The organism is Knoellia terrae, assembly GCF_048606435.1.
GTDB lineage: Bacteria > Actinomycetota > Actinomycetes > Actinomycetales > Dermatophilaceae > Knoellia > Knoellia terrae.
The window spans coordinates 284,564-396,972 of sequence record NZ_JBMBWH010000002.1; the positions used below are offsets into that span (position 1 = coordinate 284,564).

The following is a 112,409-nucleotide window of genomic DNA, read 5'->3' on the forward strand; positions in this document are numbered from 1 at the left end:
CCGAAGGACCTCACCCAGGCCCGCACGAGCAGGTCGCTCGCGCCCTTGGTGGAGGAGTAGGGGCTCGACGGGTTGTAGGGCGTGGATTCGGTGAACCGGGCGGGGTCGTCGAGCTCGAGGTCGCCGTAGACCTCGTCGGTCGAGACGTGGTGGAAGCGGGTGCCGTGGCGCCGCACCGCCTCGAGCAGCGTGTAGGTGCCCACGACGTTGGTGTGCACGAAGGGCCACGGGTCCGACAGCGAGTTGTCGTTGTGCGACTCGGCCGCGAAGTGCACGACGAGGTCGGACTCCGAGACGAGGCGGTCGACGAGCTCGGCGTCGGTGATGTCACCGCGCACGACCTCGACGCGCCCCTCGAGCCCGGCGAGTGACGCCTCGGAACCGGCATATGTCATCGCGTCCAGCACGGTGAGCTCCACGTCCGGCCGCGTCGCGAGCGTGAGGTGGACGAAGTTGGACCCGATGAAGCCGGCACCGCCGGTGACAAGTGTGCGCACGGCCCCAAGGGTACTGAGTGGGTGCCGTCGCTCGACGGCCGTCACCCACTGGCTAGGGTTCCTGCCATGAAGGGGATCATCCTGGCCGGAGGCTCGGGGACGCGACTGCACCCGATCACACGTGGCATCAGCAAGCAGCTCATGCCGATCTACGACAAGCCGATGGTCTACTACCCGCTCTCCACGCTGATGATGGCGGGCATCCGCGAGGTCCTCATCATCACGACGCCGCAGGACCAGGAGCAGTTCGAGCGCCTCCTCGGCGACGGCAGCGCGTGGGGCATCGAGATCTCGTATGCCGTCCAGCCCAGTCCCGACGGCCTCGCCCAGGCCTTCATCATCGGCGAGGACTTCATCGGCGGGGACTCGGTCGCCCTCGTCCTCGGCGACAACATCTTCTACGGCACGGGCCTCGGGCGCTCGCTCCGCGCCCTGACCGACGTGCGTGGCGGACACGTCTTCGCCCACCACGTCCACGAGCCGTCGGCCTACGGCGTCGTCGAGTTCGACGACGACGGGAAGGTGCTGTCGATCGAGGAGAAGCCCGAGAAGCCCAAGTCGAGCTATGCGGTGCCGGGGCTCTACTTCTACGACCACGACGTCGTGCAGATCGCCCACGACCTCCAGCCCAGCGCCCGCGGCGAGCTCGAGATCACCGGCGTCAACGACGCCTACCTCAAGCGCGGCGACCTCACCGTGACCGTCCTGCCGCGGGGCACCGCGTGGTTCGACACGGGGACCTTCGAGGGGCTCATGGATGCCAGCCAGTTCGTCCACCTCATCGAGGCCAGGCAGGGCACGAAGATCGGCTGCGTCGAGGAGATCGCGTGGCGAGCCGGGTGGATCGACGACGCCCGGCTGGCGGCCCTGGCCGACGACCTCGTCAAGAGCGGCTACGGCGCCTACCTCCACGCGTGCCTCGCCGAGGGGAAGGGTCGCAACTGATGGAGATCATCAGGCTCGGCATCGAGGGCGCGTTCGTCGTCACGCCACGGCAGTTCCCGGACGGGCGCGGGGTGTTCCTCGAGTCCTTCCGCGGCGACCTGCTGGCGAAGCAGCTGGGCCACCGTCCGGACATCGTCCAGACCAACATCTCGGTCTCCTCGCGGGGCACCGTGCGTGGCGTGCACTTCGCCGACCTGCCGCCCGGGCAGGGCAAGTACATCACCGCCGTGGCCGGCAGCCTGCTCGACTTCGTCGTCGACCTCCGGGTCGGCTCACCCACCTTCGGGCAGGTCGAGACGGTGCTCCTGGACGCGGTGGACCGACGTGCGGTCTACCTCACCGAGGGCCTGGGGCACGCGTTCTGCGCCTTGGAGGACGACACGACGGCGATGTACCTGTGCACCGCGGCCTACAACCCCACGGGCGAGCACGGGATCCACCCACTCGACCCGGAGCTGGGCCTCGACATCCCGCGCGACCTCACCGCCAACGTGTCGCCCAAGGACGAGTCCGCGCCCACCCTGGCCGAGGCGCTCGACTCAGGCCTTCTCCCGACGTATGCCGCGTGGCAGGCTCACGTCGCTGCGCTCTGAGCGGACCTGGCGCCGACGAAGGCGACCCCGGGTCGCCCTCAGCCCGACGAGCAGGAGGACGAGCCCGCCCAGGGCGGCGAACGGCAACATCGACGTGTGCACCGTGCCGGAGGGCTCGGGAAGAGCGGCTGCCTCGGGCTGGGGGGCGACCGCCGGGGAGGTCGGCCGGGGCGTCGCCGGTGAGGGTGCCGGCGGCCGGGGCTGAGCTGCCGTGAGCGGCTCGGGCACCTCGCCCCTCTCCACGAGGCGGCCGACCGGCGAGGCGGACTCGCCGTGGGCGAAGGCCCAGTCGAGGAGCGAGGCGGCCGGTCGCCAGCTGCTCCCCGTGCCGTACATCTCCGTGACGATGTAGGTCCGGTCGCCGCGGCGGGCCGCGCCGATGAAGGTGCGGTGGGCCGCCCTGGTGAAGCCGTTCTTCACCCCGAGCGTGCCGGGGTAGTTCCACACGAGCCGGTTGTGGTTGCCGATCGCGTAGCTCGCCCGGCCGCGAGAGGCCGCGGCGCCGGGGAACGCCGCCGTCCTGGTCGTGGCGAGTTTCACGTACGCGGGGTCCGCGATGGCCGCTCGTCCGACGAGGGCGAGGTCGTAGGCGCTCGAGCGCTGTCCCGGCGAGTCGAGCCCGCTGGGGTCGACGATGACGGTGTCGTGGGCACCGAGCTGGGCGGCGAGGACGTTGAGCTGGGCCACGGTCGGCGCGATCCCGCCGTTGAGGGCGGCGAGCCCGTACGCCGCGTCGTTGCCGGACGACATGACGAGCGCCTGGAAGAGCTGGGCGGCGGTGTAGGTCTGGCCCGGGACCATCCCGACGCGGGTGCCCTCGGCGCCGGCCTCGAGGGCGGTGGCGGTCAGGACCGCGGTGGGCTTGATCCGGGGGAGGAGGTGCAGGGCGGTGAAGACCTTGAGCGTGCTGGCGGGCAGCAGGTGGGCGTGCGGGTTCTTCGCCGCGAGGATCTCGCCGGTCTCGGCGTCGGCGATCACCCACGCGACGTCGGCGACAGCCGGGGGAGGCGGCACCCCGGGTGGCAGGTCGACGATCACCGCGTTCATCTCGGCGAGGCGTGGGCCGCCGATGCTGCGCGCCGGGTCGAGCGACTGCCTGATGGTGGGAAGGGTCGGGCTGGCGCTGGGGCTCGACGTCGCGGGAGGGGTTGGCGTCGGGGCCGCCAACGCGTGGGCCACGGGAGCCGTCAGGGCAGCGACCGACATCGCCGCCGTCGTGACGGCGCGCGCAGCACTGCGCATCGTGGCTCCTCTCGGTGGTCCGCAGCCAGGCGGACCACCGAAGAACCCTACGTGACCGGACGGGTCAGGCGGCTGGGACCGTGCGGGCGCTGCGCGCGGTGCGGTCGGTGCAGGCGCGCTCGTAGTGCGCCACGAGCTGCGTCGTGAGCGACTCCCACGAGCGCCCGCGAACGGCCTGCTCGGCGGCGGCCCCGAGTGCGGCACGCCAGGTCCCGTCGCCGACGAGGGCGTCGACGTGCTGGTGCAGCGACCCGGGGACATCGGGGTCGAAGAGCAGCCCCGTGCGCCCGTGGTCGACGACGTCGAGCGGGCCACCGCGCGCCGGGGCGACGACCGGCACCCCCGACGCGGCCGCCTCCTGCAGCGTCTGCCCGAAGGTCTCGCGGGTGCCGGTGTGCACGAAGACGTCGAACGCGGCATACGCGCGGGCCAGGTCGGCACCGCTCTGGCGACCGAGGAAGAGCGGGGAGCGGTTGGGCCGCCCGGGCATGGACGCGACGGCCTCGGTGAGCAGGGCGCCCACCTCGGCGCGGCTGGGGCCGTCACCGACGACGACGAGCCGGGTCCCGGGGATGCGCGCGACCTCGGCGAGCCGCCACAGCTCCTTCTCGGGAGCGAGGCGCCCGACGTAGCCCAGCAGCACCTCACCGCCCGGCGCAAGGGCGCGCCGCAGCGCCGCACCCTCGGGGTCCGCGCGTCGGCGCGGAGAGAAGAGCGCCGTGTCGACGCCGCGTCCCCACAGGTCGGTGCGCGGGACCCCGCGGGCGCGGAGCTCGGCCAGCGTCGCGGAGGAGGGGGCCAGGGTGAGGTCCGCGTGCCCGTGCATCCGGCGGATCCAGTGCCACGACGCCTCGGCGACACCTGCCCCCAGCAGCGCGCCGCCGTGCTGGGCCAGGTAGCTCGGCATGTCGGTCTGGTAGATCGCCACCGCGGGCGTCCCCGTGCGATGGGCCAGCTGGAGGGCGCGTGCGCCGAGAACGAACGGCGACGCCGCGTGCACGACGTCCGGGGCGAAGTCGTCGATCGCCCGCCGCAGGGCGGGTGTCGGGACCCCGGTCGGGAACCGGCGCACCGGCACGGAGGGCAGCCCGTGCACCGTGATGCCCTCGTACGTGCTCGGACCGGGGCCCGGCGCGATGATCCGGACCTGGTGCCCGAGGTCGCGCAGGCAGCGGGCGACCTTGCAGACGCTCGTCGTCACGCCGTTGAGCGTCGGCAGGAAGGACTCCGTCACCAGGGCAACTCGCACCCGTCCACGGTGACGCGTTTCGGTGCCGCCGCAGCGGCATCCACCGAGAGGTCAGGTGAGCACTGCGTGAACGTCAGACGCCCGGGAGGGTGACGAGGTAGACCTCGCCGCTCCCGCTCACCGACACCTTCTGGTCCCGGGCGGAGAGGTATGCCGCCCGCACCGGTCCGAGGACCAGGCTCGTGCCCGACGTGGTGAGGGTGACCTCGCCGTGGAGGCAGAACGCGATCCGCGGGGTGCCGTCGCCGGGAAGGACGACGTCGGTGGGGGAGCTCAGCCGGCGCAGCGCGAACCGGTCGGACTGGCTCGGGAAGCGCTCGGTGGCGGGGAGGTCCGGGTCGGGCACGGCATGTCCGGAGCACCCGTCCTCGTCGGGGTCGACGATGCGCAGCAGCTCGGGCACGTCGATCTGCTTGCTCGTCAGTCCTGCGCGAACGACGTTGTCGGAGTTGGCGAGCACCTCGATCCCGAGGCCGCTGACGTAGGAGTGGAGGACGCCGGCGGGCACGTCGATGTAGTCGCCGGGCTCGAGCACGCGGTGGTGCATGAGCAGGAGGACGGCGATGCCGATGTCGTCCGGGTGGTCCTCGGCGACGTGGGCGATGGCGGCGCACTGGTGGCCCTCGTCGTCGCGGCTGGCCGAGGCCCGGACGCACGCGGCGACGAGCTCCCGGACGAAGCCGGTGTGCTCCTCGCTGGGGACGGCGAGGATCGAAGCGAGCAGGGCGTGCGCCGGGTCGGCCTCGGTGGCGGCCGCCTCGACGAGGGCGGTGAGGCGCGGGACACCGAGGCGCTTGGCGAGGGCGCTGACCTCGTCGGGGGTGCGCATCCCGACGAAGACGGTGAAGGGCGCGATCGCGACGAGCAGCTCGGGCTTGGCCCAGTCGTCGACGTAGGTCGCGTCGCCGTCGCGCTCGCGGACGGCACGGGCCTGCTCGGCGGTGGGGTGCGCCTGGATCGAGATGGCGCGGCCCGGAGCGAGCACCTTGAGCAGGAACGGCAGCCGGCCCTCGAAGTCGGCGGCGCACCGCTCGCCGAGCTCGGCGACCGGGTCCTGCCGGATCACGTCGGCGAGGGTCGTGCTGACGCCGTCACGGACGATGCCGCAGGGTCCGCTCTCGTGCGCCCCCATCCACAGCTCCGACTCGGGCTCGGCGCTCGGGATGGGCCGGCCCTGGAGGCTGGCGATGGAGACGTGCGAACCCCAGGCGTCGGTGAACAGCACGGGCTCCAGCAGGTCCATGCCGTTCCTCTACCCCTCGTGACGTGTCGTGGCTCGCTGGGATCCTAGTCGCAGCCGCCCCGGCCACGTGGGAACTACTGTGACGCCCATGGCAGAGATCGCGGGGTTCTGGGCCGTCGTGCCCGCAGGCGGTGCGGGCACCCGGCTGTGGCCGCTGTCCCGGGCGAGCCACCCGAAGTTCCTGCACGACCTCACCGGCTCGGGCCGCAGCCTGCTCCAGGAGACCCTCGACCGCGTCACGCCCCTGGCTCACGAGCGGGTCGTCGTCGTCACCGGCGCGTCCCACGCGGAAGCGGTGCGCGCCCAGCTGCCGGCGCTGCGGGAGGACCAGGTCCTCGCCGAGCCGGCGCCACGCGACTCCATGGCGGCGATCGGGCTGGCCGCGGCCTTCATCGAGGCGCGCGACCCCGACGCGGTCCTCGGCTCGTTCGCCGCGGACCACGTCATCCCCGATGCCGGCGCCTTCCACCGGTGCGTCACCGAGGCCGTCGACGTGGCCCGGGACGGCCTCGTCGTGACGATCGGCATCGAGCCGGCATACCCGGCCACGGGCTTCGGCTACATCCAGACGGGGTCGGCGATCGCCGGGGCGCCCACGGCCCGGCGCGTGCGGCAGTTCGTCGAGAAGCCGGACGTGAGGCGCGCCACGGCATACCTGGCGACAGGTGAGTTCCGCTGGAACGCAGGCATGTTCGTCGTGAAGGCTCGGGTACTGCTCGACCTGCTCCACCGCTGGCACCCCGAGCTCGCCGACGGGGTGCGAGCGATCGCCGCCGACCCGGGTCGCCTCGACGAGGTGTGGCCGACCCTCGAGAAGATCGCGATCGACCACGCCGTCGCCGAGCCCGCCGCCGACATCGGGGTGGTCGCGGTCGTGCCCGGCGACTTCGCCTGGGACGACATCGGCGACTTCTCGAGCCTGGCCGAGCTGCTGCCCGTGCCCGAGAGCGGGCCTCGGGTGCTGGGTGACGCGGCCCTCGTGCACTCGGTCGACTCGACCGGGCTGGTCTCGCCCCGTGGAGGTCGCCCCATCGCCGTCGTGGGTCTCGAGGACGTCGTCGTCGTCGACTCCGGCGACGCGGTGCTCGTCACGACGCGCGAGCGGGCGCAGGACGTGAAGCAGGTCGTCGAGCAGCTCAGGGCGCTCGGCCGCACCGACCTCACCTGACCCCGCGCGCCGACCCTCGGTGCCCCCTCCCCCCCCGCGCCTACTGCACCGTAGCGCGGGTGATCGCACGCCCTACGGTGCAGTAGGTGGCGACGTGGGTGCTGCGTCGAGGCGGGGAGGCGCACGAGAAGGGCCCGGGTCGCCAGTAGCATGGCAGTCCTCATGACTGACACCCTCACCGCGATCGGTGCCAGCGTCACGTCGGCGCTGCCCGAGCTCCTCGACTTCCGCCGCGACCTCCACGCCCACCCGGAGCTGGCGCGCCTCGAGTCACGCACCACCGACGCCGTGGCGGCGCGCCTCGAGAGCGCCGGGGTCCGGGTCCGCAGGCTCCCCGGCACCGGACTGGTCGCCGAGGTCGGAGCCGAGCAGCCGGCATACCGCGTCGCGCTGCGCGCTGACATGGACGCCCTGCCGGTCCAGGAACGCACCGGGCTGCCGTTCGCCTCGACCATCGACGGCGTCGCGCACGCCTGCGGGCACGACGTCCACGTGACCGCCCTCCTCGGCGCGATGCTCACCCTCAAGGAGCTCGAGCAGGACCTGCGCGAACGGGGCACGGCGGTCCGCGCCATCTTCCAGGCGGCCGAGGAGGTCATGCCCGGCGGCGCCCACGACGCCATCGCGGCGGGGGCCATGAAGGGTGTCGACGCGGTCTTCGCCCTGCACTGCGACCCCTCGCTGGACGTCGGACAGATCGGGCTGCGCGAGGGGCCGATCACGGCCGCCTGCGACCACCTGCGGGTGGTCCTCACCGGCCGCGGCGGGCACACCTCGCGGCCGCAGCTCACCGAGGACCTGACCTACGCGCTCGCCAAGGTCGTCACCGACGTGCCCGCGGCACTGTCCCGGCGCCTCGACCCCCGCGCCGGAGCGGCCCTCGTGTGGGGCGTGGTCCGGGCCGGCACGGCGAGCAACGTCATCCCGAGCTCCGGCGAGTGCAGCGGGACGCTGCGCATGCTCGACGCCAACGCGTGGGCCACCGTCGGGCCGCTGCTCGACGAGATCGTGCACGGCGTCGTGGCTCCCTACGGCGTCGAGGCGCGGCTGGAGCGCACCAAGGGGGTACCCCCGGTCGTCAACCAGACCGACGCGATCGACGCACTCCGGTTCGCCTGCCTCGGCACCGGCCTCCAGGTGGCGCCGACGCTGCAGTCCCTCGGCGGCGAGGACTACTCGTGGTACCTCTCGCACGCACCCGGCGCGATGGCTCGGCTCGGCACCCGGACGCCCGGCGGCCGCACCTTCGACCTGCACCAGGGAGACGTCATCATCGACGAGGACGCAATCGGGGTCGGTGCCCGGCTGCTCGCCTCGGTCGTCGTCGCGCACACCGTCAAGGCCGGCGGCGATACGCTGACCGACCCCTCCTCCGTCGCGATCGAGGCCGGCCCATGAGTGACATCGACTGGGATGCCCTTCGTGAGAAGGCGGTCGAGATGACGACGCTGGCCTACGCGCCGTACTCGAACTACCGCGTCGGGGTCGCCGGGCTGACCGACGACGGGCGGGTCGTCGCCGGGTGCAACGTCGAGAACGCCGGCTACGGAGTGACCCTGTGCGCCGAGTGCGGCATGGTCTCCGAGCTGCACGCCACCGGGGGCGGACGGCTCGTCGCCGTGTCCTGCGTCGACGGCCGCGGCGAGGCCCTCATGCCGTGCGGACGGTGCCGACAGCTGTTGTGGGAGAACGGCGGCGCCACCTGCCTCGTCATGACCCCGGAGGGCATCCAGACGATGGAGCAGATCCTCCCGCAGGCGTTCGGGCCGGAGAACCTGCGCCAGATCTGAGGGCCACGCCGCGGGTGACATGATGACGCCCATGAGCGAGACCCACGACGCCGTCGACGTCATCACCAGCAAGCGGGACAGGCGTGAGCTGAGCGACGAGCAGATCCGCTGGGTCCTCGACGCCTACACGCGCGGGGCGGTCGCCGACGAGCAGATGAGCTCGCTGGCGATGGCCATCCTCCTCAACGGGATGAACCGCCGCGAGATCGCCACGTGGACGGCCGCAATGATCGCGAGCGGCGAGCGGATGGACTTCTCCTCGCTCACGCGCCCGACGGCCGACAAGCACTCGACCGGAGGGGTCGGCGACAAGATCACGTTGCCGCTCGCACCCCTCGTCGCCGTCTTCGACGTCGCGGTCCCGCAGCTGTCCGGTCGCGGGCTGGGCCACACCGGCGGGACGCTCGACAAGCTGGAGTCGATCCCGGGGTGGCGCGCCGACCTCAGCAACGAGGCGATGCTCGCCCAGCTCGACGACGTGGGCGCGGTGATCTGCGCTGCCGGCTCCGGCCTGGCGCCCGCCGACAAGAAGCTCTATGCCCTGCGCGACGTCACCGGGACGGTCGAGGCGATCCCGCTCATCGCCAGCTCGATCATGAGCAAGAAGATCGCCGAGGGCACGGGCGCGCTCGTCCTCGACGTCAAGGTCGGCTCGGGCGCGTTCATGAAGAACCGCGAGGACGCCACCGAGCTGGCGCGCACGATGGTCGAGCTCGGCACCGACGCGGGCGTCAACACGGTCGCCCTGCTCACGAACATGCAGACCCCGCTGGGGCTGACGGCCGGCAACGCCCTCGAGGTGCGCGAGTCGGTCGAGGTGCTCGCCGGCGGGGGACCCGAGGACGTCGTGGAGCTCACCGTCGCTCTTGCCCAGGAGATGCTCCAGGCCGCCGGTCGGGACGGCGACGACGTCGCCGCTGCCCTGCGGGACGGCCGGGCGATGGACGCCTGGCGCCGGATGATCTCCGCCCAGGGCGGGGACCCGGACGCCGACCTGCCGGTCGCGCGGCACACCGAGGACATCCTCGCCCCGGCCGACGGCGTGCTCACCCAGCTCGACGCGTATGCCGTGGGGGTCGCCGCCTGGCGTCTCGGCGCGGGCCGGGCGCGCAAGGAGGACCCGGTGCAGGCGGGGGCGGGCATCGAGCTGCACGCCAAGCCGGGTGCCGTCGTGCGCGGCGGCGAGCGGCTGATGACCCTGCACACCGACACCCCCGAGCGCTTCGAGCGGGCCAAGGAGGCGCTCGAGGGCGGCTTCACGATCGCTCCCGCGGGCTCCCGCCCCGACCTCCTTCCCCTCCTCATCGACAGGATCTCCTGATGGGTGCTTCCGGCGCCGCCGCCGTGTCCGCCGACCTCGTCGCGCGGGCGCCCAAGGCGCTCCTGCACGACCACCTCGACGGTGGCCTGCGTCCGCAGACCATCCTCGACCTTGCCGTCGAGGCGGGCTACGACCAGCTGCCGGCCGATGACGCCGACGCGCTCGGACGCTGGTTCCGTGACAGTGCCGACTCCGGCTCGCTGGAGCGCTACCTGTCGACGTTCAGCCACACGGTCGCGGTGATGCAGACCCCTGAGCAGCTGCGCCGGGTCGCACGCGAGTGCGCCCTAGACCTCGCCGCCGACGGCGTCGTCTACGCGGAGTCGCGCTTCGCGCCCGAGCTGCACGTCGAGGGCGGGCTGGCGCTGACCGAGGTCGTCGAGGCGGTGCTGGCGGGACTGCGCGAGGGCGAGGCCGAGGCGGCCGAAGCGGGCACGCCGATCCGGATGGTCTCGCTGCTCACCGCGATGCGGCACGCCGCCAAGAGCGACGAGATCGCCGAGCTGGCGATCCGCTACCGCGACGAGGGCGTCGGGGGCTTCGACATCGCGGGCGCCGAGGCGGGCTTCCCGCCGAGCCGGCACCTGTCGGCGTTCGAGTACCTCCGTCGCGAGAACGCGCACTTCACCATCCACGCCGGCGAGGCCTTCGGGCTGCCGAGCATCTGGGAGGCCATCCAGTGGTGCGGCGCCGAGCGGCTCGGCCACGGCGTCCGCATCGTCGACGACATCACCAGCGACGGTGACACGCACACGCTCGGCCTGCTCGCGGCATACGTGCGTGACCGCCGCATCCCGCTCGAGATGTGCCCGACGTCCAACCTGCAAACGGGGGCCGCGGAGTCGATCGCGGCACACCCGATCTCGATGCTCAAGGACCTGCGGTTCCGCGTCACGGTCAACACCGACAACCGGCTCATGTCCGGGACGTCGATGTCGCGCGAGATGCAGCTGCTCGTCGACGAGGCCGGCTGGACGCTCGACGACCTGCGCTGGGCGACGATCAACGCGATGAAGTCCGCGTTCATCCCGTTCGACGAGCGGCTCGCCATCATCGAGCGGGTCGTCAAGCCGGGGTATGCCGCCCTGTCCGCTGCGACCTGACGGTCACCCGAGGGGGTCGGGCGGGAGCACGCGCTGCGCGCGGGCTGCCTCTGCCTGCATCCGGGCGAGGTCACGGCGACGCCGCTCGGCGAGGACGGCGCGCAGGACCCACTCGGGGTGCATGCCGGGCGGTGGCTGAGGGGAGACGTGGCGCAGCACCTGCGCGCCCAGGTCCTGGCCGAGGTGGTGACGCGCCTGCGGGGTGAGCCCGCCGGTGCGGGTGAGGAACTGGCGCACGCCGATGGCGAGGGAGGCCGGCATGGGGCCGATGTCCGCCCTCGTGACCCAGTGCTCGAGGGCGGGAGGCGCCTCGGGCGGCGCCGTGACCTGGAGCTTGTGGCGCATCGACATGACGTAGGTCCCGGCCGCCATGTCACCGAGCCGCTTGGCTCGCGGGTGGATCACGGCGGCCACGACGGCCGGCGCCCCCTGCAGCAGGTAGAACTCGACGAAGCCGACGAGGTGGCGGATGACGCTGTGTCGCAGCGTGATCGGCCCTCCGTCGTCCCGGACGGTGCACAGGCCGAGCGCGTACTTCCCGGGACTGCGGCCCCTGGTCAGCACCTCGAACAGGACGGGGAGGATGACCGTGAGCGACACGGCGAGGAGGATGGTCGCAGCCCGTGCGACGGCTTCGGACGAGCCGCCGACGAGCATCCCGACGACGAAGAAGCTGCCCAGGGCGAGGCCCACCGTGATCACGAGGTCGATCAGCCGCGAGGCCACGCGGCTCGGTACGCTGGCCACCGGGACCTCGACCGAGACGCCCTCGCCGGTGACGAGGTCGTCGCCGGCGTAGGTGCGGTAGCCCCCGTCCACGCTCATGGAGCGAGGCTATCCCGCAGGCACGGCGCATAGAGTGACCGCGTGGATCTCGACGCCTACATCGCCACCCATGTGGGTCAGTGGCGCCGGCTGGAGGAGCTCGCCTCGCGACGACGGCTCAGCGGGGCCGAGTCCGACGAGCTGCTCGACCTCTACCAGCGGGTGTCCACCCACCTCTCGGTGGTGCGCTCGGCGAGCCCGGACCCGTCGCTGGTCAGCTACCTGTCCTCGGTCCTCGCGCGGGCGCGGCACACGGCCACGGGCAGCCGGGCCACGACGTGGCGCGACTTCGCGGCGTTCTTCACCTCGACCTTCCCGGCGGCGCTCTACCGGACCCGCCGGTGGTGGCTCGCGACGATGGTGGGCAGCGTGCTGCTGGCCTTCGTCGTCGGCGCCTGGGCGGTCCGCCACCCCGAGGTCTTCACGCAGCAGATGACGCAGCGCGAGATCGAGGCCTACGTCGGCACCGACTTCGAGAACTACTACTCCGAGTTCCCGCACCACGAGTTCGCCACCCTCGTGTGGCTCAACAACGCGTGGGTCGCGGCGCAGTGCATCGCCCTCGGGGTCCTCGGGCTCCCGGTGCTGTGGGTGCTGGCGCAGAACGTCATCGCCGTGGGCATCGCCGGCGCACTGATGGTGACCCATGACCGGGGGTCGCTCTTCTTCGGGCTGATCCTGCCGCACGGCCTGCTCGAGCTGACGGCCGTCTTCGTCGCCGCCGCCGTGGGCCTGCGCCTCTTCTGGTCGTGGATCGAGCCCGGGCCGCGTTCTCGGCTGGACTCCCTCGCGGCCGAGGGGCGCACCGGCGCGGGGATCGCGCTGGGGCTGGTCGTCGTCCTCTTCGTCAGTGGCGGCATCGAGGGGTTCGTGACGCCGTCGGGCCTGCCGACGTGGACCCGCATCCTCATCGGTGTCGTGGCGGAGGCGCTCTTCTTCGCCTACGTCTTCGTCGTCGGTGCTCGCGCCGCCCGCGCCGGTGTCACGGGTGACGTCGACATCACCCAGCAGGGCGACGTCGCCCCCGTCGCCGCCTGACCCCCACCGTCCCCCTCGACTTATTGCGAGTTCGGGTCGGGCGAGCCCCGGCGAGCCCGACCCGAACTGGCAATAAGTCGAGGCTAAGGAGGGTCAGAGGAGGCCTTGGCGCTTGAGGGCGAGGTAGTGGTCGACGAGCGCGAGGGGGAGCCGGTCGGGGGTCTCGTCGAGCACCTCGACGCCGAGCGAGCGGAACGCGTCAGCGGTCCGGCCACGCAGGGCCACCGTGCGCTCGGCGGCAGCGGCGGCATACACGTCCGTCGCCGAGCCCCGCCCCGCACGCAGGGTGTCGACCGCCGGGTCGGCGACCGAGGCGACGACGACCCGGTGACGCGCAGCGAGCGCCGGCAGCACGGGCAGCAGCCCCTCCTCCAGCGCCGAGGACTCGAGCGGTGTGATGAGGACGACGAGCGCGCGCTGGGTGCCCACCCGGCTCACCTCCGAGGCCAGCAGCCGCCAGTCCGCCTCGACCAGCTGGGCCTCGACGGGAGCCAGCTCCGAGATCGCGTCGTGCAGCGTGCCGACGCGGTCGTGGCCGGAGACCCGCGCCCGCACCACCCGGTCGCCGGCGATGAGGGAGATCCGGTCGCGGGCGTGACCCGCGATGGCGGTGAGGAAGAGGGCCGCGTCCATGCCGGAGTCGAGCCGCGGCGCGTCGCCGATGCGGCCCGCGCTGGTGCGCGAGGAGTCGAGGACGATGATGATGCGACGGTGCTGCTCCGGCTGCCACGTCCGGACGACGAGGTCGCGGCGCCGGGCCGTCGCCCGCCAGTCGATGGAGCGGACGTCGTCGCCCTCGACGTAGTCGCGCAGCGAGTCGAACTCCGTCCCCTGCCCACGGGTGCGCATCGCCGCGCGCCCGTCCAGCTGGCGCAGCACCGCGAGCCGGCTCGGGATGTGCCGGCGCGACGGGAACGGGTGCAGGACGCGCACCCGTCCGGGCACCGGCAGAGACGCCTGCCGCGCGGCCACCCCGAGCGGTCCCCGCAGCCGGACCGTGACGCGGTCGGCCTGCCGGTCGCCGCGGCGGGTCGGCGTGAGGGTCGTCGTGAGGCGGGTGCGTTCACCAGCGGCCAGGCGGAGCGGGTGCCGGGTCAGCTCGGCGCCCGCGGACGGGGGCCACGCGTCGCGGAGCAGCCCGGCCGCCCGGCGCGTCCCCGGGTTGGTGACGAGGAGCGACGAGCGCACCGACTCGCCCAGCCGTACCGACGTCGGCAGCTCGCGCTCCAGGTGCAGGCTGCGGGGTCGCGGCGCCAGCCAGGCGTCGACGCCCACCACGACGACCCACAGCAGCAGCCACAGCCACACCGTCGACGCGGCGGGCCGGAGGACCACCGGCACGACGCCGAGGAGGAGGAGCCACAGGGCTCGGGCGGTCAGGGCCATGGGCGCGGGGTCAGCGGGGGACCGGGACGGAACCGAGCGCGCTGTCGAGCACGACGCCGACGTCGACGCCCTCGAGCTCCGCCTCGGGACGCAGGGACAGCCGGTGCGCAAGGGTCGCGTGGGCGAGGGCCTTGACGTCGTCGGGGGTGACGTAGCCCCGCCCGTTGAGCCAGGCCCACGCCCGCGCCGTCGACATGAGGGCCGTGGCGCCCCGCGGGCTCACACCCAGAGAGAGGGAGGGTGAGGTCCGCGTCGCCCGTGCGATGTCCACGACGTATGCCGCGACGTCGTCGCCGACCTCGACCTGCCGGACCGCGTGGGCGCCGGCTTCGAGGTCGGTCGCCGAGGCGACCGGGCGCAGTCCCGCGGCTGCGAGGTCGCGCGGGTCGAACCCGTCCGCGTGCCGGCGCAGGACGGCGACCTCGTCCTCCCGGGGCGGCAGGGGGAGGGTGACCTTGAGCAGGAAGCGGTCGAGCTGCGCCTCGGGCAGGGGGTAGGTGCCTTCGTACTCGACGGGGTTCTGGGTGGCGGCGACCATGAAGGGCGAGGGCAGCGGGTGCGGCCGGCCGTCGACGCTGACCTGACGCTCCTCCATCGCCTCGAGCAGCGCCGACTGCGTCTTGGGCGGCGTCCGGTTGATCTCGTCGGCGAGGAGGATGTTGGTGAACACCGGTCCGTACCGGAAGGTGAAGTCGCTCGTGCGCGCGTCGAAGACGAGCGAGCCGGTGAGGTCGCCGGGCATGAGGTCCGGCGTGAACTGGACCCGCTTGGTCTGCACGTCGAGCGCCTGCGACAGCGAGCGGACGAGCAGCGTCTTGGCGACGCCGGGGACCCCCTCGAGGAGGATGTGGCCCCGGCAGAGGAGGGCGACGAGGAGGCCGGTGACGGCCGCGTCCTGGCCGACCACGGACTTGGCCACCTCTGCGCGCACCCGCAGCAGGGCGTCGCGCGCCTCCGGCGCGGTGGGCTGGGGCGTGGGGGTCTCGCTCATGGGCGGTGTGCCTTCTCCTCGAGTGCGGTCAGGTCCTGGGCGAGCCGCACGAGGGCGGCGTCGTCGATGGGGTCGGAGCCGGCCACGAGGTCGAGGACCTCGCTGACCGGTCGTCCGGTGGCCGCGGAGGTCGCGCGGGCGACGACCTCCACGGGGTCGCCGCGGCGCAGTCCCAGCCGGGCGCGGAGGCGGTCGAGGGTGGCCAGCCGCAGCACCGCCGCGGCCCGCGGTCGGTCCTGGGCGCGGCGGTAGAGACGACCGCGGCTCTCGGTCGTCTCGATGGCGCGCACCACGACCGGCAGGGGCTCGCGCACCAACCGGCCGAGCCGGCGCCCCCGCACGAGCGCGAGGACCATGAGAGCGACGGCGAGCAGTGCGAGCACCGGGAGGAACCACGCCGGCAGCAGCCCCCCTGCGGCGTCGGGCTCGTCGTCGGAGGCGAGGTCCCCGACACCGGGCTGGTACCAGAGGAGGCGCGGCGAGCTCCCGAGCAGCCGCAGGGCGATGGCCGCGTTGTCCTCCTGCGTGATGGCCCCGTTGGCGAACCCGGACTGGCTCCCGACCACGGTCAGGGGGGCGCGACCCGACGACGACGGCAGGTCGAGGAGGCCGGCGCCGTGGTCGCCCTCCTCGGAGTCCTCCCCGTCCGCCGCCTCGATGGTGAGGGGGAAGCACACCCGGGCACCGGACGAGTCGCCCCGGGCCTCGTAGCGGCTGTCGATGCCGACCAGCGAGTCGCCCTCGTCGACGGGACCGATGTCGCAGCGGCTGTCGACCTGCACACCGGCGCCGATGGGCAGCGCGCTCACCTCCGCGCCGAGCGCGCGAAGCTGGTCACTCGACGGCGAGAGGGCGACGATCCGGTCGACCCCGAGGGAGTCCTGCCGCAGGGTCCGGGCTGCGGCGGTGCCGAGGTTGCTCGCGTTGGCGATGACGACGGTGGTGCCGGCGTCCCCCGCCTGCAGCGCCTCGGAGACCTCGCCGATGGACCGGACCGGCTCGACGTCGACGCCGTTCTGCTCGAGGACGGCGACGAGGGCGGCGCCGCCCTCGGGCCCCACTCCCTCGGGCTCCATGGCCGCGCCGGGAGGGGTGGACAGGATGGCGATGACGGCCAGCGCACCGACCCCGAGGAGCACGGCGAGCAGCCACAGGCCGACCCTCCTCCGCTGCGCGAGGACGGTCACGGCGCCGACACCGATCCGGCCAGCTCCGGACGGGTGCGGGCGAGCCGCTCGTCGAGGGCGAGGACGGCTCGCGCGTCCGTCTCGGTCCCCGCCTCGTGGCCGTAGCGAACCGCGTCGAACCGGTCGGCGGCGTCGCGCAGTGCGGCCCGCTCCGCGGGGAACGCTCGCGCCAGCTCGAGCGAGGCCTCGTGCGCCGTCCGGCCGGGCAGCTCGTCGAGGATCGTCCGCTCCACGGCCGAGGCGACGACAGCGCGGTAGGAGTCCAGCAGGACGGTGCCCCAGTCGCCCTCGCGGAGGGCGCGTCGCGCTCGCTCGCGGTATGCCGTCGCGTCGACTCCGCGGTCGTCGAGAACTCCGCCGTGCTCGCCGGCACGACGGGAGCGCGCCTCGGGCCGCAGGAGCAGGCCGACGACGAGCGCGAGGAGGGCCAGTCCCACGACGACGACGAGGCCGAAGACCCACGGCGGGAGCCCCGGTCCGCTGGTCTCGAACAGGCCGAGCAGCCACTGCACGAAGCGGTCCCAGAGGCTCGGCTCGACGTCGTACTTCGCCTTGGCCAGCTCCTCCTCGAGGAGGCGACGTCCCTCGGCGCGCGAGGGGTCCAGCGGTGGCGCGTCGAGGAGCCCGGGGCCCGCGACTCGTGCGAGGCCCGATGTCATGCGTCGGCGCGAGGCCAGGGTGCGGCGGCGGTCCCCTGCGCCGTCTGGGCGAGGTGGACGTCCAGGCCCTCCCGGCGCATCCGCTCGTCGACGTAGAGCAGGGAGTCGATGCCCGCGGTGACCGGGGTCGTGATGGCGCCGGCGACGACCCCCGTGACGCCCGTGATCACCGCCTGCCACACGTACATCTGGTCCATCGGCATGCCGGTGAAGGCCAAACCCGCGCCGAGGAGGGCCAGGGGGACGGTGATCAGCGACCCGACGACGCTGATCGCGACCGCGGCCAGCAGCCGGATCCCGAGCAGGCGCCAGAACGGCCTGCCTCCGGTGAGCTGCCACGACCGCGAGAAGGCCCGCCCGACGGACAGGTCCTCGAGGATCAGGGAGGGCGTCACGAAGGCCAGCCGGGTCCAGAAGAAGAACATCACGACGAGAAGCAGGAGGATGGCGAGCAGGAGCAGCACGATGCCCGCGGCGATGGTGCCGTCGTTGCCCGCGGAGCCGCCGGCGACGAGCAGACCGATGGGGACGCCCAGGGTCGCGCCGACCGTCACGGCGAAGACGAGCACCGTGAGCAGGGTCGCCCCGAGGAGCGCCCAGATGCGGCGGATCGTCGCACGCCACGTCTCACCGGCGCTCACCTTGCGGCCGAGGACGGCCTGGCCGATGACGTAGGCGAGGAAGCCGGCCAGCAGGATCGTCGAGAGTGACGACCCGATCGACGGGATGACGGTGCCGAGGCTGCCCATCAGCCCGGCGGTGTCGTCGGCGACCGACTCCTCGAGCGAGACCGACGACTCCTGGCTCGAGACCCAGGCCCCCAGCGCCGTGAACGGGACGAGGAAGACGAGCGAGGTGAGGGCAGCCAGCCCGACGGTGGCCGCGACGTTGCCCCGGACCGCGCGGAAGACGCCGCCGAAGATGTCGTTCATCGTCAACGGGCGCAGCGGGATGATGCCGGGCCGGAAGTCCATCCGCGGCTGCTGCCACCCGCCGGGCGGAGGCAGCGGTGGGTATGCCGGCCGCCCACCTCCCGTGGGCTGCTGCGCCCACGCGGGAGGAGGCGGGACGTGGCGGGCACCCGAAGGCGGCGCCGAAGGCGCTTGCGGGGCAGCGGGACCGGACGGGCCGGCATACCCGCCCGACGACGGAACCGGACCGGGCCCCTGACCTCCGGAACCCTGTCCGGGTGCGGTCCAACCCTGGTCGCTCAATGCGCTGCCTTCCCCGTGGCGAGAACTGGTCAGAACCCTAACCGAGGCGCACTCGCCCCGGGTCAGGCCCAGAAACCGCGGCCCCCGGGCCAGTCGCTGAACTGGTCGCGGAAGGACGTCCCGGGTCCGCGGGAGCCGAGGTAGCTGCCCACCACAGCGGCACCGAGGTCGTCGAGCTCGGGGCTCACCATGCGGCCGTCGACGCGGCGGGCCATCGACTCGATGAAGCGGGCCAGACCGGGGTCCTCGCCGAGCCGGAAGAACGTGACCCGGGCACCGAGGCGGGCGGACGCGTCGAGCTCGCGCACCGAGTGCGCGATCGTCACCGGGTCGGGCGGATAGGCGAACCAGACCTCGCCGTCGGGCTCGAGGTGGGCGGTCGGCTCACCGTCGGTGACGACGAGCAGCACCGGCTGCGCGTTCGGGTGCTTGCGGAAGAAGCGGTTGGCCAGCAGCAGCGCGTGGTGGAGGTTGGTGCCCTTTGCCCACTTGGCGTCCAGCGCGGTGAGCTGCTCGATCTCCATGACCTCCGCGAGCCGGCCGAAGCCGATGAGCTGGAGGTGGTCGCCCCGGAACCGCGAGCGGACCAGCTGGTGCAGCGCGAGCGCGGTCCGCTTCATCGGCACCCACCGGCCATCCATCGCCATCGAGAACGACGTGTCGACGAGCAGCGCGACGGCGGCCTGCGTGCGGGCCTCGGTCTCGACGACCTCGACGTCGTCGATCTGCAGCCGTACCGGCGACCCTCCGTCGCGCAGGACCGCGTTGGTGATGGTGCGCGGCACGTCCCAGGGCTCGGTGTCGCCGAAGGTCCAGCGCCGCGTGGCGCCGGACGGCTCGCCCGCCGACCCGGTCGTGCGCGTCTCACGGGCTCCGGAGCGACCGCTCATCCGGTCGGCGACGTCGCGCAGCAGCGCCTTGCCCAGCTGGCGCATCGCCTTGGGCGAGAGCCGCAGCTCGCCGTCGGGCCCGCGCTTGAGGTAGCCGCTGTCGCGCAGGGCGCGTTCGAGCTCCTGCAGGGCGCGGGCGTCGACGGCCGCCTGCTCGCCCAGCTGCCGGGCGAGGGCGTCGAGGTCGAGGTCGTCGAGGCGGGCGCCGCCGTATCCCTGCGACAGCTGGTCGGCGAGCGCGTCGAGCTGGGCGAGGTCCTGGAGGGCGCCCGTGCCGTCACCCAGCCCGAGCCCCTCGCCCCCCTCGAAGCTCTCGGAGCCGGACCAGTCCTCACCGGGCCGCAGGGCCTGGAGGTTGGCATCCATCCGGGCGAGCTGCTCCATGAGCCCCGGTGAGCCGAACGCCTGCTGCGAGAGCTCCATCAGCTCGGCGCGCTGCTCTGGAGTCATGGAGTTGAGCATCCGCTGCGCCGCGGCGGCGCGCTGTGCGAGCGAGTCGAGCAGCTCGTCGATGTCCTGCGGGTTCTCCGGGAAGAACTGACCGTGCTGCTCCATGAACTCGGCGAAGGCGCGGTCGACCTCGGCCCTGTCCTCGGGGGAGCCGTCGGACTGCGCGTGCTTCTCGAGCAGGTCGTTGAGGTCCGACAGCATCTGCTGGACGGCCGCGCGGTCCTCCTCGGTCGCGCCCTCGAGGGCCTGCTTCATGCCGGCGAAGCGCTGGTCGAGCAGCTCGCGCCCCAGCAGGTCCTTGATCTGCTCGTACGCCTGACGCGCGTCACTGCTCTGCCAGTCGTAGGAGGACAGCTCCGTGACCGCCGACGCGGTCGACGTGGGGAGGCTGTCGAGCAGCACCTCGCGGAAGGCGCGGTCGCCGTCGTCCATGGTGACGTCCCGCGCCAGCTGGCCGCGCTCGGCCGTCACGGCCTTCTCGAGCAGCTGCTGCACCTCCCGCATCGTGCCGTCGAGGTCGTGGCGCTGGAGGATGTCCTGCCGTCGCTCGGCGAGCCGACGACCGAGCTCGTCGAGACCGGTCTGGTCCCGGCCACCGCGCCGCAGGAACTCACGCATCGCCCCCTCGGGGGAGTAGCCGGCCATGACCTCCTGGCCGATGGCGTCGAGTGCCTCGGCGAGGTCGACCGGCGGGGCGAGCGGGTCGCCGCCGTCGTACCTGCGGTAGCGGCTCATGGTCGCGGCTCAGCCATAGACGGTCTCACCGGCGCCGCTCTCCTTGCCGATCTTGCGCGCGAGGTAGAGCCCCTCGAGGGCCAGCTCGATCGCCCCGGCGCGGGAGCCGTCGTCGGTCGCGCCGAGCCGGTCGGTGACCTGGTCGTAGAGGTCGGACTCGCCGAGCACGGGCAGCCCGGCAAGGAAGTCGCGGGCGCTCACCCGGGCGCCGGTGGTGACCATGGCGCCCTCCTCGATCGCCTCGACGAGGAGCCGGAGGTCGACGCCGGCGAGGCAGGCACGCACGGTCTCGGCGACGGCGCTGCGCAGCAGGTGCGTGAGGATCTCCGACTCCCGGCCCTCCTCGCCGGTCTCGAACTCGATCTTGCCGCCCAGCACGTCGACGGCCGTCTCGAGGTCGACGACGCGGGCGACCGCGATCTCCTCGCCCTGGGTCGTCGCGCGGTGCAGCGCCGCCGCCGCGATGGTCTCGGCGCCGGCGATGGCGAACCGGGCGCTCACGCCCGAGCGCTGGTCCACGCTGGACGAGGCGCGCAGCGCGCGGGTGAAGCGAGCCAGCACCTCCAGCAGGTAGGCCGGCACGTCGGCCACGAGGTCGGCCTCCTGGTCGATGACCGCGATCTCCTCGGCCACCTCGCGCGGGTAGTGGGTGCGGATCTCCGCGCCGAAGCGGTCCTTGAGCGGAGTGATGATCCGGCCGCGGTTGGTGTAGTCCTCGGGGTTGGCGCTGGCGACGACGAGCACGTCGAGCGGGAGGCGCAGGACGTATCCCCGGATCTGGATGTCGCGCTCCTCCATGACGTTGAGCATCGCGACCTGGATGCGCTCCGCGAGGTCGGGCAGCTCGTTGATCGCCACGATGCCGCGGTGGCTGCGGGGGATCAGGCCGAAGTGGATCGTCTCGGGGTCGCCCAGGGTGCGGCCCTCGGCGACCTTCATCGGGTCCACGTCGCCGATGAGGTCGGCCACGCTCGTGTCGGGCGTCGCGAGCTTCTCGGCGTACCTCTCCTCGCGGCGCCGCCAGGTGACCGGGAGGTCGTCCCCGAGCTCGGCCGCTCTCCGGATCGACCCCGGCGTGATCGGCTCGAACGGGTGCTCGCCCAGATCGGACCCCTCGATCACCGGGGACCACTCGTCGAGCAGGCCCACGAGCGCGCGGAGCAGGCGGGTCTTGCCCTGCCCGCGCTCGCCGAGCAGCACGATGTCGTGGCCCGCGAGCAGCGCGCGCTCGACCTGGGGGATGACGGAGTCGGCGAAGCCGTGCAACCCGGGCCACGGGTCCTCCCCGGCGGCCAGCCTGGCGAGCAGGTTGTCTCGGATCTCCTGGCGCAGGTGCTTCGGCCGGTGCCCGGCGGCGCGCAGCTGACCGACGGTGCGGGGCTCGGGTGCAGTCACTCCTTCACGCTAACCCCGCGAGGCGACAGCGGACCTGCGAGTCGGCTGGGAGTCCGGGCACGGGGCCCCCTTCTCGCCTGTCGCCGCCCGAGCGGCCGGGTCCCGGACCCCGGGTCCCTCAGTCCCGGCGTGGGCCGACAGCCAGGGCGAGGCGCGCCTCGACGTCCTTGGCCCGGGCCGACCGTGCTCCCAGCGCCTCCTGGCGACGGATGACCTCGGGCTCGGCCCGCATGAGCGCCAGCCCACGGCGGACGAGCACCATGGGACTCTTGCGACGCTCCTTGAGGTCGCGCGCCAACCGTCGCACGAACGTCACGAGCGGCCGGTGGTGGATGCACCAGGCGCTGTGCAGCACCCCGGCCTCACGCAGCTGCGCGACGACCTCCGCGGCGAAGATGCCCTCGGCCAGCACGAGGTCGCGAGGACGCGCCCGGACGGTGGTGGTGCCGACCGCTCGGCTGTGCGAGATGTCGTAGACGGGCGTGGAGGTCGACCCGGTGTCCACGAGCTCGACCAGCGCCGCCACCGCCGCCGACGCGTGCCACGAGTCCGGATGGTCCCAGTCGATGATCCCCAGTCCCACGTGTCGCGGCATCGGCGGGTCGGCCGCGTCATCGAGGTCCCGGTAGAAGTCGTCGAGGCGCACGATCGGCCACCCGTGGGTGGTGTGGAGGCGTTCGGCCAGCCGGGACTTGCCGGCTCCGCTCGGTCCGGCGAGGACGACGACGCGGGCCCGCGGGTCGGGGGCGCTCACCGGCCCTTGGGGTGCCAGACCGTCTTGGTCTCGAGGAAGGCGGTGAGTCGGGACAGGTCGGGGGTCTGGTTCCAGTCGGGCTCGACGGCACCGGCACCCTCGCCGGCGGGGCGCAGCACGCGCTTGAGGTTGTCGGCGCTGGCCTCCTCGAGCGCGGCCCAGTCGACGCCGTCGGCCCCGGCGGCGCCGCAGAGGTCGATGGCGTTGACGTCGCGGTGGCTGGCGAGCCAGGGCGCGATCTCGGCGGCCCGGCCGCTGAGGATGTTGACGACGCCGCCCGGGACGTCGGACGTGGCCAGGCACTCGGCCAGGGTGATCGCCGGGAGCGGCCGGTCCCCGCTCGTCACGACGACGACCGCGTTCCCCGAGACGATGACGGGTGCGAGCACCGACACGAGCCCGAGCAGGCTCGACTCCTGCGGCGCCAGCACGGCGACCACACCGGTCGGCTCGGAGGCGGAGATGTTGAAGTACGGGCCGGCGACGGGGTTGAGCCCGCCGAGGATCTGGACGTACTTGTCGGACCACCCGGCATACCAGACCCAGCGGTCGATCGACTGCGAGACAACGGCTTCCGCGGCGGCGGGGGAGAGACCCTCCGCGTCACGCACCTCCTGGACGAGCTGCGGTCGGCGTGACTCCATGACCTCGGCGACGCGGTAGAGCACCTGACCGCGGTTGTATGCCGTGGCAGCGGCCCAGCCGGGCTGCGCGGCGCGCGCCGCGGTCACCGCGTCGCGGGCGTCCTTGCGCGATCCCTGCGCGGCGTTGGCGAGGAACCTGCCTGCCCCGGAACGGGATCGAGACGACGGCGCGGCATACACCTCGTAGGAGCGGCCGCTCTCACTGCGCGGGAACTTGCCCCCGATGTAGAGCTTGTACGTCTTGTTGACAGCAACACGGCTCTCGACTCTGCTGGTCATCTTCACGCACCCGTCTTCACGTAGGCCTCGAGACCGTGGCGACCGCCCTCGCGGCCGTACCCGGACTCCTTGTACCCGCCGAACGGGCTGGTCGGGTCGAACTGGTTGAACGTGTTGGCCCACACGACACCGGCCTTGAGCTGGTCGGCCATCCAGAGGATGCGCGAGCCCTTCTCGGTCCAGATGCCGGCCGACAAACCGTAGGGGGTGTTGTTGGCCTTGGCGACGGCCTCCTGCGGCGTGCGGAAGGTGAGCACCGACAGGACCGGCCCGAAGATCTCCTCCTGGGCGATGCGGTGGGTCTGGCTGACGCCGGTGAACAGCGTCGGCCGGAACCAGAACCCCTTGCTCGGCAGCTCGCAGCCGTTGTCCCAGCGGACGGCACCCTCACCCTCGCCGACGTCGGTCAGCGCGACGATGCGGTCGAGCTGGGCGCGGCTGTTGATCGCCCCGACGTCGGTGTTCTTGTCGAGCGGGTCGCCGACGCGCAGGGTGGACAGGCGGCGCTTGAGCCGGCGCTCCACCTCGTCGGCGATGGACTCCTGCACGAGCAGGCGCGAGCCGGCACAGCACACGTGGCCCTGGTTGAAGAAGATGCCGTTGACGATCCCCTCGACGGCCTGGTCGATGGGGGCGTCGTCGAAGACGATGTTGGCGGCCTTGCCACCGAGCTCGAGCGTGGCCTTCTTGCGGGTGCCGGCGATCGACCGGGCGATCATCTTGCCGACGCCCGTCGAGCCCGTGAAGGCGATCTTGTCGATGCCGGGGTGGTCGACGATCGCCTGGCCGGTGGCGCCCGCGCCGGTGACGATGTTGACCACGCCCGGGGGCAGCTCGGCCTGCTGGCACACCTCGGCGAAGAGGAGGGCGCTCAGCGGCGTGGTCTCGGCCGGCTTGAGGACGACGGTGTTGCCGGTGGCGAGCGCGGGGGCGATCTTCCACGCGAGCATGAGCAGCGGGAAGTTCCACGGGATGATCTGGCCGACGACACCGAGCGGGCGCGGGTTGGTCCCGAGAGAGGCGTACTCCAGCTTGTCGGCCCACCCCGCGTGGTAGAAGAAGTGCGCGGCCGCGATCGGGACGTCGACGTCGCGGCTCTCCTTGATCGGCTTGCCGTTGTCGAGGGTCTCGAGGACGGCGAACTCGCGGGCGCGCTCCTGGAGGATGCGGGCGATGCGGAAGAGGTACTTGCCTCGGTCCGCGCCGCTCATCCGTGACCAGACGCGCGTGTATGCCGTCCGGGCGGCCCGGACGGCCGCGTCGACGTCCGCGTCGGTCGCCTCGGAGACCTCGGCGAGGACCTCCTCGGTGGCCGGGCTGATCGACTTGAAGCTCGTGCCGCCGCCGACGACGAACTCGCCGTTGATGAAGAGGCCGTAGGAGCTCTGGAGGTCGACGACGGCCCGGGACTCGGGGGCCGGTGCGTACTCGAAGGTGGGCATCTCGCGTTGTCCTGTCGTCGCGCTCAGTAGGCCGTGGAGGGGGAGTCGTCGGCGATGTAGCTGCCACCGGAGTAGGCACCGGTCGTCATCCGCTGACGCTGCAGGAGGAGGTCGTTGAGCAGGCTGCTCGCGCCGAAGCGGAACCACTGGTTGTCCAGCCAGTCCTCGCCGGCGATCTCGTGGACGGTCACGAGGAACTTGATGGCGTCCTTGCTCGTCTTGATGCCGCCGGCCGGCTTGACGCCGACCATGGAGCCGGTGAGCTCACGCCAGTCGCGGACCGCCTCGAGCATGATCAGCGTGACGGGGAGGGTGGCGGCGGGCTGGACCTTGCCGGTGCTCGTCTTGATGAAGTCGCCACCGGCGAGCATCGAGAGCCAGCTGGCGCGGCGGACGTTGTCGTAGGTGACGAGCTCGCCGGTCTCCATGATCACCTTGAGGCGCGCGTCGCCGCAGACCTTCTTCACCTCGGCGATCTGGTTGAACACGGTGAGGTAGTCGCCGGACAGGAACGCGCCCCGGTCGATGACCATGTCGATCTCGTCGGCGCCGGCACTGACGGCGTCCTTGGTGTCGGCGAGCTTGACCGGCATGCTCGCGCGGCCGCTGGGGAAGGCGGTGGCCACGGCGGCGACCTTGACGCCGCTGTTCCCCAGCGCCTCCTTGGCGGTCGCGACCATGTCGCCGTAGACGCAGACTGCAGCGGGGCGGGGGGTGCTGAGGTCGCTCGGGTCCGGCAGGAGGGCCTTGGCCGCGAGGCCACGCACGCGGCCCCTGGTGTCGGCGCCCTCGAGCGTCGTGAGGTCGATCATCGAGATCGCGAGGTCGATCGCCCAGGCCTTGCTGGTCGTCTTGATCGAGCGGGTGCCGAGGCCGGCGGCGCGGGCCTCGCAGCCCACCTGGTCCACCCCGGGGAGGCCGTGCAGCCAGCCGGTGAGGGCCGAGTTGGTCAGCCGGGAGACGCCGACCAGGTCACGGGCGCGGGCGGTCGCGTCGAGTGAGACGTCGCCGAATGCTGTTGTGGTGCTCACCCACGGAGTCTATCCGCGCCCGGGCAGCACGCGTTCCGCCCGAAGGCAGCCGGGCAGGGGCTCGCGAACGGGGTCAGGAGCGCCGGCGCCACCACCAGCGGCGCCGCCGAGGCGCAGGGTGGGGGGCAGTGGCCTCGACCCCGGACGAGGGAGGTCGCTGTGCCCGCAGCGCACGCCACTGCTCGACCATCGCCTCGACGTCGACCGTCGGGGCCCACACGGGGGACTGCGCCCCGACCACCGGACGGCGGCGGTCGTCGAGAACGCGGGCGTTGTAGTCGCGCAGCACCTCGCGGACGCCCCCCTCGGTCCGCAGCTCCACCAGCGACTCCGGGAAGGTCGCGAACTCGCGACGGAGCAGCAGCACCGGAGGCAGGGCGTCGGCCATGTCGAGGCCCTCGCGCTCCATCATCCGCTTGAGCCACCAGTCGGGGTCCGGGTCGTCGAGCCCCTCGAGGGGCCGTCCGGCTCCCGGGAGGTTGTCGAACTCGCCTCGCTCCTGCGCCTCCCGGATCTGCTTCTCGACCCACGACTCGGAAAAAGCCATGACCCCATTCTGACCGGCGGGTGCCGGGAATCCGGGGCCTACGGCCGCCGCAATGGCCCGACGTCCGACACCTGACGGCGGCTGAGCCGGAGCGGCGGGCCCGGGTCAGAGCGCGGTGGCCGCCTCGAAGTCCGAGCGGATCGCCGCCAGCCGCGCGGCAGCCCGGGTGCGAGCACCACCCAGGTCCTCGTCGGCAACGGCCTCGATGACCTCGAGGTAGACCTTGAGCTTCGGCTCGGTCCCGGACGGGCGCACGATGACCCGCGAGTCGTCCTCGAGGAACCACCGCAGCCCCTCCGTGGGCGGGAGCCCGCCGTCGCCCAGCGCCAGGTCGTCGAGGCGCGCCACGCGTACGCCGGCCACCGAGGTCGGCGGCTCGGCCCGCAGCCGCGCCATGATCCGGTCGATGAGGGTGAGGTCCTCGACCCGCACCGAGAAGGCGTCGGTGGCGTGCACGCCGTGCGTCACGGCGAGCTCGTCGAGGCGGTCGGGGATCGAGCGCCCGGCCGCCTTGAGCGAGGCCGCGATCTCCGCGACGACGAGCGCCGCCGACACCCCGTCCTTGTCGCGCACCCGGGCCGGGTCGACGCAGTAGCCGAGCGCCTCCTCGTAGCCGTAGCGCAGCCCCGGCACCCGCGAGATCCACTTGAAGCCGGTCAGCGTCTCCTCGTGCGCGACGCCGGCCGCGCGGCAGACGGTGGCGAGCATCCGCGACGACACGATCGAGCTCGCGAAGACCGCGTCGGACGGCACGCCCCGCTCCAGCAGGTGCGCGCCAAGCAGCACGCCGACCTCGTCGCCGCGCAGCATCCGCCAGCCGCCCGGCCCGGGCACCGCCACGGCGCACCGGTCGGCGTCGGGGTCGTTGGCGATGACGACGTCGGGGCCGGTCTGCTCGGCGAGGTCGAGCGCCGCGTCCATGGCCCCCGGCTCCTCAGGGTTGGGGAACGACACGGTGGGGAAGGCCGGGTCGGGCTGGGCCTGGCTCGGAACCGGCAGCGGGACGGCATACCCGGCGGCCTCGAAGGCGCGGGCGACCGTCTCGGAGCCGACTCCGTGGAGCGCGGTGTGGACGACGACGAGGTCGCGCGGGGTGTCCGGCGAGACCACCCCGACGACGTCGGCGAGGTAGCGCTCGAGCACGGACTCGTCGAGTGTCTCCCAGCCGTCCTCGGGGAGGGGCACGTCGGCGACCCGCTGCACGCGGGCGATCTCGGCGGCGATCTCGACGTCGGACGGGGAGACGATCTGGGAGCCGTCGCCGAGGTAGACCTTGTAGCCGTTGTCCTCGGGCGGGTTGTGGCTGGCCGTGACCATGACGCCGGCGTCGGCGCCCAATACGCGGATCGCGTACGCGAGGACCGGCGTGGGCAGGGGCCGCGGCAGCACGGCAGCGACACCACCGGCGCCCACGACGACCGCGGCGGTGTCGCGCGCGAAGACGTCGGAGTTGATCCGGGCGTCGAAGCCGATGACGACCATCGGGGAGGGCTGGCTCTTCTTGAGGTATGCCGTGAGGCCGGCTGCCGCGCGGATGACCACCGCGCGGTTCATCCGGTTCGGGCCGCCGCCGAGGGCGCCACGCAGGCCGGCGGTCCCGAACCGGAGCATGCCGGACATGCGGTCGGCGAGGTCCTCGAGGGCCGCCGCGTCACCGGCGGTGGCCTTCTCGAGCACCGCCTCCAGCTCGCCCCGGGTCTGCGGGTCGGGGTCGTCGGCCGCCCACGCGCGGGCCGCGTCCAGCAGCTCGGCGTCGAGGTCCTCGGGACGGGCGGTGGTCGCGGACTCGTGCCGGCCGGCATACGTCATGTCGTGCTTCTCAGATCTTCGCGACGACGGCGGCGAGCAGCCGGCCGCAGCGGTCGGCGGCGGCGCGACCGGCCTCGAGCACCTCGGCGTGGTCGAGCGGCGTCTTCGAGATGCCGGCGGCGGGGTTGGTCACGAGCGAGATGCCGAGCACCTCCAGGCCGCTCTGCCGGGCGGCGATCGCCTCGAGCGAGGTGGACATGCCGACGAGGTCACCGCCGAGGACTCCCGCCATCCGCACCTCGGCCGGGGTCTCGTAGTGGGGTCCGCGGAACTGGACGTAGACGCCCTCGTCGAGGTCGGGGTCGACCTCACGGGCCAGCTCTCGCAGTCGCGGGGTGTAGACGTCGGTGAGGTCGACGAAGTTCGCTCCCTCGATGGGTGAGTGCGCGGTGAGGTTGATGTGGTCGCTGATGAGGACGGGGGTCCCGGCCGGCCATTCCTCGCGCAGCCCGCCGCAGCCGTTGGTGAGGACGATGGTGCGGCATCCCAAGGCCGCGGCGGTGCGCACGCCGTGGACGACCGAGCGCACGCCCCGGCCCTCGTAGAAGTGGGTCCGGGTGCCGTAGACCAGGGCACGCCGTCCGGTGTCGCCGATGGCGACCGAGCGCATCGTGCCGGAGTGCCCCTCGACGGCGGCCTTGGCGAAGCCGGGCACGTCGGTGTTGTCGATCTCCGCCATCGTCTCGCCGATGAGGTCTCCGGTCTGGCCCCAGCCGGAGCCCAGGACGAGCGCCACGTCGTGCGTCTCGACACCCGTTCGCTCGCGGATGACCGCTGCCGCAGCCTGCGCCACGGCGAACGGGTCGGTCGCGGGATCGGCGAGGTCGAGCGGGTGCGGGGCGGCGGCGTTGTCGGTCACGCGAGCAGGGTAGCCGCCGCGTGGTTGGATGGTCCGCGTGAATGCGCGAACGAGTCGAGTGGTCATCCTGGGGGGCGGACCAGGGGGCTACGAGGCCGCTCTCGTCGCCGCGCACCTCGGCGGTCAGGTGACGATCGTCGACCGCGACGGGCTCGGCGGCGCAGCGGTGCTGACCGACTGCGTGCCCTCCAAGACGCTCATCTCCACGGCCGACTACATGTCCGAGTTCGAGACCGCCGCCCACCTCGGCGTGCACCTCGAGGACGGTGAGGGCGACGCCGTCAGTGACGCCGTCGCCGAGCTCGCCGAGGTCAACGCCCGCGTCAAGGACCTCGCCGCCGCACAGAGCCACGACATCGGCGAGCGCGTCGAGGAGGTCGGGGTCCGCGTGCTGCGCGGCACCGGTCGGCTGCTGTCACCGACCCGCATCGAGGCCACCCTGGCCGACGGCGGCACGGAGACGCTGGACGCCGACGTCGTCCTCGTCGCCACCGGCGCCACCCCGCGGGTCATGGCCACGGCGGAGCCCGACGGTGAGCGCATCCTCACCTGGCAGCAGATCTACGAGCTCGAGCACCTGCCCGAGCGGCTCGTCGTCGTCGGCTCCGGTGTCACGGGCGCCGAGCTGGCCCAGGCCTACCTCGGGCTGGGTGCCGACGTCGTCCTCGTGTCCTCGCGCGACCGGGTCCTGCCCGGCGAGGACCCCGACGCCGCCACCGTGATCGAGGACGTCTTCCGGCGCCGGGGCATGGAGGTCCTGGGTCGCTCGCGCATGTCCGCCGTCGAGCGCCGCGGTGACGGCGTCGTCGTCCGCCTCGAGGACGGTCGGGAGGTCGAGGGGTCGCACGCGCTGCTCGCGGTCGGCTCCGTGCCGCAGACCGCGGACATGGGGCTCGAGGAGGTCGGGGTCGAGCTCACGGCATCCGGTCACATCGCCGTGGACCGCGTCTCGCGCACCTCCGTGCGAGGTGTGTATGCCGCGGGCGACTGCACCGGCGTCCTGCCGCTCGCGTCGGTGGCGGCGATGCAGGGACGCATCGCCATGTCGCACGCCCTGGGCGACGCCGTGGCGCCGCTCAACCTCGGCGTCGTCTCGGCCAACATCTTCACCGACCCCGAGATCGCCACCGTCGGCATCTCGCAGAAGGCGGTGGACGACGGCACGGCGGACGCCGACGTCGTCATGATGCCGTTGTCGCGCAACCCCCGGGCCAAGATGGCCGGCATCACCGACGGCTTCGTGAAGCTGTTCGCGCAGAAGGGTTCCGGCGCCGTCATCGGCGGCGTCGTCGTCGCACCACGCGCGTCCGAGCTGATCTTCCCGGTGACGCTCGCGGTCCACCACCGTCTCAACGTCGACCAGGTCGCCAGCACCTTCACGGTCTACCCGTCGCTCTCGGGGACGATCGCGGAGGCGGCGCGACGCCTGCACGCCACCGGCAGCTGAGGTCCAAGACCCCTGGGGAGTCGCTGCGTCGCTAGTTTGGACGGTGTCCGAACCCGCGACACCTGGAGGACCTGCACCATGAGCGACCAGAAGCAGCCGATCAGCGGCGACGAGGCCATCACCAGGGCCAAGGAGTACGCCAAGGACAATCCCGACTCGGCCCGCAGCGCCATCGACAAGGTCGAGGACTTCCTCGACTCGAAGACCGGCGGCAAGTACTCCGGGGCCATCGACAAGGGCGGCGACATGCTCGAGGACAAGCTCGGCCTCCCGAGCAACGAGGGCGGGACCGTGCCGGCCGACCCGGGCGCGCCGCCGGCCGACCCGGGCGCGCCGCCGGCCGACCCGGGCTCCACCCCGACGACGCCGCCCACGCCCATGCCCCCGTCGGAGCCGGCGCCGCCCACGACACCGGCCGAGCCCTCTCCGACGACGCCCAGCGAGCCGACGCCGACGACCCCGACGACCCCGGCCGAGCCGCCCGCGCCCTCGACGCCCGAGCAGCCGTCCGAGGTCCCGGTGCCGAGCCCGGCGCCCGGGACCAGCGATGACCCGCAGCCGCGGCAGGACCCGGCCGAGCCCGGCTCGACGATCCCCGGCGACGGGGCGCCGCAGCTGCCCGAGACCGGCTTCCCGGCGCCGGGCACGGAGTCGCCGGGCACGGAGTCGCCGGCGCCCGGGACCCCCAGCCCCGGGGAGGGTGGCGGGCTCCCGCAGGGCGGCACCACCCAGCAGGGTGACCCCGGCTCCACGAGCCAGCCCGGCGGGACCCAGCCCGCCGACGGCGGCAAGCAGCTCGACCTCGGACAGGACGACACGAGCACCCGCTGACGCGAGGACCGCGTGAGGTGACGAGCGCCCCGTCTGCCGGCTGACCGGCATACGGGGCGCTCTTGTCCGTGTGGGGCGCCGGTCAGGCGTCCTTGATCTCGCAGAGCACCTGTCCGTTGGTCACGGTGGCACCGACCTCGGCCGCGAGCCCGGTGATCGTGCCCGACCTGTGGGCGAGGAGCGGCTGCTCCATCTTCATCGCCTCGAGCACGACGACGAGGTCACCCTCGGCCACCTCGGCGCCATCGGCCACGGCGACCTTGACGATCGTGCCCTGCATCGGTGCGGCCAGGGAGTCGCCCGACGCCGCGGCGCCGGCCTTCTTGCCGCTCGAGCGCTTGGGCGCCTTCTTCTTGGCAGCACCGGCGCCACCCCCGCCGAGCGCGAGCCCGGCCGGGAGGACCACCTCGAGCCGGCGGCCGCCGACCTCGACGGTGACGCGCTGGCGCCCACCCTGCTCCTCGTCCTCCGTCGCCGCTGCCCCGTCCCCGGCGAAGGGCGCGATCTGGTTGTCGAACTCGGTCTCGATCCACCGGGTGTGCACCGTGAACGGGGTCCCGTTCTCGGGAGCGAACGCCGGGTCGGAGACGACGGCGCGGTGGAACGGCAGCACGGTCGGCATGCCGTCGACCTCGAGCTCGGCGAGCGCGCGGCGCGAACGCTCGAGCGCCTGCTCGCGGGTGCGACCGGTGACGATGAGCTTGGCGATCATCGAGTCGAACGCGCCGGCGACGGTGTCGCCCTCGACGATGCCGGCGTCCCAGCGGACACCCGGGCCGTGGGGGACGACCATGCGCGAGACGGTGCCCGGGGCCGGCATGAAGTTGCGGCCGGCGTCCTCGCCGTTGATGCGGAACTCGAAGGAGTGCGCCTTGGGGGTCGGGTCGTCGAAGCCGAGCTCCTCACCGTCGGCGATGCGGAACTGCTCGCGGACGAGGTCGATGCCGGTGACCTCCTCGGTCACGGGGTGCTCGACCTGGAGGCGGGTGTTGACCTCGAGGAAGCTGATCGTGCCGTCCTGGGCGACGAGGTACTCGCAGGTGCCGGCGCCGACGTAGCCGGCCTCGCGCAGGATCGCCTTGGAGGCCCGGACGAGCTCGGCGTTCTGCTCGTCGGTGAGGAACGGCGCGGGCGCCTCCTCGACGAGCTTCTGGTTGCGGCGCTGGAGCGAGCAGTCGCGGGTGGAGACGACGACGACGTTGCCGTGCTGGTCGGCGAGGCACTGGGTCTCGACGTGGCGCGGCCGGTCGAGGAACTTCTCGACGAGGCACTCGCCGCGGCCGAACGCCGTGACGGCCTCGCGGACGGCCGACTCGTAGAGCTCGGGGATCTCCTCGAGGGTGCGGGCGACCTTGAGGCCACGGCCCCCGCCGCCGTAGACCGCCTTGATGGCGATGGGCAGCCCGAACTCCTCCGCCAGGGCCACGACCTCGTCGGCGTCCTTGACCGGGTCCTTGGTCCCCGGGGCCAGCGGCGCGCCGGCCTTCACGGCGATGTGCTTGGCCTTGGCCTTGTCGCCGAGGGCGTCGATGGCGGCGGGGGACGGGCCGATCCAAATCAGCCCGGCGTCGAGGACGGCCTGGGCGAAGTCGGCGTTCTCGGCGAGGAAGCCGTACCCGGGGTGCACCGCGTCGGCGCCGGCCTCCTTGGCGACGGCGATCAGCTTGTCCTGGAGGAGGTAGGAGTCGCCGGGGGTGGTGCCGCCCAGGGCGTAGGCCTCGTCGGCCACCTTGACGTGCAGGGCATCGCGGTCGGGCTCGGCGTAGACGGCGACCGAGCCGATGCCGGAGTCCTTGCAGGCGCGAGCGATGCGGACGGCGATCTCGCCGCGGTTGGCGATGAGGACTTTGCTGATGGCCATGACCCGGAGCGTAGTGGGTCGCCCGAGCCGACGGCGGTGATGGTCTCGCGGGGTCGGTCACACCGCGAGCGAGCGGGCGAGTGCGAGAAGTCCCCGCTCGAGGGCGTCGCGCTCGGGCTGCGAGAGGACGGAGAGCAGCCGCTCCTCGTTGGCGAGGTGCGCAGCGAACGCCCTGTCGATCAGCTTGCGACCCGCGGGGGTGAGGGCGACGAGTCGAGAGCGACCGTCGGTGCCGCTCGGCCGGCGCTCGACGAGTCCCCGCGCCTCGAGCCGGTCGACCCGCTTGGTCACGGCGCCGGAGCTGACGACGGTCTGCTCGGACAGGTCCGAGGGAGTGAGCGCGAAGTCGCCCCCCTGACGGCGCAGCGTCGCGAGGACGTCGAACTCACCCTCACCGAGCCCGAACTCGTCGTAGACGCGCACCAGCTCGGTGGTCAGGGCGTTGGCGACGCGGTGCAGGCGGCCGATGACGAGGAACGGCGTGGGGTCGAGGTCGGGGCGCTCGGTGCGCCACTGGTCGACGATCTGCGCGGCACGGTCGGGATGGGTCGGTTCGGCCATGGTGGAAATATACCTTCCATGGAAGGTATTATACCTTCCGTGGAAACTATCTCGTCGAAGACTCTGGGCGGGCTCGCTCTCGTCGCCGTCACCGCCGTCGCCCCGGTCGTCTGGGGATCCACGTATGCCGTGACGCACCTCTACCTGCCGGCTGACCGACCGCTCTTCGCCGGTGTCATGCGCATCCTCCCGGTGGGCCTGCTCATGCTGCTGTGGCACCGGCGGCTGCCGCGCGGCTCGTGGTGGTGGCGCTCGGTCGTCCTCGGCACGCTGACGATGGGCCTGTTCGTCGCCCTGCTGTTCGTCGCAGCGACCAGGCTGCCCAGCGGGCTCGGATCGACGATGACGGCGATCGCCCCGCTCATGACCATGGTGCTCGCCTGGACGTTCCTGCGCGAACGGTCGACGCCGGCGACGGTGGTCGCCTCGCTCGTCGGTGCGCTCGGGGTGCTCCTCCTCGTCGTCGAGGGCGGGTACGAGGGCGGGGTCGACCCGATCGGGGTCCTCGCCTCCGTCGGCGCGGTGGCCTCGGCCAGCACCGGGTTCGTCCTCACCAAGCGCTGGGCCACCGACGAGAGCGTCATCGTCGTCACGACGTGGCAGCTCGTCGCCGGAGGGCTGGTCCTCCTGCCGTTCGCGTTCCTCGTCGAGGGGCCGCCGCCCCAGCTGGCGGCCTCCGGCTGGCTCGCGCTCGCCTACCTCGGGCTCATCGGCTCCGGCGTCGCCTACGTCGCCTGGTTCCAGGGTCTCGCCTCCATGAGCGCGGGCGCCGTCGCGGTCATCGGCCTGCTCAACCCTGTCGCCGGGACCCTGCTCGGAGTCGCCCTGCTCGGTGAGCCCTTCGGGCCGGTGCACCTCCTCGGCATGGGGCTGGTCCTCGGCAGCGTCGTCCTCGCCCAGCCCCGGGCCCGCGCCGCACTGGCGAAGGTGCGCCGTGCGCGTCCGGTGAGCACCCGGCATACGGTGGACGCATGCCCATCAACGACATCACCCTGACGTCCGGCACGAACCACGTCCGCATCCCGCAGGTCGGGTTCGGCGTGTGGCAGGTCCCCGACGACGAGGTCGACGCCGCCGTCCTGGCGGCGCTCGACACCGGGTACCGCCACATCGACACCGCCAAGCTGTACGACAACGAGTCCGGGGTCGGGCGCGCGCTCGCGGCCACCGACGTCCCGCGTGACGAGATCTTCGTGACGACCAAGGTGTGGCCGACCGAGTTCGGCGCACAGGAGACCATGGAGTCCTTCACCGGCTCGATGCAGCGACTCGGTCTCGACACCCTCGACCTGCTTCTCCTGCACTGGCCGTTCCCGGAGCAGGACCGCTACGTCGACGCGTGGAAGGCGCTGCAGGCGCTGCGCGACTCCGGCCGGGTGCGAGCCATCGGCGTGTGCAACTTCCACGTCGAGCACCTCCAGCGCCTCTTCGACGAGACCGGCGAGTGGCCCTCGATCAACCAGGTCGAGCTGCACCCCTACCTCCAGCAGCGTGAGGTGGCCGAGTTCAACGCCACGCACGGCATCGTCACCGAGTCGTGGAGCCCGCTCGCGTCGGGCAAGGAGGTTCTCGACGACCCCGTGATCGGCGCGATCGCCGAGCGGATCGGTGCCACCCCGGCGCAGGTCATCATCGCGTGGCACATCGCCCGCGGGTTCGTCGTGCTGCCCAAGTCCGTGACGCCGTCGCGCATCGCCGAGAACTTCGCCGCCGCCGACCTCGTGCTGACCGAGGCGGACCAGGCAGAGATCGCCACCCTCGACCGCGGGTTCCGCACGGGTCCGAACCCCGACGAGTTCAACGGCTGACCCGGAGCTACTGCACAGGAAGGGGGGTGATCACCCCCCTTCCTGTGCAGTAGGCGCGGTCAGACGGGAAGCAGGCGGGCGACGAACTCGCGGAGCTGGGCGAGGTTGCGGCACTCGTGCATGTCGACGATCTCGCTGTAGCGCAGCGCCACGGAGTCGCCGCTGCCCCACATCCGGGCCGGTTCGGGGTTGAGCCACGAGACGTGGCGGGCCCGCGCGGCGATCTCGCGGAGCATGTCGAGCTGCGGGTCCGTGTGATTGGAGCGGGCGTCGCCGAGGACGAGGACCGCGGTGCGGTGGCCGATGGTGTCCAGATGGTGCTCCACGACGTCCGCAAGGACCGCGCCGTAGTCGCTGTTGCGGTGCCACCGGGTCATGCGCGACAGGTCGTCGAAGGCGCCGCTGAGGTCGCTCCCGGGCGGGGCGCCGAGGACCCGGTCGGTGAGGTCGTCGACGCGGTTGACGAAGCCGAGGATCCGCACCCGGCGGAACTGCCCCGCCAGGGCCTGCACGAGCAGGATGGTGAACCGGGAGAACCCCGAGACCGAGGTCGACAGGTCGCAGAGGATGACGAGGTCCGGGCGGTGCGGCTTCGCGTGCTGCAGTGCGGGACGGATGGGTATGCCGCCCGTCGACAGTGAGCGACGCAGCGTGCGCCGCACGTCGATCGAGCCCTGCGACGCCCGCCGTCGCCGGGCCGCGAGCCGCGTGGCGAGCTTGCGGGACAGCGGCGCAACGGCGGCGCGGAGCTCGTCGAGCTCGTGGGGTCCGGCGAGCAGGAAGGGCGTCTGGTCGGCAGGTGGGCGGACTGCATACCGGCTGATCCGTTCGGCGCCGCGGGCCTCGGCGTTGCGCCGACGGGTCTCGGCCTCGACGCGGCGACGGAACGCCGTCACGCCCGAGCGCAGCTCGTCGCGCGTGAACCGCGCCGCGAACCCGGCGCCGCCCGCGGGCCCGGACACCCCGGTGCCCGAGCCGCCGCTCCCGCCGCTGCCGTCACCGCTGCCGCTGGGTGCATCCTCGGCAGCGTCCTGCAACCGCGCCAGGGCCGAGGCGATCGCGGTCTGGGGCGCGAGGGTGTCGAGTGCCTGCTGCGCGGAGTAGGCGCCTGTCGTCGCGGCGTTGGCCAGCGCGCCCAGCTCGGCGACGACGCGGGCTGCCAGCTCGTCGAGCGCGCGTTGGTCGCCGGCGGCCAGGGTGCGGGACAGCTCCTCCCTCAGCTGCTCCGCCCTGGCGCGGCGGTCGGTCAGGGTGGCGGGAGGTGCCTCGACGTGCCCGTCGGCTCGGTCGCCGACGGCGGCGGGGAACCACACGTCGTAGAGGTCGTCGAAGACCTGCCGCTGGCCGGCGCGTCGGAGCAGCGCGGACGCCAGTCCCTCACGGAGGCGGTCCCGGTCGTCCAGCCCGAGGACGTGGGCGACGGTCCCCGCGTCGACGACCTCGCTCGTGCCGACGACGACGCCGTGGCCGCGCAGGGCGCGCGCGAACCCGACGAGCCGGGCATCGAGGGCGACGGACATCGGTGTCGGGGTCAGCGGGTCGCCGGGGCGGGCAGGTCGAGGGCCACGGCCGCGCGCTCGATGTCGTCCTGGTGCTTGAGGAGGACGCCGAGGTTGTCACGCACGAGGTCGGCGCTGAGGTCGGCGTCGCGGGTTGCCCCGAGGGCGATGAGGGTGCGCGCCCAGTCGACGGTCTCGGAGACCGACGGTGCCTTGCGGAGCCGGAGCTCGCGCAGCCGCTGCACGAGCCGGACCACGGAGGCGACCAGCGCCTCGTCGAGACCGGGCGCGCGCAGGGTGACGATGCGCTGCTCGAGCTCGGCGCTCGGGTAGTCGATGTGCAGGAAGAGGCAGCGTCGTCGCAGGGCCTCGGAGAGCTCTCGGGTCGCGTTGGAGGTGAGGACGACGAAGGGCTTGTGGGTCGCCGTGATGGTCCCGAGCTCGGGCACGGTCACCTGGAAGTCGCCGAGGATCTCGAGCAGGAGGCCCTCGATCTCCACGTCGGCCTTGTCGAGCTCGTCGATGAGGAGGACCACCGGCTCCTCGCTGCGCAGCGCGGCGAGCAGGGGGCGGGGGAGGAGGAACTCGTCGCTGAAGATGTTGTCCCGCAGGGCATCCCAGCCGTCGGCGGCGTCACGTTCGGCGGTGATGCGGAGCAGCTGCTTGGCGTGGTTCCACTCGTAGAGGGCCCGCGACTCGTCCACGCCCTCGTAGCACTGGAGCCGGATGAGCTTCGCGCCCGTCGCCTCGGCCACCGCCTTGGCGAGCTCGGTCTTGCCGACCCCTGCGGGGCCCTCGACGAGCAGCGGCTTGCCGAGCCGGTCGGCGAGGAAGGTCGTGGTCGCGATCGCGTCCGAGGCGAGGTAGCCGGTGTCGGCGAGCCTCGACGTCACGTCGTCGATCGAGGCGAACCGCGGTTCGGTGGTCGAGGGCGCGGGGATGCTCACGGCGTCATCCTCGCAGCCGGGACGTCACGGCCTACGCTGCGGTGCATGTCTCCTCGGGTGATCCACACGGCTCAGGCGCTCGTCGACGTCGTCGTCGAGGTGCCGGCGCTGCCCCGACGCGGCGGCAACGTCATGGCGCCGCCGCCGAAGGAGTATGCCGCCGGGGCCGTCAACATCCTGCTCGCCGCCGCGCGACAGGGCGCGCACTGCGTGCACGCCGGAGCCACCGGGACGGGACCGCACGGCGACCTCGTGCGGGCGGCCCTCGCCGCCGAGGGTGTCGATGTGACGAGCCCGGTCGTGCCGGACCTCGACACCGGGATCTGTGTCGTCATGCTCGAGCCGACGGCGGAGCGGACCTTCGTCACCACGCAGGCCGCCGAGCGGGTCATCACCGTCGACTCCCTCCAGACGTCCGAGCCGGTGGCGGGAGACCTCGTCTGCGTCAGTGGATACACGTTGACCGGTCTGACCCGAGATCCGTTGCTGGAGTGGCTCGCCGGCCTCCCGGCGGGCGTGGAGGTCGTGCTCGACCCGGGGGCCATCTTTGCCGAGCTCGACGACGACGTCCGCCTCCGCATGCTCGCCATGACGAGCGTGTGGACAGGCAACGCCGAGGAGAGCGAGGCGCTCACCGGGGAGGGTGACATCGTCAGCGCGGTCGCGCGAGCCGCCGAGCACCTCCCCGCGGGTGCCGTGGCGATCGTGCGCGACGGACCGGAGGGCTGTGCCGTTCACGCCAACGGCGAGACGACGGACCTCGACGGGTACCCGCAGACGGCCGTCGACACCAACGGTGCAGGGGACACCCACACCGGCGTGCTCGTCGCCTGTCGTGCTGGCGGGACGACGTGGGTCGAGGCCGCCCGCCGGGCCAACGCCGGTGGCGCAATCAAGGTCACCCGTCGGGGCCCCGCGACGGCGCCCACCGCCGTGGAGATCGACGACTTCCTCGCTGCGAACGCCTGATGCCAGCCTGATGCCCGGGGCGGTGGGCCGCGCCGGTCAGCGCGTGCGGCCCAGGCGCCACCAGCGGTCGGTCCGCTGCGGCGACGTGGGGGTCCCCGGCGGCAGCGGCTCCGGCCAGTAGTCGAGCAGGTCGCCGGGACCCAGGCCGAGCGCGTGCTCGAGGTCGCCCGGCGCTGTGCGCTGGAAGTGCTCCGAGACGTTGCGGGTGACCTCGGCCCAGTAGCCGCGCAGCGTCGACTCGGACAGGTGGAGCCGCCCACTCATCTCGGCGTACGTGAGCCCGCGCGCCCGTCCGGAGAGGACATGGCGCTGACGGTCGGAGAGGATCGTCAGGCTGTTGCGCCGCACGAGGACCTCGACGAGGCCGATGACGGCCGGGGGGATGACCACCTCGCCGGCCGCGACCTCGCGCAGCGACTGCTCGAGACGTGTCGTTGGGGCGGCCTTCGACACGAGCCCGTGCGCCCCGGCGGCGAGGCAGGCGGCGAGGACGAAGCGCCGCTCCTCCTGGCTGAAGACGCAGACGCGGTAGCCGGCGGCGGTGACGGCCCGGATCGCTGCCACGCCCTGCCTGGCGTTCGGCTGTCCTGCGTTGCTGAGGTGCAGGTCGAGGACGACGACATCGGCCTCCGGCCGGGCGCGCAGCATCGCCTCGACGTTGGCGAAGCTACCGGTGAAGTCGAGGTCGGGCAGCAGCGCCGGCAGCGACTCACGGATGACGGTGGCGTCGTCGACGACGACGACACGGAGGGCGCGGCCCCCTGCGGGTGCGGGAGTGGTCACGTGACCGCCTTTCCGGAGATGGTGACGGTCGTCCCCAGGCCGGGGGTCGACGAGACCTCGACCTTCATGCCGTGAGGACGCAGCTGGTTGATGACGACCTCGCGCAGCCCGACCCCGAACTGCTCGGGGTCGGGGGTGAAGCCGACCCCGTCGTCGTGGACCGTGAGGACCCAGGCGTCGTCGCCGGTGGGCTCGTCGGCGTCGGCGTGAATGACGACGGTCTCGGCGCGGGAGTGGTCGCGGACGTTGAGCAGCACGCTGGCGAGCGCATGGTCCAGCGCCTCCGCCTCGGTGTCGCCGAGGACGACCGCGTCGGCGAGGTCGAGCGTGGCGTGCAGTGGGAGGTCGCTGAACCGGTCGCAGACGCGGCCCACGGCGTGCGGCAGCGACACCGGTCCGGCGGGGGCCGCGCCGGACGCGCTGAGGAAGGGGTCGGTGTGGTCGCGCCCCTGGAGGTAGGAGCGCATGCGCCTCGCCTCGCGCTGGGCCTCCTGCTGCAGCTGCGACCGGGCCCGGTCGTCCAGCCCGGGGTCGCCGAGCATGCGGATCACCGCTGCCCCGTTGTGGATCGCGAGCTGGGCCCGGCGCTCCTCCTCGCGGCGGCCGAGCTCGAGGGCCTGGGCGCGGGCCCGGTCACCGTCCTCGGCGATGCGACGAATGTAGAGCGCGACCCAGCGACCGACACCCGCGAGCACGACGAGGGTGAGCACGTTGCCGACCAGCGTGGCGGCGGTGTCGGTCGACAGCGTCGGGAGAAGGTAGGCGATGTCGGCGGCCACGACCGCGACGAGGGCGGCGAGCCAGGCGCGGTTGCTGCGCACCGCCACGCCGCTGCAGACCACCGACAGGGCGTATGCCGCGTGGAAGCCCACCCACGTGCCCAGGCGGACCTGCTCAGGCACGACGACGAGCCCCAGGAGCAGCACGACGGAGCAGATGGCTGCGTCGGCGAGGTAGCCGCGGGGGGAGAGGGGGCGGCCACTGCGCCAGACCACGACGCTGACCACGGTCGCCGTGCCGGCCGCGAGCATCCACACCAGGAGGTAGCCGAGCCGCGTGGGCGACTCGGACAGGCCCTGGGGCAGCGACGGCGCCATCTGGACGACGGTGCCGAGCCGCATGCCGAGGATGAGCAGCGCGAACGCGCGGTCGGTCCCCGCCGCGGTGGTGGGCACCTTGACGACGCCCGCGACACTGGCCGGTTCGGTCTGGTCCCCCACGCGGCACATCCTGCCCCAGCGTCGCTGCTCCGGTCCCGCGTGCCCGGACGGAGAGCCGGTGGGACCCGTCACCGGTGCGCCGGGTGGAGCGAGGACAGGACACGTCGGTGGACCTTCGATGCAGGCGGGACCCACGCGGGCGACCCGGGGGAGTGCGCCCCAGTCTGGGTGACGGTGCGCTCACGAGGTACCCACGAATCCGCGAGGTCGCGGCCCGTCCTTGCAGGGTCAGCGCGCAGCTCAGCCCGAGCTCAGCTGGGGTGGCCGTCCACCTCGGCGAGGTCCTCCGCCTCGGCGGCGTCGCGCGCGTCCATCACCGCACGGTGGCGCCGGCGGTCGAGCAGGAACTTCCCCAGCCCCGCCGCGACGACGGCGCCCACCGTGCCCGACATGATCCAGGCGAAGGCGGACGGTTCGTCCGATCGGTCCATGGCTGCCCTCTCTCGTTCGGGTCCCAGCGCGCTCAGGACGAGTGCCGGGACAGGTCCTCGCGGCAACGATCCTCGAAGCGGTCCAGCTCGGTCAAGGCGTCCTCGAGGTCCTTGCGCCGCTGCTCGAGGTCGGCACGGCGCTCGTCGATCTGACCCAGGACGTACTCGAGCTGGCTGCGACGCCCTCGCGGCGCGTCGTAGAGGTCGACGATCGTGCGGATCTCCTCGAGCGGAAAGCCGAGCCGCTTGCCGCGCAGGATGAGCCCGAGCCGGGTGCGGTCGCGGCGGTGGTAGATCCGGGTCGTGCCCCGGCGCTCCGGCGTGATGAGACCGAGCTCCTCGTAGTGCCGGACCGTGCGGTGCGTGACGTCGTACTCCTCGGCGATCTCGCGGATCGTCCAGGTCTCGTCCTCACCGGCTCGGGTTGCCACGGGGGGAGTATTGCCTTACGTTGACGTCAACGTCAAGAACGCCACCCCGTATGCCGCAGGGCTGCCACCTCGGCCCGCGCGCCCGTGAGAGGACACCGATGTTCGAGCTCAGCCAGGACCACGAGGACTTCCGCAAGGTCGTGCGCGACTTCGCCGAGCGCGAGGTCGAGCCGCACGTCGCCCAGTGGGACAGGGACTCGCACTTCCCGGCCGACCTCGTGCCGAAGATGGGTGACCTCGGGCTCTTCGGGCTCGTCGTCCCCGAGGAGTTCGGCGGCAGCCTCGACCCCGAGGAGGGTGGCGCCTTCACCACCCTGTGCGTCGCGATCGAGGAGCTCGGCCGGGTCGACCAGTCGATCGGCATCACGCTCTCCGCGGGCGTCGGCCTTGGGATCAACCCGATCCTCACCTTCGGGACCGAGGAGCAGAAGCAGCAGTGGCTGCCCGACCTCGTCGCCGGTCGCACCCTCGCCGGCTTCGGCCTGACCGAGCCCGACGCGGGCTCCGACGCCGGCGCCACCCGCACCAAGGCCGTCCGTGACGGCGACGAGTGGGTCGTCGACGGGGCCAAGGCGTTCATCACCAACTCCGGCACCGACATCACCTCGGTTGTGACGGTCACCGCACGCACGGGCACCGACGACAAGGGCCGTCCGGAGATCAGCGCCATCATGATCCCTTCCGGCACAGCCGGATTCACCGTCGAGGAGCCGTACCACAAGCTTGGCTGGCACATCTCCGACACCCACGGGCTCAGCTTCGCCGGCTGCCGCGTGCCGGCGAGCAACCTCCTCGGCGAGCAGGGGAGCGGCTTCAAGCAGTTCCTCAAGACGCTCGACGACGGCCGCATCGCGATCTCCGCGCTCGCGCTGGGACTGGTCGAGCGCATGCTCGCCGAGAGCACGGCATACGCCTCGTCACGCACCGCGTTCGGCAGGCCGATCGGGGTCAACCAGGGCATCTCGTTCCAGCTCGCCGACCTCGCCGTCATGGCGGAGACCAGCCGGGTGCTCACCTACAAGGCCGCGTGGCTCAGGGACGAGCACGACGCCGGCCGCCGCTCCGTCGCCGAGGTGAAGAAGGCCGCGGCCATCGCCAAGCTCTACACGAGCGAGGCGGCCGTCTCCGCGACCCGCATCGCGACCCAGGTGTTCGGCGGCAACGGCTTCATGGAGGAGTACCCCGTGGCCCGCTTCTACCGCGACGCCAAGATCCTCGAGATCGGCGAGGGCACGAGCGAGGTCCAGCGCATGGTCATCGCCCGCCACCTCGGCCTCCCGGCCTGAGGACGTGGCTGACACAGTGAGCGGTATGCCGGTCAGCGAGCTCCCAGACAGCGTAGGTTCCGCCGTGGTCGGCGACCCGCGGGTGGCCGACGTCCGGGCGCGCCTCGAGGCTGCCCTCGCCGCGTCCGCGACCGCTCCCGAGAAGGCCGCCGCCAAGCTCGCCTCGCAGGGCAAGCTCTACGTCCGCGACCGCATCGCGCTGCTCGTCGACGAGGGCAGCTTCGTCGAGGACGGCCGCTACGCCAACGCGCTCGCCACGGGCCTGCCCGCCGACGGCGTCGTCACCGGTCGCGGCACGGTCGACGACCGGCCGGTCGTCGTCATCGCCAACGACCCGACCGTCAAGGCGGGGTCCTGGGGCGCCCGCACCGTCGAGAAGATCGTGCGCGCCACCGAGACGGCGCTGCGCGAGGAGCTGCCGGTCTTCTGGTTCGTCGACAGCGCCGGCGCCCGCATCACCGACCAGGTGGAGATGTTCCCCGGGCGTCGCGGCGCCGGCCGGATCTTCCACAACCAGGTCGCGCTGTCGGGCAAGGTGCCCCAGATCTGCTGCCTCTTCGGCCCGTCCGCAGCCGGTGGTGCCTACATCCCGAGCTTCACCGACCTGCTCATCATGGTCGAGGGCAACGCGTCGATGTATCTCGGCAGCCCGCGCATGGCCGAGATGGTCGTGGGGGAGAAGGTCTCGCTCGAGGAGATGGGCGGGGCCCGCATGCACTGCACCGTCTCCGGCGTCGGCGACATCCTCGCCCACGACGACGCGGAGGCCATCGAGCTCGCCAGGCTGTACTTCTCCTACGTCCCGCAGAACTGGCGCTCACCCGCGCCGTCGTATGCCGCGGAGCCGCCGGCCGAGCCGCTCACCCGGGCGAGCGTGCCGGAGCGGGAGAGCCAGCCGTTCGACGTCCACGAGGTCATCGACGGCCTCGTCGACGACGACAGCTTCTTCGAGATCAAGGCGCTCTTCGCACCGGAGCTCGTCATCGGCTTCGGCCGGATGGACGGCGAGACCGTCGGCATCGTCGCCAACAACTCGATGGTCAAGGGCGGGGTGCTCTTCACCGACAGCGCCGACAAGGCGACGCGGTTCATCTGGCTGTGCGACGCCTACTCGATCCCGCTCGTCTACCTCGCCGACGTCCCCGGCTTCATGATCGGCTCCGAGGTCGAGCGCGGCGGCATCATCCGTCACGGCGCCAAGATGGTCTCCGCCGTGTCGTCGGCGACGGTCCCGCAGTTCTGCGTCGTCGTCCGCAAGGCGTACGGCGCCGGCCTCTACGCCATGGGTGGACCCGGCTTCGGCCCGGACGCGACGATCGCCCTGCCCACGGCCCGCATCGCCGTGATGGGTCCGGAGGCTGCCGTCAACGCCGTCTACGCCAACAAGATCGCCGAGGTCGAGGCCGCCGAGGGCGTCGAGGCCAGGGACGCCTTCGTCGCCGAGCGGCGCCGGGAGTACGAGCAGGACGTCGACCTGGAGCGGCTCGCCGCCGACCTCGTCATCGACCACATCGTCGAGCCGGAGGACCTGCGCACGGAGCTGCTCCACCGCCTGCGCTACGCCGCGAACCGCGACCGGTCGTTCGCGACCAAGCGGCGCGGCATACCGCCCGTCTGAGGTCGCTCACCGGACGCTCAGGCGCGCAGCGCCCGCCACGGGACGTCCAGCTCCGCGAGCAGGTCGCGCAGGAGGGGCAGGGAGACTCCCACGACGTTCGAGGGATCGCCCTCGATGGCCCGCACGTAGGGCGCACCGAGGCCGTCGAGGGTGAAGGCTCCGGCGACCCGGAGCGGTTCGCCGGTGGCGACGTAGGAGGCGATCTCGTCGTCGTCGAGGTCGGCGAAGTGCACGGTCGTCGACGCCGTGGCCCCGACGGTGCCGCTGGTGCCCCCGTCGTCGGGGTCCCGGTCGTCGACCAGCCAGTGGCCCGTGTGGAGCACGCCCGACCGGCCGCGCATCCGCTGCCAGCGCGCGGTGGCGGTGGCGGCGTCGGCCGGTTTGCCGTGCGCCTCGCCGTCGAGCTCGAGCACCGAGTCGCAGCCGAGGACGAGGGTCTCGGCGTCCCCGGCCTCACGACGGGCCGTCGCCACGTCCTCGGCCTTGGCGCGGGCGAGCAGGAGTGCGACGTCCGCGGGGTCGAGGGGGCCGTGGACGTGCTCGGCGGCGGCGAGTGCGGCGTCCTCGTCCACCCCACTCACCTGCACGACCGGCTCGACCCCGGCGGAGCGCAGCGTGGCGAGCCGGGCCGGCGACGCCGACGCGAGGACCAGCAGGAGCGGGGCCATCAGCCGAGCACCTCGTCGACGAAGCACCAGCGCCACGCCTCACCGGGCTCGAGCGAGCGCATCACCGGGTGCTGCTCCTCGCGGAAGTGCTTCGAGGCGTGCTGTCCCGGGGAGGAGTCGCAGCACCCGACCTGGCCACAGCGCGTGCAGATCCGCAGGTGAACCCACGCCAGGCCCTCGCGCAGGCACTGCTCGCAGCCCCCGGCGCTCGAGGGCACCGCGCAGTCCGCCTCGCGCGCGAGGTGCTCACAGGCCCGGGACACCTGCTCCGGGGCGAGCACGTCGGAGTCGCGGATCCGGGCCGCCCTGGCGGTGCTCCACGACAGTGCCGCCTCCTCGGCGTCGAGCTGGCTCAGCACGCCGGAGAGGATCTCGTGGTCCACGTCGTCCTCGTCGCGGATGCGCATGAGCTCCCGGCGCTCGGCCTCGAGCATGACGATCCGCAGCCGCCGTCGGGCCTCGCTCGGGGTCTCGTCGTCGCGGGGCCCGAGCGTGCCGAGACGCTCCCAGATGCGGTTGACGCGCAGCTCGGCGTTGGTGCGCAGCTCCTGCGCCACGACGGGGTCGAGCGCGGCCTCGGCCTCGAGGGCGCGCAGTCCCGCCCCGGTCGTCGCCTGCACGACGGTCGCCTCCTGGAGGGCGTCCTCGCGCGGGTCGGGGCCGCGCACGTCGAGCGCCCGGGCGAGGACCGGCAGCGTCGTGGACTGCAGGGCGAGGGTGCCGACGGTGACGATGAGCGCGATGAGGACCAGGGTCGGACGCTGGTCGGTGTCCTCCGGCAGGGTGAGCGCCGCGGCGAGCGTGACGACGCCACGCATCCCGGCCCACGAGGTCACCGCCGTGCCGGGGACGTCGGCGGAGGTGCTCGACGAGCGGCCCAGCCGGCCCACGAGCCAGGTGAACGGGAACAGCCAGAGCGGGCGCAGCGCGAGGACGGTGACGAGGATGGCGAGCCCCACGAGCGCGGCGCGCCCCACGGAGATCTCGCTCGCCTCGACGTCGGTGAGGAGGCGCGACAGCTGGAGGCCGATGAGCAGGAAGACGGCGTTCTCCAGCAGGAAGGTCACGCTCGCCCAGTTGATCCGCTCGCTGAGTCGTGAGGAGGCCGACTGCAGCACCGGCGCCTTGTGCGCGAGGAGCAGGCCGGTCGTCACGACGGCGAGGACGCCGCTGGCTCCGAGCAGCTCGGCGGGGAGGTAGGAGAGGAAGGGCGCCGCGAAGGACAGGGCCGTGTCCGAGGACGCCTCGGTGAGCTGCCTGCGGATGAGGCCGATGAGGACGAAGACGACCCACCCGACCCCGACTCCGCCGACGACGGCGAGCCCGAAGTCCCGCGCGACCGACCCGACGGAGACGGCGCCGTGCGAGGCGAAGCCGTGGTGGGTGCTGGCCAGCCCGGCCGCGGCGATGGCCGTGCGCAGCGTCACCAGGGCGGTGGCGTCGTTGAGCAGGGACTCGCCCTCGAGGATGGTCGTGACCCGGCGTGGCAGGCCGATGCCTCGTGCGACGGCCGTGGCGGCGACGGCATCCGGGGGAGCGACGATCGCGCCGAGGGCGACGGCGACGGCGAACGGGATGGGCAGCAGCCACCACGCGACGATCGCGACCCCGAACGTCGTGAACAGCACCAGCCCCACGGACAGGCCGAGGATCGCCCGCCGGTTGGCGCGGATGTCCACGAGCGACGTCCCCAGCGCCGCGGCATACAGCAGTGGCGGCAGGAGCCCGAGGAGCACGACGTCGGGGTCGAGCGAGACGTCGGGGACGACCGGCAGCACCGAGGCGACGAGCCCCACCAGCAGCAGGGCGATCGGCGCGGGGAGGCCGAGAGGCGCGCAGAGCCGTGCGACGAGGATGACCGTCACGGCGATGGCGGCGAGGGTGAGGGCAAGGGTCACCGGCACATTGTCGCCGTCCGGTCAGGTCAGCGTGACGCCCGTCTCTTGCCGCAGGGGTTACCGCTCGGTAGGTTCGAGGTCCCGCGCCGTTTCCTCGTCGACCGAAGGCTGACAGTGACGTCACGCACGCTCCGCGCCCTGCTCGTCCCCGGCGCGACCCTCGCCCTGATGGCCGCCCTTGCCGCACCCGCGCCCGCCTCCGCGGATCCGGACTCCGTGCCGGGCACGGCCGGTGCCACCACCGTCAGCGGGACCCCCGAACCGGTCCGGCCGGCCTTCTACGAACCGCCGGCCACGCTCCCGGCCACCCCGGGCACGATCGTCCGGACCGAGCCGGCGACGCTCTTCCTCGACCCGCTCGGCCTGTCCGACCTGGGCCTGAGCGCCACGCGCGTCATGTACTCGTCGAAGGACCGGCTCGACCGCACCAACGCCGTCACCGGCACGGTCTTCGAGCCGAGGGCGCCGTGGCTCGGCGTCGGGGCCCGTCCGCTCATCAGCTACGCCGTCGGCACCCAGGGCATCGCCGACCGGTGCGCCCCGTCACGCCAGATGGCGGAGTCGCTCACGGAGTACGAGCAGTCCCTGCTCAAGGGCTACCTCGTGCGCGGCTATGCCGTCGCCCTCACCGACTACCAGGGACTCGGGACGCCGGGGACGCACACCTACGTCAACCGGGTCCCGCAGGCGCGGGCGGTTCTCGACATGGCGCGGGCGGCGATCCGTCGGCCCGGCACCAGCCTCACCTCGGCCACCCCGGTGGGGCTCTACGGCTACTCGCAGGGAGGCGGCGCCACGGCGGCGGCCGCCGAGCTCGCCGGCACCTACGCACCGGAGCTGCGGATCAAGGGCGTCGTCGCGGGTGCTCCGCCCGCCGACCTCGCCGCGGTCGGCGCGAACCTCGAGGGCAGCCTCTATGCGGAGTTCCTCAACTTCGCCCTCCTCGGGCTCTCGGCCGGGTACGGGATCGACCTCGGCTCCATCCTCAACGACAGGGGCCGGGCGGTGGCGGCGGCGACCGAGGGCCACTGCGTCCTCGACCTGGCGGCGGCGGCGTTCCAGAGGTCCGAGACGCTGACCCGCGACGGGCGCTCGTTCACCGCGTACCTGGCCGAGGAGCCGTTCGCCTCGGTCGTCGCCGACAGCCGCATCGGGCGGACCAGGCCGTCGGTCCCGGTCCTCGTCGCGCACTCGGGGCTCGACGACGTCATCCCCTACGCCGTCGGCCGCCGGCTCGCCAAGGACTGGTGCGCCAAGGGCGCGAACGTCCGGCTCTCGACCAACGTGGTGCCGCTGCACGTCGGGGGCGTGGCGCCGTCGTCGGCGGAGAGCTACGCGTTCTTCGAGGCTCGTTTCGCCGGGCTCCCGCAGGTGAACGGGTGCTGGGCGATCTGGTGAGCGCGCCTGTCTGACAACGGTTGTCGCACACAGAGGTATGCCGTCCGCTCACGCTGAGCGGACGGCATACCTCTGTGGTGCGCTGGGCGGAGTGCTCAGCGGCGCATCGCCTCGACGAGGACGTCGAGACCGACCGAGCCGACGTCGAGCGCGCGACGGTGGAACGCCTTGGGGTCGAACGCGTCGCCCTCGGCGGCAGCGGTCTCGTCGCGCAGCTGCATCCAGATGCGCTCGCCGATCTTGTAGCTCGGGGCCTGTCCGGGCCAGCCGAGGTAGCGGTCGAGCTCGAAGCGCAGCGACGCCTCGTCGTTGTTGGCGTGGGCGCCGAGGTACTGCCACGCCTTGTCGTAGGTCCAGTCGCCGCCGCCCACCTCCGCGGGCGCCTCGAAGCCGCAGTGGATCCCGATGTCGAGGACCACGCGAGCGGCACGCAGCGACTGCGCGTCGAGGAAGCCGAGGTAGTTGCCGGGGTCGTCCATGAAGCCGAGCTCGACCATGAGGCGCTCGGCGTAGAGCGCCCAGCCCTCACCGTGCCCGCTGACCCAGCACAGCATCCGGCGCCAGCGGTTGAGCAGCTCGGCGCGGTGCGTCGTCTGGGCCACCTGGAGGTGGTGACCCGGGACGCCCTCGTGGTAGACGGTGCTGAGCTCGGCCCACGTCCCGAAGGTCTCGACACCCTTCGGCACCGACCACCACATGCGTCCCGGGCGGGTGAAGTCCTCGCTGGGGCCGGTGTAGTAGATGCCGCCGGTGTGCGTCGGCGCGATGCGGCACTCGATGGTGCGGACCGGCGCCGGGATGTCGAAGTGGGTGCCGTCGAGCAGGTCCATGACCTCGTCGGCCTTGGTCTGCATCCACCGCTGGAGCGCGTCGGTGCCGACCAGGCGGTAGGCCGGGTCCTCGCCCAGGTGGGCCATCGCCTCCTTGACGGTGGCGCCGGGCAGGATGCGGTCGGCGGTGCGGCGCATCTCGGCGTCGAGGCGCTCGGTCTCCTCCTGGCCCCACGCGTAGGTCTCCTCGAGGTCGACGGTGGCGCCGAGGAAGTGGCGGCTGGCGAGCGCATAGCGTTCGCGGCCGACGGCGTCCGCCTCCGGGGCGCGGGGGAGCAGGTGCTCGCCGAGGAACGCCTTGAGGTCGGCGTACGCGTCACCGGCTCGGGCGGCGGCCGCGCGGAGCTCCGCCTGCTGGGCGTCGGGCAGCGACGCGCCGTCCTTCGTGCGGGCGCCGGCGGCGTAGGTCGCGAAGAAGCCCTCCTCACCGACGAGGTCGTCGCACTGCCGCATGCACGCCTCGACCTGGCGCCGGGCGGACACGCGGCCCTCGCCCGCGGAGGCGAGCAGCGAGGTGCGCCACTGCTCGAGGGCGGCGGGGACCGCGGTGAGCCGGGTCGCCACGGTGGCCCACTGCTCGGCGGTGTCGGTCGGCATGAGGTCGAAGACGTCGCGCAGCGACTGCAACGGGGACGCGATGACGTTGAGGTCGGCCCGGTCCATCCCTGCCTCGTGGACCGCGACGTCGAGCTCGAGGCGCTCCCGCATCGCGGCGACCGTGACGCGGTCGATGTCGTCGACCGGCTCGGCGGTCGCGAGCCGGGAGAGGGTGGCCCGGGCGAGGTCGGCACGGGCGCGGTAGCCCTCCGGGGAGAGGTCGTCGAGCTCGCCCTGCCGGACGTCGACGCCGAGGTAGGTCGCCTCGATGGGGCTGTGCTCCAGGACGGCGTCGAAGTGCTGCTCGGCAATGGCGTCCACAGCCGTCGGCACGCGGTCGACGGGGGCGTCCGGGGTGGCGGCGGAGGCAGGGGCGGAGGTGGCTGTGTCGGTCACCGGAGGGACGTTACCCGCCGCGGTGTGCCGCCCGCCCCCGCTCGCACCTTCCGACCAATAGGTCACGAACTGCGCCCGACCGACGCACCCTCACCCCGCATCCTTCGACCAATTGGTCACGAACTGCGCTCGACCGACGCACCCTCACCCCGCACCTTTCGACCAATTGGTCACGAAGTGCGCGAACCTGCGGCCGCCCACTTGGCGAGCTTGGCAGCAAGCTCCTGCTGCTCCCGTGCCGGAAGCGCTCCGGAGTCCAGGACGGTGCGCGCCAGGTCGCGGTCACCCATCCATGCTCGGAACACCATCGGCAGCGTGATGCCGTGCCCGGGGCGCCAGACCACCTCGATGGTGTCGTCGGGTCGGATGGTGCCGGGTTGGAGGACAGCGAGGTAGGCGCCTGTGCGGGCGCGCCGCGTGAAGGCCTTGACCCATCCGGGCACCTGCATGTGCGCGGCGAACGTCGCGCAGGGGACGCGCGGCGCGGTCACTGCCAGCACGACCGAGCCGCCGATGCGCCATTGCTCACCGACGACTGCGGAGTCGACGTCGAGTCCGGCGGTCGTGACGTTCTCGCCGAACGCACCGGGACCGAGATCCGTGCCTGTGTCCACCGACCACCAGTCGAGCTCCTCGCGTGCCACGGCGTAGACCGCCTGCGTGGTGCCACCGTGGTGCCTGGTGTTGACGACGGCATCGCCTGCGACACCGCTGGCACCGACGCCCTTCGGGCCGGGGTCCGAGACGGTGATCGAGGCGACGGGCCGCTTGTCAATGCCGGTCCGCCGGCTCCTGAGGATGCCGCTGCGCGCTGCACCGACGTTGACCGAGAGGACCCGTGCTGCCATGACAGGCAGGGTATGCCGTCATGCGGCCTGCGCTGTGGGGCACCGGAAATGTGGTCGCCACGCGTCGCTCAGCGGCCGGTCGACGCGAATCCCGGCGGCCTCGAGGGCTGCGACCGCCCGCTCGAGGGTCGCCTCGGGCGTCTCGAAGACGTCCTTCGCGACGAAGATCTCGAAGGTCCACGCCTCCTCGGTGCTCAGATGGCGACGTCGGTGCTCGTCCTTGGCCGGCTGGTCGCCGTCGTCGTGCCAGCGTCCGTCGTACTCGAACGCGAGCCTGGCGGCGCGATAGCCGAGGTCGATCCGGAAGACGACGATGCCGTCCGCGTCGTGGATCCTGATGTCGACCTCGGGTTCGGGCAGGCCCGCGAGGACGAGCAGGAGCCGCAGCTTGGTCTCCGGCACGGAGTCGACCCGTTCCCGAACGAGCCTGGCTGCGGCGACGGCCTCGCGGCGGCACTGCCCGTCCCAGCTCTCCGCGTAGGCGAGAAGCCCCTGCGGCGTCGTCACGCCCTTGCGGACCAGGCTGTCGCCGAGGGCGACCAAATCGAGAAGGTCGAGGTCACGGGCGAGGTGGGCAAAGGTCTGTTCGGGGCCGGTCACCGGCAGGCCATGACGCTTGACGATGTGCAGTCGGTGCCGGAACCGGTGGGGCTTGATGCCGTCGACCCGGAAGCGGACGTCGCGCATGAAGGAGACGTGGATGTTGGCGTTGTCCGGGACGATCCCGCCCCACAGCCGGGCAGCGGTCCAATGGCTGAGGACGCCACCCTCCGGTGCCAGGCGGAGCGCCGCCCGCGAGCGCACGACGACCGTGTCGGGGATGCGTGCGTCGATGTACATGTTGTGGAAGATCCGGCGGCACCTGCCGTTGCGCAGCCACCGGCTCCGCCCGGCCTCGCGCGCCTCCTCGACCGTGAAGGGCTGGGTCGGGTCGAAATCTGCGAACGGCATACGCGAGTCTGTCTCGGCTGCGGGATCCCGCCGGCGAGATATCCACAGCTCAGCAGTTCGTGACCAACTGGTCGAAAGGTGTCGGCGAGGGTGGTGCCGCCCGTCCCGGCAGTTCGTGACCAATTGGTCGAAAGATGTCGGCGAGGGTGGGGCCGCCGGTCCCGGCAGTTCGTGCCCAATTGGTCGAAAGATGTCGGCGAGGGTGGGGCCGCCGGTCCCGGCGGTTCGTGACCAATTGGTCGGAAGATGTCGGCGAGGGTGGGGACGCCCGTCCCGGCGGTTCGTGACCTATTGGTCGAAAGGTGTCGGGGGAAGGAGTCCGGGGGGCCGGGAGGGTCAGGGGCGGAGGGAGTGCTGCCAGGCGCCGGGGGCGGGGGTGAGGGGGCGGCGCATCGCCCGTGCCGGGGCGGACCAGGCCGAGGTGCGCCGCGGTACCGCGGCCTCGACCGGATCTCCCGAGGCCGCGGACAGCACCGCGACGAGCGCGGCGACCTGTTCGGGCGTCGCGTCGCCGATCACCTCGATGCGCTGGGCCTCAGAAGACGTCATAGGGGGATGTTCCCGTGCTTCTTGGGCGGCAGGGACTCGCGCTTGGTGCGCAGCGCCCGCAGCGCCTTGGTGACGTTCATCCGCGTGTTCGACGGCGTGATGACCGTGTCGATGTAGCCGCGCTCGGCCGCGACGTAGGGGTTGGCGAGGGTGTCCTCGTACTCGGTGATGAACCGCTGGCGGGTGGCGTCGACGTCTTCACCTCGCTCAACGGCGGCGGCGAGCTGCTTGCGGTAGAGGATGTTGACCGCGCCCTGCGCCCCCATGACGGCGATCTGCGCGGTCGGCCAGGCGAGGTTGATGTCGGCGCCGAGGTGCTTGGAGCCCATGACGTCGTAGGCGCCGCCGTAGGCCTTGCGAGTGATGACGGTGACCAGCGGCACCGTCGCCTCGGCGTAGGCGTAGATGAGCTTGGCCCCGCGGCGGATGATGCCGTCCCACTCCTGGTCGGTGCCCGGCAGGAACCCCGGGACGTCGACGAAGGTGAGGATGGGGACGTTGAACGCGTCGCAGGTCCGCACGAAGCGGGCGGCCTTCTCGGAGGCGTCGATGTCGAGAGTGCCGGCGAACTGCATCGGCTGGTTCGCCACCACCCCGACGGAACGCCCCTCGACCCGGCCGAAGCCGCAGATGATGTTGGGCGCGAACAGCGGCGCCACCTCGAGGAACTCGCCCTCGTCGAGCACGGCCTCGATGACGCGGTGCATGTCGTAGGGCTGGTTCGGGCTGTCCGGGATGATCGTGTCGAGCGCCCGGTCGTCGTCGGTCACCTCGAGGTCGAGCTCGTCGTCGCCGAAGACCGGCGGCTCCTCGAGGTTGTTCGAGGGCAGGTAGGACAGCAGCGCCTTGACGTACTCGACCGCGTCCTCCTCGTCGGTCCCCATGTAGTGGGCCACGCCGGAGCGGGAGTTGTGGGTGCGCGCCCCGCCGAGCTCCTCCATGCCCACGTCCTCGCCGGTGACGGTCTTGATGACGTCGGGCCCGGTGATGAACATGTGCGAGGTCTGGTCGACCATGACGGTGAAGTCGGTGACGGCGGGGGAGTAGACGGCGCCACCTGCGCACGGCCCCATGATGAGCGAGATCTGCGGGATGACCCCGGAGGCGTGGACGTTGCGGCGGAAGATCTCGCCGTAGAGGCCCAGCGAGACCACACCCTCCTGGATGCGCGCCCCACCGGAGTCGTTGAGCCCGACGACGGGGCAGCCGACCTTCATCGCGAAGTCCATGACCTTGGTGATCTTCTCGCCGAACACCTCGCCGAGCGATCCGCCGAAGACGGTGAAGTCCTGCGCGAAGACCGCGACGGTGCGCCCGTCGACCGTGCCGTAGCCGGTGACGACCCCGTCGCCGTAGGGCCGGTTCGCGTCCTGCCCGAAGGCGACCGAGCGGTGCCGGGCGTACTTGTCCATCTCGACGAACGAGCCCTCGTCGAGGAGCATCGCGAGGCGCTCGCGAGCGGTCTTCTTGCCGCGGGCGTGCTGCTTCTCGACGGCCCGCTCCGACCCGGCGTGCGCGACCTCGCCGACCCGACGCTTGAGGTCGGCGAGCTTGCCGGCGGTGGTGTGGATGTCGATGCCGGTGTCCGCGGCGGGGACGTCGGTTCCACCGGTGGGCTGGGTGTCGGTCTGCGCCATGGTGGCGACTCTAGCCTTGACCCCGTGCCCCTTCCTGCTGCTCGCCGACCGATGGATGCGGACCTCGTCACACCCGGCCCCCCGTGGCTGCCGGTCGAGGTGCACGAGTCGGTCGGCTCGACCAACGCCGAGCTCGCCCGCGACCCGCAGGTGTGGCGCGTCGTCACCGCCGAGGAGCAGCGGACCGGGCGCGGGCGCCTCGACCGCGCGTGGACCACGACGCCAGGGGCGAGCATCGCGGCGAGCGTCCTCGTGCCCCGCCCGGCCACGGCCCCGCTCGGGTGGGTCCCGCTCGTCGTCGGGCTGGCCCTGCGCGACGCCCTCACCAGCGAGAGCGGGCTCGACATCGCGCTCAAGTGGCCCAACGACCTCCTCGTCCCGGCCGACCGGAACCGCAAGCTGGCCGGCATCCTCGCCGAGCTCACGCCGGCCGGTGTCGTGGTCGGCACCGGCGTCAACATCGACCAGGACCGCGTCGACCTGCCGGTCGACACCGCGACCTCGCTCCGGCTCGCCGGCGCATCGGGAGTGAGCCGCGAACGCGTGCTCACGGCATACCTCGTCCGTCTGGCGGTCCTGCTGCGCGAGCTGGACGACGACCCGTATGCCGTCCGCACGGCCTACGAGGCCGCGTCCGCCACCGTGGGTCGCGAGGTCGTCGTGCACCTGCCGACCTCCGAGATGCGGGGAGTCGCGACGGGGGTCGACGCAGACGGCAGACTGTGCCTGCGGACCGACGCCGGTCCGTGTGCGGTGGCCGCCGGAGACGTCGTCCACGTCCGGTGACGTCCGCGAGCGACCAGGAGGGTGCAGGTGGCGCAGGTGCCTGAGGGCCCGGGCGATCTCGAGGCCGCGATCGAGGAGCGACTGCTCGGCCGCCCCGCGACGATGGGCCGGCGCGACGTCAGCCGCGAGGCAGCCGTGTCGGTCACGGCCGCCCGCAGGCTCTGGCACGCCCTCGGGTTCCAGATCGTCGACGACGAGGAGGCGATGTTCACGGAGGCCGACCTCGTCGCCCTGCGTCGCGTGGCCGACCTCGTGCGCGACAACGACCTCGACGAGGAGCTCGCCCTCGCGATGACCCGGGCCTTCGCCCGCACCGCCGACCGGCTCGCCGTGTGGCAGACCCAGCTCGTCGCGGAGTACATCACCCCGGCCGAGCAGGAGGCCGAGATCGGTGAGAAGGACGCCCGGGCCGTGCCCGAGCGCGGCGTGGCCGAGGAGGCGGCGACCCTGCTCGTCGATCTCGTCGACCAGCTCGAGCCGCTCATGGTCTACGTCTGGCGACGCCACCTCACCTCGGCCATCACCCGCATGCTCGCCGACGCGCGCGACACCGACCACGATCCCAGCGCCCCGCTGCGCGTCGTCGGCTTCGCCGACCTCGTCTCGTTCACCTCGCTCGTGCGCCGGATGACCGAGCGGCAGCTGGCCACGCTCGTGCAGCGGTTCGAGGAGCTCGCCAGCGACGTCGTGACCACGCACGGGGGCCGGGTCATCAAGACCGTGGGTGACGAGGTGCTCTTCGTGCACGTCGACGCCGCCGCGGCCGCCGCGATCGGGGTGGATCTCGTCGACGCCATGGGGGAGGACCCGTTGCTGCCCGACGTCCGCGTCGGCATGGCCTTCGGCAAGGTCATCAGCCGCCTCGGCGACGTCTTCGGCACGACCGTCAACCGCGCCAGCCGCCTCACCGCGGTCACCCCGCCCGGCCGGGTCTTCGTCGACGACGAGGTGGCGCGCGCGCTCGGCACGCTGTCGGGCTTCTCCATGGTCGAGCAGCGCCGGCGCCACCTGCGCGGCATCGGGACCGTCACGCCGTTCGAGCTCACCCGGTCGACCGGGGCGCGCCGAGCCCGCCCCTGGGACCACCACGCGTAACCGGGCAGTCCCCACTACGCTCGCCACCATGACCCGCGTGCTGCTCGCCGAGGACGACCCGGCGATCTCCGAGCCACTGGCCCGCGCGCTGCGGCGCGAGGGCTACGAGGTCACCGTGCGCGCCGACGGCCGGGAGGCCCTCGAGGCCGCCCGGGCCGAGGCGCCCGACCTCGTCGTCCTCGACCTCGGCCTGCCCACCATGGACGGGCTCGAGGTCTGCCGCCGGCTCCGCGGCGAGGGACACACGGTGCCGGTCATCGTCCTCACGGCCCGCGCCGACGAGGTCGACACGGTGGTGGGGCTGGACGCCGGGGCCGACGACTACGTCACCAAGCCGTTCCGGCTCGCCGAGCTCCTGGCCCGCGCCCGGGCCCTGCTGCGGCGGGGCATCCCCGACGTCGCGACGAGCGGTCAGGTCGACATCCGGGTCGACACCGAGTCGCGGCGGGTCTTCCTCCACGACGAGGAGATCCAGCTCACCGCCAAGGAGTACGAGCTGATCCGCGTGCTGGCCCGCAACCAGGGCAAGGTCGTCTCGCGCGAGCAGCTCATGCGCGACGTCTGGGAGACGGCCTGGTACGGCTCCACCAAGACGCTCGACATGCACATCTCCGTGCTGCGCAAGAAGCTCGGCGACGACGCGATGCAGCCCCGCTACATCACGACCATCCGGGGCGTCGGCTTCCGCTTCGACCCTGCGGGGGAATGACCGGGCATGCGTCGGCTGCTCCTTCGTTCGACCCTCCTCGCCGTCGGCGCGACGCTGGCGATCTTCGGCGTGCCCCTGTTCGTGCTGGCCCTCCTCGTGACGTCGGCGCACCCCGACGGCCGGGCCCAGATGATCCGTCACACCACCGGGGTCGAGGGACTTCTTTTCCTCTCGAGCGGCATCCTCCTGCTCGTCCTGCTCGGCCTCGCGGCCGGCTGGTTCGTCGCGCAGCGGCGCTCGCGGCTGCTCGGTGACCCGTTGACCGAGCTCGCCGTGCGCGCCGAGCGCCTCGGCGCCGGCGAGTCGCGCTTCATGCCGCTCAACTCGGGCATCGGCGAGCTCGACCGGATCAGCGACGTCCTCTCGCGCAGCGCCCACCAGGTGACCCGCAACCTCGCAGCGGAGCGCGACTTCGCCGCCGACGCGTCGCACCAGCTGCGCACGCCGCTCACCGCGCTGCTCATGCGGCTCGACGAGATCGCGTCGACCGACGACCTCGAGGTCGTGCAGGAGGAGGCCCAGGTCGCCATCGACCAGGTCGAACGCCTGAGCAAGGTCGTCGACGACCTCATGGGCCGCACCCGCGTCAGCGACCCGACCCGGCCAAGCGTCTCCCTCGACGCCGTCCTCGCCTCGCTCCAGCGCGAGTGGCAGCCGGCCTTCGCCTCGTCCAAGCGCAGCATGCGCATCCACGGCGAGCGGGGGCTGCGCGTGCGTGCCACGCCCATGGCGCTGTCGCAGATCCTCTCCACCCTCGTCGAGAACGCGCTCGCCCACGGGCGGGGCACCGTCGACATCGCGGCCCGCCGGGCCGGGCCGTCCGTCGTCATCGAGCTCGGTGACGAGGGCGCCGGTGTGGCCCCGGCCATCGCGCCGCACATCTTCGAGCGGTCGGTCTCGTCCTCGGGCTCGGGCCTGGGCCTGACGCTGGCCCGTGACCTGGCCGAGGACAACGGGGGCCGGCTCGAGCTGGTCAGCACCCAGCCCGCCGTCTTCGCCGTCTTCCTCTCCGAAGCCGAGTAGGTCCGCGGCCCCCTGCCCCCGGACCCCGGCCCGAGGTCAGGGTTTGCGGTCGTGGCGGGTGAGGTCCGCGAGGGGGGAGGTGTCCACGTCGATCGGCTCGCCCGCGAAGACGTAGCGGCGGTAGGCCCAGAACCGGAACAGCGTCCCCAACCCGATCCCGACCACCTTGGCGACGTTGTCGGCCGTGAGTGACTCGACGTCGAGGACGTAGTTGGAGAAGGCGACCGCGACCGCCTGGATGACCAGGGCCACCCCGTTCGTCCCGGCGAAGAGCGCCGCCTCGTGGTGCGCCGGGCGGTTGCGCCGGTGACGGAAGGTCCAGCTGCGGTTGCCGATCCACGCGAACACCGTCGCCAGGGAGGCCGAGACGATGACCGCCGCCGTCGGCTTGTCCTCGAGCAGCGTGCGCCGCAGGATGTTGAAGCTGCCCATGTCGACGACGAAGGCCAGGGCGCCGATGACCCCGAACTTGATGGCCTCGCGGTAGAGGACGTCGATCGCGCCTCGGAGCCGGGAGATGAGGCCCCCGACAGGGCTCGTGGACGTCACCGCCAGAGCCTAGCCGCCGCATCCGTCCGTATGCCGGCCGCTTCCCTGCCGCATGCCGGCCCCACGTGCGCGCGCCGCTATCCTCGCCGGGTGACTGCCCCGCTGCGTGCCCCCGGAGGATTCCCCGTCGTCGGCATCATCGGTGGCGGACAGCTGGCACGGATGTGCGCCGGCCCGGCCGCCGAGCTCGCTCTCACCCTCAGCGTCCTCGCCGAGGCCCCCGACGCCAGCGCGGCACTCGTCGTCCCGTCGTCACCGGTCGGGGCGCACAGCGACGTCGAGGCGGTGCTCGCCTTCGCCCGGGAGTGCGACGTCGTGACCTTCGACCACGAGCACGTCCCGTCCGACGTGCTCGCCGCCCTGGCCGACGCCGGGGTGAGCATGCACCCGACCCCGGAGGCGCTCGTCTTCGCGCAGGACAAGCTGGCCATGCGCCGCCGGCTCACCGAGCTCGGCATCCCGTGCCCGCGCTGGGCCGAGGCGCACACCGCTGCCAAGGTCTCCCGGTTCGGTGAGGACGTGGGGTGGCCGGTCGTCGCCAAGACCCCGAGGGGTGGCTACGACGGCAAGGGTGTGCGGGTCGTCTCGTCCGCGGACGAGCTCGAGGACTGGCTCGAGCGGGCCGCGGCCGAGGGGTCGGGCCTGCTCCTCGAGGAGAGGGTCGGGTTCACCCGCGAGCTCGCGGTCCTGCTCGCGCGCAGCCCCTCGGGCCAGGCCGCGGCGTGGCCGGTGGTCGAGACCGTCCAGACCGACGGGATCTGCACCGAGGTCATCGCCCCCGCGCCCGGGATCGACCCCGACCTCGCCGCCCGCGCCACGGAGGCGGGCCTGCGGGTCGCCGGGGAGCTCGGCGTGACCGGGGTCCTCGCCGTCGAGATGTTCGAGCTGCCCGGGGCCGAGTTCGTCGTCAACGAGCTCGCCATGCGTCCGCACAACAGCGGCCACTGGTCCATGGACGGCGCCGTGACCGGGCAGTTCGAGCAGCACCTGCGGGCCGTGCTGGACCTGCCCCTGGGGTCGCCGCGACCGCGCCACCCGTGGACGGTGATGGGCAACGTGCTGGGGGGCGACCACCCCGAGCTCTACCCGGCATACCGGCACGTCATGGCGCGTGACCCGGAGGCCAAGGTGCACCTCTACGGAAAGGGGGTGCGACCCGGCCGCAAGATCGGACACGTGAACGTCAGCGGTGATACCCTCGCCGACCTGCGGACCCGAGCACGGCACGCCGCGGACTACATCGAAGGAACGATCGCGGAATGAACAGCATGATCGACTCCGGTGGTCCGGTCGTCGGCGTCGTCATGGGCAGCGACAGCGACTGGCCCGTCATGCAGCTGGCGACCAAGGTGCTGGACGACTTCGACATCGACTACGAGGTGGACGTCGTGTCGGCCCACCGCATGCCCGACGAGATGATCACCTACGGCCTCGACGCCGAGGAGCGCGGGCTGCGCGTCATCATCGCCGGTGCCGGCGGCGCCGCCCACCTCCCGGGGATGCTCGCCTCGGTGACCTCGCTGCCCGTCATCGGCGTGCCGGTCCCGCTCGAGCACCTCAACGGCATGGACTCGCTGCTCTCGATCGTGCAGATGCCGAGCGGCGTCCCGGTCGCGACGGTGTCGGTGGGTGGCTCCCGCAACGCCGGTCTGCTCGCCGCCCGGATCCTCGGTGCGGGGGACGGCGAGGAGGCGGCTCGGCTGCGCGCGGCGATGGGGGAGTTCCGCAAGGGGCTGCGCAACCAGGCGCACGCCAAGGGTGCGGCGCTGCGCGCCCACCGCAACGCCTGACGACCGACGCCTGGCGCCCGACGCCGGTCAGCGGGCCGAACCCTCGCCCCTGACCCGGGGCCACTCGATGCGCGGGCACGTGTCCATGACGACCTTCATGCCGGCGGCACGGGCGCGATCAGCGGCGTCCTCGTCCACGACGCCCAGCTGCATCCAGATGGCGTCGATCTGCAGCCGGTCCTTGTGCTCGATCGCCTGGTCGACGACGGCGCCGACGTGCTCCGAGTTCACGAAGCAGTCGATGACCTTGACGTCCTGGTCGGGAATGTCGGCGAGGCTGGCGTAGCCCTGCTCGCCGTGGACCGTCTCCGCCTTCGGGTGCACGGGGATGATCCCCTTGTGCAGCTCGTGCTTGAGCCACTGCGCGACGCCGTGTGCGGGCCTGGCGGTGTTGCCGCTGAGGCCGACGACGACCCAGATTCCCGGGTCGTTGAGGAGCTCGCGGATGAGGTCGGGGTCGTTGCGGTGCCGGTACGTCATGGTCGCCACCCTGCCACCGCACCGGACCTCGTGGGGCCGGGGGTGCGCGTCCGCCTTGCGCACGCCCGGGTGGACCGGTTGGGTGGAGCCATGCGCTTCGGCATCTTCATCCCCCAGGGTTGGCGTCACGACCTCGTCGGCATCGAGCCCGACCAGCACTGGGGTGTGATGGCGGGGCTGGCGAGGCGGGCGGACGGCATCCGCGACTGGGAGTCGATCTGGGTCTTCGACCACTTCCACCCGGTGCCGCACCCGACGCAGGAGGCGGTGCACGAGGCGTGGTCGCTCATGGCCGCGTTCGCCGGGGTCACCGGGCGAGTGCGCATCGGGCAGATGTGCACCTGCATGAGCTACCGCGAGCCGGCCTACCTGGCCAAGGTCGCGGCGACGGTCGACGTCATCTCCGAGGGCCGGCTCGAGATGGGCATCGGCGCCGGCTGGTACGAGCACGAGTGGCGCGCCTACGGCTACGGCTTCCCGACCGCGGGGGAGCGGCTCGCGCGGCTGCGCGAGGGCGTGGAGATTCTGCGGCAGATGTGGACCACCGGCACCGCCACGTATGCCGGGGAGCACTACCAGGTGGACGGCGCCATGTGCTTCCCCCGACCCCTGCAGGGCACGGCGTTCGAGGGCTCGGAGCGCAACGGCATCCCCATGTGGGTGGCCGGGGGCGGCGAGCGCAAGACGCTGCGGATCGCGGCGGAGTACGCCGACTACACGAACTTCCTCGGCCAGCCCGAGGTGTTCCGGCGCAAGAGCGAGATCCTCGCGCAGCACTGCGCGGACGTCGGCCGTGACTTCGACACCATCACCCGCTCCTCGAACTTCAACGTCGTCATCGGTCGCGACGAGAAGGAGGTCCGGGAGCGCTTCGCGTGGATCGAGAACCACCTGCGCAGCGCCGGCGTGCCCGAGGACGCGATCGCCACGACGATGAAGGCCTACCGGGAGGGCCCTGCGGTGGGCACCCCCGACCAGGTGGCGAGCGCCCTCGCTGACATGCAGGACCTCGGCATGACCTACGCGATCACGAACTTCGTCGAGTCGGCCTACGACCTGTCCGGGGTCGAGATCTTCGAGCGGCAGGTCATCCCGGCCCTGCGTTGAGCAGCCCCGGTGAACCGGTCCGGAGGACCTCGACGAACGGTCCGCCGTCGGTCACGGCCATCCTCACCTCGAAGGTGAGGTCCCCTTTGGTGGCCACGAGCATCTCGCCCGGCGCACGTTCGACGACGGTCCACCCGCGCGACGGCAGTTCGCGCAGGTAGAACACGTGGGCCTCGTCGACACCGACGCCGACCAGCCAGCCGCCGCACCCGTCGACGGACTCGACGCCTGCACCGAACCGGCCCGGGCTCGGCAGCTCGGCGAAGACCTGCCGGTACGGGGCGAGCGCCGCCTCGAAGCGCGCCACCCCTGCCGCCTTGAAGGGCTCGGCCTCCTCGGCGGGGTCGCCGCCCGAGCACGAAGGTGCGGTCGGCATCGCACTCTCCCTCGCGCGCACGCCCTGCTCCGTGGCGACGAGAGCTGCCGCTGGGGCACCAAGGACGATGAGGGCCGCCACCAGTGCGAGCGAGGACCTGCGGCCCGCGGCGGCGAGGGCGACGGCCAACGACGCCGGGACGGCGACGAGGACGGCCAGCACCGACGCGGGCCGGAGAGCCTGGGTGTATCCGGACCGCGTGATGTCGCCGTACTCACGGTGGAAGCCGCCGATGACGAGGATCCCCGCGACCGCGACGGTACCGGCGAGCACGAGGAGGACGACGGCCGTCCGTGGGACGCGGCGCGGGGAGGTGCCGACGCCTTCGCTCTCGACTGCCTTCTGGTCCATGGTCCGACTGTCCTCGCCCGACGCCGGCTCGGCATGGGCTCGCGTACCCAGCCGGACGGGGCACGTCCGGGCCCCGCCCGGGTGGCCGGGAGGCGCCCGCGTGAGGTGTCGCGTTCCACACGCGAGCGGCCGAGGGCACGGCATACGCGTCGGTAGGATCGGTGGGTGAGTGCCAACGCCGACTTCCCGCTGTTCCAGGTCAACGAGGACCACGAGGCGATCCGCGAGGCGGTTCGTGACGTGGCCAGGGACAAGATCGCGCCGTATGCCGCGGCGGTCGACGAGGAGTCGCGCTACCCGCAGGAGGCGCATGACGCCCTCGTGGCCAGTGACTTCTTCGCGCCCCACATCGGTGAGGAGTACGGCGGCGTCGGCGCCGACGCGCTCGCCACCTGCATCGTCATCGAGGAGGTCGCCCGGGTCTGTGCGAGCTCCTCGCTCATCCCGGCGGTCAACAAGCTCGGCACGATGCCCCTGATCCTCGGCGCCTCCGAGGAGGTCAGGCAGCGCTACCTCCCGCCGGTCGCGGCCGGGAAGGCGACGTTCTCCTACGGGCTGTCCGAGCGCGAGGCCGGCTCCGACACCGCCGCCATGAGGTGCCGCGCGAAGCAGGACGGGGACGACTGGGTCCTCAACGGGCAGAAGTCGTGGATCACGAACGCCGGCGTCTCCGAGTACTACACCGTCCTCGCGGTCACCGACCCCGACGGTTCGCGCGGCAACAACATCAGTGCCTTCGTCGTCGAGAAGTCCGACGAGGGGTTCTCCTTCGGGGAGAAGGAACGCAAGCTCGGCATCAAGGGCAGCCCCACCCGTGAGCTGATCCTCGAGAACGTGCGCATCCCCGGCGACCGCATCGTCGGCGCCCCCGGTGAGGGCCTCAAGATCGCCCTGCGCACGCTGGACCACACCCGCGTCACCATCGGTGCGCAGGCGGTCGGCATCGCGCAGGGGGCACTCGACCACGCGACGGCATACGTCAAGGAGCGGAAGCAGTTCGGCAAGAACATCGCCGACTTCCAGGGCATCCAGTTCCTGCTCGCCGACATGGCGATGGAGCTCGAGGCCGCGCGCCAGCTCGTCTACGTCGCCGCCGCGAAGTCCGAGCGCTCCGACGCCGACCTCGCCTTCTTCGGCGCGGCGGCCAAGTGCTTCGCCTCCGACGTCGCGATGAAGGTCACCACCGACGCGGTCCAGCTGCTCGGCGGCGCGGGCTACACGCGCGACTTCCCGCTCGAGCGGATGATGCGTGATGCGAAGATCACCCAGATCTACGAAGGCACCAACCAGGTGCAGCGCATCGTCATGGCGCGCCAGCTGCTCAAGGGCTGAACGCGCTGCCGACGCACCCCGAGGAGAACCCGATGGCTCGACAGGTCGCCGACAGCGCGGACGTGGCGCCCGAGGCGCGCATCGGTGACGGGACGCGCATCTGGCACCTCGCCCAGGTGCGCGAGGGCGCCGTCCTCGGCGAGAACTGCATCGTCGGTCGAGGGGCCTACGTCGGCCCCGGCGTGCGGATCGGCGACAACTGCAAGTTGCAGAACCACGCCCTGGTCTACGAGCCGGCGGTGCTCGAGGCCGGCGTCTTCGTGGGGCCGGCGGTGGTCTTCACCAACGACCACTTCCCCCGGGCGGTCGACCCGCAGGGCCGGGCCAAGACGGCCGACGACTGGGAGTCCGTCGCCGTCGTGTGCCGCGAGGGTGCCTCGATCGGCGCCCGGTCGGTGTGCGTGGCGCCGGTGACCATCGGCCGGTGGGCGCTCGTGGCGGCCGGGTCCGTCGTGACCAAGGACGTCCCCGACTTCGCCCTCGTGGCCGGCGTCCCGGCACGCCGGATCCGGTGGGTGGGTCGCGCCGGCGTCCCCCTCGAGCCCGGAGCACAGGAGGGGACGTGGGTCTGTCCCCGGACGGGCGCGACACACGTGGAGGTCGACGGTCTCCTGGAGGAGTCGGACCAGCAGGACTGAGGCAGGTCAGCCCGCGGAGGGCTTGCCGTCCGTGCCGGCCGGCGGTGCCTCGAGGGGCTGGTCCTCCCGCAGCATCGTGAACAGCTCGCGGGCGCGCTCGCTGTCCCACTTGACGGCCGAACCGGCGGCGGTGGGGTAGTTGGCGTCCTGGATCGGGACGGTGAGGCTCAGCGTCGAGTCGTTGCCCGCACCCCGCATGGCGAGGAGGATGTTGGCGGCGTCGCGCATCCCGGTCTCCTCGCCGACGCCCACCGCCCCCGCCGCGGTGTGCGTGAACGACCAGTAGCGGAACGGGTTGAGGACGGTCGACGGGGTCGCCGCGCCCTTCATGATCGCCGCGAGGAACTGCCGCTGCCGCTCGGCGCGACCGATGTCGCCGCGCGGGTCGGAGTAGCGGGCCCGCACGAAGCCGAGGGCGTTCTTGCCGTCGAGGGTCTGGCAGCCCTTGGCGAGGTTGATGTGCGCCTTCGGGTCGTCCATGTCGAACGGCACGCAGATGTCGACGCCGCCGAGGCTGTCGACGACCTTGGCGAAGCCGCCGAAGCCGATCTCGAGGTAGCCGTCGATGCGCAGGTCGGTGACCTGCTCCAACGTCTGGACGAGCAGCTGCGGACCGCCGATGGAGTAGGCAGCGTTGACCTTGTTGCTGTTGTGGCCGGGAATCGGCATGTAGCTGTCACGGGGGATCGAGATGATCGCCGACTTGCCACCGCCCGACGGCACGTGGACGAGCATGATCGAGTCGGTGCGTCGGCCCTCGGCGTTGCCCGTGCCGAGCTCGCGGCGCTCCTCCACCGTGAGGTCGTCGCGCGAGTCGGAGCCGACGAGCAGGTAGGTGTCGCCGGGCGTCTCGGCGGGGCGGTCTCCCGCCGGCGCGTCGTCCACCCGCGAGACCGAGCTCCAGGCGTGCAGCGGTGTGACGACGAGGAAGGCGAGCCAGGCGACGAGCAGGGCCGGCAGGAGGAGCCACGGCCGGCGGCGGCGGGGCCGGGGCTCCTGCTCGGGCGGGGCCGCGACGGGACGGGACCTGCGCGGGGGAGCAGGTCGCTGCTCGGGTGCTGGAGGGCGCTCGGGCGCAGCTGCGGGGCCGGTCGGACGTGGCGGTCGTGCCGGGTGGCCCTCGCGCACCGGCCGGGCGGTGGGCTGGCGCCGCGGTGCCGGGCTCGCCGGCGGGCGTCGGCGCCCGCGGGTGTCGACCGTGAACGCGCCGTCGTCGTCCTCCGGGTCGGGCCGACGCTCGCTCGGACGTCCCTGCCGAGGGATCGGCCGGGCGTCGTCGTCGCGGGTGGGGCGTGGTGGCACGCGCCCCATACTCCGCTCATCATCCGGATCGACGCAAAACGGCACGCCGACCCGGTGGCGCCTTCCCCGCCACCCGCGTGGGGGAGAATCGTCGCGATGAGCCAGCCCTCCCCACCCGCCGAGACCCGTCCGGCCGGCGCGCCCGTGAGCGTGGTCGTTCCCGTCCTCAACGAGGAACGTCACCTTCGCGACGCGGTCGCCCAGGTGCTGGCCCAGGCGTATGCCGGTGACGTCGAGGTCGTCCTCGCGCTCGGTCCGTCGACCGACTCGACCGACGCCGTGGCGGCCGAGCTCGCTGCCGCGGATCCCCGGGTGAGGACCGTGCCCAACCCGGGCGGGCGGACGCCGGCGGCCCTCAACGCGGCCATCGCCGCCGCGCGCCACGACGTCATCGTCCGCGTGGACGGTCACGCGGAGATCCCCTCCGACTACGTGGCGACGGCCGTGCGCACGCTCGAGGAGACGGGGGCGGACAACGTCGGCGGACTCATGCACGCGGTGGGCACCACCGCCTTCGAGCGGGCGGTGGCCTGTGCCATGCGCAGCCGCATCGGGGTCGGGGGCGGGACGTTCCACGTCGGCGGCGACGCGGGTCCGGTCGACACCGTCTACCTGGGGGCGTTCCGCCGCAGCGCCCTCGAACGCGTCGGGGGCTTCGACGAGCGCTATACCCGCACGCAGGACTGGCACCTCAACCTCCGCATCCGCCAGACGGGCGGGACGATCTGGTTCACGCCCGACATGAAGGTCACCTACCGGCCCCGGTCGAGCGTGCGGGCGCTGGCCCGGCAGTACTACCAGTACGGCTACTGGCGGCGTGTCGTGATCCGCGAGCATCCCGAGACGGCGAACGCGCGCTACCTCGCGCCACCGGTCATGGTGGCCGGGGTCACGGCGGCAACGGCCGTCGGCGTCGCGTGGGCGCCGGCACTGCTGGTGCCCGCGGCATACGTCGCCTGTGTCGGTGCCGGTGGCCTCGCCATCAGCAGGGGGGAGGCGCTGCGGACACGCCTTCTGACGCCGATCGCGCTGGCGACGATGCACTGGTCCTGGGGTGCGGGGTTCCTCACCAGCCGGCACGTCCCGTCGTCCACCACGGTGCCGGGTGCGCGCCAACCCGTATGACACACTGAGCCGCCTTGTCGGTTCCCGTACGGAGGAGTGTGCAGTCGGTGGATAGCGGCCGCCTCACGGCGCTGTGGGCGCGTCGAGAGATTCTCCAGACGCTCGTGCGGCGCGACCTCCGGGTCAGGTATGCGCGCAGCGTGCTCGGCTACCTCTGGACGATCATCGACCCGCTGGCGATGGCCCTGATCTACTTCGTGATCTTCGCGGTGATCTTCAAGCGCCCCGACGCCGGCCACCACCCCTACTTCCTCTTCCTCCTCGTCGGGCTGCTCGCCTGGCAGTGGTTCAGCTCGTCGGTCACCGAGACGTCGAGGGCGCTGCTGTCGGAGGCCAAGCTGGTCCGGTCGACCAGCCTGCCCCGTGAGCTCTGGGTGATCCGGGTGGTCATCGCCAAGGGCGTCGAGTACCTGCTGTCGCTGCCGATCCTCGTCGCGTTCGCCGCCTTCTACGTCATCAGCGGCGACGCGAGCCTGAACTGGCGCCTCGTGCTGCTGCCGCTGGGTCTCGTCCTGCAGTTCCTCGTGCAGGTGGGGGTCGGGCTGCTGCTCGCGCCACTCACGGTGCTGGTGGAGGACACGCAGCGGGTCGTGCGGATCGCCATGCGGATGGCCTTCTACAGCACCCCGATCATCTACTCGCTCGACACGGTGCCCGAGAACCTGCGGGTGGTGCTGTGGTTCAACCCGATGAGCGGTGTCCTCGAGCTCTACCGGGCCGGCCTCTTCGACGAGCCCCTCGTCCCGCAGCCGATCGTCACCAGCGTCGTCCTCGCCCTCGTCTTCCTCGTGGTGGGGTCGACCGTCTTCAAGCGTCTCGAACGCTCGGTCCTCAAGGAGATCTGATGCCGGACGTCATGATCGAGGTGGAGAACCTGGGCATCGAGTTCTTCCGGTCCCGTCGACGCAACCTCTCGCTGCGCGAGATGGTCCTCAAGGGTCGCAGCACGGCTCCCTCACAGACCTTCTGGGCCCTCAAGGGCGTGAGCTTCACCGTGGGCCACGGCGAGGCCGTCGGTCTCGTCGGCTCCAACGGCACGGGCAAGAGCACGTTGCTGAAGACCATCGCGGGGGTGCTCATCCCGGACGAGGGCGAGGCCCGCGTCCACGGCGGCGTCGCCCCGCTGATCGAGCTCACCGGTGGCTTCCTCGGCGAGCTCACCGCGCGCGAGAACATCTACCTCACGGCCGGCCTGCACGGGCTCAGGCGGGAGCAGGTGGACGAGCGCTTCGACGAGATCGTCGACTTCGCCGGACCGCAGGTGCGTGACGGGCTGGAGATGCCCTTCCGCCACTTCTCCTCGGGCATGCAGGTCAGGCTCGGTTTCGCGGTCATCACGACCCTCGACGAGCCGATCATCCTCGTGGACGAGGTGCTGGCTGTGGGCGATGCCGCCTTCAAGGAGAAGTGCTACAAGCGGATGGAGTCGCTCCTCGCCCAGGACAAGACGCTCTTCCTCGTCTCGCACTCGGAGGGTGACCTCCGGCGGTTCTGCACGCGCGGGATCTACCTGCGACGTGGTGAGCTCGTCGACGACGGCCCGATGGACGCCGTGCTGAAGCACTACACCAAGGACAACAGCGCGAGCTAGAGCGCAGCGACCGTCCGCCCGGACACCTGTCGCACCGCGTCGAGCAGCTCGTCCGACGACGTCGCGTCGACGACCAGCGCGCCGTCGCGGGGTTCCGCGTCCGCCTCGCCCTCGTGCGAGACGACGACGTCCCGTCCACGCAGCCGGGACGTGACCTCACGAGCCGCCGCGGTCACGTCCCCGCCGGAGCGGGAACGTGCCACGTGCACCCACCCGACGTCGTCGGGGAGCTCGTCGACCGTCATACCCTCCCTGACGACCACACCCAGCCGACCGACGAGGCCGGACGTGCGGAGGTCGACGAGCCGGGCGAGGGCCTCCGGCAGTCTCCTGCGGTCGTCGCCGGCGTCGAGCAGCACGGTGTCGACGCGTCCGCCGAGGTGGGAGAGCAACCGCTCGACCCTGAGGTCCAGCAGCTCGTCGGCTTCGGCGCCCGTGGGGACGGCGACGAGGGCCGCGGCCGCCAGACGCTGCCTCAGCGCGGGGTCCGTACCGGCCCGGTGGGCTCGTTGCGCCGCCTCGTCGTGCAGCAGGGTGTGGCTCACGCCGTGCGACACGGCCACGGTGAAGAGGTCGCGCAGCGCCGCGCCGTCCGTGGGCAACCGACGGGACCCGAGGAGAAGGGGAGCCACGCCCCGGCTGCGGGGCAGCACGGGACCCCTGGCCAGGACGCGGTCGCCCACGCGGGCCACGAGGTCGCGCCACGCAGCGCCCACTGGGTCCTCGACACCGGCGAACGCGCCGCAGACCCGGTCGTAGTCGTCGAGGCAGTCCACGGTGCACCGGTACGCGTACAGGTCCGTGGGGGCACCGTCCGGCACGAAGAGCAGCTCGCCCCCGCTGCGCCGGATCCACGGGGTGACGTGCTCACGATCGTAGGCAGACCGGGCACGGGCCGCGGCCTCCCTCAGCACGCCGGCGGAGAAGACCTCGGCCCCGAAGCCCTCGGGCACGCGGTCGATGTCGACCCGGCCGTAGTCGTGGGGAGAGCGCTCGACCGCTGCGACGAGCTCGTCGACCAGGGCGCCGTCGGCGACGGGGTTGTCGCCGGTGAGCCGCACGACGCGGTCGGTGTCGGACAGGCCCGCCGCGGCGGTGACGAAGCGGCCCAGCACGTCGTCGAGCGGCCCCCTGACGACCTCGAGGCCGACGCTCTCGAGGTGCTCGGCGATCCGCCGGTCGTACTGCTCGTCGCTCGTCGCGACGACGACCTCGTGCCCCGTGTTGGACGCCCGTCGCGCCACGAGCTCGATGAGCGGCATACCGGCCAGGGTCAGCAACGCCTTCCCCGGGAGCCTCGAGGAGGTGAGCCGTGACTGGATGACGACTCGCGTCCGCATGTTTCCTCCGAAGGGTGGCTGGATCGGCGCCAAGGCTACCCGCCGGCAGGACGCCGCCACGGTCCCCGCGGTCAGCGCCTCCGCGTCACCGTCGGCCGACGGCCGCGAGCAGGGCGTCGGCCACCCGGCGACGGCCCTGTCCGTCGACCAGCCGACGGGCGTTGTCGCCCAGCCCCCGTCGGCGGTCGGGGTCGGTGAGCAGCCGGTGCAGCACCTCCGTGGACCTGGTGCGTGCGGCCTCGGAGCTCCTCAGCTCGTCGAGGACCCCGACCGCTGCCGCGACCCCCCTCGAGGTGACGTCCGCGTAGGCCTGCTCCTGGTTGTCCACCACCGCCACGATGCCGGTGGGGACCCCGAGGTGGAGCAGCTCCCAGATCGAGGATCCGGCGGCGCTCACGGTGACCGTGCTGCGGGAGGCGAGGCCCATGATGTCCGGAGTCGGCGCCACGGCGGTGACGGTCTGCGACTCGCCGTGGGGGAGCCCCTCGACGACCTCGCGCAGCTCGGGCCGCGCGACGACGCAGGTGACGTCCACGGGGACACCGGTCGCGAGCACGAGGGGCGTCACGACCGCTGCCGCACCCTGCGGATCGGTGCCCCCGAAGACCCCCACCACGCTCGCCCGGCCCGGTTCACGGCGCGGCTGCGTCGCGAGCTCGAGGATCTCGCGTCGGAACAGCGCGTGCTCGACGCCGGCCAGGGCCACCCTGCCGTCCGTTCCGGCGGGGTGCGATGTCGCGCCGAAGTTCTGGTCGAGGTAGACGTCCGCGTCCTGGCCGGCCCCGAAGGACCCGTCGTGCAGGGCCAGCACGGTCAGGCCGCCCGCTCGAGCCCTCGACCCGGTTGCGGGGTCGAGCTCGTAGCCGTCGACGACGAGGACCTGCATCCCCAGCTCCTGCGCGAGGCTCACGAGTGAGCCGGCGTCGTCGGGTGCGGGCACGACCGGCAGCGGGACGGCTGCCAGCCGGTCCCGGAGCCACGGCACGTCCACCGACCCGAGGAGGGTGACGGTGCAGCCCCGCCCGGCGAGCTCCTCGGCGAGGGCCAGGCAGCGCACGACGTGGCCCACGCCGAGAAGCGGGGAGGCGTCGGCTCGGATGCCGATGTGGGGCTGGCTCATGGGGCTCCTCGGGACGCGTCGCCGCGCCGCTGTCGAGGCAGGGCGGGCCGACCTGAGATGCTAGCCTCGCGCTTGGCCCTCGTCAGGCAGCCGGGTGTGCACGCTCGTGCGAGCGGGGTGCCATTTCGCCGCCCGGACGTCTAGGAGCACAACGCGTGAGCATTCTCGAGGGTTCGTCGATTCTCGTCACCGGAGGAACTGGTTCCTTCGGAAAGGCCTTCATCCGCAAGGTCCTCGACGACCTGGACCCCAAGCGCATCGTCATCTTCTCGCGCGACGAGCTCAAGCAGTACGAGTGCCGCCAGCTGTTCGGTGACGACCCCCGCCTGCGCTGGTTCATCGGCGACATCCGTGACCGACACCGGCTCAACCGCGCCATGCACGGCGTCGACTACGTCGTGCACGCCGCGGCGCTCAAGCAGGTCGACACGGCCGAGTACAACCCGTGGGAGTTCGTGCAGACCAACATCGTCGGGTCGCAGAACGTCATCGAGGCCTCCATCGACTCCGGCGTCAAGAAGGTCGTGGCCCTCTCGACCGACAAGGCCTCCTCGCCGATCAACCTCTACGGCGCCACGAAGCTCACCGCCGACAAGCTCTTCATCACCGGCAACCACTACGCCGCCAGCTACCCGACCCGCTTCTGCGTCGTCCGGTACGGCAACGTCATGGGCAGCCGTGGGTCGGTCATCCCGTTCTTCCGTCGCCTCGCCGACGCGGGCGAGTCCCTGCCGATCACCGACCTGCGGATGACGCGCTTCTTCATCACCCTCCCGCAGGCCGTGAAGTTCGTGACCGACTCGTTCGAGACGATGCAGGGCGGTGAGCTCTACGTCCCTCGCATCCCGTCGATGAAGATCGTCGACCTCGCCCAGACGGTCGCCCCGGGCGCCAGGATGCACGAGATCGGCCTGCGCCCCGGCGAGAAGCTCCACGAGGAGATGATCTCCCCGGAGGAGGGACGACGCGCGCTGCAGATCGGCGACCGCTACGTCCTGCAGCCCGACCTCGCCTCCTGGGGGTACACGCCCCCCGCCCACGGCACCGCGGTGGCGGACGGGTTCCACTACACGTCGGACAACAACGACGAGTGGTTCACGGGTGAGCAGATGCTGCAGATCCTGGGCGACGAGGGTCTCTGAGGTGATCCCGTACGGCCGCCAGTCGATCAACGAGGACGACATCCAGGCGGTGGCCGAGGTCCTGCGCGGCGACTGGCTGACGACCGGACCCACCGTCACCGCGTTCGAGGACGCGCTCGCCGAGCTGAGCGGCGCCACCCGCTGCGTCAGCGTCACCAGCGGCACCGCGGCGCTGCACGTCGCGTATGCCGCCGCGGGCGTGGGACCGGGTGACGAAGTCGTCACCACGCCCATGACCTTCGTCGCGACCGCGTCCTCCGCCGTCGCGCTCGGCGCGCGGATCACCTTCGTGGACATCGAGGACGACACCGCCAACATCGACCCGGCGGCGGTCGACGCCGTCGTCTCCGACGAGACCAGGGTCATCGCCGGCGTGGACTACGCCGGTCACCCGATCGACGTCGACGCCCTGCGCCCGGTCGCCGACCGGGTCGGCGCGCTGCTGCTCGAGGACGCCGCCCACTCGATCGGCTCGACCTACAAGGGCCGACCGGTCGGGGCGCTCGCCGACCTCACGACGTTCTCGTTCTTCCCCACGAAGAACATGACGAGCGCGGAGGGCGGGGCCGTCGCGACCCTCGACCCCGAGCTCGGCCGCCGGGCCCACGAGTTCCACTTCATCGGGCTCGTCCGCGACCGCGACCGGATGCGCTACCCCGACGAGGGTCCGTGGCACCAGGAGGTGCACGAGTACGGCCTCAACTACCGGCTGCCGGACGTGCTCGCGGCCCTCGGGCTGAGCCAGCTCGCGCGGCTGCACGCCTTCAAGAAGCGGCGTGCGGAGGTCTTCGCCCGCTACCAGGAGGGGCTCGCCGGTGTCGACGGTGTGCGCCTGCCGGTCCAGCGCCCGGACGTGGACCCCATCTGGCACCTGTACCCGCTGCGCGTCCTCGACGGTCGCCGGCGTGAGGTCTTCGACAGCATGCGCAGCGACGGCATCGGCGTGCAGGTCAACTACCTGCCGGTCTACTGGCACCCGATGTTCGAGGACCTGGGCTACCAGCGTGGCATGTGCCCCAACGCCGAGGCCTTCTACGCGGAGGAGCTCTCGCTGCCGATGCACGCCGAGCTGACCGACGCCCAGGTCGACCAGGTCATCGACGCCGTCCGACGCGCTGTCGGAGGCTGAGGTGCACCACGCGAACCACTTCTACGGGCACGCCCACATCATGGCGCGCTACGTCGGCCTCGAGGAGCCCCTGCGCATCTGGGGCTACCTGCAGCACGGCTGGAACATGCACGACGGGTTCGCGGTCGGCACCGTGTTCGCCCCGGCCTACCCCAAGCTCGTCTGGTCGCAGGCCTGCGTGCGCCGCGGCCGCGCCGCCGGACTGCGTGACTACCGCGTCGTCGGTTCGCCGTGGCTCTACCTCCTCGACCTCGAGGCGCAGGACGAGTGGCTGGCACGCCCGGGCAACCAGCCCGAGCAGCGGACGGGCACCATCGTCTACCCCTTCCACGGCTGGGAGGGGCAGCAGGTCGTCGGCAACCATGCGGCATACATCGACGAGATCAAGCGCACCGAGGGTGACGTCCCCATCACGGTGTGCCTGCACTGGAACGAGTTCGACAACCCGAAGGTGCGCCGCGAGTACGAGGACGCGGGCGTCCGCGTCATCACGCACGGACAGCGGGGATACCTGTGGAAGGACACCGACGTGGCCTTCCTCTACCGACAGCTCGACGAGATGCGCCGGCACAAGCGCGTCGTCTCCAACCGGATGAGCAGCGCCGTCCTCTACGCCGCCGCCGCCGGCATCGAGGCCGGCGTCTACGGCGACCCGATGGCTCTCGAGTCCGACCACGCGATCCTCGGCGGCGTCGGCAAGCCGCGCCGGATGTGGCCCGACATGCACCAGGTCTCCATCCCGGCGGACCTGGCCAGGGCCGTCGCGGACGAGGAGCTCGGGGCGGACGAGATCCTGCATCCCGAGGAGGTCATCGAGGCCTTCGGCTGGACGGGGTCGATGGGGCCACGGCCCGGTCCTCCGCCGCCCGCGCCCTCGCTCGAGTTCCCCGTCAGCCTGTTCCGGGGCCGGCGTCGCGCCCGCGACGACAGCCACCGTGGACCGGCAGGCGCCGAGGCGTCGCTGGCCGGACCGTCGTGGTTCGAGGAGGACGAGCTCACCGTCGCGGGCGAGACCGCTGCAGAGACCGCTGACGAGGACCGCACGAAGAAGGACGAGGCCGGCGAGGGCTCCGCCAGGGCGGGGACGGGCTCGTCCTCCCGCTCGGGCTCCGACGACACGGCCGGGGACGGTTCGGACCGCCCCTCCGACGACGCCTCGGTGGACGTCCTGCGGGACTGAGCGCCGCCGAGGTTCCGGCCCCGGTGTCGGACGGGGAGCGTCAGACGAGGTCCCAGCTCATCGGGGTGCCCTTGGCGGCATCCTGACGGAAGGCCCGTCCCTCGACCTGGCCGAAGTCGTCCGGCGCCAGGCCACCGGCCGGACGGATCGAGCGGACGTTGGCTGACGTCACGAGGTCACCGGCCCGGACGTCCTCCACGACGAAGAGCGAACGGCGGAAGCGCAGGCCCTCGCGCTCGGCCGCCCGCGCACCGATGCGAGGCTGGCCGAGTGCCTTCCAGGCGACCTCGGTCTCACGGCGCAGTGCGGCGAGCTCGTGCGGCTCGAGGGAGAAGGCGGAGTCGACGCCACCTCCCTCACGTGACATCGTCACGTGCTTCTCGACGAGGCACGACCCGAACGCCACCGACGCCACCGCGGCCCCGATCCCCATCGTGTGGTCCGAGAGCCCGACCGGGACCCCGAACGCCTCCCGCATGACCGGGATCCCGCGGAGGTTCGACGCGGCGGGGTCGGCGGGGTAGCTGACGGTGCAGCTGAGGAGCATGACCTGGTCGTTGCCGGTGCCGTGGGCGGCGTCGAGGGCAGCGGCGATCTCACCGACGGACGCCATGCCCGTGGAGATGATCACCGGCTTGCCCTTGGAGGCCACGTGCCGGATGAGGGGCAGGTCGACGATCTCGGAGGAGGCCACCTTGAAGACGGGGACGTCGAGGCCGTCGAGGAACTCGACGGCGGTGGGGTCGAAGGGCGACGAGAAGGCGAGGATGCCGAGGTCGCGGGCGAGCTCGAAGACCGGCTCGTGCCACTCCCACGGGGTGTGCGCCTCCTCGTAGAGCTCGTAGAGCCGGCGGGAGCCCCACAGCTCGTGACCCGAGGAGAGCCGGAAGTCCGGGGTGTCGACGTCGATCGTGATCGTGTCGGCGGTGTAGGTCTGGAGCTTGATGGCGTGCGCGCCCGCGTCGGCGGCCATGCGGACGATCTCGAGGGCCTTGTCGAGGGACCCGTCGTGGTTGCCCGACATCTCGGCGATGATGAACGGCGGGGAGTCCGGCCCCACCTCGTGCGAGCCGATGGTGAGGGAGTCGGTGGTCGGCCGGGAGGCGCCCGGGTCGGCGGGCCGCGTGCTGGTGTCGGTCATGTCGTCTCGTCTCGTCGCTGCGTCAGTCTCGGGTGGCTCGCACGTGGATCACGGCGGTCGGGGTGCCGTCGACGTCGCGGACGGACCGGTCGAGCTCGGTGAAGCCGTTGCGCCGGTTGAACTGACGGACGGCCTCGTTTGATTCCAGGACCTCGCCCTCGAGGGTCGAGAACCCGAGCGTCTCGAAGGCGAACCGCTTCGCCTGGCGCTGCACCTCGATCCACGCCGGGAGCAGCTCACCCCGCTCGGCGAGGCCGGCGTTGTCGAGGTAGTAGCCCCACCAGGCGCTGCCGGCGTCGCGGTCGATGTCGAAGAAGGTCACGACACCCGACGGCACGTCGCGGCGCTCGTAGATGTAGACCTCCCGCGTGTCCGACGACCTCGTGGCCTCCCACCACGCCGCGTGCTCCTCCGCCGTGATCTCGTGCTGGGTCAGCGACACGGCGCGGACCTCGGGGTGGTTGCGCCAGGTCAGGACGTCGGCGCTGTCGGCATCCGTGGCAGGACGCAGCATCGTGCTCCTCGCGGCTCGGGGCGGTCGGCGCACCGCGATCGGGGCGCGCCATCGGTGAGTAGACTATCCGAGACCAAACGACACGACTTCGAGGTGGATTCATGGGTGCACTGAGCCGAGACGACATCCGGACGATGATGGCCGACGTGCTCTCAGCCCAAGGCAAGCAGATGCCCGCCGAGGACTCGGCCGACCTCGAACAGATCGGTTTCCGCTCGCTGGACTTCTCGGAGCTGGCGCTGCGCGTCGAGGACGAGATCGGTGAGGAGCTCAACTTCGACGCTCCCGAGCTGCGCGCCATCCGCACCGTCTCCGACGTGCTCGACTTCCTCGAGCAGCTGCAGGCCGCGTGACGCCGAGCCGTTCGGCTGCGCTCACCGCGTCCGCGAACCGGATCGTCACGGGTCGGAGCACCCTCGCCTGGGACGAGCTCGAGCTCCTCGACCTCCCGCCGGCGGCCGCCGTGGTCGTCGACGACAACCACCACGCCGCCCGCGCCGTCTGGACGGCCGTGCAGCGAGGGGACGGCGAGCTGCTCGTCGTCTCGCGGGGGCGGATCACCCCTGAGCTGGTCGCCGACCTGCGCCGCTCGGGCCTGGCCGTCGTCGACGGGTCCGACGTGCTTCCCCCCACGACCGAGCGCGACCTCGTGCCCGGCCGCATCTGGCTGCTCACCAGCGGCAGCACCGGTCGGCCGAAGCAGGTCGCACACACCCTCGACTCCCTCACCACCGTCGCGGGGGAGCAGCCGCCGCGCACGTGGCTGTGCCCCTACGCCCACGGCGCGTACGCCTGGTGGCAGGTGGTGACGCTGGGCCTGAGCCTGCCCGAGCAGCACGTCCTGTTCGTGGAGCCGGACGAGCTCGACACGTGGCCCGCACGGGCCCTGGCAGCCGGCGTGACCGCGGCGTCCGGGACACCGACCTTCTGGCGGCAGGCCATCTATCGCGACCCTGAGGCGGTGGCCGCGCTGCCCCTCGAGCAGGTGACGCTCGGCGGTGAGCCGGTGGACCAGGCGATCCTCAGCCGGCTGCGCGAGATGTTCCCCGACGCCCGCGTCTCGTGGATCTACGCCTCGTCGGAGGCCGGCGCCACCATCGCGGTCCACGACGGCCGCGCGGGCTTCCCGCACGAGTGGCTCGACCAGGAGGGCTCTGGGAGAGCGACGCTGAGCATCGAGGACGGCGAGCTGGTCATCGGCTCACCCAAGCGGGGAGAGGGCATCGACGCCCGGCTCCGGACCGGCGACCGCGTCGAGGTCGTCGACGGACGTGTCGCCATCACCGGCCGGATTGCGACCGACGAGATCAACGTGGGTGGCGCCAAGGCGTCGGCGTCGGCGGTGCGCGACGTCCTGCAGGCCCACCCCGCGGTGGCCTGGGCCTCGGTCCGTGGACGCAAGGCCCCCATCGTGGGCAGCATGGTCACCGCGGACGTCGTGCTCAGCGGCACAGCCACGGTCGCGGAGCTGACGCAGTGGTGCACCGACCGGCTGCCCGACTACTCCGTGCCGAGGCGCATCCGGTTCCTCGACACCATCCCGATCAAGGAGACACTGAAGAGCGATGTCTGACACCACTTCTGCCATCGGACCTGCATCGGTCGTCGTGGTGTCCGGAGGGTCACGCGGCCTCGGTCTCGCGATCGTCGAGGACATCCTCGCCCAGGGCGCCAAGGTCGCGGCCTTCGCCCGGACGGTGACGCCCGAGCTCGAGCAGCTGGCCCGGGACCACCCGGAGTCGGTCGTCGCCGGGGCGGTCGACACGACCGACGCCGCTGCGGTGACGGCCTTCCTCAAGGAGGCGGAGACGACGCTCGGGCCCATCGACGCCCTCGTCAACAACGCCGCCATGGGCCAGGACAGCCTGCACGTCCACACCTCGCCCGAGAACATCGCGCGCATCATCGAGACCAACCTCACCGCCCCCCTGCTGCTGACCCGCGCCGTGCTGCGCCGGATCATGGCCAAGGGCAACCGTGGTCGCATCGTCATGGTGACGTCCATCTGTGCCCAGCGTGGGTACTCCGGCCTCGTGGCCTACTCGGCGACCAAGGGCGGTCTCGACAGCGCGATGCGCACGCTCGCCCGCGAGATGCACGGCAGGGCACTGGTCAACAGCGTCGCTCCCGGCTTCTTCGCCTCCGAGATGTCGTCGGTCCTCGGGCAGACCCAGCTCGACACCATCACGCGCCGGACCCCGTCGGGCCGGCTCGTCGAGCCCGACAACATCGTCCCCGTCGTGCACTCCCTGCTCTTCGACGACACCAACATCAACGGCCAGGTGATCACGGTCGACGGTGGCGGCAGCATCTGAGCCGCCGGCCGCGGGCCGGCGCGCGCAGGCGCTGCTCGACGAGGCCCGGCGCACCCCACCGGTCGTCGACCGCGCGTCCGGCCACCGCTGTGAGCGGGGCACGCACTCCCGCCTGGCCACGGGACTCGTCGTCTGCTGGTCGCCACCGCCGGTGGAGGGTGTGCGGTTCGCCGTCGACGCGGAGCTCGCCGCGCAACCCGTGCCGGAGCACCTCGGGCGACGGTGGAGAGGGCGCTGGGGCAGCAGCCTCGCGTCCTTCTGGGGCGCGTGGTGCGCCTCGGAGGTGTGCGCCAAGCTCGCCGACGTGCCGATCGTCGTGCTGGCCGCCGCAGGCCCCGTGGGCCCCAGCCCGGTGACGATCGACCAGCACACCATCACGTATGCCGTGACGCACCACGACGACCTGGTGCTCGCCTACGGCGTGCTGGCGTCCTGACGCCGGCCGGGCCTACGAGATCGCGCGACGGGCGAACCGGCGGGCCTTCGACATGAAGTCCGGGGGGAGCACCTCGTTGGCCGTCGCCTTGGCGGTGGAGACGGCCTTCTGGGTCGCGATGCGCCGGGGCGCGCGGATGGCCTGCACCGTCTTCCAGGTGAGGGTCTCCTCGTAGCGCTCGATGATGCGCTCGAGCTCGCGGATGTAGCGGTCACGATGGCGCAGCGTCCCCTCCAGCCACGCGACCTGACCGTCGTGCTCGCGCATCCGGCGTGAGCGGACGCGGTCGAGCGCGAGCAGCTCCCGGAACCCGCTCGCGGTCGCCGACGGCAGGTTGCGGGGGAGCTCCCCCTGCTCGAGGTCCGCCTCGATCAGCTCGGCGACGGATCGACCGTCGGGGGTGATCACGGCCGACATCTCACTCCGGACGCGGACGACCCGGGCGGTGTCGTCGTCCGTCACCACGACGCCGGCCATGCCCGCCAGGGTGGCGGTGAGCTGGGCAGGCGTCGTGCTGGTCTTCCACGGGTGGGGCGAGGCGGAGGCCAGCAGGCGGGTCGCGAAGTGACGGACGCCGAAGTGGAACATGTCGTCGGCGCCGAGGACGCCGGCACGTCGCCAGGACGGGTCGACGACCGCGAGCGTCTGCTCGTCACCCACCACGACGTTGTCCATCGTCGCGAACCCCCGGCGCTCCGCCGTGGCCCTGGTCCAGACCTTCGGGTCCCGGAGCCAGGCGTGGTAGAGCTGGACGAGCTCACGGATGTCGCGGTGGGAGCGGCGCGCGCACGCGTCGCGGAGCGCCATCTCCAGGATCCGCCCGTCCGGCGAGCTGCGCGGGGCGAGGTCCCGGGTGATGGCACCCGAGCTGACCTCCGGAAGCACGTCTCCCGTCGCCCACGTCGAGTGGGTGGTGCCGTCACGCCCGACGGTGTCGACCCGCGCCCAGCTCGGGTCGACCCAGGTCTCGGCATCGACGATGGCGGGCAGGGCGAGCGGCGCTGCATCGTCACCGCGGTGTGCCACCAGCAGCCAGGCCGGCGCGAGCTCGGTGGTCAGACCGGCGTCGACGAGCCGCTCGACGGTGTCCCGTGGGTCGCGCAGGGCCGGAGTGTCGCCGAAGTGGCGGGCGACGGCGTGGCATCCGTGGAGCCGGGCGGCCGAGCTGAGCTCCGGGCCACCGTCGACGAGGGCCGCCCCGTCGAGGAGCAGGTGGTGGCCGTCGGGCGACGGGTAGGCGCCGAAGGTGGAGTCGGTGCTGAGATCGAGGCGCTCGCACACGGCTCGCAGCTCGGCCAGGTGGAGGTGGCGGTCGTCGAAGCCGCGGGCGCCCAGGTGCCAGGCGTCGTCGTCGGCGTCCACGTCGAGCCAGGACTGCGCCGCCACGAGCTCGTGCATGCCCAGCTCGTTGGTGACGTCGACGACGAGCGAGCCGGTGGGGGTGAGCAGGCCGGCCAGCGCGGCGAGCACCTCGGCCTCGCCCATGCCGGTGGAGTCCGGGCCGAGCAGTCGAGCCGGCCCGCCGAGGGCCACGACGAGGTCGAACCCCTCGTCGTCGTGGAACGCGTCCAGGCCACCGACGCGCAGCGAGGCTCGCTCGTGCAGACCCGCGTCGTCGCTCACGCCGCGGGAGTCGGGGATGGACCGCACGAGGACGTGGACCGCGGTCGAGGTCGGCACGACGTCGAGCAGCATGGCAGCCCGCGGACCGGCGAGCAGGACCCTGCGAGGCGCCCTCGTGCGCACGAGCTCGGCGACGACCACCCGGACCGCGTGGGGCGCGGCGACCCGGTCGAGGTCGGACCAGGCGAGCATCTCGCCGGTGAGGACCTGCGCTCCGGTCACGTTGTCGCGCGAACGCTCCGACTCGGATGTGGCTGCCACAGGGGTCCCTTCGTCGTCCGGCGAGCCTGCCCGACGAGAGACCGGGTCAGCGAGGTGACAGCCTAACGGTGCCACGCGCCGGCGCTGCGCCGTGACGCCCACCCTCACCACGGGTCTGCGCCCTGCGCGCGTGGCCTACAGTAACGCCGAGCCACCCACGCACGACCCGCGCACGGACCCACCCACGGACCCCGGAGGACCTCGTGACACCGAGACCGAGTGTCGGGGCCGTGGTGCTGTCCATGGGCGATCGGCCCCAGGAGCTCGCCGCGTCCCTCGCCACCCTCCTGGCGCAGCAGGACGTCGACCTCGACATCGTCCTCGTCGGCAACGGATGGGTCCCGTCCGGCGTCCCCGAGGGGGTGCGGACGGTGCACCTCGAGGAGAACGTCGGCATCCCGGAGGGGCGCAACGTCGGCGCGGCAGCAGCTCGGGGGGAGCTCCTGTTCTTCTACGACGACGACGCCCGGCTCCCCACCACCGACGTCCTGTCACGTCTCGCCACCGCGTTCCGCGACGCCTCGGTCGCGGTCGTCCAGCCCCGGGGAGCCGATCCCGACGGTAGACCTGCACCCCGACGGTGGGTGCCGCGTCTGCGCGCGGCCGGCGGGGGAGCGCCGGGCGAGGTGGTCGTGTTCTGGGAGGGCGTCTGCCTCATCCGGCGGGCGGCCTTCGACGCCGTCGGCGGGTGGCCGGGACACTTCTGGTACGGGCACGAGGGCATCGACCTGGCGTTCCGCCTCGTCGACGCGGGGTGGACGCTGCACTACTCGCCCGACGTCGTCGTCCACCATCCCGCGACGCAGGCCGCGCGGCACGCCGTCTTCTACCGGATGAACGCCCGCAACCGGGTCTGGGTCGCCCGCCGCAACCTGCCCGCACCCCTCATCCCGGTCTACCTCGGCGTCTGGGTGGCGGCGACGCTGGCCCGGGTCCACCGGGCCGAGCCGCTCAAGGTGTGGTTCACCGGCTTCGCCGAGGGCTGGCGGACCGACCCGGGGGCGCGCCGCCCGATGAGCTGGGGCACGGTGTGGAGGCTCACCCGGACCGGACGCCCCCCGGTCGTGTGAACCCGCCGCCGACGGTGCGCGTGACCCTCGCCGGGGTCAGGAGCGCCACCCACCTGCTGCACGCCGGCGGCTACCTGCGGCACCTGCTCGCGACGACCACGGGCAGCGTCGTGGTCGACTACCTCGGCTCGGGCACCTTCCTCGGACGTGACCCGGTCCGGGACGAGCACCTCCACACCCTCCTGCCACACGACGCTCGGCTCACGCTCCGGGTGGCCGGGGGACCGGCCGTCCCCGCGGGCCCCGCGGGCCGGGCGGGCCGGGCCGGCCGCGCCGGTGCCGGTGCCGGTGCCCGCGAGGAGCGGCGGATCCTGCTGTCCGTGGGGACCCCCGGCATCAAGCCCTACCTCCGGCTGCTCGCGCGGGAACGCTCCCGACCCGAGGTCGTGGTCGTCGACGAGGGCATCGGCACCTACGGCGACTGGCGGACCCGCCGGGACGCGTGGCGCCGCCAGGGTGGGCGTGAGCCGTGGCCGACCGTGCGCTCGCTGGCGGTGACGGCGGCCTCCCGCCTGCTGACCGACCACCGGTGGGCCCTCTACGAGGACGTCGGCGGCACGTGGCGAGTCGTTCCGGAGGTTGCCGCGGCCTTCGCCGCGTCCGTGGCTGGGCTCGCGGCGACCTCGAGCCCGTCCCGTCTCGCGGTCTACCTCACCCAGCCGTGGGTGGAGATGGGGCTCGTTCCCGCCGAGGCGTTCGAGGGGCACCTGCGCCAGGTGGCGCAGGCGTGCACCGACGCGGGGCTCGAGCTCGCCGTCCGTCCGCACCCTGCGGAGCGGGGAGGCCGGTATGCCGCCTGGCACGAGCTGGGTCGTGACCAGCCGGCCGAGCTGGACTCCGCGGTCCTGGCGGCGGCGGTCGTTCTCGGCACCGACAGCACCGCCCTGCTCAACCTCGCCGCGGTGCAGGGCCGTCCCGCCCTGAGGGTGTCCGTCCCCCAGCTCCGGCACCTCGAGCAAGGACTGGGGCGCCGCCAGCGCGCCCTCCTCGACACCTTCCTCCCCACCCCGCTGGACCCGCGTCAGCGGGACGTCCTCGCCACCGCCCTGCGCTCAGCGGCGGGCCCGGGACAGGTGTCGAACTAGGTCTTTATAGTCACATCGGTCACTTTTTTACCTCCCGTTTACTCCAGTTGCACTAATCACAGGGTTCAATGTCCGTGCCCCCACACGAACTGGACTCCTGTCATGCCGTCTGCCCCCCGCCCCAGCTCCCGACCCTCGGCCCGCCGGACCGCTCGCGTCGCCGTCCTCGCCCTGATGGGAGCCGTCGGGCTGTCGGCCCTCCCCGTCACGGGGACCGCCGCTCCGGCGCCCCGACTGGTGGCGCCGACGATCACGAAGCACCCGGTGAGCGCCCTGCGCTCGGTGGCCGCCGACACGGTCGAGCTCCCCACGTCGGCGCCCGTCGTGGGCGTCACGTGGCCGGCCGACGTGGCTCCGCCGGCCGAGTCCAGCGTGTTCGTCAGGGTGCGCTCGGCCAAGGGCCCGTGGGGGCCCTGGCTGGAGACTGCCGTCTCGTCGACCAAGGACCCGAGCAGCACGGCCGCGCCGCGTGTCGGCACCGACCCGGTGTGGGTCGGCGGCAACCCGACCGCGACGCAGGTCCGCCTCCCGCGGACCACGTCGCCGCGCACGGCCAAGGCCCGAGGCGCAGTCGCCCACGGCCAGGTCGAGCTGGTCCAACCGGGCACGAGCGCGGCGGACGCCCTCGGCGCCCGCGCACTGACCGGGGCGCGCGCCGTCCCCGCCCGGCCGAGCATCGTCAGCCGCCGGGACTGGGGGGCGGACGAGTCCCTGCGGACGTGCGGGCCGAGCTACGGCGAGACGTTGCGGGGGGTCTTCGTGCACCACACCGCCGGCTCGAACAGCTACTCGTCGGCGGAGTCCGCCTCGATCGTGCGGGGAATCTACGCGTACCACACCAAGAGCCTCGGCTGGTGCGACGTCGGCTACAACGTGCTCGTCGACAAGTACGGCCAGGTCTTCGAGGGTCGAGCCGGTGGCCTGGACCGGGCGGTGACCGGTGCCCACGCCCTCGGCTTCAACACCGACACCTGGGGTGTCTCGGTGCTCGGCAACTACGAGACCGCCGTCCCCACGGCCGCGACGATGTCCGCCCTGGCGCAGGTCATCGCCTGGCGCGCGAGCGGCTTCTACCGCTCACCCGCGACCACGACGACGCTCACCAGCGGTGACTCCGGGTCGAGGTACCCCAAGGGGACCAAGGTGACCCTGCCGTTCATCAGTGGCCACCGCGACACGAACACCACGGCGTGCCCGGGCGCCAACCTCTACTCGCAGCTTCCGGCACTCCGGACGTCGGTCGCGCAGCTGGCCGATCACGGCGACAGCCCGGTGTACCGGGCGTGGGTCGACAAGGGCGGCGCCCAGGCACTGGGCTGGGTGAGGACGGCCGAGCGGCCCACCCCCTTCGGCGTGCGCACGCACTTCCAGGGCGGGCAGTCGCTGTGGTCCACGACGAACGGGGTCTTCCGCCTGGGGCCGGTGACGACCGCTGCGTACGAGGCGGAGGAGGGTGAACGCGTCTACGGGGCCCCGGTCGCCGACGAGCGGGTCATCGCCGGGGGCACCCGGACCGACTTCGCCCGGTCGGTCTCGGTGATCGGCGTCGACGCCCTCGGTCGCGCCCATTCCGTCCACGGGGCGATCAGGACCTACTGGGACGCCCGCGGTGGCCCGGCCTCACCGCGCGGCATGCCGACCGGCCCGATGTCCCAGCCCACGACCAACGGGTGGCTGCAGTCCTTCACGGACGGGCAGATCCACTACACCGGAAAGACGGGCGGCAGGTCGGTCGTCGGGGGGATCCTCACCGGGCTCTGGCAGCTCGGTGGTCCCGCGGGGCGACTCGGGTACCCCACCGCCGAGCAGTCGGCCACCAACGGTGGGACGTCGCAACGGTTCCAGGGCGGTCGGCTCTGGTGGCACTCCACGACGTCCGCCCACGCGACGTTCGGGGCCATCGACGCCCACTACGTCTCCCGTGGCGGTCCCACCTCGTCGCTCGGGTTCCCCACGAGCGAGGAGCGCACGTGGGCCCGCGGCGTCCAGCAGGACTTCCAGGGCGGCACCCTGGGCTGGGACCGGAGCACCGGTCAGGTCTCCCTCGTGCGGCGCATCGTGGTGACCCGCACCATCCCCTGACCCCTCCCCGCGGTTGCTACGGTGAGGCCTCCACGACCGAAAGGGTGCCGTGCCACCGCGACTTGTCTCCTCCTCCACCCTGCGACAGCTGGCTCGCTTCGGGGTGGTCGGGGCGTTGGGGTTCGTCACCGACGTCGGGGGCTTCAACCTCCTGAGGTATGCCGGTGGAGAGGGTCCGCTGCACGACTACCCGCTCAGCGCGAAGGTCGTCTCCGGCACGCTGGCGACGATCGTCGCGTGGCTGGGGAACCGGTTCTGGACGTTCCGGAGCACGCGCCGGGACAAGGCGCACCACGAGTTCCTGCTCTTCGCCGTCGTGGCCACCCTCGGCACGCTCATCGCCATGGGATGCCTGTGGGTGTCGCACTACTGGCTGGGGTTCCGCTCACCCCTGGCCGACAACATCTCGGCCAACGGTGTCGGTCTGGTGCTGGCCACGGGGTTCCGCTTCTGGGCGTACCGGCGCCACGTGTTCAGCCAGCACGGCGACCACAGCGGGCTCAGCGAGATCGCCGAGCACCACCTGACCGAGGTGCCCGCCGACCGTCAGGGAGCCTGAGGTCAGGAGGGGCGGATCTGCCGGTGCGGCCCTCGCGGCGTGCGCAGCCCACGGCGAACCGATCGGGCCCGCAGACGCATCTTGAAGGTGAGCAGGATCATCTCCATCCCGAGCGAGATGGTCTTGCCCAGCTCACCCGTGACCGACGAGACGCCGACCCGTGAGTGGTAGTTCACCGGGATCTGGACCATCCGTGCCTTGGTGATCACCGAGATGAGGAGCATCTCCAGGCCGTAGGCCGAGCCGTCGAGCCGCGAGCGCTCGAGGATGACCTCAGCGTGCTCCTTGGTCATGACGCGGAAGGTGCACCCCACGTCGCTGAGGTAGGTCGTGTTGTAGAGCACCTCGATGAGCTTGGCGACGGCCCAGTTGCCCCACTGCAGGAACCACCCCATGTTGGCTCCGCGCCAGATGAAGTTCGAGACCGTGCGGGAGCCGATGACGACGTCGCACTCGGGCATGAAGGCGAGGAGCTTGGTGATGTCCTCGGGCGCGAAGGTGCCATCGGGCTCACAGATGGCGATGAGGTCGGTGTCCGCCTCGGCCAGCCCGCGCTTGATGGCGGCGCCGTACCCCTGGGTCGTCTCCACGATCTCGGTCGCACCGGTCGTCGCGACCTCGGCCGAGGTGCCCTCCGCCGCGTTGTTGTTGATGACGATGACCTGGTCCACCTCGGGCAGTGCCTCGAAGCGCCGGATGCACTCGGCGATGCTGTCCTTCTCGTTGTAGGTCGGGAGAACGACCGCGATCGACTTGCCCTGCCACATGGGAGCTCAGTCCTTCTTCTTCGGGTTGGCGACGACGAGCATCTGCCCGGCGAGGGGCTTGATCGGCGAACGGAGGTACCACGGGACGAGGAACGTCAGCCTGGACCCCTTGGACTTGAGGGTCAGCGGCATGAAGCGCGCCTCGAGCTTCTCGATGGCCCAGCCCCCTGCCACCAGGTAGTCCTGCAGCGACTGCTCGGTGTAGATCGCGACGTGGGTGTAGTCGTCGAAGTAGCGTCCCGGGTTGAGCCGGAAGTTCGGCTGCATGAGGATGAGCCGGCCCCCGGGACGCAGGACTCGCTGCGCATGGGCCAGCAGGGCATCGGACTGCGGGCGGTGGAGGTGCTCGAGGAGGTTGCTCGCGAAGACCACGTCGAAGGAGCCGTCCTCGAACCTCGAGAGGTCGGTGCAGTCACCGACCACGGCCTCGACGTGAGGGGCAGCCGCCTTCTCCACGGTCGCATCGAGGTCCATGGCGACGACCCGGCGCGCCCGGACCTGGTTGGAGAAGTCGCACCAGCCGGCCCCGAGCTCCAGGACGTCACCGTCGCGCGGGACGAACGTCTGGAAGTACGCGCCGAGGTGCTCCCACACCTTGGCCCGGCTGGCGTCCTGCTTGAGCCGCGTCTCGAAGTATCCCGGCGTGTAGACGCTCGACTCCTCGGGGGTTCCGGTCCCGGTTGACATGCGGTGAGCACTCCTGGAGTTGCGATGAGCAGGACTCGGGGACTCTAACAGCCGTCCAGCGCGATGCTGCACAATCAGCGGCGACCCCCGACCGCACCACCAGGAGCTCCCCCTTGCACCTTTCCGGCTCGACCTCGCTCGTCTCGCGTGGAGATGACGTCGCAGCATGGCGGTGGCAGAACCTCGCCTCTGCTGCCGTCGCAGCCGTCGCCGCCCTCGTCTACCTGGCGTATGCCGTGCGGACCGGGCTGCCCGTGGGTGACGCGGCCCGGGCGGTCGGAGCGGTCGCGTTGACCCAGGTGCTGCCGGGCGCCCTGGTGTGGCGGGCGGTCCGTCCGCGACGTGGGTGGCTGCTCGAGGACCTCGTCATGGGCTTCGCCATCGGGATCGCCATCGCGGTGCCCACGCAGGTCGTGGCCGGGCTCACGGGTCAGCGGTGGGCGGCCGTGGCCCTGCCCCTGCTCGTCGCCGCGGTCCTCCTTGCCGTCGCGCCCACCCGTCGGCGCATCCTCTCGGCGCAGTGGGCGCCGATCGCGTGGTGGCTCACCCCCCTCGCGGCCCTCCTGTCCTTCTGGGCGGTCCGGCAGCTGGTCTCCTACTTCCGCACCAACCAGATCACGTGGCGGAGCCTGGGCGCCCCCCACATCGACGCCTACCTGCACCAGGCCCTGGCCTCGCAGCTCCTGACCCGAGGTCCGGTCAGCTGGCCCACCGTCGCGGGCGAGGACCTGGGCTACCACTGGTTCACCCATGCCTGGCTCGCCCACGTCACCGCCACGTCCGGCGTGGGGCTCGACCTCGTCCTGCTCCGGTTCATGCCGGCCCTGATGCCGCTCACGGTCGTCCTCTGCGTCATGGTGGCCGCGCTCCGGCTCTCCGGCAGCGCGAAGGTGGCGCTCCTCGCCACCGGGCTGGCGATGATCGCGTCCGGCGCGAACCCCTTCGGCGTCGCGTCGGCCGGGCTCCCGCTCAACCCGGACTCCCCGACGCTGGCGCTGGGCGTCCCGACCCTGCTCGCCCTCGTGCTCCTGCTCGGCCAGCGGTGGCGGGGCGAGCTCCCTCGAGGTGCGTACGTCCTGGTGCCGCTGCTGTCGGTCATCGCCGCCGGCACCAAGGGAGCGACCTCGCCCCTCGTCGTCGCCGGCCTCGCCCTCGCAGCAGGCGCGATGCTCCTCTTCAACCGGGCTCTGCTCGGTCGGGTGCTCGTCGACCTCGTCATGGTCGCCGGGGGACTCGTCTTCGCCATGATCGTCGTCTTCCACGGCTCGAGTGCGGGACTGCACCTCGGGCTCCAGGAGGCGGCGGAGCAGACCTACGTCCACGGGCTGCTCGACTCGATCCCGGGTCGGCGCTACGTCCTCGTCGCGGTGGTGCTGGCGGTCCTCGCCGGGCTCACGAGGGCGGCGCTGTCCTTCGCCCCCCTGCTGGGCCGCCGGACGAGGGTGGAGCCGATGTACTGGCTGCTCGCCGGCGGTGCCCTGGCCGGCGCAGGAGCGGTCGGGGTCTTCTCGCACCCCGGGAGGAGCCAGTACTACTTCCTCAGCACCGCGATCCCGCTGGCGGCGCTCGGCTCGGCGCTGGGTGCACAGGCGCTGGCTCGGGCCCTCGGACCGGCCACGGTGGCGCGGCTGCTGCCACTGGCGGTCGCCACGGGCGCGGCGGTCCATCTCGTGCCGACCCGCCTGGTGGGGGAGGTGGGAGCGGGCAGCTTCGCAGAGCTCTGGGGCGTGCTGGCCGTCGCCGCCGTCATCGTCGCCGCGGGCGGTGCCGCCGCCTGGCTGCTCGGGGACCCCCGGGCGCGTTGGCGGTCCGCCGTCGCCACGGTGGGCACGGCCGGTCTCCTGGCGGGGGTGTTCGCCGGCCTCAACTCGGTGAGCGCGCCGCTGTTCCCGGAGGTCAAGCGACCGTCGTCACTGGCGAAGCAGCATGCCGTATCGCAGTCCCAGATCGACACGGCACGGCACATCCGTGACCACTCCGACGTCGACGACCTCGTCATGACCAACCGTCACTGCACCGTCGTGCGCTCGCCCTACGGCGGCTGTGACAGCCGGCGCTGGCTCGTGACGGCCTTCAGTGAGCGCCAGTCGCTGGTGGAGGGTTGGACCGCCACGCCCCGCGCGACGAAGCTGGCACCGAACGGCCGTGACTCGATCACCATGGACTACTGGAAGCCGGAGATCCTCGACCTCAACGACGGTTTCATCGCCTCACCCACGGCCGAGGCCCGCCAGCGGCTGTGGGACCTCGGGGTGCGCTGGGTCTACGTCGACAAGCTCATGCCGCACGCAACGAGCTTGGAGCCGTTCGCGAGCCTCGAGTTCGACAGCCGCGACGCGTCGGCCTGGAGGCTCGTCGCCCCCTGACCCGGGCTAGGCCAGGTCGAAGGTCAGCGCGGGACCGGTCTTCTCGCGCAGCTCGTCCTCGGTGACTCCGGGGGCGAGCTCGCGGACGACGAGCCCGTCCGCGGTGACGTCGATGACGGCGAGGTCGGTGATGATCCGCTGGACCACCCCGAGCCCGGTGATGGGGAGGTCGCACTCGTCGACGATCTTGTGGCTTCCGTCCTTGGCGACGTGCTCCATGAGGACGATGACCTTCTTGGCGCCGTGCACGAGGTCCATGGCCCCACCCATGCCCTTGACCATCTTGCCGGGGATCATCCAGTTGGCGATGTCGCCGACGCGCGAGACCTGCATCGCCCCGAGGATCGCCGCGTCGACCTTGCCGCCGCGGATCATCCCGAAGCTCGTGGCGCTGTCGAAGTAGCTCGCACCGCGGCGCGTCGTCACGGTCTCCTTGCCGGCGTTGATGAGGTCGGGGTCGACCGCGTCCTCGGCCGGGTAGGCGCCGACGCCGAGGATGCCGTTCTCGGACTGGAGGACGATCTCGACGTCGTCGGGGACGTGGTTGGGCACGAGTGTCGGCAACCCGATGCCGAGGTTGACGTAGGACCCGTCGGTCAGCTCGCTGGCGGCCCGGGCCGCCATCTCGTCACGCGTCAGTGCCATGTCAGCTCTCCTCGCCGGCCGCTGCGCGGACCGTCCGCTTCTCGATGCGCTTGTCCCCGGCCTGCTCCGGGGTGAGGGGGACGACGCGCTGGACGTAGATCCCGGGCAGGTGCACCTCGTCCGGGTCGAGCTCCCCGGGCTCGACGAGCTCCTCGACCTCGGCGATCGTCACGCGCCCCGACATCGCGCAGAGCGGGTTGAAGTTGCGCGAGGACTTGTTGAAGACGAGGTTGCCGTGGCGGTCGCCCTTCCAGGCGCGCACCAACCCGAAGTCGGCGGTGATGCCCTCCTCGAGGACGAACGTGCGCTCCTCGCCACCGAGCGTGAAGGTGCGTGTCTCCTTGGGCGGTGAGGCGACGGCCACCGAGCCGTCCGCGGCATACCGCCAGGGCAGTCCACCGTCGGCGACCTGGCTGCCGACCCCCGTCGGCGTGAAGAACGCGGCGATGCCGGCACCGCCGGCGCGCAGGCGCTCGGCCAGCGTGCCCTGCGGGGTGAGCTCGACCTCGAGCTCGCCCTCGAGGTACTGGCGGGCGAACTCCTTGTTCTCGCCGACGTAGGAGGAGACCATGCGCCGGATCTGCTTCGCGCCGAGCAGGATGCCCAGGCCCCAGTCGTCGACGCCACAGTTGTTCGAGTAGACCTCGAGCTCGCCCACCCCCCTGGCATGCAGCTCGGCGAGAAGAACGCTGGGGATGCCGCAGAGCCCGAACCCGCCGACGGCCAGGCTGGCACCGTCGCGGACGTCCTCGAGGGCTGCGGCTGCAGTGGAGACGACCTTGTCCATGGCGCGAACTCTAGCCACCCGTGCGTCCGTCGCCGATGTGGTGGGGGTCCAGCAGAGGGGCTGGTCCATGGTGCCCAGCCACCATGTGCAGATCTTCCCGACTTTGTCATAAATTGCAGGAGATCTTGCACCGACAGACGGGCCGCACTGAAGTACATGCGTGTAATTACCTAGTCATCACTTGCGCAACCAGTGTGACCAGTGGGACAACTGTCCTCGCTGATGTGTCTGAAGTGACGTCTGGGACGGCGCTGCGGGCACGACCCCCTGACTCAGCCCGCCCTGAGGAGCTTTCGTTGACGCGCGCCACCCTGCCTGCCCCGACGTCGACCCGAGGGTCGGTCCGCGCCCTCGGCGCCGTGACCGTCTCCTTCCTGTCGATCCCCCTCGGTCTCTCCGTCGCCGGAGGCAGTGCCTTCGGCCTCGCGACGAGCGTCCCCCCGCCGCCCACCAAGGCCCTGCCCGCGGAGCTCGACGTCGCGCCGAGGTACCAGGAGGGCTACCGCTGCCTCGACGGCAACCTGCCCGGCCCCACGGCCTTCGCGAAGCTGCTCAACAGCCACTACGGCGCGCACATCTACGGGATCAACCGGACCTGCGCCGCCGAGCACGGTGAGGGGCGTGCCCTCGACTGGATGGTCAACGCCTACAACGCCGACGGCCTGGCCCTGGGCAACGCGATCACCCGCTGGCTGTCGGCACCGGACGCGCAGGGTCGCCCGGGCGCGATGGCCCGCCGCTTCGGCATCAACTACATCATCTGGAACCGCCAGATGTGGCGCGCCTACGACCCGGGGCGCGGCTGGGCGCCCTACAGCGGCGTCTCACCGCACACCGACCACATCCACATCTCGTTCACGTGGGACGGCGCCTACCAGCAGACCTCGTGGTGGACCGGCAAGGCCCTCCTCGAGGTCCGCTACACGGGCCCCACGACCAGCGCCACCGCGCCGACGCCGGTCGTCGCGCCGCCGCTCACCGCGACCGGCTACCCGTTGCTCAAGCGCGGCGACACCGGCAAGGACGTCATGCTCGCCCAGCGGGCGCTGGGGCTGCCCCAGGACGGGCAGTTCGGCCCGGCCACCGAGACCACCCTCAAGTCGTGGCAGTCCCGCAACGCGGTGCCCGTCACCGGTCAGCTCGACAACGCCACCTGGACCAAGCTGATCCAGCTCGTCCTCGTCCCGGCGCGCAACGGCGGCAGCACGACGACGACCAGCCCGCTGTCGGCCTACGTCGACACGGTGCTGCAGCGCGGCTCGACGGGTGCGGCCGTCGTGGCCCTCCAGAAGGCGCTCAGCATCACCGCGGACGGCTCGTTCGGCCCCGGCACCGAGACCAAGGTCAAGGCCTACCAGTCCTCGAAGGGCCTGTCTCCCACCGGCATCGTCGCGGCGTCGACGTGGCGCGCGCTCATGGGCACCATCCCGGCGTCCCCGATCGGCCACCCGCTCGCCCAGTACTCCTCGATCGTCATCAAGCGCGGCTCGACGGGCGCTCCGGTCGTGGCCCTCCAGAAGGCGCTCAGCATCCCGTCCGACGGCTCGTTCGGCCCGGGCACCGAGACCAAGGTCATCGCCTACCAGAAGAGCAAGGGCATCAGCGCCACCGGCGTCGTGGCGGCGTCCACCTGGTCCGCGCTCATGGGCCAGTCGTCCACCGGCACACCCACGACCGTGACGCCTCCGCCTCCGCCCCCGACCACCGCGCCGTCGGCGCTGACGACGGCGTTCACGCCCTACAAGGCGACCGTCCTGCGCGCGGGCGCACGGGGCACCGCCGTCAAGGTGCTCCAGGCCGGCCTCGGTGGCATCGCGGTGGACGGGTCCTTCGGTCCGGCGACGACGGCCCGCGTCGTGGCGTTCCAGAAGTCGGTGGCACTGCCGGCCACCGGCGTCGTGGACCGCGCCACCTGGAACCGTGTCGAGCTCAAGGTCCACCCGCTCTTCCCGTACTGGGGCACCGTCGCCAAGCGCGGCTCGACCGGGGCGAACGTCGTCGCGCTGCAGAAGGCGCTGCGCATTCCCGCCGACGGCGCCTTCGGTCCGGGGACCGAGGCCGCGGTCAGGGCCGCCCAGACCCGCGCGAAGCTCGCCACCACCGGTGTCGTCGCCACGCTGACCTGGCGGGCCATCGAGAAGCAGGTCTGAGCCTCAGGGGCCGACCGCACCCTCGGTGCGCGAGCGCTCCACCAGGACGTCCGCCGGCGCCTCGCCGCGACTGAGCACGACCGAGCCGTCTGCCGCCCACAGGGCGAGGCAGGCGCGGAGGAAGTCGGCCGTGCTCGTCGTGGTGAGGTGCCGGCGTTCGGCCGCCTCGTGCGGCCGGACGACGTCCGCGTATGCCGTCCGCTCACCTCCCACGACCAGCGCCGCGTCGTCGTCGCCGGGCTCCTCCCACGGTGCGAACTGGTCGCCGTGGGTGCTCAGCTCCTTGGCCTCGTCCATGACGCCGGGCGGCACCACGACCGTGGCGGCCCGGGCGAGCCCGGCGAGGGTCACGAGAACGGCGGGGCCGCCGGCCGAGCCGGCCACGTCCGGGTCGGTCGTCACGACGACGTCCGGGCGGGGGGCACCGACGCCGCCCGTGCTCACCGTCCCGCCGACGGACCACGTCGCGAGCGCCCAGTAGGCCGTGCGCCAGTGCGGCGGCAGGTCGAGGTGGATCACGGAGCCGGGGGAGACGTCGAGCTCGTCCTGGAGGGCGTTCGCGGCCTTGCTCACCCAGTTGCCGAGGACGCGTGCGGAGAGCTCGATGCGTTCACCACGGGTCGGCCCGTCGGTGTCGTCGTAGGTCGTGATCCGCGGCTTCGCGGAGTCGGAGCGGAGCATCTGCTGGAGCACGTCAGCGGGTCGGGTCACGCCAGCAGGGTAGAACCTCGGCCGCCGGATAGCGTGGCCGACCATGACCCTCGCGCCCCCGACCCCCGACGAGGACCTGCCGACGTCGGACCTCGAGCGCCGGGCCGGACGGTGGCTCCAGACCCTCGTCCTCGGGGCCGCGACCTGGGTGGTCGTGATGGCGCTGCTCGCCGTCCTCCTCTCGGCCCCGGGCTGGTGGTCGCCTTGGCTGGTGCTCCCGCTGGCCGGCGTCGCGGCGCTCGCGTGCGGACGGTGGGCGGACGGCATACCGGCTCGGGCCCTGCCGGTGTGGACGGCAGTCCTGCTCGTCACGGTGGCGGCGGGAGCCGGGATCTGGACTGCCGCAACGCATTCCGAGCAGGTGCTGCCCCGGCGGGACTCGGGGAGCTACCTCCAGACGGCGATCTCCATGGCCGAGACGCACCGGCGCGTCGTGCCCGCCGACCTCGACGGCAAGGGCGGCGCGGACCTGCTCGACGTCGAGGGCGTCACGCTCTCCAGCCCCGCGTTCTACGAGGTGGACACCGGGCAGGGGCCGGCCGTGCAGCCGCAGTTCGTCATCGGTCCGGGGGCGATCTGGTCGCTCGGTGTCTGGCTCGGAGGACCCTCCGGGGCCATGCTCCTGCCCGCGATCGCCTCGGCCCTCGGGCTGCTGGGGCTGGGACTGCTCACCGCGCGGGTGACCGGGGCCCGGTGGTCGCCGGTGACCGCCCTCGGTGTGGCGCTGCTGTTCCCGGTGCTGCACACGGCTCGCTCGACCTACTCCGAGCCGCTCGCCATGGTGACCCTCGGTGGCGGCCTGCTCGCCCTCGTCATCGCAGCACGCGAGGGACGCTCGGGTGCCACCGGCCGCGCCGCACTGCTCGCCGGGATCCTCGTCGGCGGTACCGCCTTCGTCCGGATCGACGGCCTGCGCGAGACGATCCTGCTCGTGCCCGTCGCCGCGCTGGCGCTGGCGCGGGGGCAGCGCTGGCCACGCGCGACGCTCGTCGGCGCCGGGGTCTCGACGCTGCTCGCCGGTGCGGCGGCCCTCTGGCTGTCGAACCAGTACCTCGGCACGATCGCCGCGAGCCTCGTCCCGCTCCTCGGGCTCGGTGTCCTCCTGGGGCTGCTCACCGCGGGGATGCTCCGGTGGCAGCGGCGTGGAGGCGCACTGCCACAACGCTTCTCGCGGGTCCTGCCTGACCTGCTGGCCGTCGGTGTGGTGGCGACCGGGCTCTTCCTCGCGAGCCGGCCGCTCTGGCAGACGGTGCGGCAGTCGCCGGACGACCCCGGCTCACGCGTCGTCGCCGGGCTGCAGCTGCGCCAGGGCCTCACCGTCGACGGCGGCCGCACCTACGCCGAGCAGACGGTCGTGTGGCTGTCGTGGTGGGTCGGCGTCCCCGCCCTCGTCATCGCCCTGGCCGCCCTCACCTGGTCGGTGCGGCAGGTGGTCACGCGCTGGACGGCGGGAGAGGGGCTGCCCTCGTGGACCGGACCGCTGCTCGTCGGCAGCGGCTCCAGCGTCCTCACCCTGTGGCGTCCGGGCATCACGCCGGACCACCCCTGGGCCGAGCGCCGCCTGCTCGTCGTCCTGCCCTTCGTCGTCCTCCTCTGCGTCGCCGCCGCCGCGTATGCCGTCCGCCACCTCGCGCGCCGCGCCCCGGTCGCGCTCGCGGCCGTCGCCGGCGTGGTCCTGGTGGCCGCGACCCTGGTGCCGACGGCAGCGGCGACGTGGCCGCACCGCGGCGAGCGGGTCGAGCTCGGCGAGCTCGAGGCCGTCGAGACGGTCTGCCAGCAGATCGGCGAGGACGACGTCGTGCTGGCCGTCGACTCGCGCGCCGCCAACGAGTGGCCGCAGGTCATACGGGGACAGTGCGGCGGGACGGCCCTGTCGACGACGGCGGCCCTGCGCCGGGACGAGGCGGCGCTCCGGGAGTCCGTGACGACGCTGGCCCAGCGCGTCGGCGGGAGCGGCGGGCGGCTCGTGCTGCTCGCGGCGGACTCGCCGCAGGTGCTCGAGACGCTCGCGCCGGGCTCGGCCCGGCCGGTCCTCGACACCACCGTGCTCGAGGACCAGCGCCTGCTCGAGCGCCGCCCCGACCACCTCGTCACGCTTCCGCTGCAGGTGTGGCTCAGCGTCCCTCCGGTGACGGCACCGGAGGGCTGAGCTCACCGGGTGGCGAACTCCTGCGGCATGCGGCGCTGGACGGCACGGTAGGTGTCGCGGTCGGAGGCGACGACGATGCCCGGCTGCGTGGACCGCGGCGAGTAGGCGGTGCCGTCGAGGTGGCCGACGAAGCCGCCGGCCTCCGTGACCATGAGCGAGCCCGGGGCGTGGTCCCAGGCGTTGGAGCGGCTGTAGAGGATGTAGTCGATCTCGCCCTCGATCACCTTGGGGTAGTCGACGCCGCAGCACACCCACGAGGGCCGCAGTGCGGGGAGGTCGTTCAGCGTGTGGCCACGGAGCGACCAGATCGACGTGGCGCCGCGGGGGTCGCCGTCCGGACCGACCGGCGGGCGGGTGACGCGCTCGCCGTTGCGTTCGACGCCGGCGCCGCGCTCGACGACCCAGGCGACCTCGTGCTCGGGCTGCCAGATCCAGCCCCGCACCGTCTCGCCCGCTCGGGTCTCGGCGATCATCACGGCGTGGTCGGGGTTGCCGTGGACGAAGTTCTTGGTGCCGTCGACCGGGTCGACCGTGAAGGTGTGCTCGGCGGCGAGGTAGCGGTCGAGGATGCCGTGGTCGGCGGCGTGCGCCTCCTCACCGAGGACGACGGCGCCGGGGAAGGACTCGACGAGGGCCCGGGTGAGGAGGACCTCGGCCTCGCGGTCGGCCACGGTGACGAGGTCCCCGGGGTTCTTCTCGATGACCTCGCCGTCGGCCAACGACCGGAACCGGGGGGTGATGACCTCGGCGGCCACCTGCTTCATGAGCTCGAGAACTGCGCCTGTGTCCACGCTTGCCCACGCTTCCACACCGGTGGCCGCGACGGGGAACCGGGTCAGGGGGAGAGGTACGGGTCGGCCCACGCGCTGATGATGCGTGCGGCCCGCTTGGCCTGGCCCGGTGCAGTGAGCAGGTGGTCGGAGCCCTCGAGCGAGACGAAGCTGCGGGGGTGCCGCGCCGTCCGGAAGATCTCGCTCGCGTTGGCGATGCCGACGGTGTTGTCCGTGGGGGAGTGCATGACGAGCAGCGGCCGGCGCAGCGCGGTGATGCACGCGCGCAGGTCGGCCCGACGGACGTCCTCGACGAACTCGCGGCGCAGCGTCAGGGCCTTGTCGCCGAAGGTCACCGGCGCCTCGCCGTCGGCGATGACCCTCTCGACGACCGCGTCGTACTGGTGCTCGACGTGCGAGGGGTCGTACGGCGCCGCCACGGTCGCCACTGCGCTGACGTCGGGGCAGCTCCCGGCCGCCGAGAGCACGGCGGCCCCACCGAACGAGTGGCCGACGAGGAGGTCGACCGGCCGGTCGCTGCCCTCCATGAAGCGCACCGCCTCGACCGTGTCGGCGACCTTGTGGGAGAACGAGCCGTCACCCCAGTCGCCCTCGGAGTCGCCGAGCCCCAGGTTGTCGAACCGGAGCATGCCCACGCCCTCGGCGGCCAGCTGCTTGCAGATGCGCGCAGCGGCCGGGCAGTCCTTGCCGAGGGTGAAGCCGTGGGAGAAGACTCCCCAGCCGCGGACCGTCCCGTGCGGGAGGTCGACGATGCCCGCGAGCACCTCACCGGAGGAGCTGGGGAACCGGACGCGTTCGCTGGCCATCGCGACATCCTCGCACCGGTCGGAGGTGCCCTAGCCTGCTCGGGTGAACTCGCTCGCCATCCCCCTGTGGCTCGACGCCGTGGCGGTCGGGTTCGGCGGGCTGGCCGGTGCGCTCGCGGCGCGGCGTCGTGGGTTCGACATCGTCGGTGTCCTCTTCCTCGCCGTCATCGGCGGGCTCGGAGGAGCGCTCCTGCGCGACCTGCTGCTCCAGGTGCCCGTGCGGGCGCTCACCTCGCCCTGGCTGCTGCCCTCGGCCGTCCTCGGCGGGCTCCTCGTCGCGCCGCTGCTGGCGGTGGTGGGGCCGCTGCGCTTCCGGCGGGACGTCGCGTTCACGCTGCTCGACGCCATGTCGCTGGCGATGTACTCGGTCCTCGGGACCGACCGGGCGATCACCGTCGGGCTCCCGCCCATCTCGTGCGTCTTCGTCGGCACGGTGGCGGGCGTCGGTGGGGCGCTGATCCGGGACGTCCTCATCAACGAGCAGCCGGAGCACTTCAAGCCCGGGTCCTTCTACGTCCTCGCGGCCGTCCCCGGGTGCGTCGCCTACTTCGTCATGCGCAGCCTCGAGCTGCCGGTCCTCGTCTCGGCGGTGACGTCGGTCGGTGTCGTCATCGCCGTCCGGATGTCGTCCTGGTCGCTCAACTGGCAGACCGGCCGGCGACGGACGACGGGGACCTCCGGCACGTCCTGACGCGGGTACGCTCGGCTGCGATGAACGAGCACCCTGACTCCTCTGCCCTGACCGAGCGCATCCCCGTGCGGAACGGCGAGCTCGCGGGCGGGAGCGACGACCCCGGCGGGAGGGGCACGGTGGCGGCGCGGCCGGCATACGACACGCCTGTCGAGCCGCAGACCCGGTCGGCCCTGCTCGAGGACGGCTCCCCGCGCCCCTACGTGACGATCGTGCTGCCCTGCTACAACGAAGGCGCCCACGTCCTCAAGGAGATCGACCGGATCACCGCGGCGATGAACGGCAGCGAGTTCACCTACGAGCTGCTCTGCATCGACGACGCCTCGACCGACGACACCCTCGCGGTGCTGCAGGACGCGGCGACGCGCTACGCCAACCTGCGGATCATGCCGTTCCGCCGCAACGGCGGCTCGGGCACCGCAAGGCGCATCGGCACGCAGCAGGCGCACGGCGAGGTCGTCGTGTGGACCGACGCCGACATGACCTACGAGAACGAGCGCATCCCCGAGCTCGTGCGGATCCTGCGCGACGACGCGAGCTACGACCAGGTCGTCGGCGCGCGCACCACCGAGGAGGGCACCCACAAGTGGGCGCGCGTCCCGGCAAAGTGGTTCATCCGCAAGGTCGCCGAGTGGCTGACCAAGACGCGCATCCCCGACCTCAACTCCGGTCTGCGGGCCTTCCGTCGTGACGTGTCGCTGCCCTACCTGCGGCTGCTGCCGGCGGGCTTCTCGTGCGTCACGACGATCACCATCGCGTTCCTCAGCAACCAGCACGACATCAAGTACGTCGACACGAAGTACGCCAAGCGGGCCGGGGTGAGCAAGTTCCACTTCGTCAGCGACGCCTACCGCTACATCCTCCAGGTGCTGCGGATGGTCATGTACTTCGATCCGCTCAAGGTGCTCATGCCGCCGGCGCTGTGGATGATCGTCGTCGGCTTCGTCAAGGCGGTCGTCGACATGGTCCGCCACCCGTTCTACTTCCCGGCCTCGACCGTGCTGCTCATCGTCAGCGGCATCATGATCGCCTCGCTCGCCCTCCTCTCCGACCTCGTGGTGAGGTCTCGCGACGGTGTGTGACGGTGTCTGAGTCCGCGTCCCTCCGGCTCGCGGTCGTCGGTCCGACCCACCCCTACAAGGGCGGTGTCGCCTCGCACACGACCGAGCTGTGCCACGAGCTCGCCGAGGCGGGCCACGACGTCACCCTCGTGTCGTGGAGCTCGCTCTACCCGTCGCTGCTCTATCCCGGGGAGCAGGCCGTGCCCGACGGCGCCCCCGACGTCGTCCCGTTCCCGCGGACCGAGCACACGTTGTCGTGGGCCCGCCCGGACACGTGGCTGCGGACCGGTTGCCGGCTGCGCGACGTCGACGCCATCATCGTCGTCCACGTCATCCCGCCCGTCGTGCCGGCCCACCTCGCGCTGCTGCGCGCCGCGGGGGCGGGGCCGCGGACGATCGTCATCACGCACAACGTCCTGCCGCACGAGCCGCGACCGGGCGACCGGCGGCTCATGCAGGCGCTCTTCGCCCGCGTCGACTCCGTCGTCGTCCACTCCGACGCGCAGGCCCGGCTCGCCACCGAGCTCGGCGCCCCGCACGTGCGCGAGCTCGACCTGCCGCCGCACCTGCCCGGAGGCGACCCCGAGCCGCACGTCGGGTCCAGCGGTCCGACCCGGCTGCTGTCGCTCGGGATCGTGCGCGACTACAAGGGGATCGACCTGCTGCTCGACGCGATGCTCGACGTCCCCGACGTCCGGCTCACCATCGCGGGGGAGATGTGGGGCCACAGCGGCCGGCGGGTCAAGGAGCTCGCGGCCGACCCGCGCCTGGCCGACCGGGTCGAGGTGCACGGCGGCTACGTCCCGGCCGACCGCATCGCCCCGCTCCTGGCGCGACACGACGCGATGACCCTGACCTACCGCTCCGCGACCGCCTCGCAGAACGTCCTTCTGGCGCGGCGGCACGGGCTGCCCGTGCTCGCCTCGCGCGTCGGCACGTTCGCCAGCCAGGTCCGCGATGGGGTCGACGGGCTGCTCGTCCCGCCCGGTGACCGCGACGCGCTCGTCGAGGCGCTGCGTCGCCTCTCCGACCCGGCGTATGCCGGCCGGCTGCGGTCCGCGGTCCGCCCGCCGGACCTCAGCGGCCCGTGGGCGCACTACGTGGGGGGCATCGAGGCGCTCGCCAGTGCCGAGTCGGGTGCCCTGCTCGACGTGGAGCCCGAGACCGGGGCCGCCGCCGAGTCCGAGGGCGTGGTCCAGCGGGCCAGGGACCTCGTCACCGCTGCCCGGCTGCGGCGGCGGGCGCGGCTGACCCTGCGGCCGAGCGACCTCCCGGAGTGGGTGCGGGCCTCCGACGTGCTCGCCCTCGACTCCGACGCCCTCGACGCGCAGGCGCTGGCCAGGCAGCTGCGGCTGCCGCGGGCCTCGGACGCCGTCGCCGCCTGGGCCGCGCTCGGTGCGCTCGCCGCCGTCCTCCGCATCCGGGACGACGGGCGCCACGGCGCGGTCGTCGTCGACGAGTCCGGGACCGCGAGCCCGTTCTCGCGCTGGCTGAGGGCGCTGGGGTTCGAGCCGGTCGAGCTCGAGGTGACCGGTCGGCGCACCTCGGTCGAGGTCCTCGACGTCGACACCGCGAGCCTCGACGTCATCGCCCGTCTCCACCCCGGGGGCTGCACCGCCGAGGACGTCGACCACACCGTCTCTCAGGCGTCGTGGGCGCTGCGCTCCGGCGGCCTGCTCCTGCTCACCCTCCCGATCGGTGAGGACGACCCCGAGTGGGCCGTCACCCCGGCCGGGATCCGGGGTGTCCTCGCGCGCGCCGACGACCTCGGGCTCGTGCTCGTCGGTGACGTCGACGGCGACATCACCGAGCGCATCCGGCAGGCCGCGGCGTCCGCGCGGGAGCTGCGGGGCACCCAGCCGGGGGGACGCAGCGACGGCGCGTCACCGGCATACGGGATCCTCCGCCTGACCTTCCGGCGCCGGTGACGCGATGACGCGTCAGCGCTGGCTCGACGTCGTGCGCGTCGTGGTCGCCCTGCTCGTCCTGGCGGCGGTGACGGTCGCGGTGTGGCGCAACTGGGGCGAGGTGTCGTCGCACCTGGGCGACATTCCTCGCGGGACGCTCGGGGCGGCGTTCCTGCTGGCCCTGTCCGCTCCCGTCTTCACGCTGCTCGGGTGGCGGGTGCTGCTCGCCGACCTCGGGACACGTCTGCCGCTCCCACCGAGTGCGAGCGTGTTCTTCGTCGGGCAGCTGGGCAAGTACCTCCCCGGCTCGGTCTGGAGCGTCGTCGCCCAGGCCGACCTCGGCTCGCGGCTGGGGGTGCCGCGCCGGCGGATGGGCGTCGCCGGGCTGCTGTCGATCCTCCTGTCGGTCATCACCGGCGCGATCCTCGGGGTGCCGGCGGTGCCGGCGCTGCTGGCGCGCTCCGAGGACTTCCGGTGGTGGTGGTTCCTCCCGGCACTGCTGCTGCTCCTGCTGCTGTGGCCGCGGCTGCTCAACTCGGGGGTCGCGCTGCTGCTGCGCGTGCTGCGCCGCGAGCCGCTCGAGCACCGGCTGACGACGCCGGCGATCGCGCTCACGTCGATGTGGTTCGTCCTCGCCTGGCTGGGGGTCGGGCTGTCGGTGCTCGTCCTCGCCCACGCCCTGGCGCCGGAGAGGTCGTGGGGCTCGCTCGTCGTCAGCTCGATCTGCGGCTTCGCGCTCGCGTCGGCCATCGGGATGTTCTCGTTCGTCGTGCCTGCCGGGGTGGGCGTGCGCGACGGCATCCTCGCGCTGCTCCTCGGGGCGCTCATGCCGTTCCCTGCGGCGATCGCGGTCGTCGTCGTCTCCCGGTTCTTCTCCGTGCTCGCCGACGTCGTCGTCGCGGCCAGCGGCTGGGCCTGGGCCCGGTCGCACCACCTCCTAGGATCACGGACATGAGCGAGCGGCCCCGCGAGGAACAGCTGGCCTACTCCGAGCTGATGGACAAGATGCTCGACGAGCAGGGCCGGCGGCAGAAGGCGGCCAAGCTCATCTCGGTCCTCGCGCACGGCCTGGGCCGGTCGGCCGACGACGAGGGCGGGCCGCTCGCGGGGCTGCGGGCCGTCGACGTCGGCTGCTCCGCGGGGTTCATCGCCGACGAGCTGGCCCTGGCGGGTGCCTCGACGACGGGGGTGGACATCGACGAGCCCGGGCTGGCCAAGGCGCGCGAGCGCTTCGGCGACCGGGTCGACTTCCGGCTCGCCCGCGGTGAGGACCTGCCCTTCGAGGACGGGTCGGTCGACGTGGTCGTCCTCAACCACATCTATGAGCACGTGGTCGACCCCGACGCCGTCGTGGCCGACATCCACCGGGTGCTCGCGCCCGGCGGTGTGCTGTATCTCGGGGTCGGCCACCGGTGGCAGGTCCTCGAGCCGCACCACCGCCTGCCCTTCCTGTCGTGGCTGCCGCAGCGGGCGGCCGACGGCTACCTGCGCCTGGCGAGCAAGGGGGACCACTACTACGAGCACTACGCGACACCGGCCGGGCTGCGACGCATGTTCGCGGCGTTCGACGTGTGGGACTACACGCTTCCGGTGCTGGCCGACCCGACGGCGTTCGCCGGCGGCGACGTCATCCCCGCGTGGGTGGGGCGCCTGCCCGAGAGGGCCCTCGCCGCCGCGCTTCCGCTCGTGCCGACCTACGTCTGGCTGGCGTTCAAGGAGCCGGCGCGGCCCGCCGGACCGCCCCTGCGCGTCGCCCCCCGCCACATCGGATGAGCGAGGTCGCTCCTCTCGAGCGCACCTTCCGTCCCGGGCGACCGCTGCAGCTCGGGAGCGTCGTCAACGCTTTCCGTCGTGGGGGTGGCGACCCCACGTCGTGGAGCGACCGCGTCGGCACCTGGGTGTTCGCGTGGCGGGTGCCCACCGGGCCGGTGACGCTGCGGCTCGTCGACCGCCCGCGGCTCGGCGAGGTCGAGGCGCAGGCGTGGGGCGAGGGCGCCGCGTGGGTGCTCGACCGGCTGCCGCACCTGCTGGGCGAGCACGACGACGACGGGGGGTTCGCGAGCCACCACGACGTCGTGGCCCAGGCCCGGCGGCGCTTCGCCGGCTGGCGGGTCCCGGCCTCCGGGCTCGTCGTGCAGGCCTTGATCCCGACCATCATCGAGCAACGCGTCACCGGCAAGGAGGCGTTCGCGGCATATCGGATGCTGGTGAGGCGCAACGGCTCCGTCGCGCCGGGACCGGGAGCCGAGCTCCGGCTCGTCGTGCCGCCCGAGCCGCGCACCTGGGCGCTCATCCCGTCGTGGGAGTGGTTGCGCGCCGGGGTCGACGGCGCTCGCTCGCGCCCCGCCGTGACCGTCGCGACCCGGGCCGGCCGGCTCGAGGACCTCGTCGGTGTGCCGGCCCTCGAGGCCCGCCGCCGCATCGAGTCCCTGCCCGGGGTGGGGCGGTGGTCGAGCGCCGAGGTGGCGCAGCGGGCATTGGGTGACCCCGACGCGGTGAGCTTCGGCGACTACCACGTCGCGAAGAACATCGGCTGGGCCCTCACCGGGACACCGGTCGACGACGACGGGCTGGCGGAGCTGCTCGAGCCGTATGCCGGGCACCGCTACCGCGTCCAGCGGCTCCTCGAGCTGTCGGGGGCGATGCGGCCGCGGCACGGTCCGCGGTTCACCCTGCCCACCCACCTGCCCGGCCGCAGCTGATCGCCCGCGGCGGGTCGGCCGTCGGTCCAGTCGTTCGTCAGCGCAACCACGGTCACGAGCGCGCTCTCACCGCATCGGCTGTCGCCCACACCTGAGGCAAGGGGTCTCCTGAGTCTGGGACGGAGTGGCCCGGGGCGAAGTTCCGGCCGCGGCCGAACCGCAACACGGCGGCGGCTCAGAACGGCGGGTCGTCGCGTGGGGGTGGGGGAGCGGCCGGGAGGTCGACGAGGACGGGGTGTCCGTGGGGCTCGGTGACCCACTCGATGCCCACGGGAGGTCGGGGTCGGGTGTCGGCCTCGGCGAGGTGGAGCAGGCGGGTGAGGGCCAGCTCGAGGAGGGTGGGGATGAGGTCGGGGTTCTCGGTTCGATCGTCGGCTCGATCGTCGGGCCACGCCGGAGCGGCCGTGCGGGCTGTCGCGGTCGGGTTCGGGGGTGGGGGGAGGTGGAGCCGGTCGAGGTGGTCGACCGGGTGGGTGTCGGTGGCGCGGCCGCCGGGGTCGGTCCAGTGCACGATCCCGTCGGGGTCGAGTCGGGCGGTCCAACCGGGTCGTTGCTTGACGCGATGGTGTCGTCGGCAGAGGCAGATGAGGTTGGTGGCCGTGGTGGGTCCGGCGGGCCAGGGAATGACGTGGTCGAGGTCGCAGGAGCGGGCGGTGACGGGGCAGCCGGGGAAGCGGCAGTGTCCGTCGCGCAGCCGGACGAGGCGTTGCAGGGCCGGTGAGGGGCGGTACCGCTTCTCGACCTCGCCGGGCGGTGCCGGCCGCACGTCGCTTGGGGCGAGGGTCTTGGGGACGGCGCCGGCGACCAGGGCGCCGGTGTCGGGGTGACAGGTCAGCGGGGCGGAGTCGACGATGCGGGTGCCCTCGGGCAGGGCGTCGAGGTTCACCCGGGTGGTGCCGGGCCGGCCGAGCCCACCGAGCTCGGCCACCCCACGCCCACCAGCAGCAGCACCGGAGCAGGCCGCCGCCGCGGCGCCCGTTGCACGAGCATCATCGGTGGCCACCGGGTCAGCGCCCGCGTCAGGACCGGTGTCCGTGTCGCTGCCTGCATCACTGCCGTCGTCGGTGTGGGTGTCGGTGGCACTGCTGGTGTCGGGGGGCGGGGTCGGGGGCGGGGGTGGTGGCGTGGAGGTGGAGGGTGACGTCGGCCTTCTGGAGGATGAGCTGGCCCATCGCGTCGAGCCGGGCCTGCTCCAGGGTCAGGGTCGGGTCCTCCCGGCAGAGCTGGCGGGCCAGGGAGTCCACGGCCTGCCACATCACCAGCGACTGCTCGACCGGGACCAGCCCGTCCCACCGGTCCGCGGCCAGAGAGACCGCCCGCCGCACCAGCGACCGCTGCGTGCGGGCCTTCTCGGCCTCCTGGTCGGCGACCTCCGGGGCGAGGCGGGCGACGAGCCGGCGCGCCCGCGCCGCCAACGGTCCGGCGCTCTCGTCCCACCCGCGTGGCTGCTCGTAGCGGTCCACGAGCCGGTCGGCGATCTCGTGCGCGACCTCGTCCGGGCACGGCGTCAGCTCCCGGGTCAGGACCGTGGCCCGCCACAGGTCCAGCTCCCCGGACCCCATCGCGTCGACCAGCTGCGGGGTCACGCCCACCTGGTGCACCGCGGCCTCGACCCGACGCTGCGCCACCGGTGTCGAGACCCCGAGCCGGGTCGCGACCAGCGCGGGTGCGTCCTCGGCGACGAACCCCAGCCCGTGCCGGCGCCAGGACCACCCCTGCTCGACCTCGTCGTCGCGGACCTCGTCGTGCGCCGCGACGTGCGCGATCGCCCGGGTCTGGATCCCGGCCGCGATGTTGCCGATCTGCTGGCTCACCTCGACCGCCTCCAGCAGCGTGTCCATGTCCAACGACCCGGCGCCGCCCTCGTCCGCGGGAGCAGCCACGGCGGCATACAGCTGCGCCAATGCCGTCTTCACCGCCCCCAGGTCCATGCCTCGATTCTACTCGAACACGGGTTCGACGACAAGGATTGTCCACAACGAATTCCGTTGAGGGGCAAGCGAGTTCGCGAACAAGGGGTTGACGGTGAGCAGCTCGATCAGGGAGACGGCATGGACGCGAGCAGCGCCGCCAGCGGCGGAGGGGACGAGCCCTCGTCGAGCGCCCGCGCGAGCGCCCCGGCCAGGAGCTCCTTGCGGCCGGACGTCGTTCCGCAGAAGCGGTGCAGCTGGTCGAGGACGGGCCGTCCCTGCCACGCCGGCTGTCGGGTGAAGGCGGCGAACGCGTCGCGCAGGCCGACGTCCCCGAGGACGGCCAGTGCGCCGTCAGCGCCCAAGGCCCGGAGCAGCTCGTCCTCAAGGTCGCGCCGACAGATCTGGAAGCCGAGAGCGGGCAGGTCGTCGACGGAGATGGGACGCTCGACGGAGTCCAGGTGGAGGGGGGTGACCACGTCGAGGGCACGGACGAAGAACGCCGCCTCGCGCTCGTCGCACAACCCGATGACGCGAGGCCGAGGATGTGCGGTCGCCGCCGCTTGGAGGTGTCGGCGGATGTTGGTCGCGCCACCCATGTCGACGAGCCGGCACGGCTCGCTGTCCGGGCGGACGCCCCGGGCGGTCCTCAGGGCACGGACGGCAGCCACGTCGCTGGTGCCCTCGAGCAGGACCCACGTGGGTGCCACTCCGCTCTCGGGAGAGGGCGCCCGGCCGGTCACGGCGTGGAACCTCGAGCGGTCACCGGGCTCTCACCGACGGGCCGGGCGGTGAGTGTGACGGTGATGCTGTGCTCGGCCGTCGGCTTCCCCCAGCCCACCGTTGCGAGGTCCTCGCTGGCGGCGGCGACCTCGAGACGCTGCGTCAACCGGCCCAACCGGAACGCGTCCGAGGCGCCGAGGGTCAGCACTGCCACAGCGGCGTGGTGCGACCCATCGACGAGCTCGAGGTCGAGGCCGGCGTCCTCGTCCGCCCACAGCGTCAGGGCGACCACGCGGGCGATGCGTTCGCTCATGCCCTCCGGCGCGACGGAACGAATTCCGACCGCCTCCGAGTCGGCAGACCCCGGGTCCACGCCGAGCACCGCACGCAGCGCCTCGACATGACCCATCGCGAACCAGTCCCCGGCGCCGACCCGCACCACGTCCCCTGCGCCGGAACCGCATCCGTCGTCGAGCACCTCGAACCACGACCGTGGCAGCCCGCGCACCACCGCCGCTGCCACCCCGTCCGTCTTGCCCTTGACGAGGTCTGCCGCAGAGGCGATCTCGTCCGCGACGGCCCGCGCGGTCACCGCCAGGACGCGACCGTCCACGTCGGCCTCGCCCCGGTGGTCGAGCAGCACGCGCAACCCCGCCGATCCCAGCGCGAAGTCGGTGAGCCCGGCTCGCCACGGCCTCCCGGCGGTGTCGCTGAGCACCACGGCGACAGGTGCGCCGGACGGCATACCGGCTTGGGAGAGAAGTGAAGAGCGAAGGTCGCGGGCACAGGCGTCGGGGTCGTGGGGCAGGAGCAGGAGCGCACCCGACGGCCCGGTGTTCGAGGCGTCGACACCGGCGGCGGCCATGACCGGACCGGCCAACGACTCGACGACCCGGGTGACCTGGTCGCCGCTCGCCCGCTCGGCGACGACGCGTCGGGACTCGCTCAGCACGACCTCGACCCGGCCCACGCTGCCAGCAGCCCTGAGGCCCAGGGCCTTCGACACGACCTTGCTCGACACCACCACGACGTCGCCGGCCGCGAGCCCGCCGGGGCCCAGGGCCGCCAGCAGCAGTGCCGCCACGTCGTCGCCCTCGCTCACCTCGGGCACACCGAGGAGCGGGACGATCGTGAGTGAAGCGGTCATGCGGTCACCGGCGGACGCGCTCAGCCAGGGCCAGCAGCTCGGCAGCGATGGCAGCGGTCGCAGCCACGTCCGTCATGAGGAGCGGCCCGTCGTGGACGGCGGTCTCGACTCCGCGCACCCTGACGGAGGCGTCGGCCGGGTCGACGAGCCAGCCGTCGAGGAAGTCGGCGTAGAGGCCGGCCACCGCAGCACTGGTGGACTCGACACCGATGGCCGACAGGCACGCGTCCGCATGGCCCCGGACCGGTCGGCCCGAGATCAGCGGGGAGACGCCGACGACGGGTGCCGTGGACCCGCGAAGGGCGTCGCGCACCCCGGGCACGCCGAGGATGATCCCGATCGACACCACGGGGTTGCTCGGCGGCAGGACGATGACGTCCGCGTCACGCAGGGCGTCGAGCACCCCCGGCGCAGCTGCCGCACGGTCCAGGCCGGCGACGACGAACCGGGACGCGGGGACCGCGGCGCGCAGCCGGACCCACCACTCCTGGAAGTGCACGGCCCGCTGCGAGTCGCCCTCGTCGAGCACGACGTGGGTCTCGACCGGGGTGTCCGTCATGGGCAGCAACGTGATGCGCTGGTCCGGCAGCCCCCAGCGGGCGGCCAGGCGCGCGGTCACCTCCGACGCCGTCTGCCCCTGCGCCAGCCACTGCGAGCGCACGATGTGCGTGCCGAGGTCGAGGTCGCCGAGCGTGAACCACTGCGGCGCAGCGCCGTACGCCTCGAGCTCGCCCTGCACCCGCGTGGACTCGTCGGCCCGGCCCCATCCCTGCTCCTCGTCGATACCGCCGCCGAGCGTGTAGAGGAGGGTGTCGATGTCGGGGCAGACCCGCAGCCCGAAGAGGCTGATGTCGTCCCCGGTGTTGGCGATGACGGTGACCTCGGACTCCGGTGCGACGCGGTCGAGGTGGGCTCGCAGGCCCCGGAGGAAGCGCGCTCCGCCGACGCCGCCCGCGAGGGCTGTGATTCGCATGCGGGCCAGTCTTCCCCACCGGCGAGTCGCTCCGACACGCCGGTCGGCGGGTCACCGCGGGTGCTGATAGCAGAACTCCGCTTGACGAATGGGTATGACACGCGTGTAATTTCGTCATTGTGTTCCAGCAGAGGTCACCTCGGTCGAGGGCAGACGGTCTGGACACGGGCTGGGTCGCAGAAGGGTCGAGGAGGCAGCGATGCACGAGTTGACGTTGGTCGACGCCATGGTCGATGAGGAGACGGTGCTCTCCTGGCAGGAGCGCAGCCTGTGTGCGCAGACGGACCCGGAGGCGTTCTTCCCCGAGAAGGGCGGCTCCACCCGTGAGGCCAAGAAGGTGTGCGTCGGCTGCGACGTCCGCCCCGAGTGCCTCGAGTACGCACTGGCCAACGACGAGCGCTTCGGCATCTGGGGCGGTCTGTCCGAGAGGGAGCGCCGCAAGCTGAAGAAGCGCGCCGTCTGACCGGTCGCGCGACCACTTCATGACGCTGACGACCGCCCCCGTGCTGCCCGACGCCCCCGCCCCCGCGAACGGGCCGGTGGTCCGGGCCGTCGTCGTCACCTCCGGCTCCCACCACGGTCTGCGCGCCCTCCTCGACGCGCTCGCCGCCTCCGCGGCGCGACCCGACCACGTCGTCGTCCTCGACACCTCCGGTGCCGACGGCTCCACCACGGCGGCGGACCTCGTCGCCGCCGCGAGCACTCCGTCCTTCCGCGTCGAGCACGTTCCCCTCGACGCCCGTATGCCGGATCGCGCTGCGGTCACGCGGTGGGTCAGGTCCGCCGACCTCGGCGACGACGACCTCGTGTGGGTGCTGCCCGTGGGCTGCGTCCCGGAGCCCCAGGCGCTGACCCGCCTCCTCGACGCCCACCGCCGCAGCCCCTCCGTCGGCATCGTCGGTCCCAAGCACGTCGACGCGTCCGACCCCGGTCGCCTGCGCTCCGTGGGCATCACCGCCACCCGCACAGGACGGGTCGTCGAGGACCCACCGCTGGGGGAGCCCGACCAGGGCCAGTACGACCTGCGCCGCGACGTCATCGCCGTCCCGCTCGCCGGCATGCTCGCGACCGCCACGGTGCTGCGCGTCCTCGGGTGGGAGCGCTCGTTCGGTGACCTCGGCGGTGACCTCGACCTCGGCTGGCGGGCGCAGCTGGCCGGACACCGGGTCGTCGTCGCACCGAGTGCGCGGCTCCGGTCGGTCGCCTCCCTCGGTCTGGCCACGGCCACGACCCCGGCCCGTCGCCGCGCCGCCCGCCGCGTCGCGCTCACCCGGGCGCCGTGGTGGCAGGCGCCCTTGCTCGCTCTGTGGGTCCTCCTCAGTTCCATCGTCGCCGGCATCGGGCTGCTGCTCCTCAAGCGACCTCGCGCCGCTGCGCAGGTGCTGGCCGACCTCGGGTCGCTGGACCCCGTCGGTGGCGTGCTCGCCCGCGTGCGCACTCGGGGGTCCCGCCAGCTGGGTCATCGCGACATCGGCAGCCTGTTCGTCCCCGGCTCCCTCGTGGTGCGCCGGGCCCTCGACCGCGCCCACGAGGCCGTGGTCGCCCCCGCCCGGCTGCCCGACGAGGGCGCGCGCGGCGACGACTCGTCCTCCGTGGCACGCGCCCTGACCTCCCCCGCCGTTGTCGCGGTCGTCACCGTCCTCGCCGTCGTGGTCGCCGCCGGGCGGGAGATCGGCGGCGACCTCCTCGGTCGGCTGGGCTCCGGGGTCACCGGTGGTGAGCTGGTCGCGAGTCCCGCGACCTCCGGCAGCCTGTGGAGCGCCGCCTTCGACGGTTGGCACGGCACCGGGCTCGGCGGGGACGGTCCCGCCAGCCCCGGACTGGCCCTGCTCGCCCTCCCCGTGTGGCTCGTCGAGCGGCTTCCCGGCGGCTCCGACGTCACCTCTCCCGCAGGCGCCCTCATCGGTGCCCTCCTCGTGCTCGCGCTGCCACTGGCAGCGGTGTCCGCCTACGCCTCGTCACGGGTCCTCACCACGTCCCGCGCCCTGCGTGCCGTCGCCGCGGTCCTGTGGGCCACCGCCGGTGCTGCCGGTGCGTCCGTCGCGCAGGGCCGTCTGGGCGCCCTCGTCGCGCTGGTCCTCCTGCCGCTGGTGCTCGGCGGAGTCGTGCTCATCACGCGCCCCAAGGGCACGGCGACCGGAGCCTTCGCGACCGCCCTGGGCGCTGCGGTGCTCGGGGCCTTCGCCCCACCCCTGCTCGCGCTCGTCGTCCTGCTCTGCGTGGGCGTCGCCGTCGTCGGCGGTGCCGCCGCTCGAGCCCGAGCCCTCGTGGTGGCGGTCATCGGGCCGCTGCTCCTGGGCCCGTGGCTCGTCGACCTTGCGGACGACTGGTCGCTCGCTGCCACCGGGCCCGGCCTGAGCCAGTGGACGCCCACCACGGTCAAGCCGCTGGCTCTCGCCCTGCTCCACCCGGGCGGCGCGGGCAGCACTCCCTGGTGGGTGGGCGCGGCAGTCGTGGCGGCGGGGCTCCTCGGCCTGCTCGCACAGCGCCGGGTCCGCTCCGTCTCGACCGGTGCCGCCGTCCTCGCCGTGCTGTCGCTGGCCGGTGTCCTGGTCGCTCCCCGGCTCGACCTGGCGTCGGGCTCCGTCGATCCTGCCGGCCCCGTCACCCCGTGGGTCGGCACCTTCATGCTCCCGCTCACCCTGGCCCTCGTCGCCGCGGCCGTCCTCGGGGCGCAGTCCCTCGCGGGCCGGGTCCGGTTCGCCGCCGTCGGCGGTCTCGTCCTCGTCGGGGCCGTCTCCGCAGGGGCCTTGGGCTGGTTCGGCTTCGACGCCGTGTTGCGCACCTGGTCCGACCCGAGGCCGGCCGTCGCGGTCGAGCAGGCCGGGGGAGAGCTGGCCAACCGCACCGTCTTCGTCACCCCGGGACCCAGCGGCGCGGCATACCGGGTCGTCGGCCGGGAGACGGGAGAGCTCGCCCGCGTCCTCCCGCAGGCCCTGGTGGGAGATGCCCTCCTCGCCGAGGACGTCAGCGGGCTGCTCGACGGCACCCGCGACGACGCCGGGATGCGGCTCGCGCAGCAGGCCGTGGGCTTCGTCGCCGTCGCCGAGGGCGCCGGTGACGACGTCGCCCGCACCCTCGACTCGGCCCGTGGACTGTCGCGCCTCGCGAGCCGAGGTGGCTACGACGTGTGGCGGATCGCCGCCCTCGGCACCTCGACCACCCGCGCCGTCGCCCCCTCCCGCCTCACGCTCGTCACCGGCTCGGACACCTCCGCGGTCACGACCACCGGCCAGCACGGTGCGACGAGCGCCACCCTCACGGCGCGCGACGGTGACCTCCTCGCGGTCGCCGAGCCGACCAGCTGGGGCCGCCACGCGACCGTGGAGCTCGACGGGCGGGAGCTCAGCCCCGTGGCCGACGCCGACCGCCCCACCTATGCCCTGCCCGCCGGCGAGCACCGCCTCACCATCGAGGTCGAGCCGGAGCGCCCGT

Annotated in this window: 105 protein-coding genes (2 of these 105 running past the window's edge); 50 read left to right on the forward strand and 55 right to left on the reverse strand. The window is 72.6% G+C overall.

The window, feature by feature from the left end; all coding sequences use genetic code 11:
• A protein-coding gene (gene rfbB, locus ACOJV9_RS04650; protein WP_420184011.1) for a dTDP-glucose 4,6-dehydratase crosses the window boundary here: on the reverse strand, nt 1–497 show its 5' portion. It extends 511 nt beyond the left edge of the window; 497 of the gene's 1,008 nt are visible here — the first part of the coding sequence; its start codon is at nt 495–497; its stop codon lies beyond the left edge, outside the window.
• 66 nt (nt 498–563) lie between these two features.
• Between rfbB and rfbA the strand changes: the two genes are divergently transcribed.
• On the forward strand, nt 564–1,442 hold the full coding sequence (rfbA, locus tag ACOJV9_RS04655; protein ID WP_420184012.1) for a glucose-1-phosphate thymidylyltransferase RfbA: 879 nt from the start codon (nt 564–566) through the stop codon (nt 1,440–1,442).
• Complete coding sequence (locus ACOJV9_RS04660; RefSeq protein WP_420184013.1) at nt 1,442–2,035, forward strand: dTDP-4-dehydrorhamnose 3,5-epimerase family protein; 594 nt, start codon at nt 1,442–1,444, stop codon at nt 2,033–2,035. The genes rfbA and ACOJV9_RS04660 overlap by 1 nt, the downstream gene beginning before the upstream one ends.
• Here ACOJV9_RS04660 and ACOJV9_RS04665 read toward each other — a convergent pair.
• The 3 genes from ACOJV9_RS04665 to manA form a co-directional block, all read right to left on the reverse strand.
• Entirely contained in the window at nt 1,982–3,277 is a 1,296-nt protein-coding gene (locus ACOJV9_RS04665) for a D-alanyl-D-alanine carboxypeptidase family protein (RefSeq protein WP_420184014.1), read from the reverse strand. The genes ACOJV9_RS04660 and ACOJV9_RS04665 overlap by 54 nt on opposite strands.
• A gap of 64 nt (nt 3,278–3,341) precedes the next feature.
• Entirely contained in the window at nt 3,342–4,526 is a 1,185-nt protein-coding gene (locus tag ACOJV9_RS04670; protein ID WP_420184015.1) for a glycosyltransferase family 4 protein, read from the reverse strand.
• Between the two features lie 73 nt (nt 4,527–4,599).
• Nucleotides 4,600–5,769, reverse strand: a complete 1,170-nt coding sequence (gene manA, locus ACOJV9_RS04675) for a mannose-6-phosphate isomerase, class I (protein ID WP_420184016.1) — start codon at nt 5,767–5,769, stop codon at nt 4,600–4,602.
• 88 nt (nt 5,770–5,857) lie between these two features.
• On the opposite strand from manA, the gene ACOJV9_RS04680 reads away from it, so the two are divergent.
• From ACOJV9_RS04680 to ACOJV9_RS04700, 5 genes are all read left to right on the forward strand, one after another.
• Nucleotides 5,858–6,937, forward strand: a complete 1,080-nt coding sequence (locus ACOJV9_RS04680) for a mannose-1-phosphate guanylyltransferase (protein WP_420184017.1) — start codon at nt 5,858–5,860, stop codon at nt 6,935–6,937.
• Nucleotides 6,938–7,099: 162 nt separating this feature from the next.
• A complete protein-coding gene (locus ACOJV9_RS04685; protein WP_420184018.1) occupies nt 7,100–8,335 on the forward strand; it encodes an amidohydrolase in 1,236 nt (411 codons plus the stop codon).
• Nucleotides 8,332–8,727 (forward strand): cytidine deaminase, encoded by a 396-nt coding sequence (locus ACOJV9_RS04690; protein ID WP_420184019.1) that lies wholly within the window; start codon nt 8,332–8,334, stop codon nt 8,725–8,727. The genes ACOJV9_RS04685 and ACOJV9_RS04690 overlap by 4 nt, the downstream gene beginning before the upstream one ends.
• Before the next feature lie 31 nt (nt 8,728–8,758).
• Entirely contained in the window at nt 8,759–10,048 is a 1,290-nt protein-coding gene (locus tag ACOJV9_RS04695) for a thymidine phosphorylase (protein ID WP_420184020.1), read from the forward strand.
• On the forward strand, nt 10,048–11,151 hold the full coding sequence (locus ACOJV9_RS04700) for an adenosine deaminase (protein ID WP_420184021.1): 1,104 nt from the start codon (nt 10,048–10,050) through the stop codon (nt 11,149–11,151). Before ACOJV9_RS04695 ends, ACOJV9_RS04700 begins: the two co-directional genes overlap by 1 nt.
• Nucleotides 11,152–11,154: 3 nt before the next feature.
• Here ACOJV9_RS04700 and ACOJV9_RS04705 read toward each other — a convergent pair whose 3' ends face one another.
• Complete coding sequence (locus ACOJV9_RS04705) at nt 11,155–11,976, reverse strand: RDD family protein (protein WP_420184022.1); 822 nt, start codon at nt 11,974–11,976, stop codon at nt 11,155–11,157.
• A gap of 42 nt (nt 11,977–12,018) precedes the next feature.
• On the opposite strand from ACOJV9_RS04705, the gene ACOJV9_RS04710 reads away from it, so the two are divergent.
• Nucleotides 12,019–13,014, forward strand: a complete 996-nt coding sequence (locus ACOJV9_RS04710) for a stage II sporulation protein M (protein WP_420184023.1) — start codon at nt 12,019–12,021, stop codon at nt 13,012–13,014.
• A 93-nt stretch (nt 13,015–13,107) separates the two neighbouring features.
• Here the strand turns inward: ACOJV9_RS04710 and ACOJV9_RS04715 are convergent, their stop codons facing one another.
• The 14 genes from ACOJV9_RS04715 to ACOJV9_RS04780 form a co-directional block, all read right to left on the reverse strand.
• Nucleotides 13,108–14,400, reverse strand: a complete 1,293-nt coding sequence (locus ACOJV9_RS04715) for a DUF58 domain-containing protein (protein ID WP_420184024.1) — start codon at nt 14,398–14,400, stop codon at nt 13,108–13,110.
• 10 nt (nt 14,401–14,410) lie between these two features.
• Entirely contained in the window at nt 14,411–15,391 is a 981-nt protein-coding gene (locus ACOJV9_RS04720) for an AAA family ATPase (RefSeq protein WP_420184025.1), read from the reverse strand.
• Nucleotides 15,388–16,578 (reverse strand): DUF4350 domain-containing protein, encoded by a 1,191-nt coding sequence (locus tag ACOJV9_RS04725; RefSeq protein ID WP_420184026.1) that lies wholly within the window; start codon nt 16,576–16,578, stop codon nt 15,388–15,390. Before ACOJV9_RS04725 ends, ACOJV9_RS04720 begins: the two co-directional genes overlap by 4 nt.
• Nucleotides 16,575–17,237: a DUF4129 domain-containing protein gene (locus ACOJV9_RS04730; RefSeq protein WP_420184027.1), complete on the reverse strand. Its 663-nt coding sequence runs from the start codon at nt 17,235–17,237 to the stop codon at nt 16,575–16,577. Before ACOJV9_RS04730 ends, ACOJV9_RS04725 begins: the two co-directional genes overlap by 4 nt.
• Nucleotides 17,234–18,211 (reverse strand): DUF7847 domain-containing protein, encoded by a 978-nt coding sequence (locus ACOJV9_RS04735; RefSeq protein ID WP_420184028.1) that lies wholly within the window; start codon nt 18,209–18,211, stop codon nt 17,234–17,236. The genes ACOJV9_RS04730 and ACOJV9_RS04735 overlap by 4 nt, the downstream gene beginning before the upstream one ends.
• A gap of 302 nt (nt 18,212–18,513) precedes the next feature.
• On the reverse strand, nt 18,514–20,526 hold the full coding sequence (locus tag ACOJV9_RS04740) for a vWA domain-containing protein (protein ID WP_420184029.1): 2,013 nt from the start codon (nt 20,524–20,526) through the stop codon (nt 18,514–18,516).
• 9 nt (nt 20,527–20,535) lie between these two features.
• Nucleotides 20,536–21,921 carry a magnesium chelatase ATPase subunit I gene (locus tag ACOJV9_RS04745; RefSeq protein WP_420184030.1) on the reverse strand — a complete coding sequence of 462 codons (1,386 nt, stop codon included), beginning with the start codon at nt 21,919–21,921 and terminating at the stop codon, nt 20,536–20,538.
• Nucleotides 21,922–22,039: 118 nt separating this feature from the next.
• Entirely contained in the window at nt 22,040–22,675 is a 636-nt protein-coding gene (locus ACOJV9_RS04750) for a uridine kinase family protein (protein ID WP_420184031.1), read from the reverse strand.
• The gene (locus ACOJV9_RS04755) at nt 22,672–23,598 is read right to left on the reverse strand and encodes an aldehyde dehydrogenase family protein (RefSeq protein WP_420184032.1); all 927 of its coding nucleotides are present in this window, start codon (nt 23,596–23,598) and stop codon (nt 22,672–22,674) included. Before ACOJV9_RS04755 ends, ACOJV9_RS04750 begins: the two co-directional genes overlap by 4 nt.
• A gap of 2 nt (nt 23,599–23,600) precedes the next feature.
• Nucleotides 23,601–25,040, reverse strand: coding sequence for an aldehyde dehydrogenase family protein (locus tag ACOJV9_RS04760; protein WP_420184033.1), 1,440 nt, complete (start codon nt 25,038–25,040; stop codon nt 23,601–23,603).
• A gap of 23 nt (nt 25,041–25,063) precedes the next feature.
• The gene (deoC, locus tag ACOJV9_RS04765) at nt 25,064–26,071 is read right to left on the reverse strand and encodes a deoxyribose-phosphate aldolase (protein ID WP_420184034.1); all 1,008 of its coding nucleotides are present in this window, start codon (nt 26,069–26,071) and stop codon (nt 25,064–25,066) included.
• A gap of 73 nt (nt 26,072–26,144) precedes the next feature.
• On the reverse strand, nt 26,145–26,618 hold the full coding sequence (locus tag ACOJV9_RS04770) for a DnaJ family domain-containing protein (RefSeq protein ID WP_420184035.1): 474 nt from the start codon (nt 26,616–26,618) through the stop codon (nt 26,145–26,147).
• 105 nt (nt 26,619–26,723) lie between these two features.
• Nucleotides 26,724–28,427, reverse strand: coding sequence for a phospho-sugar mutase (locus tag ACOJV9_RS04775; RefSeq protein WP_420184036.1), 1,704 nt, complete (start codon nt 28,425–28,427; stop codon nt 26,724–26,726).
• A 10-nt stretch (nt 28,428–28,437) separates the two neighbouring features.
• Nucleotides 28,438–29,286 (reverse strand): purine-nucleoside phosphorylase, encoded by an 849-nt coding sequence (locus tag ACOJV9_RS04780; RefSeq protein WP_420184037.1) that lies wholly within the window; start codon nt 29,284–29,286, stop codon nt 28,438–28,440.
• Between the two features lie 28 nt (nt 29,287–29,314).
• Between ACOJV9_RS04780 and ACOJV9_RS04785 the strand changes: the two genes are divergently transcribed.
• Nucleotides 29,315–30,733, forward strand: a complete 1,419-nt coding sequence (locus tag ACOJV9_RS04785) for an NAD(P)H-quinone dehydrogenase (RefSeq protein ID WP_420184038.1) — start codon at nt 29,315–29,317, stop codon at nt 30,731–30,733.
• A gap of 78 nt (nt 30,734–30,811) precedes the next feature.
• Complete coding sequence (locus ACOJV9_RS04790) at nt 30,812–31,564, forward strand: Rv0909 family putative TA system antitoxin (RefSeq protein WP_420184039.1); 753 nt, start codon at nt 30,812–30,814, stop codon at nt 31,562–31,564.
• An 82-nt stretch (nt 31,565–31,646) separates the two neighbouring features.
• Here the strand turns inward: ACOJV9_RS04790 and ACOJV9_RS04795 are convergent, their stop codons facing one another.
• Together ACOJV9_RS04795 and ACOJV9_RS04800 are read right to left on the reverse strand one after the other, a co-directional pair.
• The gene (locus ACOJV9_RS04795; protein WP_420184040.1) at nt 31,647–33,425 is read right to left on the reverse strand and encodes an acetyl/propionyl/methylcrotonyl-CoA carboxylase subunit alpha; all 1,779 of its coding nucleotides are present in this window, start codon (nt 33,423–33,425) and stop codon (nt 31,647–31,649) included.
• A gap of 57 nt (nt 33,426–33,482) precedes the next feature.
• Nucleotides 33,483–33,986, reverse strand: coding sequence for a MarR family winged helix-turn-helix transcriptional regulator (locus ACOJV9_RS04800; RefSeq protein WP_420184041.1), 504 nt, complete (start codon nt 33,984–33,986; stop codon nt 33,483–33,485).
• 39 nt (nt 33,987–34,025) lie between these two features.
• Here ACOJV9_RS04800 and ACOJV9_RS04805 point away from each other — a divergent pair, with 39 nt between their 5' ends.
• Together ACOJV9_RS04805 and ACOJV9_RS04810 are read left to right on the forward strand one after the other, a co-directional pair.
• On the forward strand, nt 34,026–34,982 hold the full coding sequence (locus ACOJV9_RS04805; RefSeq protein ID WP_420184042.1) for an EamA family transporter: 957 nt from the start codon (nt 34,026–34,028) through the stop codon (nt 34,980–34,982).
• A complete protein-coding gene (locus ACOJV9_RS04810; RefSeq protein ID WP_420184043.1) occupies nt 34,958–35,794 on the forward strand; it encodes an aldo/keto reductase in 837 nt (278 codons plus the stop codon). The genes ACOJV9_RS04805 and ACOJV9_RS04810 overlap by 25 nt, the downstream gene beginning before the upstream one ends.
• A gap of 59 nt (nt 35,795–35,853) precedes the next feature.
• Here the strand turns inward: ACOJV9_RS04810 and ACOJV9_RS04815 are convergent, their stop codons facing one another.
• A complete protein-coding gene (locus tag ACOJV9_RS04815) occupies nt 35,854–37,314 on the reverse strand; it encodes a VWA domain-containing protein (RefSeq protein WP_420184044.1) in 1,461 nt (486 codons plus the stop codon).
• Nucleotides 37,315–37,325: 11 nt separating this feature from the next.
• Nucleotides 37,326–38,240, reverse strand: coding sequence for an AAA family ATPase (locus tag ACOJV9_RS04820; protein ID WP_420184045.1), 915 nt, complete (start codon nt 38,238–38,240; stop codon nt 37,326–37,328).
• Nucleotides 38,241–38,285: 45 nt separating this feature from the next.
• Between ACOJV9_RS04820 and ACOJV9_RS04825 the strand changes: the two genes are divergently transcribed.
• Nucleotides 38,286–39,209 (forward strand): PfkB family carbohydrate kinase, encoded by a 924-nt coding sequence (locus ACOJV9_RS04825; protein ID WP_420184046.1) that lies wholly within the window; start codon nt 38,286–38,288, stop codon nt 39,207–39,209.
• Nucleotides 39,210–39,245: 36 nt separating this feature from the next.
• Here the strand turns inward: ACOJV9_RS04825 and ACOJV9_RS04830 are convergent, their stop codons facing one another.
• From ACOJV9_RS04830 to ACOJV9_RS04845, 4 genes are all read right to left on the reverse strand, one after another.
• Nucleotides 39,246–39,992, reverse strand: coding sequence for a response regulator (locus ACOJV9_RS04830; protein ID WP_420184048.1), 747 nt, complete (start codon nt 39,990–39,992; stop codon nt 39,246–39,248).
• Nucleotides 39,989–41,212, reverse strand: a complete 1,224-nt coding sequence (locus ACOJV9_RS04835) for an ATP-binding protein (RefSeq protein WP_420184049.1) — start codon at nt 41,210–41,212, stop codon at nt 39,989–39,991. Before ACOJV9_RS04835 ends, ACOJV9_RS04830 begins: the two co-directional genes overlap by 4 nt.
• Before the next feature lie 251 nt (nt 41,213–41,463).
• Nucleotides 41,464–41,643: a hypothetical protein gene (locus ACOJV9_RS04840; protein ID WP_420184050.1), complete on the reverse strand. Its 180-nt coding sequence runs from the start codon at nt 41,641–41,643 to the stop codon at nt 41,464–41,466.
• Nucleotides 41,644–41,675: 32 nt separating this feature from the next.
• Nucleotides 41,676–42,074 (reverse strand): MerR family transcriptional regulator, encoded by a 399-nt coding sequence (locus tag ACOJV9_RS04845; protein WP_420184051.1) that lies wholly within the window; start codon nt 42,072–42,074, stop codon nt 41,676–41,678.
• Between the two features lie 98 nt (nt 42,075–42,172).
• On the opposite strand from ACOJV9_RS04845, the gene ACOJV9_RS04850 reads away from it, so the two are divergent.
• Together ACOJV9_RS04850 and ACOJV9_RS04855 are read left to right on the forward strand one after the other, a co-directional pair.
• The gene (locus ACOJV9_RS04850) at nt 42,173–43,360 is read left to right on the forward strand and encodes an acyl-CoA dehydrogenase family protein (protein WP_420184052.1); all 1,188 of its coding nucleotides are present in this window, start codon (nt 42,173–42,175) and stop codon (nt 43,358–43,360) included.
• Between the two features lie 25 nt (nt 43,361–43,385).
• Entirely contained in the window at nt 43,386–44,978 is a 1,593-nt protein-coding gene (locus tag ACOJV9_RS04855; protein ID WP_420184130.1) for an acyl-CoA carboxylase subunit beta, read from the forward strand.
• 17 nt (nt 44,979–44,995) lie between these two features.
• Here ACOJV9_RS04855 and ACOJV9_RS04860 read toward each other — a convergent pair whose 3' ends face one another.
• Both ACOJV9_RS04860 and ACOJV9_RS04865 read right to left on the reverse strand, forming a co-directional pair.
• Nucleotides 44,996–45,646: a Maf family protein gene (locus ACOJV9_RS04860; RefSeq protein ID WP_420184053.1), complete on the reverse strand. Its 651-nt coding sequence runs from the start codon at nt 45,644–45,646 to the stop codon at nt 44,996–44,998.
• Nucleotides 45,646–47,544, reverse strand: coding sequence for a Na+/H+ antiporter (locus ACOJV9_RS04865; protein WP_420184054.1), 1,899 nt, complete (start codon nt 47,542–47,544; stop codon nt 45,646–45,648). The genes ACOJV9_RS04860 and ACOJV9_RS04865 overlap by 1 nt, the downstream gene beginning before the upstream one ends.
• Before the next feature lie 114 nt (nt 47,545–47,658).
• On the opposite strand from ACOJV9_RS04865, the gene ACOJV9_RS04870 reads away from it, so the two are divergent.
• Entirely contained in the window at nt 47,659–48,942 is a 1,284-nt protein-coding gene (locus ACOJV9_RS04870; protein ID WP_420184055.1) for a lipase family protein, read from the forward strand.
• Nucleotides 48,943–49,037: 95 nt separating this feature from the next.
• On the opposite strand, the gene ACOJV9_RS04875 is transcribed toward ACOJV9_RS04870, so the two are convergent.
• The 5 genes from ACOJV9_RS04875 to ACOJV9_RS04895 form a co-directional block, all read right to left on the reverse strand.
• Nucleotides 49,038–50,765, reverse strand: coding sequence for a DUF885 domain-containing protein (locus tag ACOJV9_RS04875; RefSeq protein ID WP_420184056.1), 1,728 nt, complete (start codon nt 50,763–50,765; stop codon nt 49,038–49,040).
• Nucleotides 50,766–50,935: 170 nt separating this feature from the next.
• Nucleotides 50,936–51,613: an MOSC domain-containing protein gene (locus tag ACOJV9_RS04880; protein ID WP_420184057.1), complete on the reverse strand. Its 678-nt coding sequence runs from the start codon at nt 51,611–51,613 to the stop codon at nt 50,936–50,938.
• Nucleotides 51,614–51,631: 18 nt separating this feature from the next.
• On the reverse strand, nt 51,632–52,564 hold the full coding sequence (locus ACOJV9_RS04885; RefSeq protein ID WP_420184058.1) for a hypothetical protein: 933 nt from the start codon (nt 52,562–52,564) through the stop codon (nt 51,632–51,634).
• Between the two features lie 336 nt (nt 52,565–52,900).
• Nucleotides 52,901–53,113 carry an acyl-CoA carboxylase epsilon subunit gene (locus ACOJV9_RS04890; RefSeq protein WP_420184059.1) on the reverse strand — a complete coding sequence of 71 codons (213 nt, stop codon included), beginning with the start codon at nt 53,111–53,113 and terminating at the stop codon, nt 52,901–52,903.
• On the reverse strand, nt 53,110–54,750 hold the full coding sequence (locus ACOJV9_RS04895; RefSeq protein ID WP_420184060.1) for an acyl-CoA carboxylase subunit beta: 1,641 nt from the start codon (nt 54,748–54,750) through the stop codon (nt 53,110–53,112). The genes ACOJV9_RS04890 and ACOJV9_RS04895 overlap by 4 nt, the downstream gene beginning before the upstream one ends.
• Nucleotides 54,751–54,774: 24 nt before the next feature.
• Here ACOJV9_RS04895 and ACOJV9_RS04900 point away from each other — a divergent pair, with 24 nt between their 5' ends.
• Genes ACOJV9_RS04900 through ACOJV9_RS04915 form a run of 4 tightly spaced genes read left to right on the forward strand, consistent with a single transcriptional unit; the run spans nt 54,775 to nt 58,363 of the window.
• A complete protein-coding gene (locus tag ACOJV9_RS04900) occupies nt 54,775–55,536 on the forward strand; it encodes a biotin--[acetyl-CoA-carboxylase] ligase (protein WP_420184061.1) in 762 nt (253 codons plus the stop codon).
• 27 nt (nt 55,537–55,563) lie between these two features.
• Entirely contained in the window at nt 55,564–56,631 is a 1,068-nt protein-coding gene (locus tag ACOJV9_RS04905; RefSeq protein WP_420184062.1) for an adenylate/guanylate cyclase domain-containing protein, read from the forward strand.
• A gap of 28 nt (nt 56,632–56,659) precedes the next feature.
• The gene (locus ACOJV9_RS04910; RefSeq protein WP_420184063.1) at nt 56,660–57,340 is read left to right on the forward strand and encodes a response regulator transcription factor; all 681 of its coding nucleotides are present in this window, start codon (nt 56,660–56,662) and stop codon (nt 57,338–57,340) included.
• Nucleotides 57,341–57,346: 6 nt separating this feature from the next.
• Nucleotides 57,347–58,363, forward strand: coding sequence for a sensor histidine kinase (locus ACOJV9_RS04915; RefSeq protein WP_420184064.1), 1,017 nt, complete (start codon nt 57,347–57,349; stop codon nt 58,361–58,363).
• A 36-nt stretch (nt 58,364–58,399) separates the two neighbouring features.
• Here the strand turns inward: ACOJV9_RS04915 and ACOJV9_RS04920 are convergent, their stop codons facing one another.
• Nucleotides 58,400–58,912, reverse strand: a complete 513-nt coding sequence (locus ACOJV9_RS04920) for a GtrA family protein (RefSeq protein ID WP_420184065.1) — start codon at nt 58,910–58,912, stop codon at nt 58,400–58,402.
• A 90-nt stretch (nt 58,913–59,002) separates the two neighbouring features.
• On the opposite strand from ACOJV9_RS04920, the gene ACOJV9_RS04925 reads away from it, so the two are divergent.
• Nucleotides 59,003–60,175 carry a 5-(carboxyamino)imidazole ribonucleotide synthase gene (locus ACOJV9_RS04925; protein ID WP_420184066.1) on the forward strand — a complete coding sequence of 391 codons (1,173 nt, stop codon included), beginning with the start codon at nt 59,003–59,005 and terminating at the stop codon, nt 60,173–60,175.
• Nucleotides 60,176–60,180: 5 nt separating this feature from the next.
• Nucleotides 60,181–60,702 carry a 5-(carboxyamino)imidazole ribonucleotide mutase gene (purE, locus tag ACOJV9_RS04930; protein ID WP_420184131.1) on the forward strand — a complete coding sequence of 174 codons (522 nt, stop codon included), beginning with the start codon at nt 60,181–60,183 and terminating at the stop codon, nt 60,700–60,702.
• A gap of 27 nt (nt 60,703–60,729) precedes the next feature.
• Here purE and ACOJV9_RS04935 read toward each other — a convergent pair whose 3' ends face one another.
• The gene (locus ACOJV9_RS04935; protein WP_420184067.1) at nt 60,730–61,182 is read right to left on the reverse strand and encodes a CoA-binding protein; all 453 of its coding nucleotides are present in this window, start codon (nt 61,180–61,182) and stop codon (nt 60,730–60,732) included.
• 90 nt (nt 61,183–61,272) lie between these two features.
• Between ACOJV9_RS04935 and ACOJV9_RS04940 the strand changes: the two genes are divergently transcribed.
• Nucleotides 61,273–62,289, forward strand: coding sequence for an LLM class F420-dependent oxidoreductase (locus ACOJV9_RS04940; protein WP_420184068.1), 1,017 nt, complete (start codon nt 61,273–61,275; stop codon nt 62,287–62,289).
• Here ACOJV9_RS04940 and ACOJV9_RS04945 read toward each other — a convergent pair.
• Nucleotides 62,270–63,016: a hypothetical protein gene (locus tag ACOJV9_RS04945; protein ID WP_420184069.1), complete on the reverse strand. Its 747-nt coding sequence runs from the start codon at nt 63,014–63,016 to the stop codon at nt 62,270–62,272. The two genes, ACOJV9_RS04940 and ACOJV9_RS04945, sit on opposite strands and share 20 nt — an antisense overlap.
• 165 nt (nt 63,017–63,181) lie before the next feature.
• Between ACOJV9_RS04945 and ACOJV9_RS04950 the strand changes: the two genes are divergently transcribed.
• Nucleotides 63,182–64,348, forward strand: a complete 1,167-nt coding sequence (locus ACOJV9_RS04950; protein WP_420184070.1) for an acyl-CoA dehydrogenase family protein — start codon at nt 63,182–63,184, stop codon at nt 64,346–64,348.
• A 32-nt stretch (nt 64,349–64,380) separates the two neighbouring features.
• Nucleotides 64,381–64,986, forward strand: a complete 606-nt coding sequence (locus ACOJV9_RS04955) for an acyltransferase (RefSeq protein ID WP_420184071.1) — start codon at nt 64,381–64,383, stop codon at nt 64,984–64,986.
• Nucleotides 64,987–64,992: 6 nt separating this feature from the next.
• Here ACOJV9_RS04955 and ACOJV9_RS04960 read toward each other — a convergent pair whose 3' ends face one another.
• Nucleotides 64,993–66,288 carry an LCP family protein gene (locus ACOJV9_RS04960; protein WP_420184072.1) on the reverse strand — a complete coding sequence of 432 codons (1,296 nt, stop codon included), beginning with the start codon at nt 66,286–66,288 and terminating at the stop codon, nt 64,993–64,995.
• A gap of 96 nt (nt 66,289–66,384) precedes the next feature.
• Between ACOJV9_RS04960 and ACOJV9_RS04965 the strand changes: the two genes are divergently transcribed.
• Genes ACOJV9_RS04965 through ACOJV9_RS04975 form a run of 3 tightly spaced genes read left to right on the forward strand, consistent with a single transcriptional unit; the run spans nt 66,385 to nt 69,004 of the window.
• Nucleotides 66,385–67,413 (forward strand): glycosyltransferase family 2 protein, encoded by a 1,029-nt coding sequence (locus ACOJV9_RS04965; protein WP_420184073.1) that lies wholly within the window; start codon nt 66,385–66,387, stop codon nt 67,411–67,413.
• Nucleotides 67,414–67,460: 47 nt separating this feature from the next.
• Nucleotides 67,461–68,258, forward strand: coding sequence for an ABC transporter permease (locus tag ACOJV9_RS04970; protein WP_420184074.1), 798 nt, complete (start codon nt 67,461–67,463; stop codon nt 68,256–68,258).
• The gene (locus tag ACOJV9_RS04975; RefSeq protein ID WP_420184075.1) at nt 68,258–69,004 is read left to right on the forward strand and encodes an ABC transporter ATP-binding protein; all 747 of its coding nucleotides are present in this window, start codon (nt 68,258–68,260) and stop codon (nt 69,002–69,004) included. The genes ACOJV9_RS04970 and ACOJV9_RS04975 overlap by 1 nt, the downstream gene beginning before the upstream one ends.
• Here ACOJV9_RS04975 and ACOJV9_RS04980 read toward each other — a convergent pair.
• Both ACOJV9_RS04980 and ACOJV9_RS04985 read right to left on the reverse strand, forming a co-directional pair.
• On the reverse strand, nt 69,001–70,344 hold the full coding sequence (locus ACOJV9_RS04980; RefSeq protein WP_420184076.1) for a cytidylyltransferase domain-containing protein: 1,344 nt from the start codon (nt 70,342–70,344) through the stop codon (nt 69,001–69,003). The two genes, ACOJV9_RS04975 and ACOJV9_RS04980, sit on opposite strands and share 4 nt — an antisense overlap.
• 85 nt (nt 70,345–70,429) lie before the next feature.
• Complete coding sequence (locus ACOJV9_RS04985; protein WP_420184077.1) at nt 70,430–71,464, reverse strand: PseG/SpsG family protein; 1,035 nt, start codon at nt 71,462–71,464, stop codon at nt 70,430–70,432.
• 155 nt (nt 71,465–71,619) lie between these two features.
• Here ACOJV9_RS04985 and pseB point away from each other — a divergent pair, with 155 nt between their 5' ends.
• The 3 genes from pseB to ACOJV9_RS05000 are packed head-to-tail and all read left to right on the forward strand — an operon-like array spanning nt 71,620 to nt 74,915.
• Complete coding sequence (pseB, locus tag ACOJV9_RS04990) at nt 71,620–72,606, forward strand: UDP-N-acetylglucosamine 4,6-dehydratase (inverting) (RefSeq protein ID WP_420184078.1); 987 nt, start codon at nt 71,620–71,622, stop codon at nt 72,604–72,606.
• A 1-nt stretch (nt 72,607) separates the two neighbouring features.
• Nucleotides 72,608–73,735, forward strand: a complete 1,128-nt coding sequence (locus ACOJV9_RS04995) for a DegT/DnrJ/EryC1/StrS family aminotransferase (RefSeq protein WP_420184079.1) — start codon at nt 72,608–72,610, stop codon at nt 73,733–73,735.
• 1 nt (nt 73,736) lies between these two features.
• A complete protein-coding gene (locus ACOJV9_RS05000; RefSeq protein ID WP_420184080.1) occupies nt 73,737–74,915 on the forward strand; it encodes a hypothetical protein in 1,179 nt (392 codons plus the stop codon).
• Between the two features lie 40 nt (nt 74,916–74,955).
• On the opposite strand, the gene pseI is transcribed toward ACOJV9_RS05000, so the two are convergent.
• Together pseI and pseH are read right to left on the reverse strand one after the other, a co-directional pair.
• Nucleotides 74,956–76,056: a pseudaminic acid synthase gene (gene pseI / locus ACOJV9_RS05005; RefSeq protein WP_420184081.1), complete on the reverse strand. Its 1,101-nt coding sequence runs from the start codon at nt 76,054–76,056 to the stop codon at nt 74,956–74,958.
• 22 nt (nt 76,057–76,078) lie between these two features.
• A complete protein-coding gene (gene pseH / locus ACOJV9_RS05010; protein ID WP_420184082.1) occupies nt 76,079–76,570 on the reverse strand; it encodes a UDP-4-amino-4,6-dideoxy-N-acetyl-beta-L-altrosamine N-acetyltransferase in 492 nt (163 codons plus the stop codon).
• Between the two features lie 101 nt (nt 76,571–76,671).
• Here pseH and ACOJV9_RS05015 point away from each other — a divergent pair, with 101 nt between their 5' ends.
• The 4 genes from ACOJV9_RS05015 to ACOJV9_RS05030 are packed head-to-tail and all read left to right on the forward strand — an operon-like array spanning nt 76,672 to nt 79,321.
• Complete coding sequence (locus ACOJV9_RS05015; RefSeq protein WP_420184083.1) at nt 76,672–76,923, forward strand: phosphopantetheine-binding protein; 252 nt, start codon at nt 76,672–76,674, stop codon at nt 76,921–76,923.
• A complete protein-coding gene (locus tag ACOJV9_RS05020; RefSeq protein ID WP_420184084.1) occupies nt 76,920–78,143 on the forward strand; it encodes an AMP-binding protein in 1,224 nt (407 codons plus the stop codon). Before ACOJV9_RS05015 ends, ACOJV9_RS05020 begins: the two co-directional genes overlap by 4 nt.
• Entirely contained in the window at nt 78,136–78,885 is a 750-nt protein-coding gene (locus ACOJV9_RS05025) for an SDR family NAD(P)-dependent oxidoreductase (RefSeq protein WP_420184085.1), read from the forward strand. The genes ACOJV9_RS05020 and ACOJV9_RS05025 overlap by 8 nt, the downstream gene beginning before the upstream one ends.
• The gene (locus ACOJV9_RS05030) at nt 78,869–79,321 is read left to right on the forward strand and encodes a hypothetical protein (RefSeq protein ID WP_420184086.1); all 453 of its coding nucleotides are present in this window, start codon (nt 78,869–78,871) and stop codon (nt 79,319–79,321) included. The genes ACOJV9_RS05025 and ACOJV9_RS05030 overlap by 17 nt, the downstream gene beginning before the upstream one ends.
• Nucleotides 79,322–79,333: 12 nt before the next feature.
• Here ACOJV9_RS05030 and ACOJV9_RS05035 read toward each other — a convergent pair whose 3' ends face one another.
• Nucleotides 79,334–81,205, reverse strand: coding sequence for a hypothetical protein (locus ACOJV9_RS05035; RefSeq protein ID WP_420184087.1), 1,872 nt, complete (start codon nt 81,203–81,205; stop codon nt 79,334–79,336).
• A gap of 242 nt (nt 81,206–81,447) precedes the next feature.
• Here ACOJV9_RS05035 and ACOJV9_RS05040 point away from each other — a divergent pair, with 242 nt between their 5' ends.
• The 4 genes from ACOJV9_RS05040 (at nt 81,448) to ACOJV9_RS05055 (ending at nt 86,001) form a co-directional block, all read left to right on the forward strand.
• Nucleotides 81,448–82,275: a glycosyltransferase family 2 protein gene (locus tag ACOJV9_RS05040; protein WP_420184088.1), complete on the forward strand. Its 828-nt coding sequence runs from the start codon at nt 81,448–81,450 to the stop codon at nt 82,273–82,275.
• A 20-nt stretch (nt 82,276–82,295) separates the two neighbouring features.
• Complete coding sequence (locus ACOJV9_RS05045) at nt 82,296–83,360, forward strand: hypothetical protein (protein WP_420184089.1); 1,065 nt, start codon at nt 82,296–82,298, stop codon at nt 83,358–83,360.
• A gap of 102 nt (nt 83,361–83,462) precedes the next feature.
• Nucleotides 83,463–85,442 carry an N-acetylmuramoyl-L-alanine amidase gene (locus ACOJV9_RS05050; protein ID WP_420184090.1) on the forward strand — a complete coding sequence of 660 codons (1,980 nt, stop codon included), beginning with the start codon at nt 83,463–83,465 and terminating at the stop codon, nt 85,440–85,442.
• A 49-nt stretch (nt 85,443–85,491) separates the two neighbouring features.
• Nucleotides 85,492–86,001 (forward strand): GtrA family protein, encoded by a 510-nt coding sequence (locus ACOJV9_RS05055; protein WP_420184091.1) that lies wholly within the window; start codon nt 85,492–85,494, stop codon nt 85,999–86,001.
• Between the two features lie 2 nt (nt 86,002–86,003).
• Here ACOJV9_RS05055 and ACOJV9_RS05060 read toward each other — a convergent pair whose 3' ends face one another.
• Both ACOJV9_RS05060 and ACOJV9_RS05065 read right to left on the reverse strand, forming a co-directional pair.
• Nucleotides 86,004–86,768: a glycosyltransferase family 2 protein gene (locus ACOJV9_RS05060; RefSeq protein WP_420184092.1), complete on the reverse strand. Its 765-nt coding sequence runs from the start codon at nt 86,766–86,768 to the stop codon at nt 86,004–86,006.
• Nucleotides 86,769–86,774: 6 nt separating this feature from the next.
• On the reverse strand, nt 86,775–87,455 hold the full coding sequence (locus ACOJV9_RS05065; RefSeq protein ID WP_420184093.1) for a class I SAM-dependent methyltransferase: 681 nt from the start codon (nt 87,453–87,455) through the stop codon (nt 86,775–86,777).
• Nucleotides 87,456–87,568: 113 nt separating this feature from the next.
• Here ACOJV9_RS05065 and ACOJV9_RS05070 point away from each other — a divergent pair, with 113 nt between their 5' ends.
• Nucleotides 87,569–89,821 (forward strand): hypothetical protein, encoded by a 2,253-nt coding sequence (locus tag ACOJV9_RS05070; RefSeq protein WP_420184094.1) that lies wholly within the window; start codon nt 87,569–87,571, stop codon nt 89,819–89,821.
• A gap of 6 nt (nt 89,822–89,827) precedes the next feature.
• On the opposite strand, the gene ACOJV9_RS05075 is transcribed toward ACOJV9_RS05070, so the two are convergent.
• Together ACOJV9_RS05075 and ACOJV9_RS05080 are read right to left on the reverse strand one after the other, a co-directional pair.
• Nucleotides 89,828–90,466: a 3-oxoacid CoA-transferase subunit B gene (locus tag ACOJV9_RS05075; RefSeq protein WP_420184095.1), complete on the reverse strand. Its 639-nt coding sequence runs from the start codon at nt 90,464–90,466 to the stop codon at nt 89,828–89,830.
• A 1-nt stretch (nt 90,467) separates the two neighbouring features.
• Nucleotides 90,468–91,253: a CoA transferase subunit A gene (locus ACOJV9_RS05080; protein ID WP_420184096.1), complete on the reverse strand. Its 786-nt coding sequence runs from the start codon at nt 91,251–91,253 to the stop codon at nt 90,468–90,470.
• 296 nt (nt 91,254–91,549) lie between these two features.
• On the opposite strand from ACOJV9_RS05080, the gene ACOJV9_RS05085 reads away from it, so the two are divergent.
• Entirely contained in the window at nt 91,550–93,403 is a 1,854-nt protein-coding gene (locus tag ACOJV9_RS05085) for a peptidoglycan-binding domain-containing protein (RefSeq protein WP_420184097.1), read from the forward strand.
• Nucleotides 93,404–93,406: 3 nt separating this feature from the next.
• On the opposite strand, the gene ACOJV9_RS05090 is transcribed toward ACOJV9_RS05085, so the two are convergent.
• Entirely contained in the window at nt 93,407–94,114 is a 708-nt protein-coding gene (locus ACOJV9_RS05090; protein ID WP_420184098.1) for a TIGR03089 family protein, read from the reverse strand.
• Between the two features lie 43 nt (nt 94,115–94,157).
• Between ACOJV9_RS05090 and ACOJV9_RS05095 the strand changes: the two genes are divergently transcribed.
• Entirely contained in the window at nt 94,158–96,263 is a 2,106-nt protein-coding gene (locus ACOJV9_RS05095) for a hypothetical protein (RefSeq protein ID WP_420184099.1), read from the forward strand.
• 2 nt (nt 96,264–96,265) lie between these two features.
• Here the strand turns inward: ACOJV9_RS05095 and ACOJV9_RS05100 are convergent, their stop codons facing one another.
• A complete protein-coding gene (locus ACOJV9_RS05100) occupies nt 96,266–97,054 on the reverse strand; it encodes an inositol monophosphatase family protein (protein WP_420184100.1) in 789 nt (262 codons plus the stop codon).
• A gap of 44 nt (nt 97,055–97,098) precedes the next feature.
• Nucleotides 97,099–97,860 (reverse strand): alpha/beta hydrolase family protein, encoded by a 762-nt coding sequence (locus ACOJV9_RS05105; protein WP_420184101.1) that lies wholly within the window; start codon nt 97,858–97,860, stop codon nt 97,099–97,101.
• Nucleotides 97,861–97,903: 43 nt separating this feature from the next.
• Here ACOJV9_RS05105 and ACOJV9_RS05110 point away from each other — a divergent pair, with 43 nt between their 5' ends.
• Genes ACOJV9_RS05110 through ACOJV9_RS05135 form a run of 6 tightly spaced genes read left to right on the forward strand, consistent with a single transcriptional unit; the run spans nt 97,904 to nt 104,221 of the window.
• Complete coding sequence (locus ACOJV9_RS05110; protein ID WP_420184102.1) at nt 97,904–98,551, forward strand: trimeric intracellular cation channel family protein; 648 nt, start codon at nt 97,904–97,906, stop codon at nt 98,549–98,551.
• Nucleotides 98,552–98,571: 20 nt separating this feature from the next.
• Nucleotides 98,572–99,633 (forward strand): glycosyltransferase family 2 protein, encoded by a 1,062-nt coding sequence (locus tag ACOJV9_RS05115; RefSeq protein WP_420184103.1) that lies wholly within the window; start codon nt 98,572–98,574, stop codon nt 99,631–99,633.
• Nucleotides 99,634–99,635: 2 nt separating this feature from the next.
• A complete protein-coding gene (locus ACOJV9_RS05120; protein WP_420184104.1) occupies nt 99,636–101,540 on the forward strand; it encodes a glycosyltransferase in 1,905 nt (634 codons plus the stop codon).
• A gap of 4 nt (nt 101,541–101,544) precedes the next feature.
• Nucleotides 101,545–102,474 carry a lysylphosphatidylglycerol synthase domain-containing protein gene (locus ACOJV9_RS05125; protein ID WP_420184105.1) on the forward strand — a complete coding sequence of 310 codons (930 nt, stop codon included), beginning with the start codon at nt 101,545–101,547 and terminating at the stop codon, nt 102,472–102,474.
• On the forward strand, nt 102,471–103,292 hold the full coding sequence (locus ACOJV9_RS05130; protein WP_420184106.1) for a class I SAM-dependent methyltransferase: 822 nt from the start codon (nt 102,471–102,473) through the stop codon (nt 103,290–103,292). Before ACOJV9_RS05125 ends, ACOJV9_RS05130 begins: the two co-directional genes overlap by 4 nt.
• Entirely contained in the window at nt 103,289–104,221 is a 933-nt protein-coding gene (locus ACOJV9_RS05135) for a DNA-3-methyladenine glycosylase family protein (protein ID WP_420184107.1), read from the forward strand. Before ACOJV9_RS05130 ends, ACOJV9_RS05135 begins: the two co-directional genes overlap by 4 nt.
• A gap of 175 nt (nt 104,222–104,396) precedes the next feature.
• Here the strand turns inward: ACOJV9_RS05135 and ACOJV9_RS05140 are convergent, their stop codons facing one another.
• The 5 genes from ACOJV9_RS05140 to cofD all read right to left on the reverse strand — a co-directional run bounded on the left by ACOJV9_RS05140 (nt 104,397) and on the right by cofD (nt 108,974).
• Nucleotides 104,397–105,224, reverse strand: a complete 828-nt coding sequence (locus tag ACOJV9_RS05140) for an HNH endonuclease signature motif containing protein (RefSeq protein ID WP_420184108.1) — start codon at nt 105,222–105,224, stop codon at nt 104,397–104,399.
• A gap of 46 nt (nt 105,225–105,270) precedes the next feature.
• Entirely contained in the window at nt 105,271–106,152 is an 882-nt protein-coding gene (locus ACOJV9_RS05145) for a DUF222 domain-containing protein (RefSeq protein ID WP_420184109.1), read from the reverse strand.
• A gap of 107 nt (nt 106,153–106,259) precedes the next feature.
• Nucleotides 106,260–106,874 carry a hypothetical protein gene (locus ACOJV9_RS05150; RefSeq protein WP_420184110.1) on the reverse strand — a complete coding sequence of 205 codons (615 nt, stop codon included), beginning with the start codon at nt 106,872–106,874 and terminating at the stop codon, nt 106,260–106,262.
• Nucleotides 106,871–108,001 (reverse strand): coenzyme F420-0:L-glutamate ligase, encoded by a 1,131-nt coding sequence (locus tag ACOJV9_RS05155; RefSeq protein WP_420184111.1) that lies wholly within the window; start codon nt 107,999–108,001, stop codon nt 106,871–106,873. Before ACOJV9_RS05155 ends, ACOJV9_RS05150 begins: the two co-directional genes overlap by 4 nt.
• Before the next feature lie 4 nt (nt 108,002–108,005).
• Nucleotides 108,006–108,974: a 2-phospho-L-lactate transferase gene (cofD, locus tag ACOJV9_RS05160; RefSeq protein ID WP_420184112.1), complete on the reverse strand. Its 969-nt coding sequence runs from the start codon at nt 108,972–108,974 to the stop codon at nt 108,006–108,008.
• Nucleotides 108,975–109,173: 199 nt separating this feature from the next.
• Here cofD and ACOJV9_RS05165 point away from each other — a divergent pair, with 199 nt between their 5' ends.
• The gene (locus tag ACOJV9_RS05165; RefSeq protein ID WP_420184113.1) at nt 109,174–109,437 is read left to right on the forward strand and encodes a WhiB family transcriptional regulator; all 264 of its coding nucleotides are present in this window, start codon (nt 109,174–109,176) and stop codon (nt 109,435–109,437) included.
• A 19-nt stretch (nt 109,438–109,456) separates the two neighbouring features.
• Nucleotides 109,457–112,409 carry the 5' portion of a glycosyltransferase gene (locus ACOJV9_RS05170; protein ID WP_420184114.1) on the forward strand. 89 nt of this gene lie beyond the right edge of the window, so 2,953 of the gene's 3,042 nt are visible here — the first part of the coding sequence; it begins with the start codon at nt 109,457–109,459; its stop codon lies off the right edge, out of view.

Bases quoted from the DNA above. Each gene is read 5' to 3' on its own strand.
- ACOJV9_RS04775 (WP_420184036.1), bottom strand. From the start codon at position 28,427: ATGACGTATGCCGGCCGGCACGAGTCCGCGACCACCGCCCGTCCCGAG.
- ACOJV9_RS04975 (WP_420184075.1), top strand. From the start codon at position 68,258: ATGCCGGACGTCATGATCGAGGTGGAGAACCTGGGCATCGAGTTCTTC.
- ACOJV9_RS04810 (WP_420184043.1), top strand. From the start codon at position 34,958: ATGCCCATCAACGACATCACCCTGACGTCCGGCACGAACCACGTCCGC.
- ACOJV9_RS05025 (WP_420184085.1), top strand. From the start codon at position 78,136: ATGTCTGACACCACTTCTGCCATCGGACCTGCATCGGTCGTCGTGGTG.
- ACOJV9_RS04890 (WP_420184059.1), bottom strand. From the start codon at position 53,113: ATGACGTCTTCTGAGGCCCAGCGCATCGAGGTGATCGGCGACGCGACG.
- pseH (WP_420184082.1), bottom strand. From the start codon at position 76,570: ATGCTGCGTCCTGCCACGGATGCCGACAGCGCCGACGTCCTGACCTGG.
- ACOJV9_RS04680 (WP_420184017.1), top strand. From the start codon at position 5,858: ATGGCAGAGATCGCGGGGTTCTGGGCCGTCGTGCCCGCAGGCGGTGCG.
- ACOJV9_RS04685 (WP_420184018.1), top strand. From the start codon at position 7,100: ATGACTGACACCCTCACCGCGATCGGTGCCAGCGTCACGTCGGCGCTG.
- ACOJV9_RS04880 (WP_420184057.1), bottom strand. From the start codon at position 51,613: ATGGCAGCACGGGTCCTCTCGGTCAACGTCGGTGCAGCGCGCAGCGGC.
- ACOJV9_RS04755 (WP_420184032.1), bottom strand. From the start codon at position 23,598: ATGACCAGCAGAGTCGAGAGCCGTGTTGCTGTCAACAAGACGTACAAG.
- ACOJV9_RS05105 (WP_420184101.1), bottom strand. From the start codon at position 97,860: ATGGCCAGCGAACGCGTCCGGTTCCCCAGCTCCTCCGGTGAGGTGCTC.
- ACOJV9_RS05060 (WP_420184092.1), bottom strand. From the start codon at position 86,768: ATGTGGCAGGGCAAGTCGATCGCGGTCGTTCTCCCGACCTACAACGAG.
- pseI (WP_420184081.1), bottom strand. From the start codon at position 76,056: ATGACCGACACCAGCACGCGGCCCGCCGACCCGGGCGCCTCCCGGCCG.
- ACOJV9_RS04800 (WP_420184041.1), bottom strand. From the start codon at position 33,986: ATGGCCGAACCGACCCATCCCGACCGTGCCGCGCAGATCGTCGACCAG.
- ACOJV9_RS05125 (WP_420184105.1), top strand. From the start codon at position 101,545: ATGACGCGTCAGCGCTGGCTCGACGTCGTGCGCGTCGTGGTCGCCCTG.
- ACOJV9_RS04720 (WP_420184025.1), bottom strand. From the start codon at position 15,391: ATGAGCGAGACCCCCACGCCCCAGCCCACCGCGCCGGAGGCGCGCGAC.
- ACOJV9_RS04860 (WP_420184053.1), bottom strand. From the start codon at position 45,646: ATGGCCCCGCTCCTGCTGGTCCTCGCGTCGGCGTCGCCGGCCCGGCTC.
- ACOJV9_RS04705 (WP_420184022.1), bottom strand. From the start codon at position 11,976: ATGAGCGTGGACGGGGGCTACCGCACCTACGCCGGCGACGACCTCGTC.
- ACOJV9_RS04660 (WP_420184013.1), top strand. From the start codon at position 1,442: ATGGAGATCATCAGGCTCGGCATCGAGGGCGCGTTCGTCGTCACGCCA.
- ACOJV9_RS04935 (WP_420184067.1), bottom strand. From the start codon at position 61,182: ATGACGTACCGGCACCGCAACGACCCCGACCTCATCCGCGAGCTCCTC.
- ACOJV9_RS04700 (WP_420184021.1), top strand. From the start codon at position 10,048: ATGGGTGCTTCCGGCGCCGCCGCCGTGTCCGCCGACCTCGTCGCGCGG.
- ACOJV9_RS05135 (WP_420184107.1), top strand. From the start codon at position 103,289: ATGAGCGAGGTCGCTCCTCTCGAGCGCACCTTCCGTCCCGGGCGACCG.
- purE (WP_420184131.1), top strand. From the start codon at position 60,181: ATGATCGACTCCGGTGGTCCGGTCGTCGGCGTCGTCATGGGCAGCGAC.
- ACOJV9_RS05165 (WP_420184113.1), top strand. From the start codon at position 109,174: ATGCACGAGTTGACGTTGGTCGACGCCATGGTCGATGAGGAGACGGTG.
- ACOJV9_RS04735 (WP_420184028.1), bottom strand. From the start codon at position 18,211: ATGGACTTCCGGCCCGGCATCATCCCGCTGCGCCCGTTGACGATGAAC.
- ACOJV9_RS05080 (WP_420184096.1), bottom strand. From the start codon at position 91,253: ATGGACAAGGTCGTCTCCACTGCAGCCGCAGCCCTCGAGGACGTCCGC.
- cofD (WP_420184112.1), bottom strand. From the start codon at position 108,974: ATGCGAATCACAGCCCTCGCGGGCGGCGTCGGCGGAGCGCGCTTCCTC.
- ACOJV9_RS04795 (WP_420184040.1), bottom strand. From the start codon at position 33,425: ATGGCCATCAGCAAAGTCCTCATCGCCAACCGCGGCGAGATCGCCGTC.
- ACOJV9_RS04665 (WP_420184014.1), bottom strand. From the start codon at position 3,277: ATGCGCAGTGCTGCGCGCGCCGTCACGACGGCGGCGATGTCGGTCGCT.
- ACOJV9_RS04985 (WP_420184077.1), bottom strand. From the start codon at position 71,464: ATGAGCCAGCCCCACATCGGCATCCGAGCCGACGCCTCCCCGCTTCTC.
- ACOJV9_RS05065 (WP_420184093.1), bottom strand. From the start codon at position 87,455: ATGTCAACCGGGACCGGAACCCCCGAGGAGTCGAGCGTCTACACGCCG.
- ACOJV9_RS05155 (WP_420184111.1), bottom strand. From the start codon at position 108,001: ATGACCGCTTCACTCACGATCGTCCCGCTCCTCGGTGTGCCCGAGGTG.
- ACOJV9_RS04815 (WP_420184044.1), bottom strand. From the start codon at position 37,314: ATGTCCGTCGCCCTCGATGCCCGGCTCGTCGGGTTCGCGCGCGCCCTG.
- manA (WP_420184016.1), bottom strand. From the start codon at position 5,769: ATGGACCTGCTGGAGCCCGTGCTGTTCACCGACGCCTGGGGTTCGCAC.
- ACOJV9_RS05015 (WP_420184083.1), top strand. From the start codon at position 76,672: ATGGGTGCACTGAGCCGAGACGACATCCGGACGATGATGGCCGACGTG.
- ACOJV9_RS04840 (WP_420184050.1), bottom strand. From the start codon at position 41,643: ATGGACCGATCGGACGAACCGTCCGCCTTCGCCTGGATCATGTCGGGC.
- ACOJV9_RS04785 (WP_420184038.1), top strand. From the start codon at position 29,315: ATGGTCCGCGTGAATGCGCGAACGAGTCGAGTGGTCATCCTGGGGGGC.
- ACOJV9_RS04715 (WP_420184024.1), bottom strand. From the start codon at position 14,400: ATGGCCCTGACCGCCCGAGCCCTGTGGCTCCTCCTCCTCGGCGTCGTG.
- ACOJV9_RS05130 (WP_420184106.1), top strand. From the start codon at position 102,471: ATGAGCGAGCGGCCCCGCGAGGAACAGCTGGCCTACTCCGAGCTGATG.
- ACOJV9_RS04895 (WP_420184060.1), bottom strand. From the start codon at position 54,750: ATGGCGCAGACCGACACCCAGCCCACCGGTGGAACCGACGTCCCCGCC.
- ACOJV9_RS04915 (WP_420184064.1), top strand. From the start codon at position 57,347: ATGCGTCGGCTGCTCCTTCGTTCGACCCTCCTCGCCGTCGGCGCGACG.
- ACOJV9_RS04690 (WP_420184019.1), top strand. From the start codon at position 8,332: ATGAGTGACATCGACTGGGATGCCCTTCGTGAGAAGGCGGTCGAGATG.
- ACOJV9_RS04740 (WP_420184029.1), bottom strand. From the start codon at position 20,526: ATGAGCCGCTACCGCAGGTACGACGGCGGCGACCCGCTCGCCCCGCCG.
- ACOJV9_RS04790 (WP_420184039.1), top strand. From the start codon at position 30,812: ATGAGCGACCAGAAGCAGCCGATCAGCGGCGACGAGGCCATCACCAGG.
- ACOJV9_RS04855 (WP_420184130.1), top strand. From the start codon at position 43,386: ATGCCGGTCAGCGAGCTCCCAGACAGCGTAGGTTCCGCCGTGGTCGGC.
- ACOJV9_RS05145 (WP_420184109.1), bottom strand. From the start codon at position 106,152: ATGGACCTGGGGGCGGTGAAGACGGCATTGGCGCAGCTGTATGCCGCC.
- ACOJV9_RS04980 (WP_420184076.1), bottom strand. From the start codon at position 70,344: ATGCGGACGCGAGTCGTCATCCAGTCACGGCTCACCTCCTCGAGGCTC.
- ACOJV9_RS04885 (WP_420184058.1), bottom strand. From the start codon at position 52,564: ATGCCGTTCGCAGATTTCGACCCGACCCAGCCCTTCACGGTCGAGGAG.
- ACOJV9_RS05040 (WP_420184088.1), top strand. From the start codon at position 81,448: ATGGGCGATCGGCCCCAGGAGCTCGCCGCGTCCCTCGCCACCCTCCTG.
- ACOJV9_RS04825 (WP_420184046.1), top strand. From the start codon at position 38,286: ATGTCTCCTCGGGTGATCCACACGGCTCAGGCGCTCGTCGACGTCGTC.
- ACOJV9_RS04770 (WP_420184035.1), bottom strand. From the start codon at position 26,618: ATGGCTTTTTCCGAGTCGTGGGTCGAGAAGCAGATCCGGGAGGCGCAG.
- ACOJV9_RS04850 (WP_420184052.1), top strand. From the start codon at position 42,173: ATGTTCGAGCTCAGCCAGGACCACGAGGACTTCCGCAAGGTCGTGCGC.
- ACOJV9_RS04695 (WP_420184020.1), top strand. From the start codon at position 8,759: ATGAGCGAGACCCACGACGCCGTCGACGTCATCACCAGCAAGCGGGAC.
- ACOJV9_RS04760 (WP_420184033.1), bottom strand. From the start codon at position 25,040: ATGCCCACCTTCGAGTACGCACCGGCCCCCGAGTCCCGGGCCGTCGTC.
- ACOJV9_RS04965 (WP_420184073.1), top strand. From the start codon at position 66,385: ATGAGCCAGCCCTCCCCACCCGCCGAGACCCGTCCGGCCGGCGCGCCC.
- ACOJV9_RS04730 (WP_420184027.1), bottom strand. From the start codon at position 17,237: ATGACATCGGGCCTCGCACGAGTCGCGGGCCCCGGGCTCCTCGACGCG.
- rfbA (WP_420184012.1), top strand. From the start codon at position 564: ATGAAGGGGATCATCCTGGCCGGAGGCTCGGGGACGCGACTGCACCCG.
- ACOJV9_RS04955 (WP_420184071.1), top strand. From the start codon at position 64,381: ATGGCTCGACAGGTCGCCGACAGCGCGGACGTGGCGCCCGAGGCGCGC.
- ACOJV9_RS05050 (WP_420184090.1), top strand. From the start codon at position 83,463: ATGCCGTCTGCCCCCCGCCCCAGCTCCCGACCCTCGGCCCGCCGGACC.
- ACOJV9_RS05075 (WP_420184095.1), bottom strand. From the start codon at position 90,466: ATGGCACTGACGCGTGACGAGATGGCGGCCCGGGCCGCCAGCGAGCTG.
- ACOJV9_RS05115 (WP_420184103.1), top strand. From the start codon at position 98,572: ATGAACGAGCACCCTGACTCCTCTGCCCTGACCGAGCGCATCCCCGTG.
- ACOJV9_RS04940 (WP_420184068.1), top strand. From the start codon at position 61,273: ATGCGCTTCGGCATCTTCATCCCCCAGGGTTGGCGTCACGACCTCGTC.
- ACOJV9_RS04945 (WP_420184069.1), bottom strand. From the start codon at position 63,016: ATGGACCAGAAGGCAGTCGAGAGCGAAGGCGTCGGCACCTCCCCGCGC.
- ACOJV9_RS04910 (WP_420184063.1), top strand. From the start codon at position 56,660: ATGACCCGCGTGCTGCTCGCCGAGGACGACCCGGCGATCTCCGAGCCA.
- ACOJV9_RS05095 (WP_420184099.1), top strand. From the start codon at position 94,158: ATGACCCTCGCGCCCCCGACCCCCGACGAGGACCTGCCGACGTCGGAC.